We start from the raw sequence: 115343 nt of genomic DNA, 5'->3' as shown, positions 1-115343 counted from the left end.
AGCCCATCCGTATCAATTCCCATCGTTATCTCCACCGGATGCTCCGGGTCCGTACTGACACCGTGTTTAAACGCATTCTCCACAAAAGAGATCAGCAGCAATGGCGCAATCTGTTTGCCGGCAGCATCACCCTCCAATATAAACTGCACCGACGTACGCCGGCTACGGTACTGCTGCAGGGCAATATAGTCGCGTAAATAATCGATCTCCTTACTCAACAATATCTCAGTAGCACTGCTCTCCGTCATCATATACCGCATAATACCAGACAACTTCTGTATCGCCGGCAACGAATTCTCCGATTGATGATACACCATCGAATAGATGTTGTTCAGACTGTTGAACAAAAAGTGAGGACTGATCTGCGACTGCAACAACGCACGCTCCGCATTCACCTTCTCCTGCTGCAATGCCAGCTGCTGCTTCTCTGCTCGCAACCAATGATCAATAAACCAGATAATAGTACCGGGCAATAGCAGCTGACTGACCGACTGAAGGAAATTGTTCACCACATAAATACCCCACTCCTGGCCATAAGCACTTTCACAGTAATTGCAAATGCCAAGGTATTTAAGAAAAAGATACTCCTGTATCCCAAAACGTAAACCTACATATGCCATCCCAAACAACAACCACGATAACACGATCATCAAAAACCACCGCCGCTTGAAAAAAGCCGGCAGCGTCACAAAGTAGTTCACATAAAAGATAAGCCCGAATATAAACACATTACTGAGGAACAATGGAGAAGTAAACCGCGATAACACAATGAACTGATGCTTATATGCCAGATCGTTCATCACCTGTACCACGATCATCAGGTAAAACCAGAATATAATGTGTACGCCTATAAGTGCCTTACGTTTCATCGTACCGCCAAAGTAAATAAAAATTGCCGCCTGCCCCCCCTTTTACTGCAAACGCCACTTTTCATCCGGCAAACAGGCCCGGGTATCCGGCCAATCATAACCACCCCCGCCCACCCCTGAAATAACCGCTTCACGTTCGCCGTACAGGAAACGGCGTTTGCAGAATATCCGCGACCAAGACCGGCCACAGGCATAGCTTTGCACCATAACACGGATCTATGCGTCTACTCTTTCAACTACTGACAGCCCTCCTGGCAACAGGACAGCTCCTCGCCCAGCAACCAATAACAGCTCCGGCAAAAAAACCGTCGCTGACCACTACCACCCAACAGCTCACCGCCATCACCATCAAAGGCAACAAACCACTCATCACCACCGCCGATGATAAGATCAGCTATAATGTCGAAAACGATGTTTCACTCACCGGCCTCTCCGCCGCCGAAGCCCTCGCCAAAGTACCCATGATCACCGTCGATGGCAACGGTGGCATACAACTCAAAGGACAAAATACCTACCAGATACTTCTCAACGGCAAACAAACTTCCATGTTCGCTAATCAACCGGGAGAAGTACTGAAAGCATTTCCAGCCAGCACCATCGCCCGCATCGAAGTGATCACCAGCCCCTCCGCCAAATACGAAGGAGAAGGAATCACCGGTATCATTAACATCATCACCAAAAAGAAAGTAACGGGCTACAACGGCTCTTCCGCATGCAACTATAATACCATCGGCCAAATAAACCCCAATACCAGCTTCAATCTCAAATATGGGAAAATAGGCGTCACCTCCTTCGCCTACCTGGCCAAAAATATCGGCTTCGATACCCATGGTAGCCAGCAATATAAAGCCCAGCCTCCTGCTGCATCCTTTGCCAGCAGAACAGCCACAGATACCGCCCATGCCACCGGCTACATGTGGGGGGCCAATGTCGAACTGTCCTGCGACCTCGATAGCCTCCAAAGTATCAGCATCTATGGCCGCCTCGCCGCCAGCGGCAAAACAAACGACCTGCAAAGTAAATTCACCACCACCGGTACACAAGGACAACTTTTGCAATACAGCACCTTCCATACCGGCGATCGTGCCGACGCACCGGCAGGAGAGTGGGGCGCCGATTACACCCGCCGCTTCCAACAAAAAGACCGCCAGCTATCCCTCGGCATCAACCGGCAATTCAACCGGCAGTCCGGCAACACCTTCAGCGAACAATATAATACCGTCTCCCCCGATCGCTTCCTGCTCAATGACTTCCGCACCAAAAACATGCAAACCTCCGTACAGGTCGATTATACCCACCCGCTAACACCAATGGATAAACTGGAACTGGGAGCCCGCTTCATACAAAGACAGGTAGAGGCCACCTACACCGGCAGAAGCCGCTCAGATAAAACAATGCCCTACAATGTCGATCCGGCCAACAACGATGCACTGGACTACACACAGCGGGTAACAGGTGCCTACTCCGTATGGACACACAAATGGCCCCATGGTTTTACCTCCTCCCTCAGCGCCCGGCTCGAACATACCACCGTCAATGGCGACTTCGCCAACAGCCATACAACCGCTACACAAAACTACTGGTCCCTGCTGCCCGCTGCCTCCTTGAGCAGATCAGGGAAAGAAGGCCAACGCCTCACATTGGCTTATAACAGGAGATTAGTACGCCCCGGCGTCGCCTTCCTCAATCCCTACACCGACAACCGCGATCCCCTATATATCACCTCCGGCAACCCCACACTGACACCGGAATTCGCCGACAATATCGAAGCTGCCTTCAACGCCTCTAACAATAACGTCGCCTGGAATATCGCAATAAATACCTCCTTCCTGGATCATGGCATCCAGCGCGTACTCCGCTTGGATGAACACAATGGCGTAAGCTACCAGACCTACGAAAATGCAGGTACCAGCAAAACAGTCGGCTTTAGCGGATTTGTCTCCGTGAAACCGTTCCCTAAATGCGATGCGTCGTTAAATCTGAATCTGAACTATAGCAGCATCCGCAACAATAGCGATGCGCAACAAAGAAATGAAGGCTGGTTTGGGGGGATCAATACATCGCTCAGTTATACACCCACAGACAAATGGATGTGCTTTAGTAATATCGCCTACACTCGCCCGCCCGTACAACTACAGGGACAGAACGGCGACTACCTCTTCTACAACCTCGGCGGCGGCTACTGGCTCCTCAAAAGAAAACTGCTCTTCACACTGGCAGGCCTCAACATTTTCAATAAATACTGGCAAATGAAAAATACCTTCCAGGCGCCGGGCAGCAGCCAGCAAATCATACTGAACAGGCCCATGCAGGCCGTATCCGTTAGCTTACGCTACAACTTCGGCCGCCTGAAAGAAAATACTTCCCGCAAAAAAGGAGTGCAGATAGATGATACCAAAACAGAAATACAATAAGCAACCTATCCGGCCGTCAACTCAAAGGTCGCAATATCCATCTCCTTACCGTTGATGATTACCGACACCTGGTGCACACCGGGGTAATACGTACGCGTCGTAATAGGTTTAAAGGAATGTTGTTTCGTCATTGACAATACTTCCTGCCCCTCCAGGATACGCTCACTGATCTTAAAGACCTTCTTATACAGGGTACCATTATTACGTAGAAAATAAACAGCATACTCTATCCGTATCTCCTGCGCGTCTGCATGCTGATTACGGATGTCGAAAGCAAAAGTCAATGCACCGCCTACCTTCACGGTTGGCTTTTGCAAAGACAACGCCTCCACGCGGATATGCTGACTGTCCAGCTTATATAACGCCAGTATCTCCGGATGCCCTTGTTTGAACAGCGTTCGGCAGGCATGTTTCACAATCGCATCCGTCTCTTTACTATGTCCCAGCCAGCGCTTCGCAATGTCCACCACCACAGCCGGGTGATCCTTCGCAATATCATTGATATGATTGGCTACACTCTTTCGCACCCACTCATGCGGATCATGTTTCAACTGCTCCAACATGGGAAACAGTACGCTGGGGTCTGCCTTCAGATAAGGCACCGCCAGCCCCCAGGGCAACCGCGGCCGCAACCCTTCGCTGGACAATCGCCGCACCGCATAATGCGGATGCCTGGACCAGGAGATCAGCTGCTCCACCATCGTCAGCCCGTATTTCAACAGGAACGGTCGTACGGCAAACTCACAGCTGATAAACTGCGTCACCCGCTCTATCGCCGCAACAGACAACGCATACTCCTCAATACCATACACCTCGATATAATCCGGCAGGAACATAAACGCAAAACTATTGCCGGAACCAGCCGCCCGGATCGATGCAATCAACTGGTCGAATACCTGCATCGTCACTCCGAAATCACCAGGCAGATACCCATGCAATACCTTCGTCGTATGCCGCATCCGCTCCTTCAACTCCATATCGGCAAAAGCATCCGTATGTATATCACCCAAAAAGGCCGCTGGCCTGAACCCAGGCACCAGCGGCTGTAATAACTTAGATAACCGCTCGTAAAACGAGCGGTTATACATTTCTTTCAATGGCTCCATTAATGTGACGTATCAGTAGTAGCTTCGAGTAGTTTCGGCAATATAGAACGGATATCCTCAAAAGTATACAGGTTGTCGCCCGTTACCTCATGACTCACCTCTTCATGCGCCCAGGTAGTATGATATGGAATATGGAACGCATGACCGCCAATATCCAGCACAGGCATCACATCCGACTTAAGAGAATTCCCGATCATCAGGAAAGATGCAGGAGCACAGTCAAGATGTTTCAACAACTTGCGATAGTCCTTCTCCTTTTTGTCACTCATGATCTCAATATGGTGGAAATAATGCGCCAACCCGGACTTGTTCAGCTTACGCTCCTGGTCCAGCAGATCGCCTTTCGTCGCCACCACCAGCCGGTACTTCCCGCTCAACGCCTGCAATACCTCCTCCACACCGTCCAGCAATTCAATAGGCCGGTGCAGCAAGTCCTGCCCGTAATTGATCGCTTGCTGTATCATCACCGCCGGCGCCCGGTGATCCGTGACCCGCAGAATAGTTTCTATCATACACAACATAAACCCCTTCACACCATATCCATACAGCGACAATCGCTCCATCTCCGTTTTAAACAATTCCTGGGAGGCCGCATGGTGAGATACATAATCCTCCAGTAATCCGGCAAACTGTAACTCCGCCTCACGGAAATAAGGCTCGTTCACCCACAAAGTGTCGTCTGCATCAAATGCTATAGTCTTGATATCTTTCATCTGGCTGTATTAGAAGGGCTAAGTTAGCGAAAAACAAATGCTACCCCGGGACATTCGTCCCGGCTAAGGCAAAAGTTCATATTCTGCTACGCCCATACCAGCCAACTGTATCATATCAGTAGGAGAGAAGGCTTGCCCGTCACCTGCCCGCACCATACGCCCGGGGTGCAAACTTCCCCATTCAATACGCGTCTGCTGCGCCTCCGCCTGTGGGTTGAATACCCGCACCACGTATCGCCCTCCCGCCTGCGGTGTAACGCTGGTCACCGTCAACGACGGATTACTCAACCGGAACAAACTGCGGGGCAACTGCACACCGGCTCTCACCGGGATAGCCAGCAGTGGTTGCGTAAAATCAGCCGCCGCCTGCTCCATCGCAGCACCGTCATTCTCGCGGTGCGGCCGCAGGGCATAATGATAACGGCTAACACCCGACTGATCCGCTTTATAATTGGTATGCCAATAGTTATTCATCACATAGCTGAACCAGGTCGATGTGGGGCCCCCTGCCGTCCGCCATAACCGGTGACTTTGCACTACTACCCGTCGCTCATCCGTCATCTGCCCGGGCTCCACCATCGGCGCCTCCAGCAACAACCATTGCACACCACCGCCACCGGCTGATACATCCATCCAACGACGGCCATACAAAAAGTCCATATTCGAACCGGGTAACTGATCCGCCACATAACGCAGCGTACCATACCCCGCATCCAACGTCGCCGCCCCCGCAGGTACATCAAATGGAAACCCGAAATGTACCGCTTCCTTCTCCCGTATCGCCTGCTTGTCAATCACATTCTCCAACAACACCATATCCGATCCTGCATACAACGACAACCGTCTTTCTAATTGTTTAGTACCGGGTGCACCACCACTGAGCGATACCGTCGTCACAACAGGCCCTCGGTCTATAATAGTAGTCCGCACCGCCTCATTGGACCTGGCCTGCGCCGGGTCTAATCCGGGCACATACCAATAACTGTTCAACCCCTGCTCCCGGAACTGACCGGCATAATTACGCCCACTCACCTGGCTCAACTGCGTGATACTGCCGTGTATAGTATCCCAGCCCACCTGCACCTGCTGGTTGCTAAGCACAGAGCCATGTAGCGTCGCCGCCTCCCTAGCCCGCACCGCCACATCAGATACCTCGTACTCCGCCGTACCCAAGGCAGGAACATCCTTCGCCACAAATACATACCCGCCATCCCGCAATGCCTGCAACGGATACCGCCGCCCTTGTGCGTCCTTCACCGACTTACCGGCCATCGCGATTCGCACCGGCCCGCTACGTTCCCGCGACAACGTATTCACCACCACGATCCTGCGCGATCCACTGTCCGTAATAGGCTGCAACAAAGCCGCCGATAACCCCTCCGCCTGCGTACGCGCATCCTGCATGAACTGCCGCTTAATACGCCACTGCTCCGTCACAAAAGGTACTTCCGGCTGACTGATACTGTTATGCGCTCCCCACGTATGCTCATGAAACAACAATACATTCGTCCACGCTTCGTAAAACCGCTGCGCATCATAACGCGTCGCTCCCAATATAGCATAGGCATTGGTCAACTGCTGCAATTGCAGACTGGTACGCCTGTTCTCTCCCTCTTCCTGCGCCGTCGATCCCGCACCGTCTTCCCAATATGGTGTTATATCCCCTTTTACCACCGGCAACTGCTTACCGTAACGTTGCTCAAAAGCGGCAAACAACTGGTCCGTCGTATTCAATACAATCCTCGGCGACTGGTACCGCTCATTCCACTCCTTCACAAACCGAGATACCGCCGTATCAATAGGCCCATTATCCGCTACCACATTATACCGCCATTGCACCATCTCATAAGGATAACTGGAATCTGCGAGCGATTGCAGGTACAAAGCAATATGCTGCTTGCCGCGCTCAAAGACAGCGCCGGGCGCCGTACCGTGCCAGGAAGAATATCCCTTCCCGGCCGTCCAGAGCAATATCTTTTCCTCACCGGAAGGAGACACCCACCAGGCCGGTTTATCCCCCCAATGCCTTACAAAATGCCCCACACGGTCACCCAGGTTAGGATGTCCCTCTCCCAGGTAATTAGGACCGCTGGAAAAATATTTCACCCCGCCCTTCGCCAACGCCGTCACCGTCGTCCAAGTATAACCAGGCACATCAGAGATCATGGCACTGGGAATAGTAAACCCATACTCCTTACGTAGCTGCGCCGCATAATCAGTGTAATGAAATAACTCCTCCGGCAGACTAAGCCCCGTCAGCATATTGGCATATAAAGCAGACAAACAGATACTGCCTTCCTTTACCGCGGCCACAAAAGCCGCCTTCTTCGCAGGACTGGCCTGTTTCAAATAATGCTCCACCACCCACAACGATTCTATGTTCCACTTGAAACGTGCCTCCGGCGGATAACTACGCGTAGCCTCAATCATCCGTAAAGCATCGTCAATATTACGCAGGTGTATCTGCAACACCTCCGGCTGCAAATGAGAATAACCAATGTCAGTGTGCGAGTGATGAATAAAATGCAGCTCCCGCGGAATCACCGGCGTCAACGTCACATACCGGTCAGACAACACCCGCTTCCCGTCCATCACCTTCAGCCGGATACTGTCTTTCTGTTGCACCGCAGTAACAGGGATGTCCATCGTATTAATGCCTTCCTGCACCGGGAAAGAGAAAGTACCATACCGGCCGGCATCTACCGTCAGCGACCGGGGAAGACCAAAGTGTAACGCCGTCAGCGTAACAGGTTGCTTGCCGCCGCGTAACAGAAAGGGAGGAGCCGTCGCATCGATCTTCTCCTCAAACGTGAACTTAAAGGTCATATACCAGTCATTACTACGCTGCGCCTGTCCCACCACCTTCAACGTCACCGGCTGACCAGCACGTACCCGGCTCCGCGGCAACCGCAGAAAGGCCATCCCGTGCGCATCCCGCGCACCGTCCTGGCGTATCTGCTCAAACACCAGCCTGCTGCTGTCAGCCGTCCCGACAGTCCAGGTAGGTACCTTATTACCGGGCAATGTCGTAAAGGTCAATAGCTTCTCATCATCCACATACAGATCAAAATGACGTTCGCCACTATTCGTAGCAGAAGAATGCGCCGCCACCCAGCTGAAATAAACATAAGGCCCCTTGATATCCGCAGGCACCTTGTCCGTCTGCCAGACAATCGTTTTCTTACCGTCAGTAGCGCGTGTCAATAAAGCAGTAGTAGCATAGTCCGGATAAGCTGAATAATATCGGATCGTTTCCCCGGACAACTCCTTCGCATATCCGTTGATCCAGTTGATCTTACCCAGGTAGGGTACAGACCTTTGGGCAATAGCTGGTACGCAGGCTACCGTACATAGCATGGCCATGAAAAAGCTCTTCATATATAACGTTTTGGAATTTTAGCTATAACAGATTGGAATTTTAGCGGGCTGATCTAACTGGGTCGCTTCAGCTCAATACTGTACGTAAACCAGTCACTACGATAATAACAGATATTATACTCGATCGGCTTCCTGCCGGCATCCAATACCACCCGCCGCCGCTCCAGTATCGCCGATCCCACCGGCACCTGCAATAAAGCAGCCACCTGCTTGCTGGCAACAATCGCCCGGATCTCCTCCTGAGAATACACCGGCACCATATGAAACTGCTCGTCCAGCAGCTCATACAGCGGCCCCCTGAAATCCTCCTGCCCCGTCAATCCCACCCTCGGATGAAAGTAAGACTCAAAGTATACCATCGGCTTCCTACCCGTACTACGTACCCGCTCCAGCCGCACCACAGCACGCTGGGGCTCGATCTCCAGCCGCTTCGCTACTTCCTGTCCAGCCTTCACCACCGATACCGCATGCCGCAGGTCCTTAAATGGAATACCCTTGTCCTCCATCTCGTGCGTAAAACTCACCCAGCTACCAAGATCCGTCGTGATCTTTTTCTTCCGCACCGTCGTCCCAGTCCTTTTCTTCCGCTCCAGCAAACCGTCCTTCACCAGGTTGGCAATAGCCTGCCGCAACGTATTACGGGAAATACCCCATCGCTTCGCCAGGTCCGTCTCCTTAGGAAAAGTATCCCCCTCACGGAAATGTTTATCCCGTATCAGACCACGCAACACATCCTCCGCCTGCTGATGCAACGGCGTTTTACTATCATGATCCAGTAATGGTATATTGTTCATATGTTCAAACATATCACTTTTTGCGAAAAGAAAAAAGAGATTTTGATAAGTGGAGATTTTTTACAGGATCACCTATCTTTGCAAAACACATAAAAAAAGCGGATTACCGTAAATTATTCCCGACGTACCGTGATCGACCAACATCAAGAGAAAATGTCGCAAACACCCCCGTTATTTGTCTGTTACTAACCCTTTTCTTTGTAACAGAATAAATACTTTTACATCGGGATACATGCAAGTCAATTGTGAAGAAAACTAACCGGTATTTTAAGGGCTTTCACCGGCATAACCAGGGTACTGACCGGATCACTATTCATACTCGGATAGAACGGAGATACCTTTGGCCAGAGAAAGAAAAATGACGCTATACATTTTCAGAAACCCTACGGAACTATTGACATTTATTCAATCAACTCATAATTATGCACAAATCCAATAAGGCAGCTATCGGCTTTATATTCGTTACTTTATTGATCGATATCATGGGGTGGGGGCTGATCATTCCGGTAATGGCAGATCTTATCGCAGAATTGAAACATATTCCGGTAAATGAAGCCAGTACCTACGGCGCTATCCTGCTCTCCGTTTTCGCGATCACACAATTCCTGTTCTCCCCGGTCATCGGTAATCTCAGCGACAGATACGGCCGCCGTCCCGTATTGCTGTTGTCACTCCTGGGCTTCGGAATAGACTACATCATATTGGCACTCGCCCCGGCATATGGCTGGCTCTTCCTGGGCCGTATTGTCGCAGGCATCACCGGTGCCAGCTTCACCACCGCCTCCGCCTACATCGCCGATGTAAGCACCGACGAAACCTCCCGTGCCAAAAACTTCGGTATGATAGGCGCCGCCTTCGGCCTGGGCTTTGTACTCGGACCCGCCCTGGGCGCCCTGCTCGCCAGCTGGGGCCTGCGTGCTCCCTTTTACGCCGCCGCCGCACTTTGCTTACTCAACTGCCTCTACGGATACTTCTTCCTGCCAGAATCCCTGTCTAAAGAAAATCGCAGACCTTTTGACTGGAAAAGAGCCAACCCATTCGGCTCTCTCAAATTCCTCACCAGACACCCCGAACTGGGTGGCCTCGCATTGAGCTTCTTTCTCATCTACCTGGGCGCACAGGCCGTACAAGGCAACTGGAACTTCTTCACCATCTACCGCTTCAACTGGTCTGAAAAAATGGTGGGCATCTCCCTCGCCGTGGTTGGCGTACTGGTAGGTGCCGTACAGGCCGGCCTCACCCGCGTCGTGAACCCTAAGATCGGCAACGAAAAAAGTATCTACCTCGGCCTCGCACTATATACCCTCGGCCTCACATTATTCGCCTTCGCCACACAAAGCTGGATGATGTTCGCGTTCCTCGTACCGTATTGCCTGGGTGGTATCTGCGGCCCTTCACTGCAATCGGTGATCGCAGGCCACGTACCGCCCAATCAACAGGGCGAACTGCAAGGAGCACTCACCAGCCTCATGAGCTTTACCACCATCATCGGCCCGCTCATCATGAATGGCACCTTCGCCTACTTCACCTCCGCAAGAGCACCCATACACTTCCCAGGTATACACTTCCTCATAGGAGCCGTATGCATGCTGCTCAGCATCATTATCACCCACAAAGTATTAAGCAGAGAGAAAAAAGACCATCCCGAACTGGCAGATGTCATCAGCGGTAGCACCGGCAGTAGCAACATATAGTTGCTGCCGCCGGCCGCACTGCGGCATATTACCCCGCTGCACAATAACACGGACATCCCCACCATCCCTCATTTCCAACATTCACCACCCCATCAGTCCTCATCCTCATCTCCACCATTCCTCATCTCCACCATTCCTCACCTCCGCTATCCCTCATCCCCGCTATCCCTCATCCCCACCAGCCAACATTTACAGCAGAATCAAAATATTGTTGCTATTTTTGCGTCGATCCCTAATGGAATAGACATTATCCCTATGCGTTTATCTGTATGTTCGTGTTTGCACTCCAATAAAATACGTCTGTCTGTTTTATTTAATGCAATACTACTGCTGTTGGCGATCGCCCAAAACAGCTTCGCTCAAACACCTCCGGCCTCACCGGTGATCACTAGCTTTTCACCCGATCCGGTCTGCCAGGGATACCCTGTCACGATCAAAGGAACTGATTTCGTAGCAGGACAGACAAAGGTCTATTTTGGACAATATCCAGCCACCAATATTCAGGTCCCCGATCCGAATACCATTATCGTAATTGTTCCAGACGTCGCGGTAACAGCACCCATTCATGTAGAAACGCCTGGTGGTAACACGCAAACTAGCACCAGCATTAATATTACTCCCGCACCCCGACCCCTGCTGACCGACAAACGGGGATTTACCAATTGTAGCCCCACTGCCAGTTACGAAATAACTGTCACGAATGCTTCAACGGTCAATGGCACAGGAAATAATTATACCATTGACTGGGGAGATGGGACGTCCACATTCTCTCAGATGGATTGGCCGGCCAATACAACCACTACGCATATCTATACAAGGCAAGGATATTTCACCATCACATTAACCATCGCCCCGCAAAATGGCTGTACCAGAAAGGTTACTTATCAGTTCTATAATGGACAAAACCCGCTGGCGAGTTTTACTACAACAAATCCAACGACCGGACTATGCGCACCTGCCGATGTGGAATTTCAGATCGGTAACTGGTTTAATAATACCCCCGGAACACGATATGAAATTGATTTCGGTGATGGTACACCTTTTGCCGTGTTGCCTCATCCGCTGAATGCAGGCAATACCGTACATCGTTTATCTCACCAGTATGTTTCCTCTTCCTGTCCCAGAACCGATTATACGGCAACCTTGTATGTTATCAACGGATGTTTTACAACTAAGTATACACTTAATCAGATCATCATCAGGAAAAAGCCCCAGGCTAACTTCAGCTTTTCTCCAACTACGCCTTGTATAAATGCAAATGTCTGTTTTAACAACCTAACAATAAATGGTTCCAGTGGTAACAACTGTGAGACATTTACCGACTTTACCTGGGACTTTGGCGATGGAGGGACCTCTACTGCTGAAAATCCCTGTCACAAGTACACCGCCCCTGGTATCTATACCGTAACACTCACAGCATCCAACTTGACCTGCGGGAATAACCTCATCCAGAAACAAGTCACCGTCAATCCCATTTCTCCCGATCCTACCGTTACCTCGCCGGTAAGCTATTGCTTGAATGATCCGGCAGCACAACTCACAGCTACCGGGCAGGGTCTCAAATGGTATGACAGCCGGGGTAACCTGCTGACAGGCGCTCCTACACCGTCTACCAGTACAGCAGGTACTTTCACCTTCTATGTCAGCCAGACATTACCCAATCATTGTGAAAGCAATAAGGTGCCGATTGATGTGATCATCAAACCTCGCCCACAAGCGCCACGTACTGCGCCGTTGAACTTATGCCTGAATCAGGTCGCCACCCCGCTCACAGCAACCGGATCGGGCCTGCTGTGGTATAATGCTAATGCTGGCGGAACAGGAAGTCCCACAGCACCTACGCCTTCTACCACTACCGCTGGAACGATTACTTACTATGTCAGCCAGACAGTAGATGGCTGCGAAGGCCAGCGTGCAGCGCTCACCGTTACGGTCAACAATCTGCCCGTAGCACCCGTAGTCACTTCCCCTATCAGATATTGCCAGAACGCAAGAGCAACCGCGTTGACCGCAACAGGCAACGGCCTCTTATGGTACACCGCTGCTACCGGCGTTCCGGGTAGCACAACCGCGCCGGTTCCACCTACCGCAACACCGGGCACCACCACCTATTACGTGAGCCAAAGTACCGGCTGTGGCGAAAGCCAGCGGGTACCTATCGATGTGATCGTAACCGCCCCGCCGGCAGCCATTATCAACTATCCGGCTACCACATTCTGTAACGTAACGAATACGCCAAATACACCCAATCCCATAGTACCAGTTACCATCACAGGTACACAGGGGGGAACCTTCTCCATCTCCCCGGCTGGATTAAAAATCGACCTGACAACAGGTGCCATCGATCCTGCCGATGCAACACCGGGCAACTATACGATCAGCTATAAAATGACCGGCACAGGTGGATGCCCCGATGTCACCGCGACCACAACCATCCGGATCAATGGCATGCCCAAAGCAACAGTCGCCTACAAGGACCTTTGTACCGCCGATCCTCCCGCCACCGTTACGTTTACAGGCACTAGCGGAGGGACCTTTAGCAGCACCCCGGGACTGTCCATCGACCCAGCTACCGGTACCATCACACCCCGTACCAGTACACCTGGTACCTATACCGTAAAATATACCATCGCCGCATCAGCACCTTGCCCGGGATTCACTACCGATGCCACCGTGACCATCACAAAAGCACCGGAAGCAGGCATCGCCTACCAGCCGGCAGTATTGTGTAATGCGTCTCCCAATATCAACCCGCCGGTAACCATCACCCAAACAGGGGTAAGCGGTGGTATCTACTCCGTCACGCCGGCCGGCCTGACGATAAACCCCACCACCGGTGAGATAGATCCTGCAGGTGCACCGCCAGCAGTTTACACGATCGCTTATACTGTGAAAGGAACCGGTGGCTGCGCCAACGTGACCGCCACTACAACGATCACCATCACTGCCACCCCCATCGCCAGCATCAGCTATCCCGCCATCTGTACCGCCGATGCATTGACCCTGGTCAACATCACCGGTACCCGCGGCGGCGTCTTCAGCAGTACCTCCGGATTGACTATCGATCCGGCTACCGGCACCATCACACCGGGTACCAGCACACCTGGCACCTATACCGTGACCTATAAAATCGCAGCCAATCCGCCTTGTAAAGAATTCGAAACAACAACGACCGTCACCGTAACAAAAGCAGCGACAGCTACTATTGCCTACCAGCCTGCTATCTTGTGTAATACCGCTAATACGCCATCCACGCCCAATCTGCCGGTAGCCGTAACATTTACCGGTACCACCGGTGGATCTTATATCATCGTACCGGCTAACGGGTTGCCTATAGATCCCGCCACCGGCCAGATCAATCCCGCCGGCGCCATACCAGGCGTATATACCATCGGGTATACCGTAACGGGTACAGGAGGCTGCGCCAACTTTAATACGACCACCACCGTTACCGTGATAGCGGCTCCCACAGCTACTATCCGCTACCCGGCATCACCATATTGTAATACACTTAACACACCACAACCGGTGTCGCTCACCGGTACCAGCGGAGGGTCATTTACTGCGCCTGCCGGCCTCGCCATCAATGCAAATACCGGCGCGATCAACCCGTCAGCAAGTACTCCTGGCACCTATACCGTGACCTATAAGATCACCGCCAATCCGCCTTGTAACGAATTTGAAACGACAACGACAGTCACCATCACACAAGCGCCGACTGCCACAATAGCCTATCAGCCAGCCATCGTATGTAACATGCCTAACACACCGGCTAATCCTAACCCGCCGGTAGCAGTAACACATACCGGCACAATAGGAGGGACCTATGCCATCACACCGGCTACCGGCTTGCCGATAGATCCCGCCACCGGCCAGATCAACCCCGCCGGCGCCATACCGGGCGTATATACTGTCGGCTATACCGTAACGGGCACAGGGGGCTGCGCCGATTACAATACAACCACCACCGTTACCGTCATGGATGCACCGGTTGCAGCCATCAGCTATCCGGCGTCCCCTTACTGTAATGCTATTAATACGCCGCAACCAGTATCACTCACAGGTACCGGCGGAGGCGCCTTTACGGCCCCTGCCGGCCTTACCATCAACGCAGCTACAGGTGCGATCAATCCGGCCACAAGCACACCGGGTAGCTATACCGTAACGTATACGATCAGCCCTTCACTGCCTTGCCCTGGCTTCCAGATCACCACCACCGTAGAAATAACGGCAAAGCCTGTACTGACATTCCCGGTCGCTAACCAGTCCATCTGCTCCGGAGAAACAGCCACTTACCTGCCTGCTTCTACGATCGCAAATACCACCTATACCTGGTCCCTGACAGCACCGTTACCGGCCAATATGAACGGCTTGACCGCCGGCTCGCTCACCGGTCCCAACCCGGTACTGTCACTGTCGTACACCAATACTGGTACCACCAGCCAGACACTCACCGTCAGAGTCATCCCCACGAATCCGGTAAAGAACCCGTGCGCAGGAACACCGTTTGACCTGACCCTGGTCGTCAAACCGGTAACGCCTGCACCAGCCGCTATAACCGTGGATCGCTGTATGGGTACTACGCCAGCGCCCTTATCCTTTACACCGCTGCCAGGTACCACCATCAACTGGTACGACGCCGCACAGCAACCGCTGAGCACAGCCCCGGTGATCAATACCACACAGGCAACCCAATACATATACTACGCCAGCCAGACCAACAGTTATGGCTGCGAAAGCCCAAGATCACAGATACGCGCCGTCGTTCACCCTACCGCGAAGATCGTCGCCACCGCTTTCAAACATCCTTCCGCTTGTGGCATACCTTCCGGCTCCATCACCCTCACACTGAGAGATCTGAACAACGGTGCCCTGCCCAATACACCAGTCACCGTACACTTCAAACGCTTGCAGGTAGCCCGTACCTTCTCCGGCATCACTAACGCAGCAGGAGAAGTGACCTTGTCGCTGACTGCAGGCACCTATACTGACTTCTATGTAGAAACAAATGGTCCTTGCGCCTCTCAGCAGATACCAGATGTATTCACGCTAAAAGATCCTACTCCGCCGGCAGCACCTGTAACCGGCTACAACCCGCCGCTTTGTACAGGAATGCCGCTCACATTGACCGCACTCTCCGCCACCAGCGGCCAAGCGGGTAATATCGCCTATGTATGGGCCGGGCCGGCATTCGGCCCCTTACCCGACACCATTCGTAATACCGTAGTCACCTTCCCGTCTGTCAAACTAGCAGATGCCGGTACCTACGCCGTTTACGCGATACAAAACAACTGTATCTCCCAGGCAACCAGCCTCGAAGTCAAAGTGCAACAAGCGCCTTCCAAACCAGTCATCTCTACCCGTACCCCCCTCTGCGTAGGAGACAATCTCTCCTTACAGGCTTTCAGCGCCATACCCGGAAATGGTACATTACAATACTTATGGAAAGGTCCCGGCGCCGGGCTGCCAACAAACACACCTCAAGTGCAGATCAACAAGGTCAGGATAGAAGATGGAGGCATTTATACTGTCACCGTCACCTCACCACAGACAGGTTGCAGCGTCTCAACAGATACCTTGATACAGGTAGGAGGGTACCCCGTCGTACAATTCGCCGAGCAGACACTCAACCTGCCCACCGGATATAAAATGACCTTATCCCCCGTGATCACCAACGCAACCTCACCCAACATAATGCCGATCAGGAACTATACCTGGACGCCCGCAAAAGACATAGAGTGCAAAGACGCCAACTGCGCCTCCGTGATCACCACCGTGAAGAACGATATCTGCTACACCGTCAAAGTCACTAACATATATGGATGTAGCAGCTCCGATCAAATATGTATCAAAACACTTTGTCAGAACTCGCAGGTATTCATCCCTAACGCATTCGCACCAAATGGTAATGTACCGGAGAACAGGATATTTATGGTGAGGTCCACAGGTATCTCCACCGTGAAATCTTTCCGCGTATTCAATCGCTGGGGTAAAATAGTGTTCGAACGTACCAACTTCCCGCCCAATAGCACAGAGCATGGCTGGAATGGTCTGGTCAATGGTAAACCGGCAGATACCGGCGTATACGTATACACGGTAGAAGTGATCTGCGAAAATGGTATCCCTTATACTTATAAAGGTAACGTTACCTTATTCTAATCATATTACGCATGGGACGTTTATATAAAATATGCTGCCTGCTGTTGATAAGCTGTACAATAGCAAAGGTGATCCGCTCACAGGATGTCGGCTTCTCTCAGTTCTATGACCAGCCGTTATTACGCAATCCCGCCTTGGCAGGTATCTTCACCGGCGACGTTCGTCTCACCGGCTCCTACCGCAATCAATGGCAAAGTGTAACCATCCCTTACAGGACCTTCGGCCTCAGCACAGAGGTCAAACTACCGGCCAACATCGCCAGCGACGACAACATAACCCTCGGCCTCCAGCTACTCAGAGATGTAGCCGGCTCCTCCGAATTCAGCACCACCCAGATCATGCCTGCCATCAACTACAGCCTGCCCCTGAGCCGCGAGAAAAATTCCTACTTGTCACTGGGATTTATGGGTGGCATACTGCAACAGCGTTTTGATCCTTCCAAACTGGTCTTCAACGACCAGTTCGTATCCGGAAGTAATGGCACCTTCAGCGTCCTGCCTTCCTCTCGCCAGGTGTTCAACAACACCAGCGTCAACTACTTCGACCTCTCTACCGGTATCAGTTATAATGGCGTCTTCAAAGAAGAAGTGAATTATTTCGTTGGCGTGGGAATGTTCCACATCACCCGCCCTAAAGTCGGCTTCTTCGATGGAAAAACAATCACCCTCAATAGTAAACTGGCCTTAAATGCCGGCCTTTCCGCACCTACCAGCGAAACCGACCGCATCATTCTATACGCCGACTACTTCAAACAATATGGGAAAAACTTCTCACCAGCAGGTATCAGCACCTTGCAGATAGGTGCCATGTTTAGCCGCGATCTCTTCATCGGCGCTGACGAACAGAAATTTACAGCAGGATTGTTATATCGGCTGAATGATGCTATCATCCCCGTTATACAAGTACAGCAAGGCAAATTTGCACTGGGCCTTAGCTATGATGTCAATATCGATAAGCTGGCAGCAGCTGCCCAGCATAGAGGAGGCTTCGAATTGACACTCTCTTTCCGCGACTTCCTTAACAACCGCCTCAGCGAACGCCGTCAATCCCTGTGCCCACGCTTCTAAACCAACACTCACAACAGCCCAGGATACTGCTCCGCTAAAAACGAAAAGATACGCAGCGGTAAAGTGTTCAGATCAGATTGAATAGCCAGACAAATAGATATATGTCCGCCGCGTATCTCCTTTATAAGCTGGTAAAAAGGACCGTACGCAATAACGATATGCCTTAAACCACCACAGTCAATATTGCCTCGCTGCCGGGCTAATAACAATACCGCCGGGTTTACCAACAGCTCTTCGTACTTATCTGTTTCTGCCGCAGAACTATCGGCCGTTTGCTGCCTTTGCTGTAAATACAGATCCCCTGCCTCATAGATGGCAGTATAACGGATCTCAGGAAATTGTTGAAAGAGCGCGTCTACAACAACACGTTTGTTTTGCATAGTAGGATGGTTAAATGAATACGCCTCACAGTACATGGCATACCTTGCAATAATATCAAATAACCTCAAACTTTGCAAATCCCATCGCTAATAACAACAGGGTCTGCCTATCGGTATAAACCAATAGCAGACCCCGTACAAAAGATCGTTTCCAGGATGCCCGTATCAATACCTATCCGCTAACTGGTAGCTGTCTTCATATGGCAGATAAGCAGTACCCCGCCAGCAGATCACATACCTACCGGAACATCTGATATCTATCTATTACAGCGGACAGTTTAAGGTAGGAGGAATACCACAACCAACCAGACCAGTATAACCGGCAATTACACAGTTAGTGTGAGCATAGCTGTTATCATACAACGGACTGTTACCGGTAGAAGCAATGAAATACACAGCGCCAGGCATCTGACGGGTAGTAGTGTAATTAGCGGTAGATACACAACCGGTGTTGCGGCAGGCATTCAACCAAGTGCTAACAGCTACCGGAGCAGTGAACAATGAGGGATCAAGGATACGTTGCTGTACAGTACCATTCGCAGTTTTAACGTTTACCAGCGGCGCTACATGGTAAGACCAGCTTACACAACAAGTACCGGTAGAAGCAGCCAGATTACCATATACAAACAGTTTGTCTGCATCATAACCAGCAGCTAGGATCATCTGACGCATCTTGTGTGCACGTGCATAACAACCGTCAGAAGCAAATTTGAAAGGAATCGGAGCAGCCTTCAACTGATTGAACAGCGTAGTCAAGGCAGCCTCGCTGGGAATAGTAGGCAGCGCTTCTGTTTTAGCAGGAGCCACCAACGCCTGACGATATCTCGCCATCGCCTCATCAGAAGCTGGCTTTACTTTAGCAATCGTTCTGGTGTTTCTGTACACATACACTTCTACCGGAGTAGACTTGTCAATACCAGCTTTCAATAGATCTACATAAGCGCCGTTAGCAGCTTTAGAAGGATCTACGCTGAAAGGTTGAGCAGATTGTAAGAAACCTACCGTTGCATCTTCTTTTCCATTAACGTTGTAGCTAAAAGGAATGTAGTTGCCTAACAATACAATGTCATTGTCAGCAGGAGTGCTGATAGGCGTTTGTTCGCTTTTCTTACAGGATACAATACTCACCACAGTAAGGGCCAGCACTGCAATGAAACCGAGAAATAGTTTTTTCATGTCGGAGTGGATTTGGGTTTTGAACAGTGATTGATATATACTTTCACTAGTGGCTTATCCATGACATATCCGCATACACGCAGATAACAGGTACAAGCCGTTTTGTGCCATATGCAACATTGGGGAAAAAAGGAAATTTGCAATACATCGTCTTACCAGGTAGACTCAATTGTATAGGGCTAACTGGATACTTTAGTTGTTTGGTTGATAAAATATTGTTGTAACCTGACTTCAAGAACAGATATACTGCTCATCGTCGGCCATCGGTTCTGCTCGTTAGATACATGCTCTAGTGATGAAACATCGTTGTTTTTGCTGGTACTTGGATTTCAAAACTTGAATTGCACGGAACTGTTAATGATCGGAAAAAAAATGTCGTATGATTTGGGCTAAGGGTCTTTAAACAATTCTCATCGTAAAGAAAGAGAAAAAAGTAATTGTATCAAAATTTTTATTTACTCACACCTATCGGGATATCGGTACCTAACAAAAAACGGCCCCCCCTCAGGACGCCCGTGCACTATAAATACTTTTCGATCACTAACGCCATAACATATTCCCACTCGCTGCCTCCGGCCTCGTCTCTTTATCAAGAATAAGTGGCTGTACCGGCAATACCATGCGCCCGTCTGTGACATTATATTTTTTGCCGTCAGCAGGAATGATAACCAGGTACCACAGATGCCCGAATGGCCCCGTGATCCGGTAACCAGTGCCCAATACCAGCAATTTACCGTCAGGCGAAAACGTAGGCGCCACCTCCACCTGGTCACTGTCCGTCACCTGTGTCAACCCACTCCCGTCAACATTCATTATCCAGATATGTTTTCCGCCGGCAAAAGCTAACTTACTTCCGTCCGCACTCACAACCACATCCTCCCATTCCTCAAAGTTCATTTGCGCCACCAGGTTGGCTTGTGTGAAGGTCTTATTCGTCCGGTATTCCAGGTCGGCAATGTAGTGATGATGATCAATAAAGCAAAAGAATATGGATTTATCTGATGACAGCCGCCAGCTGCTCAAATACCCGGGCTACGATCTCCGCTCCCGGATCGGGAACATCCTGCAGGATCGCCGCCGGTAAATAGGAAGAACGGCCAAATTGTGTATGCGTGATGCTTTTAGTGTGCTCCGCACCGGCACGTGCCCGCGCCGCCACCGTAGCCAGCGAGGCATGTTGTGCTAACGCCGTAAGCGCCGGCTCCAGCGCATCCACCATCGTACGGTCCCCGGGCTTCGCTCCGCCCAAGGCCTTCATTTGTGCTAATCCCGCTACCAAAGCCTTTCGCCAGTCGGGATCCACCGTATAGGCATTGCCGGCAGCCGTAAATAATATCGATAACAACACGCCGCTGGAACCTCCGGCTTCCCTCGCCAGCAACCGCCCTATCGTTAGCAACAAAGCGCCGGTATCCGCAAATGGTAACTGATCTCCCTGCGCCAGCAACCGTTTGCCCGCTAACGAAAAAGTAGAACCGGCATCACCGTCGCCTACCTTACCATCCAATGCATTGATCGCTTCTTCCGAATCCACCAGCAACTGCCCAATCACCTGGATAACCAACTGCACAGCCGGTTGCACCGAGGGCGCAAAAGCATGAATAGGAGGAAGGGTAGGGGCCTCCACCTCCTGCGGGGCAGAAAAAGCATGCAGCTGCCAGTGCACAGGTGCCGCCGGCGCCAGCAACGCCCGCTCAATAGTATCATCCAGCAATACCAGCGACACAGAAAAACCGTTCATATTGATAGAAGACATAAACGCTCCGGGCCCCGTAATGTACACTACCTGCTCCGCTAACGCCGTCTTACGGAAAGATTGTACCAACAACTGCATCTCAATAGGGCTCACACCGCCCATATTGTTCAACAACATCGCATACCGCCCGTTTGCTGCGGGCAGATAACCAGCCAATACCGTCATTGCCTGCGACATCAGCTGGTCCGCAGCAGCATAGGGTACTATCGCCGCCCCGGGCTCGCCGTGTATGCCCAACCCCAATTCCGCCTCTTCCGCACCCAGCCGCGGAGCATGCGCCCTGCCCGGAAGAGCACACTCCGTCAACGACAACCCGATAGAGATCGTCCGGTCAATAACACCTTGCGCAACAGCTGCCACTTCCTCCAAAGATCGCCCCTCCTCCGCCAGCTGCCCCGCTACCTTATGCACGAACAGCGTACCTGCCAGCCCCCGCCGGTTAACGTCCTTCCCCAACGCAATATCATCGTTCACCGTCACCGTCGCTACCTTATAACCCAACGCACGGGCCTGCTCCGCCGCCAAGCCGAAATTCAGACGATCCCCCGTATAGTTTTTGATCACCAACAGGCAGCCCGCAGGCCCCGTAACCGCCAGTATAGCCGATAATACCGCATCTACAGAGGGAGACGCAAAGATATCCCCGCATACCGCCGCCGTCAGCATCCCCTTCCCCACAAAACCAGCATGCGCAGGCTCATGACCCGAGCCGCCTCCCGATACGATCGCCACCCGCGACTTATCCCAGTCACGACGAAGCACCACCCGCACTGCCGGGAAACTCCCGAGCTTCGCTAATAAAGGATTCGCCAATAACCCGTCTATACTTTCATGGACGATCTGATCACTTTCATTGATGAAAAACTTCATAGTCGCTTTTTCACAATTTAATAAAAATCATCACCGCCACATCACCTCCGGTAGCGTCAAAAAATAAAAGCCTCCTTGTCCAAATAACAGCCGCCCCATTCGTCATAGTAACAATGGCACAACGCCGCTATTAGATCAACATTCTTTAATCACAAGGTATTTGTATGAAAAAAATACTGCACGTCATGTCCAGCCCAAGAGGCAGCCTCTCTTTCAGCATCCAGCTGGGAAATGTCATCGTCAGCAAACTACAGGCCCGCTATCCGGACAGCATACTGCTGGAAACAGACCTCACCAAACGCCCACTGCCGCACCTGGATGACGACCACGTAAGTGCATTCCTCACACCAGCCGACAAAAGAACACCTGCCCAACAAGCAAAAAACAAAGAATCCGATCAGGTCGTACAAGAGGTCATGGACGCAGATATCATCGTGATCGGCGCCCCCTTATACAACTATGGCATACACTCCTCCCTTAAAATATGGATCGACCACCTCATAAGAGTCGGCCTGACATTCCGCTATACTGAAAATGGCTTCGAAGGCCTTGTAAAAGGGAAAAAAACCTACATCGCCATGTCCTCCGGTGCCGTATATTCCGATGGCCCCATGCAATCATACGACTTCGTAGTACCCTATCTCAAAGCAGTACTCGCACATATCGGTATCACAGACATCACCGTCGCCAGAGTCGAGGGCACCGCCATCCCCGGCATCAAAGAACACGCCTGGGAAAAAGGATGTAATGCCATCGAAATATAAAATGGAAAGCTGTTTAACAAGGTCAGGGCTGTAAGAGATCGTCGTTGTAATACCTCATGTAACAGTCGGATATAAAGGATATGCTGTTGTTATAAACGCCATAATCGGGAAATCCCCCTGGTAAAAGGGTTAAATAATGTTAAATTAGCAATCTTGTAACCCAGTCTGGCAGATATTTGCGTCTAACTAAAACCAACCAACCATTATTTTTATGAAGAAAAACATCGTGCTATTAACAGCCGCCCTGGCCGCTTGTACAAGCGGTCTGTACTCCGCCGCAAATGCCCAGCAAAAGAACGCTAAAGAGGTCTCCCTAAAAGAATACCTCACCGACCCCTCCACAGGACTAAAAACAGGGGGCGTACAGGTCATCCCGATCAAAACACCCAAAGGCACCTTCAACATATGGACCAAACGGGTGGGCAATAACCCCACCATCAAAATGCTCCTGCTCAATGGCGGCCCCGGCGCCACACACGAATATTTTGAGTGTTTTGAAAGCTTCCTCCCCGCTGAAGGCATCGAATTCATCTACTACGATCAGCTGGGCTGCGGCAACTCCGACAATCCTAAAGATACCTCCCTCTGGGACCTGCCCCGGTTCGTAGAAGAAGTAGAACAAATACGCCAGGCCCTCAAACTCGATAAAGACAATTTCTACCTCCTCGGTCACTCCTGGGGCGGGATCCTGGGCCTCGACTACGCCCTCAAATACCAACAACACCTCAAAGGATTGATCATCTCCGATATGATGTGCAGCGCCCCCGACTACCAGCGATACGCCGATGAAGTACTGTCCAAACAACTGGACCCTCAGGTGCTCAAAGAGATCCGTGACATCGAAGCAAAAGGTGATTTCGAAAATCCCCGCTACATGCAACTACTCATGCCTAACTTCTACGAAAAACACATTTGCCGTATCCCGGTAGCACAATGGCCGGAACCACTCAGCCGCTCCTTCTCCAAGATCAATCAATCCCTCTACGTTACCATGCAGGGGCCCAGCGAATTCGGTATCTCCGGCAAACTGGAAAAATGGGATAGAAAAGCAGACCTGAAAAAATTGTATGTCCCTGTTCTTACGATCGGTGCCAAATACGATACCATGGACCCCGAACATATGAAATGGATGTCCACGCAGGTACAGAAAGGAAGCTTCCTCTATTGCCCCAATGGCAGCCACGCCTGCACATACGATGACCAGGAAATATATATGAAAGGCCTCATCAAATTCGTAAAAGCAGTCGATAATGGCAAATCCAAAATAACCTACTAAAGGAACACACCCTCTTAATCCAATACATGATCGTATGCCGCGCATTCTGCTGATGCTATCCTTACTCTGCACAACAATCGCCCATGCCCAGGTCAACTATGGCAACAACAAAGCTGCTGGCCATTACCTCAACACCAGAGGGATCAAACTGTATTATGAATCCTACGGACAGGGAGAACCATTGATATTGATGCACATCAATGGCGGCTCCATCAAATTGTTTGAACAGCAGATACCTTTCTTCGCCAAAAACTATCGGGTCATCGCCATCGATAGCCGCGCCCATGGTAAAAGTATCGATACCAAAGACTCCCTCAGCTTCGAAATGATGGCCGATGACCTCAATGCACTCATGGATAGCCTGCACCTGAAAAATGCCAATATCATTGGCTGGAGCGATGGCGGCATCACCGGTCTTGTAATGGCCATGAGATATCCCGAAAGAGTCAAAAAACTGATCGTATCAGGTCCCAACCTCTGGCCCGATACCACCGCTATCGTACCGTTCGTTTTCCACCTGATGCAACAAACCGTCGACAGTCTCAGACAGGCGCCGCCAACAGCAGAAAACAAAAACACGATAAAAGTGGTCAGCCTCGACCTGCTACATCCTCATATCTCCCTCCGGCAGCTGCATAGCATCAAAGTACCTACCCTCGTCATCGGGGGAGACCACGATGCTATCCCCACCGCTCACCTGGTAGAAATATACAATAACATACCCAACGCTTACCTCTGGATCTCACCCAATACCAGTCACTTTGTAGCCACATCCCGCAAAGACGAGTTCAACCGCAAAGTAACTGACTTCCTGCACCAACCCTATCATAAAATAGAAGGGATCAAAATACTGGAATAACAGGACCCGGCCGTAAACGTATATGCCAACAGGATGCTATATTTGTTTGATGAAAATCAAATAAATATAGCACCATGGCAAAAAGACAAACAGCACAACCCACGATTCATCCCTCCAGCTTCAAATTCCTGGATACCCTGGCGCAAAACAACAATAGAGAATGGTTCAACGCCCATAAAGACCTATACCTCGAAGAACTGCAACGCATAGAAACATTCGCCGACGCCCTGCTGGCAACACTACATACACACGACCTCATCGAAACACCCTCCGGCAAAAAAAGCCTCCATCGCATCTACCGCGATACCCGCTTCTCTCATAATAAAACACCGTACAAAATAAACTGGAGCGGTGCCTTCAAAAGAGCAACCCGGCAAAGAAGAGGAGGATACTACTTTCATATCGAACCGGGCAATACCTTCATCGCCGGCGGCTTCTGGGGCCCCGTACCGCAAGATCTTAAACGCGTACGCGACGACATCGCCTTCGATCCATCCCCCCTGAGGAAAATACTGAAAAGCAAAACTTTCATCAATACATTCGGTACCTTAAAGGGAGAACAACTCAAAACAACGCCCAAAGGATATGACGCAACACACGAAGCAGTCGACTTATTACGTTATAAACAATTCCTGCTCATCAGAAGATTTTCTGATGACGAAGTACTAAGCCAACATTTCCTCGAAGAAGCCGGCCGCACCTTCAAAAACATGCGCCCCTTCTTCGATTACATGAGCGATGTACTTACAACAGGCCCTAACGGAGAAGAGGCTTAACCCTCGCCGGAACCCTTTCTACTCACAAACAATTGCATATGATATACCGTACGCTACTTTCAGGGATAACAGGATGCCTGTTCATACTGATGACCATCTCAGCCTCCGTATCCGCACAAACCGGACAACCGGATGTAACCGATGTCACCACCAGCCTGCGCAACTGGCTGAAACACCTGGACAACGACTTCGATAAATACTTCACCCGTGAAAAAGCCGACGACCTAGGCCGCTATTACGCCGATCTCAAAAAAGACCTGACCGACTACATGAAAGCCAGGAAAAAACTGTCAGATAGCTTGTTCAGGAACAATATCGCACCGGGTAAAAAAGATCCGCAGCACCTCGAAATGCTGAAAGAAAAAATGAGTGGCATCATGGGCCACATGAGAGGGATAACAGACCTGGCCAACAACGACCTCCGCGCAGAGGGAGATAAACTTAACAACCAACTCTATGAAGTACTCTACGGAGATGGAAAACGTTACCTCTCCAACCTGGAAGGTTTCCTCGATGGATACGATGTCAGCAAAAAAGACCTGGCCATCGATGGCAGTGCCTACTACGACCGCCTGGGAGAATGTATCACCCTGATCTCCTCCATCCAAAGTAAGATCGACCGTAAAAAGAAATAAAACATGTCGTACATAAAAAAGCCCAGCTGTAAATACTTACAGCTGGGCTTTTTTTTATGGGGATCATCTTACACCTCCTTCGCGCGCCGCTGACGGATAAAATGTTTGATCTGCTCCTCCACCTCGAACATAGAAAGGTGTTTGGCAATGATCTTGCCGTCAGGCCCCAGCAGGAAATTATAAGGTACCCCGCTGATATGATAAGTGTCCTTCAGCCACTGCCGGCCACCACCAAGTACATTGGTCCAGCTCATATGCTCATCCCGCAACAACCGCCGCCAGCTCCGTGTATCCGGCTCCGCTACCGCAATGGAGATAACGTCAAATTGCTCATTCATGAAGGTCTGGTGCAACCGCAACAAGGAGGGAAGCTCCGACCGGCAGGGACCACACCAGCTACCCCAAAACGTCACCAGCAACAACTTACCCCGGAAGGCAGACAGGCTATGAGAACGACCCGCACTGTCCGGCAACGAAAAGTCTTTTAGCATCGCGCCGGGCTCAATAGGAGAGCTGTTTGACAACGCATTGGTAAAAGTAACATAAGCAGGCAACCGCTTCACCGCCTCACCAAACTGGCCCGCATATCGCTGTAGCTCATCCACCGAAAAGTCAGGCATATGGCTATACAACAAATCAAAAGTAGCCGCACTACCGGGATAACGCTGACAGAACTGGCTGATCCGCTGCTTCCGCTGCGCCACCAGCCGGTTATACTTCGCCAGCGCCCGCCGCAGATTACTGGGGCGCTCAATCGGCGCCGAATCCTCCTCCCAGTTGAACGCCTGACTCAATGCCACCAACTCCGGCGTATTCCCACGCATCACCAGTAACTCCACCGGCTTACCGCCCGCATCCACGGCACTTAACTGCACCTGCTCCGCATCTGCCCTATCCCCAGCTACCGTGATCGTCGCATTCTCCAGGTAAAAGGAAGGACTTGCCGGCACCAACGTATCCCGCCTATACACCAGCATCGCTTCCAATGGCTCCGCCAACACCTCCCCGGCATAATCCAACACCCCATCCCTAGGCATCCCCACCGGCAACAACCGCCCGCTGGATAACAAATGCAGGAACAGCGTATCCCTGCCTCCGCCATTGATAGCACCGCGCAATACATAACCGCCGCGTTCCCGCTGGCCGCAAGCCGACAGCAGAAATAACAGCATAACCATACCTGAATAGTAAAAACAGAGGACAGATAGCCTCCGGTATAACAGATGTTGCATAACGTGTCGGGTTTTCTTCATCGGTACAAAAACAACCGTGTACCGCTTCTTATAGTTAATATCCGGAATTTTCCCGACAAATGAAAGCTTCCGGTCACAGAAAATAATTTTTGGAAATGACCGATCGGTCATTATCTTTGTGTCGTAAATCATCTGAAGTTGACAAAAGCAGAACAAACCAAACAGCTCATCATAGAAAAAACCGTCTCCCTCTTCAATACCAAAGGGATCGCGGCCACCGCCATGAGCGACATCATGGATGCCACAGGTCTCGCCAAAGGCAGCCTATACCTGCATTTTGAAAACAAAGAAGAACTGAGCTACAGCGTAGTCGACTACAGCCTGCAACTCCTCTCCGAAAAACTATTCTTCATCGTCAATAAAAGCAAAACACCCAAAGCCAAACTGCTGGCCCACATCCAATTCTTCAGCGATCCACTGCACCCACCCGTCACAGGTGGCTGCCCCATGATGAACTTCGGCATGGAAGCAGATGATACCAATCAGGTCATCAAAGAAAAGATCAGATCATTCATGCAGAATGGTATAGATGCCATCGCCGAAACCATCCGCGAAGGCATCCGCATCGGCCAGTTTAAACAAGACTGGAACGCAAAAGAATTCGCTGTCAAAATGTTCGCACTCCTCGAAGGAGGCATCATGATGTCTCGCATCATAGGCAACAACGAAGCCAGCAAAACAATCGTGGGCATCCTGAAAAAAGAAATAGACGCACAAACAATATAATTTTTTTGCCTAGAAAGTGACCGATCGGTCACTTTAGGTGGTGGCAACACCGGCAGATGGCGCCCCCGTCAGCACGGACAGGCCCCCCCGTTTCATTACAATACTAAAAAATAACACAAACATGCAACAGCAAAAAGTATGGTTCATCACCGGCGCCTCCAAAGGCTTCGGCTTCGAAATCACCAAAGCTGCACTGGCCGCCGGCCACAAAGTAGCAGCCACCGTTCGTACCAAAGCAGACCAGGTAAAAGCAGCCTTGGGAAATAACCCCGACCTAGAGATCGTACAACTCGATGTTACCGACAAACCCGCCATAGAAAAAGGCGTACAGCAGGCAATCAACCGCTTCGGTCGCATCGATGTACTGGTCAATAACGCCGGCTATGGGCTGCTGGCAGCAGTAGAAGAAGCCACCGACGCAGAAATGCACCGCCAATTCGATACCAACGTATTCGGCTTGCTTAACGTCACCAGGGCCGTACTGCCTTTCATGCGTAGCCAGCAGACAGGCCATATCATCAACATCGCATCCCTCTTCGCCTATGGTATCAACGTACCGGGACTGGGATTGTACGCCGCCACTAAATACACCGTAGAAGGGATCTCCGAAGCACTCGACCTGGAACTAAGATCACTGGGCATCCGCGTCACCTCCGCCGCACCAGGCCTCTTCAGAACCGAATTCCTGGCCAGCGACTCCTATGTCAACACCAGCAACCCACTACCGGCATACGACGCCACCGTCGGACAAACACGCAATAACACCACCTTCTATCATGGCAACCAACCGGGAGACCCGGCTAAACTGGCCCAGGTCATCCTCCTCGCCGCCAACAGCGACAATCCGCCCGTACACCTGCCCATTGGTCCCGATGCCATCGCCCTCTTCCGCGATAAAACCGCCAGCAAAGAAGCAGAGATCGCAGCTTGGGAAAAAATCACCAGCGATACTAACTTCACAACTACCGCTCATGTATAAACGATAACTGATGGCCATACCTATCCTATAATACAACTGGCAGGGTCAAACCAATAGTAACCTTTAACCAGTCCGCATAAACACCACAGCCCGGGTATAATGCCCGGGCTGTACCATTGATAGCTGGGTATCCACCGAAGTCACCCCCGGCATCAAAAAATAATTCAATAAATTAGTGGAGAAATACGAAGTATAAAAAGTACTGGCCAAACATATACTGGGTAAATAAAGGGACTTAAACAACCGGATCAAACGAACTAAAATAGCTTATTTGATCCAGCTGTTTGTAAATCAATATGTTAAGTGGTGTTTCACGCAACATTATGAAAATGAACAGATTGCTTTTTATATGTACTGCGTAATGTACTGATTGTAATTGTCTTATCTCCTCAGGTCCACCTCTCCCTTAATTAACCTATAGCTCTCCTGTATCATTCGTATAAGCTAGACCGTCTCCCCAAATAATACCTGCACATCCACTCGCTGTCTGATCTGTTCCGATAACAAACCCAGCTCCCGGTATACCTGCTCGAACAGGAAAGGTCCCATACTCACCCGCTTCACGCCCAGCTCCTGTAACGTACGCACATCCGCTAACCCCGGAAGCGCCATCACATTGATGGGTAATGGGCAATGATCTACCACCACTGCAATGTCCGCGGCAGCCCGGATACCGGGCAGAAACAATCCGTCCGCACCTGCAGCCGCATAAAGCGCTGCTCGCCGCAACGTCGCCGCCTGCTTGTCCGACACGTCAAGAAAATAAGTATCACAACGAACGTTGATGAACAGATCGATCTGCGCAGCCAATAATTTGTCTCTTAACAACCCGAGCTTTTCTGCAAACACTTGCGCGTCCTGTAACACCCGCCCGTCAGCAGTTACCTGCGAATCTTCCAGGTTAATACCCACCACACCGAGTGTAGCAAGCGCCGCTACATTCGCAAAGATCGCGTCCGCCGTACGGCCATAACCCATCTCCAGGTCCACCGTCAAGGGTAGGGGAGTAGCTGCCGCAATACGGCGTATCACAAACAGGTAATCCGTAAATGGCATATCCTCACCGTCCGCATAACCCAGGCTTTGTGCCACCGCCGCACTTGAAGTAGCAATAGCACGATACCCTTGCCGCTCCAATACCTGCGCACTCGCAGCATCCCAGGCATTCGGCAATAATAATAAAGTAGATCCCTCATGAAGGGAAACAAAAGTGGAATAACGTGATGTCATAATGAGTACAGTTGAAATGATACAATACCCCAAAATTAACAGCCACTGTTCAGCAGGAATTGTACATAACGGAACTGCCTAACCGTTACTAAGTGCTAAAGAGACAGGAAAAGTTTCATGCGTGTAGTTGGAAGGAGTAGTGCCGGTAAATGATCTGAACTCCCGGATGAAATGAGACTGATCAAAATAACCACAGTCATAGGCAATAGATGTCAAAGAATGCTCACGCTTAGCTACCAGCTTAAGACTCAGCTGAAAACGATTGATCTTGTGATAGAACTTCGGTGTAAGTCCCGTATACTGTAAAAATAATTTCTGTAAATAGCGCGGCGTCACATCATACCGGCATGCCAACGTTTTAATGTTGTCCTCCAGAATGTCCTGCTGCAACTCCTTCACCACCTGGCCGATCATACGGATATGCTGCTCCCGCCGCTCCGCCTCCAGCAACCGGTGCTGCAGAAAATGCTCCACCATCGCCACCCGCTGCTCCAATACCTGCTCCTCCAGCAACCGCTGATGCAAAGCATTAACGTCAGCACCCATCAGATCCCGCGCATCCGCCACCTGGTCATTCAATACCGATAAATGCTCCCGGAAAAAACAAGCCGCAGCATGCACATAGAACTTAATACCCAACATCTTGTTATTACCTTGCGCCTGCACCGACAACGGCCGCGTGATCTGCCCCCACAACTCTATCGGCGGCGTCTGGTGAAAAACACCGTTCACCGCCGACTGCCAGGTACCTTCCCCCAAATTGAAGATCACTTCCATATTCCCGCTGGGAAAAACAATGTCCTGCATCGATGCCGATGTCTCCGACTCAAAGTAGTAGTAACACTTGATATACGGCCGTAAACGCTCTCCGGGTGAAAATTCCTGGTATCTCATGACTATATAAAAATAAGCAATTACAACAGACAGATCGCAGCATTGTACAAAACGGAACAATCCCCCTGATAGAAATAATTTAGGGCATTTGTACTAATTCGTATTTATTTAGTACATTTGTACTAAATTGAACCGCCGTGAATACCACCGCAATGCACAAACCGGAAGAAGAAAGGGACGCCCGCGAAAAAGAAGAACAGGAAAGACAGGCAGCAGAAGATAAACTGCCCCTCTATAAAAGGTTAAGGAACGCCGTACTACCCGTAAAACCAGGCGATCCCTTCACCGTCAAGCTCCTGAAACATACCGGCTTTGCCGTTTTTGCCACCATCTTCGGCCTCGTCACCCTCGCCATCACCCTCGCTATCTCCTTCGCCCTCTGACATGAGACAGTTGGGATACATAGCGTCACTGAGTGCCACCGCCTGGCTCATCATACACATCGCCCGGTGGTACGGATATCCGCTACCGTATGTCAATGGTCAGCTTACTGACCTGCTCGCTACCCCGCTCATTGCATCCGCTTGTGTCACCGTCATACGCTACTGGGTGCTGAAAAACAGCAACTATCGCTTACCATTACCTTATATACTGTTCATCGCCGCATACCTCTCTATTGCCTTCGAATGGATCATGCCCACATATACTACCCGCTACACCGCCGACTGGCTCGATGTAGCCGCCTATTTCACAGGTGGCCTGCTTTATCATTTCTTTATCACCGCATATCAACACCTCACGAAAACGGCTTTCTGAAGAAATTAGGCTATTTTAGCAACTCACTTTACGAAGCGCCGCAAGATGAAACTGTTTATGTTAATGTTGGGATGCAAACCCCAGGGCAGACACACAGAACAACACGATATCTTTTTCGGGATCGCTAATACCCTTCGCGAACTGATACCCGATATCGAAGCATTCTGGCCCGAAGCAGTGGGTAATATCCATATCGATGCCTGGCGGGAAGTCAATCACGTCAACGGATACAGGGTACAGGTAGACCCCCGTAAAGAAGCACAACCTGCTCAACAGCAGGAGGGAAGCCCTCGCCTCTTCTTCATGAACCTGGGTGGCTATAAGGAAAATGAATTCGACGAATTCCACTATCGTATGCTCGTCGCTGCACCCGAAAAAGGCGCCGCTATCCGCTTCGCCAAAGCCACCGCGTTCTACCAGCATACCGGCTTCAAAGGCGCCGAATCTCATATCGATGATAAATATGGCGTCGATGTCGACGACCTCTACCAGATAGAGGAAATACTACCCGCATCCACCAAAGACAAATACATCATCAGCCTGCATCCCCAAGAGGATGTAACAACAAACGATCCCATCCAGATGGGATACTTCCGCCTCAATAAATTGTAATAAGCACCCCACCTGCAACATAGTGTTACCGTATGAACAGATCAGGTATCAATACCAGAACCTACAACGATAGAAAATTAGTAAAATGGCTCGCCTGCCTCCTCCTGTGTAGCAGCATAAGCAGCCTCAGCAGGATCGCGGAAGCACAGGTGAAAGTGCCCGACATGGTTAGTAAAACTACCGCCCGTATCGGCGTATTCTCGGTAAAGGATACCTTGTTCTTTAATGATCCCACTACCGGCGATATCCGCTTTCGCCTGCAACTACCTGCCGGATACCAACCGTCCTATGCCGCATGGAATCCCACGGGTACCTTGCTGGTCATCTCCGGCAAAACCACCTCCACCACCGTCTATCAAATTACAGCCGACGCTGCCGTTAGCATAAAAGAACTGCCCGTCCGCTCTCAGGCCGCCACGTTTAACCACCAGGGTGACCGGCTATATCTCTTTCATTCCAAATCCATCCTCAAAAGCCACCTCTCCGTTTTCAATACCCAATCCTGGGAAAATATAAAAACGGCACCGGCGCCTTTCAATCTTAAAAACTTATCCGTACTCCCGGGAGATGCCCTCCTCACATATACCAGCGGCGGCCTAATCAAAACCGTTCACACCGCCGATCTCAAAGCCCACAAAGTATATTGGGAAACAGCGCAGCAAGACATCATGACCAGCCATCCGGCTACCCCCGATCAACTGGCCTCCGCCACTCCCAAAGGTGTCATCCAGATCCGCAAAATGCCGCAAGACGCTATCGTCACCGAAATAAACGGTCATATCACCCGCATCAAAGCACTCGAATATAATCCCGCAGGCAGCTTGCTCGCCAGCGCCGATAAATATGGTAAACTCTTCGTTTGGTCCCTGGCCACCAAACGCCCCTTACTGTTTAAAGAGAACATCATGGTACCGCCTCACTGGGATACCACCGGCACCTTGTTCGTACAGGACACCGCCCGCCCTTACATCCGCCATATCCTCTTCCGGCCGGAAGACAGCACCAACACGCCCGTCAATATCCCTAAAGGCAAAGGCTGGTTCGGCGCAGAAAAAATGTCAAGGTTCAACGCCATCCCACAACCGGTCATCGACTACTCACCGGAAACCGGCATCATGCTCGGACTTTCCGCTAGCTTGCTCGTAAGACCCATCGATACCGCCAACGCAGGTGCCACCTATCGCCCTTCCATATACACCGTCTCCGGCGCATATGGCTTTGGTGGCCAACAGATCCGCCTCGGCCTCTACATGGACACCTACACGAAAGCCGGTTGGCACTTCGAAGAAAATATCTCCTACAACGCTCACAACCGTAACTATTACTTCGGCATCGGCGGCGCCTCCTCCCGGGAAGACAAAAAAGTATATCGCTCCAATACCTTCAACCTCAACGGTGGAATATATAAACTGCTGCACAACGTGTACAACGTAGGGATCAACTACCACCTCCGCCATGACACCAAATCCAGCTTCGAAGACAAATCAACACCCAACCTGCCCGAAGGCATAGGTGGTACCCTCCTCGGTATAGGCCCCGTACTGCGCTACGATAACCGCGACAATATCCTCTATTCCACCAAGGGCAGCTACCTCGATATCTCCTTCTTCCGATACGGCATATTCGGCATCGGCGATTTCAACTTCAATAAAATAAAAGTCGACTACCGTAAATATTTCCCGCTCAGCAAAGCAGACCACCCCGTAGTCATCGCCGTGCAGGGACTGGCCGATATGACCTGGGATGGACAAGTACCGTTCTACAACCTCCCGTATTTTACTTCCGACAGAACACTGAGAGGCCTCTGGCGCAACCTATATGTAGACAACCAGATCATTACCGTGCAGGCAGAATTGAGAGGCTTCTTCTCTCAGGCAGATCCTCGTATAGGCTACTCCGTATTCGCAGGCGCCGGCGATGGCTCCCGCAACTTCTTCCGTATATATTCACCGGATATCAAATTCGGCTATGGCGCAGGGCTGCGCATACAGATAGTACCGAAAATAAAAATGTACGCTAGAGTAGATTATTGCTTCACCAGTCAGGGCGACCAGGGTTTCTTCGGTGGTATAGGTACTGCATTTTAATAGTAGAGAACAGGCGGGACTGCCAGCACGGCAAGCCCCGCCTGCCGCTTATCCGCGTAAATGAAAAGCTTTTGGATGCGTAAAGGCGCGTATCCCCTGGTGCGACAATGTCGAGCCAATACCCGATTGCTTACGCCCACTCCATGGCACCGGCGCACTTACTCGGTCACAACAGTTCCAGTAGCCCGTTCCCACATTCAGCTGCCGTAACAACTGTTTCGCCCGGCCTTCATCATTACTATATACACCGGCCGTAAGTCCATAAGGCGTATCCTGCATCAACGCCAGCGCTTCCTCATCATCCCGCACCTTCATGATCCCGATAATAGGACCGAAACTCTCCTCCTGCATCACCTGCATCGTATGATCCACCTCCGTCAGCACCGTAGGCGCAAAATAATAACCCTTACCAGCTACCGCTTGCCCGCCGGTCAGCACCGTAGCGCCTTTGGCGCGTGCATCCGCTACCTGCGCTTCCAACGTCGCCACCTGCGCCTGCCGCGTCAGCGGTCCTATATAAACGCCGGCAACAGTCGGATCGCCGGTCTTCCAGGAGCGTACCTCCTCCGCAAACGCCGCAATGTAGGCATCATACACCCGCTCATGCACATAGATCCGCTCCACCGCACAACAGCTCTGCCCGTTGTTATAAAAAGCGCCGTCCGCCGTACCGGCAGCAACTGCCTTAATGTCCGTAATATCATCCGTCACATAGATCGGGTCCTTACCTCCCAGCTCCAGCTGACAGGGTACCATCTTTACCGCCACCCGCTCATAGATATGCTGCCCCGTTCGGTAAGAACCTGTAAAGAAATAACCGTCAAAAGGTAAGTCCAGTAATAGCTCCCCCGTCTCCTTACCGCCGATGCCTACCTGGAATACCTCCGCCGGCACCCCAGCTTCCTGCAACAATCGCGCAATATGCAAACCCGTCAGCGTCGCATATTCCGAAGGCTTGTAAAGCACCGCATTGCCAGCCAGCAATGCCGGCACGAACACATTCACTCCTACCAGGTAGGGGTAGTTCCATGCCGAAATATTACAGATCACACCTAATGGCTCATAACTGATCACCTCCCGCAACCCGGGCTGCGTCGTCATGACCTCATCCGTCAGGTACTGCTCCGCATGATCGGCTAACCACTGCACACGGCTCCTCGCCCCATTCACCTCGTTGATAGCCTGCTGCAGCGGCTTACCGGTCTCCGCCGTCAGTGTAGCCGCTAGCGTATCCCGCTGCTCCTGCAGTAACTCGTTGAATCGCCGGATGATAGACGTACGCGCCGGCAGCGGTAGCGCTGCCCATAGACCGTGCGCCTGCCACAGCGTATTGTATTTGGCCGTAAGCGAGTCCAGCGTATCCGCTGTCAATGTAGCTATGATGGCTTCCGTCGCCGGATTGATAACTTGCATGAATCGTGATTTTTATAGATTATAATGATTGGATGGCCGCCAGAAAAGCAGCGGCGATAGATTGCACAAAAGGACTCTCCGGTTCCCGCATCCGCTCCGGATGCCACTGCACCAGGCATAGGAAAGACGCATCCGCAGGATGCTGCCGCTCCAGGGCCTCTATCACCCCGTCCGGCGAAAGCACACTGGCCACCAACCCTCGTCCTACTCGCCCCGCCGACTGATGATGATTACTGTTCACCTCCCCCGAACCCGTCTGTAAAATGCCATACAACCACGACGAAGGGTCCACCTGCACCGCATGATAACGGTCACTGCCATCCGCCAGCTTCGCATGCGAAAAATGACCCCAGGTAGGAATATCTGGCACCAGCGTACCGTCAAAGAACACATTCGCAATCTGCAACCCCCGGCAGATACCCAACACCGGCAAGCCTTGCTGCTCCGTATAACTGAGCACATTCAACTCAAATTCATCCCGGGCCTCATTGATATCATCCGGGTAACAATAAGGCAAATATCCCGGCGCTCCGTAAAACCGCGGATGTACATCCTCCCCGCCAGTCAATACCACACCGTTACATCGGGAAAGATCATCCAGCCCGTGCGCAACAGACAACCGCAACGCCGTTACCCCTGGCAGACTGCGTAATATCCAGGATGCATACAACGCATACTTGCTGCAATCCGTAATACCGATAGTAATAGGTACACTCACAGATAAAAATTAATATGCAGTTTGATAAAGTTGTTTAAAATCCTCCCGGCTCACAGGCTTCGGATTATTCGGATGCGCAAAGTCCGCAATAGCTAGATCAGCCAGCGTATCGATATGCGCCGCTGCTACACCAATATGACGTAACCTGTCCGGAATACCAAGACGGCCATTCAACTCCCGCAGATATTGTACCACCGCATCCCCGCTCTCTTCCCGCAGCTCCAGCGTCCGCGCAATCCGGCGGAAAGCATCCTCCTGGCCGCCTACATTAAAGGCCATCCCATAAGGCAGGTTCACCGCATTAGCCAACCCATGATGCGTATCCAGCAATGATGACAACGGATGCGCCAGCGAATGCACCACACCCAATCCCTTCTGAAACGCAATCGCACCCATCATAGAGGCCATCAGCATATCACTGCGCGATCCTTCATCCGGCCGCAAAGTAGCCCGCTCAATAGATTGACCGATCAGCCGGATACCTTCCAGCGCAATACCCTCACAGATAGGATGAGGATTCTTCGCTATAAAAGCTTCCAGGTTATGCGTCAGTGCATCCATACCCGTAGCCGCAGTAATAGCAGGGGGCAACTCCATCGTCAATAATGGGTCCGCAAACACGATCCTGGCCATCAGCTTCGGCGAGAACAAGATCTTCTTCTGATGCGTCTCATCATCCGCAATGATCGCACTACGCCCTACCTCACTGCCCGTACCCGCCGTAGTAGGCACCGTGATAAAATGCGGTACATCATTCGTCACATATACATCGCCACCGATCAGATCGTCATATTTGAACAGATCCTCCCGGTGATATACCCGCAACACAACCGCCCTCGCCACATCTATCGCCGCACCTCCACCAATACCGATAATACAATCACTGCCACGCTCATCCCATACATCCGTACCCTTGTATACATCAGACTTCACCGGGTTCTTGTGGATGTCGGAAAACACCGTCACGTGCAGCTGCCGTTGCTCCAGTGATTGCCGTATCTGCTTAAAAAAAGGCAACTCCGCTACCGTCGGATCGGTAATGATCAATGGTCTGCTGAGCTGCTGCTGCCGCAGGTATTCCGGCAACTCCTGTATTGCGCCGGTGCCAAATCGAATGGTCGTAGGAAAATTAAATTGATATACTTTGCCTGTCTGCATGAGATGGGTATTTAAATGATCTCAAAATATCTTTTAAGCTCCCAGTCCGTCACCGCCTTCGCATACTGCTTCCATTCCCACTCACGGCTCTGGGAAAAATGTTCAACAAATGTTTCGCCCAACAGCTCCTTCGCTATCGCAGAGGCCTTCATCTGCTGGGTCGCCTCGTACAGGTTACGGGGTAACGTACCGTGCGCAAAGTCCTGGTACCCGTTGCCCACCGTCGCCGGCTGATCAAGCGAAAGCTGGTGTTTAATACCATACAAGCCCGCTGCCAGACTACCCGCCAGCGCCAAATACGGATTGGTATCCGATCCGATCACCCGCGTCTCCAGCCGCGCCGACTTTTTGCCGTGCGGCAACACCCGCAAAGCCACCGTACGGTTGTCCACCGACCAGGTCAACGTAGTCGGCGCCCAAGCACCTTCCACCAGCCGCTTGTAACTGTTCACAGTAGGCGCAAACAACGGCAACAGGTGCGGCAGACAGTACAACTGCCCGGCCACATATTGTTTGAATAACATACTCATATGTAAAGGATCCCCCGCATCGTAAAACAGGTTCTCCTGTCCCTGCGCATCCCACAAACTCTGATGTACATGTCCGCCGCAACCGGGCAACGACTCATGCCACTTCGCCATAAATGTAGCCATCACCCCGTGCTGATAAGCGATCTCCTTTACCGCCGTCTTGAACAACACCGCCCGGTCCGCTGCCGTCAGTATATCCGTATGCGCTATAGCCGCCTCATATACGCCAGGACCCGTCTCCGTATGCAACCCCTCCAGCGGCACATCAAAAGCCTTTAACCACTCAAACAGGTGACGGATATAATCATTCTTCAGCGTCGTCCGTAAGATCGAATAACCAAACATCCCCGGCGTCAGCGGCTGCGGCTGCTGAAAACCTTTACCGTGCAGACTGTCGGGTGTCTCCGCAAAATTGAACCATTCAAACTCCTGCGCAAATACCGGCGCATACCCCATCCGCTCCGCCTCCCCTAACACTCGCCGTAATAACTGACGCGGACATATCGCCAACGGACCTCCGTCGCCGTCAATGAACTCCCCTAGCATAAAAGGAACATCCTGCTCCCAGGGTATCTTCCGGAATGTCCCGGGGTCCAGCCGCATACCGGCATCAGGATACCCCGTATGCCAACCCGTATAACGGGTATTGTCATACGCCGCATCCTCCATATCCCAACCGAACACCACATCGCAAAATCCCATAGACCCGTCCAGCACCGAGCAAAACTTGTCCACAGAAATGTATTTACCCCTCAGCACCCCATCCATGTCTGCCACCGCCAGCTTCACCTTCCCCGAAGGATGCTGCTTAATGTAATCCAATATCTTCTGATCTGTCATACAATTGTTTAGTGTTAAAGAACTTGAACGCGATATAAGAAAAGGCCAGTATACCAAAGTATATCAGGCTGAGTCTGACATTGAAAATACACATCGCCATCAACGACACCCCGGCGATACACAATACCAGCACCGGCAACAGGGGATAGAACGGCGCCCGGTAAGGACGTGGCAGTAAAGGCTGCCGCCGCCGCAATATTATCAACGACACCATCGCGATAATATATATGGTCAGCGCCCCAAACACAGAGATCGTAATGATCTCGCCGGTCCTGCCAGAAAACAATGCCAGCACTCCAATCACCATATTACCCACCAATGCATTGACCGGCGTCCGGAATCGAGGCGAAAGCCGGCCTATAAAAGCTGGAAAATGACCCACCCGGCCCATCTCATACGTAGCCCGACCCGCCGCCAGTATCAACCCGTGAAAAGACGCCACCAACCCAAACAAACCCACCGTGATCAACAGGTGGTACATCAGCGTATTGTCACCGGTGATCCGCGCCAGCGCCAGGGGTAGGGGAGAGTCCGAGGTATCACCACTCACCCCGTTTTTATATACAATGGCCTCCCAGCCGGCAACACCTGTAGAAAACATAAACACCAGCACACATAATACCACCAGCGTCAGTATCGCCGCCCCAAATCCGCGGATGATCGCCCGCTGCGGATCTTTCGTCTCCTCCGCCACATTCGCCAGCCCCTCTATCCCCAAAAAGAACCAAATCGCAAATGGAAGCGCCGACAACACTCCCGTCCATCCGTGCGGAAAAGCATTCGCCGCCAGCTGCGAAAACCGGAAATGTGGCGCCGTAATACCGGCGAATAACAATAATTCAAATACCGCCAGCAACGTCACAATGATCTCAAAAGTGGCGGCAAGCGTCACCCCGAACACATTGATAGCAGTAAAAAGAAAGTAAACACTGATGGCACTGACCAATATCGGTATCTCCGGGAAAAATGCATTGAGATAAGCGCCTATAGCAAAAGCAATAGCAGGAGGGGCAAACACAAACTCTACCACCTGGGCAATGCCGGCTATAAATGCCAGCGGCCCTCCCAGGCTCCGGGCAGCATAATCATACACACCACCAGCCCGGGGAATCGCACAAGCCAGCTCCGCATAACTGAAAGAAAAGGCCACATACATCACCATGATCACACCCGTCGCAATCGCCATCCCTAACGTGCCGCCTTGCTCTAATCCCAGGTTCCAGCCAAAGTACATCCCCGATATCACATAACCAACGCCAAGGGCCCATAACGAAAATGGCGTAAGCGCCTTCTTAAAACCATTGTTACTCATAATAAAATAAGTCTGTTGCTTGAAGGATGATGAGAATTGGGCTGACCGGTTGTCAAGTAATATAAGCAAATTAATTCACAGGCTTTTCCTCCTGCTACACAATAAAAAAGCGGGTGCCGGCAATATCGCCCGGCACCCGCCTCAAAAAAAATGTATCGTAAAATAAAAGCATCGCATCCGTATCCGCTATGCTGATATGTAAATAGCATGCTCGTCAGAAAGCACCAGGAAGTGCCGGTCGATCCCGGCCTCCATCGGTACTTACAATATTTCGCCATCACTTCGCCCTGCACAAAATTTGCACCTGACTACCAGCCTATGCCGTAATCCTCCCCGTTATTACTGCTGCCACCCCATAGACTGCCGTGCAGCCAGTCAAAATAAATAGCGTTGATAGGGCCACTCGTACTAGGACTATACTTGGCGTCATATCCCATCTGCAACAATGCCTTACGCGTGGCCTCCGGCGTATTGTTATGCAGTAGTATACTGCCTGGTCTCGGCTGACGATCCTTCATATCCGTACCACCAAGCGATAACCACAATTGATTACTGTTAATATTGGCCGCCTCCGTCGCCTGCTGCACCGTCATACCGAATTCTACCACATTCAGGAAAAACTGCAATAAGTTCTGATCCTGCGTATCGCCTCCCTGTACAGCAAAAGAAAGAAATGGCTTCCCGTCCTTCAATGCTAGCGAAGGCGTCAGCGTCACCCGCGGCCGCTTACCGGGGGTCAGCACATTAAATGGATTCAAGACAGAATCCAGCACAAAACTCTGTAACCGCTGACTCATCCCCACACCCGTCTTACCGGCTATACAGGCTGGCACCCATCCGCCACTGGGCGTAATAGACACCACCCATCCCTCCGCATCTGCCGCTTCCACACTGGTCGTCCCCCGCCATAAACGGTCCTGGTAAGCACTGTCCGCCGCCTGCCGCGCTATCAGCGGCGCCGCCGGAGTAGTAAAAGTGATCACGTCATGCGTAGGCACAAAACGCGAATCCTTTTTTGGTGCCGTCGTATCCGTCAGGCGCGCACGCGCCGACAACAGATTCAGATAAGGGTTGTTACGGCCTTCAAAAGGGTAGGGGTCCCCAGGACCAATATTCGGATCATTATGATCCGGCTTGATCAGCTTCGCCCGCTCTTTCGCATATGCCTTACTCAGCAACCCCCGGATAGGAGAACGGGGCGTAAAAGCAGGATCGCCATAGTAAAAATCCCGGTCCGCAAATGCCAGGCTCATCGTCTGGTAGATCGTATGGATATAGGCAGGAGAATTGTAACCCATGCCTTTCAGGTCTATATGCTCCAATATATTCAAACTCTGTAACATCGCCGGCCCCTGCGTCCATTCCTGCAGCTTGTACACATCAATACCTTTGTAGTTGACATGCAAAGGTGCCTCCTCAACAGGCCTCCATTTCGCAAGGTCCTCCATCGTGATCAACCCGCCTTGCTCCTGGCATCCCCGCACAAACTCCCGCGCAATGTCACCTTTGTAAAAACGGTCATAAGCCGCCATGATCGCTGCCTTACGACCCTTTTTTTGCCGCAGCGCGTCCCGCTCCGCCGTGACCAGCTTACGTAACGTCCCCAGCAGATCCTCCTGCTTAAATATCTCCCCGGCTTCAGGAGCCTCCCGCTTAGCGCCAGGATGTGTCAGGAACACCGCCTTGCTGTAAGGCCATTGTTTGATATGCGCCTTCCCGCGTTCAATACTATTGGCCGTCTGCGCTTCAATAGGATAACCGGCAGCCAGCTCCATAGCCGGTGCTAATACCTGCTCCAGGCTCATCGTACCATACTCGGCCAGCATATAACAAAGGCCGCCGGGTGTACCGGGCGTAACCGCCGCCAATGGCCCGTACTCCGGTGGAAAATCATAGCCCTTCCGCTTGTAAAAATCTACTGTCGCCCCACCGGGTGCCACCCCCAGCGCATTGATCGCTATCACCTTCCCCGTCTTAGGATGGTAGATCAACGCCTGCGTCTCACCTCCCCAACTCAATACATCCCACATCGTACAGGTAGCTGCCAGCATCGCACAGGCAGCATCTACCGCATTACCTCCCCGCTGAAAGATCATAGCCCCGGCAGTAGCCGCCAGCGGCTTACCCGTAATGGCCATCCAGTGTTTACCGTGTAACGGTGGCTTCTGCGTTTGCTGTGCAGACAACCCCATAAAAAAAAACAGTGAAATGGAGAGTAGTAGTATTCGTTGCATAGTGATAGTTATGAAAGCGTGATAACAGCTAAAATAAATAAAAAAGCGCCGTGCCGGGCCAAAAGTATCCTCCCGACCGCCCCTATAACGCCAGCAATACAACAAAACAACGTTATATTTTACTTATACTATCCTTTGTATAACTGACTGATTGGTAAATTATTATTAAACCCTGCATGGGTTTTTTCTTTATATTTCTGAAATATTATTAGCCCCACCTGCCCGACACCCCTATTTTTATTCCGGCTGAATTCCTGAAGTACTATCCACACTGACACAACCTATTATTTACCTCAAAGATCCACGAAATGAAAAAACTACTACTGGCAGCCTGCTGCACACTGGCATTACTGTCATGTAACAAAAATGTCCGGCAGGATGCCACCGAACCCGTTACTCCGTCCGGACGGGAGGCCATCACCAACGCCGTACAGGTTACCAAAAACACCAACAAAAAGATATTCATCCACTGGATGCCCTGGTTCGAAACACCAGAATCCCGTGGCGCCTGGGGCTATCACTGGAAAATGAATAACCGCAACCCGGATATCATCACCAATGGCAAACGGCAGATCGCCGCCCACTACTATCCCAAGACCGGCCCCTACGCCTCCGCCGACCCGGATATCTTAGAATACCAACTACTCCTCATGAAATACGCAGGCGCAGATGGTGTCTTCATCGACTGGCCCGGCACCCGCCAGCGATACGATTATCCGGACAACCTCGCCAACTCCAACGCCCTCATCAACAAACTGAACGACGTCGGCCTGCAGTTCGCCATCGTCCACGAAGACCGTAACTGGGACCCGGGCATGACCGATGGCGCACATGGCGACTTCGTATACATGCAGAACAACTACTTCAACCAGGGTAACTACCTCCGCATGAACAATGGCCCGGTAGTACTCAACTTCGGCCCCATCACCTTCCACCAACCGGCCGAATGGGACCGCATCCTCTCCGGACTGAACCCTCGCCCCAAAGTATTGCCGCTATATGGCTTCACCAACCAGGTAGGGGCCAACAACTCAGGCGGAGAATACCCTTGGATATATCAGGACCACCCGACCGTCGTAGATAACTACTACGCTCAAGCCGCCAGCTTCCCCTTATCCATCGGTGTCGTATACCCCGGATTCCGCTCCTTCTACGCTGAAGGCGGCGCCGATGGCCCCACCTGGCAGATCGCACACAATGGCACTAGCACATTCTCCTCCCTACTGGATAAAGCATTGCGCTCCAGCACCGCCATCATCCAGTTCGCCACCTGGAACGACTACGGCGAAGGCACCATGATAGAACCAACAGACGAATTTGGCTTCTCCTTCCTGACCACCATGCAGCAAAAATTGGGCGTACCCTACGGCCAACGAGAACTGGACCTCATCTTCAAACTTTACCAGTACCGCAAACAATACAAAGGCAACAGCAACGTACAACAACAGCTGAATCAGGTATTCACCCACCTGACCAACCTGCAGGTCAGCAACGCCGAAACATTACTCAACAGTATCAATGGTAACCCCACTAACCCCGGTGGCGGCAGCGGCGTCTTCATCAAAAACAGATGGCTCAATACCTACCTGTATGAAGAAAATGGCCGGGTAAAATATAGCACCGGCAATAGCGGTAACCAATACAAATGGATACAGGAACAGGTAAATGGCCACCTCCGGTTTAAAAACCTCGCCACCGGCAACTACCTGAATATAGAAAACCAATATAGCTATGTGGAAAGCTCCGCCTTACCTAATACCTTCTATAGCGGCTATTGGGTGCTGGAAGATTACAATGGATACAAAAGGATAAAGAACGAATGGAAAGGCACCTATATCAATCTCGAAAACCAAAACGGATCAGCACAATGTACCGCTGTACCCAACTTCTTCGAGAGTGGGCACTGGACCTTACAAAATTGATCCTGCAAAACAGATCATAAGTCTGATCAAAAGGGAACAGCCAGGTATTACAGCCGTCATTGACAGAGCAATGATGGCTGTACCTTTTTATCATAAAAAAAGCCGCTGCTGGTATACCAGCAACGGCTATCATAAATGGACAAACAAGATCATCAGAATCCCCAGCGGCGCATCACCTGGTAGTCTTCCTTGATACACGCCAGCGGCGCAATACCCTGGTAAGACTCCTGCTCAATAATGAAATGTTTAGTACCGCCGGACTTTAATCCCAGGTCGATCACCTCCTTTACCGGAATGATACCCTTACCCAGGATAGTGCTCTCATAACCACCACCCATCTCGCCTTTGTTCGCAGCTTTGATCTCATCCTTCACATGCATGGACTCAAATCGGCCGGGATATCGCTTAATGATATCAAGCGCAATACCACCGGCATGATACATGTTGCCGATATCCAACTGCTGCGCTACCAGCGATGGATCCGTGTTCTCCAGTATCAGGTCGAACAGCTTCTTCCCGTTCAACTCCGTACTGAATTCAAAATCATGGTTATGATAACCGAACTTCATACCGGATTGCTTACACAACTCCCCGCATTTGTTAAACACATCCATGTAAGCCTTGAAATCATCATAGGTCTTACGCAAACTCTCATCCAGCCAGGGGCTGATCACCAGTTGCTGGCCTACCGCCGCCGCATCTTCTACCGTGTACTTCCACGCATCCGTGAAATCTTTTTTACCGGCATCCCAGTGCTGCTTACCCAACACCGTATGCCCGCTGGGCATCTTAAGCCCCAGGTCATTCAGCAGCTTCTTAAATTCCGCTGCACTGTAACCATAAAATTTCCGGTTCACATAATTCGCGTGCTCTACATTTTTATAGCCCATAGCGGCTACCTGCTTCAACGTACCCGCAGGGTCCTTTTTCATGTCCTCCCGGATAGAATACAGCTGTATACCCAGCAATCCCTTGGCTTTATAAGAGGCGTGCAATACGTTGGGGAACAAAGCAACACCGGCCGCCGCCAGCGCGCCCTGCTTTAAAAAGTTTCTTCTAGATGTGTTCATAGACGTGAGTAATTATAGTCGTAGAATGAATGGACGATTATGAATGCCTTATAGCTAAATGTACACATTAAGAATGTTAAATGCAACCGGTTGTTGCAGCAACGGTATTTTAAATGGATAAAATAATAGCCGGCACACACTGTCCCCAGTGCACACCGGCTATCGCATAGCGTATCGGTCGTATTAAGCGTTGCGCTCTGTATACTTTTTGAAGTTGTCCAGGATCGCCTGCCACCCCTGTTGCTGCATTTCGATAGGATGAGTACCCTCCGGATCAAAAGTCTCTACAATGTCAGTACCCGTCGGACTGCCCGCAAAAGTGATCTTCACCTTACGGCCATCACCCATGGTGTATGCGATCAGCTCATATTCCTTTACCTCGTCATAAATACCGCCGAAATCAAAACCGAAACTGCCGTCTTTCGCCTCCATACGGGTCGTAAACGAACCGCCTGCACGCAGATCATTGGTTGCATGCGGCGTATGCCAGTCCTCAGAGGCATTATTCCATTGCTGAATATGCGCCGGCTCAGACCAGAATTGCCATACTTTCTCTACAGGTGCTGTTATGGTCGCTGAAATGGTGATAGGTGTGTGTGCCATGTATATAAGTTTGATAGTTGAGATGTACTTGTTTATTGACCGGCTATTCCGCCGTTGACAACACAAAAATAATAGGTTATAATAAATCCGGACAGGTGCGATCAAGACATGCTACCGGCCACTTCAGGACTAATTTACACCGGTCTTATTAAAGTGGGGCACTCACCTGGTAAAAAGGAATATCCCGGCGCTTATAGAATCCCAACCGCTCATATAAAGCAATCGCCCTCGTATTTGTCTTCAATACATGCAGGAATGGTATCGCTCCTTGTGCATAGATATGCCGGCATACAGCAGTAGTAAGCTGCTGCGCATACCCCTTGCCAGTATGCGCCGGATAGGTACAGACTGCACTGACCTCCGTAAAGCCCGGCAACCGGAAACGCTCCCCGGCCATCGCCGCCAACTTCCCATCCACCTTGATACCCCAATACAAACCAAGCAAAGGAGTACGCTGCCGGTAATAACCTGGCTGCACCGCCTGCACAAGTGCGTGCATCTCCTCCCAGTCATTTTCATTCAGCAATTGCAACTCGGCAAGGTGCCTTACTTCACCGGGCAATAGCTGCGGACATACCATCTGCGCACCGTCCAGCTCCCGCAGTACCGTCCACCCCGATAAAGTATCCGGCAGATCTCCCACCACAAACACTTGCTCCCCGGGCGCCATAAAAGGCTGCAATCCGGCAAGCGGAGCAGATACACGATGATCAAACCCGATAAAGGGCAATATCTCAGGCCGGAACCGGAACGCCGGCGCCTGCCCCAGCGAAAAATCATGTTGCGTATCCCGTAATGCATGCCATAGACAATTGTCCAGCACCGCAAAATCTTGCTGATCCATATAGCTGTTTATTTGAAAAATATCAAGTCATTTCCTGGAACCGCTGATAGTAAGACTGCACCTCCAACGCCCGCTCAACCGCCTCCAGCTGCTGCAATAACGCATGCTGCTCCGCAAAAAGCTGCTGATTCAAACGCGCTATCTTTTGCCATACCTGCTCGAAAGTAGGCAGATACTGCTGCCCCTTCCGGGATAATTGCAACATACGCTTACGGCTATCCGATGCTGACTTCACAGAACTGATATACCCCTTTTTCTCCAACCCCTTCGCCAAATGAATGATCGCCGGATGCGTAAGGCTCAACTCCTCCGCGATCTCCGTAATACTGATCTGCTTCCGTCGGCTAATCAGGTAGAATAACGTAAAGTACTGGATGTCGAACTGTAACGCATGGTCCTCGTATATCCTCGCTCCATCCCGGGATAGCTGGTCATACAACCGCCTCATCCGCGCTCCGATCGCCAATGACCCCAGCTCATTAATAATGTTTCCTGACATAAATGTAAATATTTACGTAAATACTTACCAAATTTAGGAAGACATTTTTTTTAAACAAAATCGGTTCGCTTTTGTACAATGCCGGAAGCGCTCAGTACAGTTTCTTTGCCGTATCAAAATCTATCAGCATGAAAAATGTTCATTGCTTGTACTACAGCATCATCGGCTGCCTTACCTTCCTATATCCTGCTTGCCGTCCCGGGCGCGACTCGGCGGGCAGAGAACTGGAAGAGGCCCGTAAAGCTATCGCCGCCAGTAACAGCATTTACTTTGAAGCATTCGCCAAAAATGATTCTTCTGTCTTTATAGACCGCTATGCGGCAGATGCCTGCATTATGGCCCCGGGAGCCCCCGTAGCCTGTGGGAGAGCAGCCATCCTCCTCTTCTTCCAAACCGCCTATCGCCAGATCGGATTGCGGAACGGCCGCTTTATTACCACAAACGTTTATGGTAACGGTAATGGTTTTGTCACCGAAGAGGGCCGCTGGGAATCCTATAACGCCGCCAACCAACTGTTCGACAACGGAAAGTTCCTCGTACGCTGGAAAAAGACAGATCAGGGTTGGAAAATGTATAGGGACGCATTCAGCAGCGATCGCTCCCAATAACACGTCCATAACAGGAATAGGAGTAAAATGCCGGGAATTGTCACCCTTAAGTGGTAAGCCATTGTTTTTAATTGTGGCTATATTTGCACTGAATTATGCTCAAGCACCTGGCTAACTTCCTTTACACTGTCATCGAGCGCTATTGGAACTATACCGTGAATGTTGGAATATCACCGGGAATGCCATTTATTGAAGCAAGGCGCACCAAATTGCTCAATCTGCTGGCGTTACCTTGTATTCCTTTCATGCTGTTATTTGCCGTAGTGAATGCCTGTCAGGGTAGATATCTCCTATCTGCACTGAACGTATCCACGGCGCTCATCAATACAGGTGTGTTATACCTGCATAGGTATCGTCTGTACCTCAGTGCCCGTAGCATCATGATCTTCTTTAGCGCCGGGATCTACACCTTCACTGGCCTGTATTTCCACAATGGAGCACAATATTTCCTGCTGAATATACTCATCTTCACCATCCTCGTATACGACAACAAATGGTGGATAGTCGCCGTCAGTACGTTGGTCATCTCGGCATTCCTGATCATTGTATTCAGCCCGCAGCATATGGCGGTCGCCGACCCCGTACCGGCACGAAGAGTATGGGCCAATGTTGCCACCTCCTTGTTCTTTATCATTATTGCCCTCAGCTTCTTTAAACATATCCAGTCCGACTATCAGCAGGAAATAGAAAAACAACGCCAGGCACTGGCCGCCATGAATAAAGACCAGGAAAAACTGTTCTCTATCGTAGCACACGATATCCGCAGCCCGTTGTCTACCCTCGAATCCCTGCTGGATATGTTCCAGAAAGGACAATACCCGGAAGGAGAAATGAAAGAAGCCGCAGCCATGCTCTACGAAAAAGTCTCCCAGCTGGGAGACTCGCTGGATAACGTACTGCGATGGTCCGCCCGTAGCATGAAAGGCATCCGTGTTCGCCCTACCCATTTCCTGCTGGCACCCCTGGTGCATGAAGTCTGTTACTTCTTCCAACTGGTCACAGAGCAAAAACATATAGAAACAGAACTGGTCATCGCTCCCGACCTGGCCATATATGCAGATGTAGACCAGGTGTCCGTCATCATGCGTAACCTCATCAGCAACGCCCTCAAATTCAGCTATCCCGGTGGTAAGATCACCGTAAAAGCAAGCGCATCCGTTCAACAGGTAGTGATCGAAGTGACCGATCACGGGATGGGCATGTCAGGCGAACAACTGGCCAATCTCTTCGTATACACCGCCTCCCCGGGTTATGGCACCAGCGGCGAACGGGGAACCGGATTAGGATTAATGCTCTGTAAAGAATTCGTACAACAGAACGAAGGCAGTATCCGCGTACGTAGCAACCCCAATGCCGGCTCCACCTTTACCGTATCGCTTCCCAAAGGGCTCACCATCAATGTTCCCGTTGTAGACTATTATAACTGAAGAAAAGCGCTTATCTTACTTCAATGGAGCATTTCAATATCAACCGGAGACGCTTCCTGAAAGGAGCTACTGCAACCCTCGCTTTGTCTGCCCTGGGCGCAAATGCAATGGATATACTCAATCCCGCTAAACCACTACGTGTAGCCCTTATAGGTACCGGCTGGTATGGCAAAAGCGACCTGTTCAGATTGATACAGGTAGCACCGGTAGAAGTGGTCGCATTGTGCGACGTAGATAAGCACCAGCTTGAAGAAGCCGGCCGCTTGGTTAGCCAGCGGCAACGCTCCCGGAAAATACCTGCGCACTACACCGATTATCGCAAAATGCTCAGCGAACAAACCCTCGATATCGTACTGATCGGAACGCCCGACCACTGGCATGCCTTACAGGCAATAGCCGCCCTAAAAGCAGGAGCACATGTATACGTACAAAAACCGATCAGCGTCGATATAATAGAAGGGGAGGCCATGGTAGCTGCCGCCAGGAAATATAACCGCGTAGTACAGGTAGGTACCCAACGGAAAAGTACCCCGCACCTGATCGAAGCCAAAAAGAATATCGTAGATGCCGGCCTGCTAGGAAAGGTATCCCATGTAGAAATGTGCTGCTACTATCACATGCGCAACAATGGTAATCCTGTCGTACAACCGGTACCGGATTTCTTTGACTACGAAATGTGGACCGGCCCCGCACCGCTGCGACCCTATGATGGCCTGCCACATGTACGCTGGTGGCGCACCTTCATGGAGTATGGAAATGGGATCATGGGAGACATGTGTGTGCATATGCTGGATACCGTTCGCTGGATGCTCCACCTGGGATGGCCCAAACGAATCAGCTCCACCGGTGGTATCTACGTACAGAAAGAAGGAAAATCCAATATAGCCGATACACAATCCGCACTCTTCGAATATGAAGAACTCAACTGCCTATGGCAGCATCGCACCTGGGGTACCCCCGACGATCCGCAATACCCCTGGGCCTTCAAGATATTCGGAGAAAAGGGTACACTGGCCGCCAGCACCATGCAATACGATTTTACACCGGTTGATAAGGACAAAGGGAAGGCAATACATGGAGATGTCCTCTTCGAAAAGGAAAAATACCCGGAAGATGTGAAGGAACCGGCCATAGAACTGAATGCCGCACCTGCTACCCGTCTCCATATGCTCAATTTCCTCGATGCCATCGCTCACAACACCCGGCCGGTAGCTGATATTGCCGAAGGGCACATATCTACCGCCAGTTGTATCCTGGCCAATCTGTCCATGCAGACCGGCCGGCCGCTCACTTATGATCCGGGAAAACGCATCATAACGGGCGATGCCACCGCCACAGACTTGTTACAACGGCCTTATCGTAGTCCCTGGCAGCACCCCGACCCCAACTCTTTCCTATAACAGCATATAGTCATAAAATATAAAACGGGTGCCTTGGCGATAAGGCACCCGTTTGGTAATAAGTGGTCGTACCAGCTTACAAATATTGTAATACGGCATCGCCCATAGCGGCAGTACCTAAGATCTTGTCAGCAGGTGTAGCTGCATCGGCGATATCCCGGGTGCGGAAACCATCCTTCAATACGCTGTCCACAGCCTGTATCACCGCCACAGATTCTTCCTTCATACCAAAAGAGATATCCAGCAGCAAAGCAGCAGAAAGTACAGACGCCAATGGATTCGCCACCCCTTTGCCGGTAATGTCGTGCGCAGAACCGTGTATCGGCTCGTATACGCCTGTACCGTCGCCTATGGAAGCAGATGCCAGCATACCCATAGAACCCGCTATCTGGGAGGCCTCGTCCGTCAGGATATCGCCAAACAGGTTAGCAGTCACCACCACGTCAAAACGGCGTGGGTCTTTGATCAGTAACATCGCCGTCGCATCTATAAACTGATGTTCCACTTCCACATCCGGATACTCAGGAGCGATCTGTTGGATCACCTCCCTCCACAGCCTGGAGGTCTCTATCACATTGGCCTTATCAACAGAACAAAGTTTTTTCCTCCTCGTCCTGGCAGCTTCAAATGCCTTCCGCGCAATACGGGCTACCTCAAAACGACTGTATTCCGCAATGTCAAAAGCAGTATCGCCGCCATTCTTACGGCCTTTCTCTCCAAAATAAATATCACCGGTCAGCTCCCGGAAGAATAATATATCAGCTCCTTTCAGTATCTCAGGTTTGATACTGGACGCATCCAGGAGTTCATCGAATAATTTAATAGGACGCAGGTTGGCATACAATCCCAGCTCCTTACGCATCTTTAATAACCCTTGCTCCGGCCTTACTTTCGCAGAGGGGTCATTGTCATATTTCGGATGCCCTACGGCACCGAACAATACCGCATCAGCAGCACGCATCTTCTCCAGTGACACATCGGGTAAAGGCTGACCGGTAGCTTCTATCGCTACGTGACCGATCAATGCTTCGTCATAAGTGAAGGCGTGTCCGTATTTTTCAGCGATCCTGTCCAATACTTTCTTGCCGACTGCCGTTACTTCTTGTCCTATTCCGTCTCCCGGAACAATTAAAATGTGTTTGCTTGCCATTCAGTGATTGATTGAAATAAGAAAGGTAGACCTGATCAGATCAGGTTTAGCATCTTCTGGGTAGCCTTGATAGCAGACACCGTTTGGTCGCTGTCCAGCCCCCGGGTCTTGAATTCCTTGTTTTTAAAATTCCAGGTAATGATCGTTTCACACAAAGCATCACTTTTACCGCCGGGAGGAATACGCACCGCATAATCCGTAAGCCCCGGCAGCTCCTGCTTTAACTTCTTATACACCTTCTTCAACGCATTCATGAAAGCATCATATTGCCCGTCGCCCTGCGCATGCTCCTCAAACGATTGCCCATCTATCGAAATACCCAACGTAACAGATGGGTGCAGGTTCTTGGAATGTGTGAGTACATAATTGTCGATCCGCACCTTCTCACTGATACGATTACTGTCCAATACATCCGAAATCACATAAGGCAGATCAGCGGGCGTTACCACTTCCTTCCGGTCGCCCAGCTCAATGATACGCTGGGTCACCTTTTTAAGGTCCGCATCAGACAACTGTATCCCCAACTGCTGTAGGTTATTCTCAATATTAGCTTTGCCGCTGGTCTTACCGAGAGCGTATACACGCTCTCTCCCAAAACGCTCCGGCATCAGATCGCTGAAATATAACTTGTTCTTCTTGTCACCGTCAGCATGTATGCCTGCCGTCTGCGTGAAAACATTCTCGCCGACGATCGGTTTGTTCGCCGGGATGCGGAAACCGGAAAAAGTCTCTACCAGCTTACTGACCGTATACAATGAGCGCTCATTTACAGAAGTACCTACCTCAGGCAGGAAATCCTTCAGTACCGCAATAGCACTGGCAAGTGGCGCATTACCCGCTCGTTCACCCATACCATTGATCGTCAGGTGAATACCCTGCGCCCCCGCTTTTACGCCTTCCAGCACATTGGCAGTACCCAGGTCATAATCATTATGCGCATGAAAATCAAAATGGATATCCGGATACCGTTGTACAATAGCACCAATATAAGCGGCCGACTCCGCAGGAGAAAGCACCCCCAGCGTATCCGGCAACATGATCCGCTTCACCGGTTGCTGCGTAAGGAAATCAAGATACCCATACACATATTCCGGCGAATGCCGCATACCATTACTCCAGTCTTCCAGGTAGACATTACAGGAAAGCCCCTTTTTCTTCGCTAGCTTGATCACATCCGCTATCTCCGCAAAATGCTGCGCAGGCGTCTTCTTAAGCTGATGGGTCAGATGATTGAGAGATCCTTTGGTCAATAAGTTCATCACCTTGGCGCCGGCCTTCTGCATCCAGTCAATAGATACAGTGCCGTCAACAAAAGTCAATACTTCTATGCGATGCAACAGGTCGTTGACCTTCGCCCATTTGGTAATCGCCTTCACGGCCGCAAACTCACCATCGGATACTCTCGCAGATGCGATCTCTATACGGTCTACTTTTACCTCCGTCAGCAACAACTGCGCAATCGTCAACTTCTCAGAGGGAGAAAAAGAAACGCCACTGGTCTGCTCTCCGTCGCGCAGCGTGGTGTCCATGATCTCTAAATGGCGCTGGATAACTGGCATATGGGTAGGGGTTATGATTTTTTTTAGTAGATACTTTTTGCCGCGAATGCCTCGATGTCTGCTTTCATCGATTGTAAATAGTCGATATCATCGTAACCATTCGTCAGGTTGTGTTTCTTGTAACTGTTGATGGAAAAGGATTCCTGTGCACCGGTAGACAGGATGGTAATGGTCTGTGCTGACAGATCTACCTCCAGCTCGGTAGCAGGATCAGCTTCTATCGCTGTGAAGATACCGTCCAGAAACGCCGGACTTACCTGCACCGGCAATATGCCGATATTTAGAGAGTTGTTCTTGAAAATGTCCGCAAAAAAGCTGGACACCACACAACGGAATCCATAATCATAGATCGCCCAGGCAGCATGCTCACGGCTGCTGCCACTACCGAAGTTTTTACCACCTACCAGTATCTTTCCGGTATAGATAGGATTGTTCAGAATGAAATCAGCCTTGGGAGTACCGTCATTTTCAAATCGCCAGTCACGGAACAAATTATCCCCGAATCCTTTACGCTCTGTCGCTTTCAGAAAGCGGGCAGGTATGATCTGGTCGGTATCTACGTTCTCAATAGGTAAGGGAACAGCTGTACTCTTAAGTGTCGTGAATTTATCGTAAGCCATTGGTCGTTTTCAGTTTAAAGTCTTATTGATGTAAAAAGCCCCGTACACAGCCTGACTATGCCAGCAACTCACGGGGATCAGTTACTACGCCGGTCACCGCCGCCGCCGCCGCTACCAGCGGACTGGCCAGCAAGGTCCTGGAGCCGGGGCCCTGACGGCCTTCGAAGTTACGGTTGCTCGTACTCACCGCATACTTACCAGCAGGTATCTTATCGTCGTTCATCGCCAGACAGGCAGAACAGCCGGGCTGACGTAACTGGAAACCAGCATCTGTCAGTATATCCAATATGCCTTCCTCTTTGATCTGACGCTCTACGATATGAGAACCGGGCACAATCCACGCCGTGACATGATCCGCCTTCTTACGTCCCTTAACAATAGAAGCAAAAGCCCGGAAATCCTCTATACGACCATTAGTGCAACTACCAATAAAAACATAATCCACCTTTTTGCCCAACATGGGCTCCTCCTCATGGAATCCCATGTATTGCAGGGACTTCTCGTAACTGGCCTTATTGCTGCCTGCGTCCACCGCAGAAGGAATATGACCAGTGATACCCATGCCCATACCTGGGTTGGTACCATAGGTGATCATCGGCTCTATATCAGCGGCATTGAAATGATACTCTTTATCAAACGTAGCGCCTTCCTCTGTTTTCAACGTCTTCCAGTAAGCCAGCGCCTCTTCCCATGCAGCACCCACCGGTGCTTTCTCCCGCCCGCGGATATAATCGAATGTGGTCTCGTCAGGCGCTATCATACCGCCTCTCGCCCCCATTTCTATGCTCATATTACAAACCGTCATCCGGCCTTCCATGCTCATCTGCTCAAATACCTCCCCGGCATATTCCACAAAATAGCCGGTCGCACCAGCAGTGGTCAACTGTGAAATAATATACAACGCCACATCCTTCGGTGTAATGCCTTTACCCAACTCACCATTCACACTGATCCGCATCTTCTTAGGCTTCGGCTGCATAATGCACTGAGAGGTCAATACCATCTCCACCTCGGAAGTACCAATACCGAACGCAATCGCACCAAATGCCCCGTGAGTGGAAGTATGAGAATCTCCGCACACAATGGTCATACCCGGCAGCGTAATGCCATTCTCTGGCCCTACCACATGCACAATACCATTTTTAGGATTACCCAGACCCCAGTGAGAAATGCCATACTTGGCAGTATTCGTCTCCAATGCCTTCAGCTGATTGGCAGACAAAGGGTCCTCTACCGGCAAATGCTGGTTAATAGTAGGCGTGTTGTGATCCGCCGTAGCAAAGGTCTTTCCGGGAAACATCACGTTCAATCCCCGTTGTTCCATCCCAAGAAAGGCCACCGGACTGGTCACCTCATGAATAAAATGCCGGTCGATAAAAAATACATCCGGTCCGTCCTCAATATTCCGGACTACGTGCGCATCCCATACCTTATCAAATAGTGTAGCGGGCTTCTGACTCATTTTGTAGAATTTTAAAAACAGTTGCTAAATTGTTAAATTTTATCCAGAATATCTGTTTTTTATTGTGGTTTTTTCTAAAGATATTAGGGAGACGCGCCGGGAACGCTAATGATCAGCTGATAAATGGCCTTTATCATATCCTAGACCTTAGTTATCAAGGACCCGGGCTGATTGAGTATCTTCGCATCGCAAAACAGATCATATGTATAATATAGCATGGCTTAGAGAAAAGGTTGGAACAACAACAGCACTGGACTATCAATATTTCTGGGGACATATCCCCGCATCTGCAGACAAGGTCGATCAGAGCGGTCTTAGTCAATGGTATGAAAGCCCCTTCATCGTAAATGGCCGCACATATCCTACCGCCGAACATTGGATGATGGCCCATAAAGCCCTCCTGTTCAATGATAGGGATGCATATGGAAAGATCATGGCAGCTGCCACTCCAGGCGAAGCCAAAGCAATAGGACGGGAAGTGAAAAACTTCTCGGCAGAAATATGGGAAGAAAATGCCTACGAACTCGTGATCGCCGGCAACATCCATAAATTTAACCAACATCCTTCCCTGTCAGACTTTCTGCTGAATACCGGCGATAGCGTCCTGGTGGAGGCTAGCCCGACAGATACGATCTGGGGAATAGGACTGGCAAAAGACAATCCCGACAGCGCCAATGTCTCAAAATGGAAAGGAAGCAACCTGTTGGGGTTTGCCCTCATGGAAGCCCGCGACTTCCTGCGCGATTTCGGTGGTTTTGAAGCGCTAAATATCCCGGCAGACCTGGAAATGCCCTGGGATGCACATCCGGATATACCGCCCATGGATATCTTCTGGAGAATGGGGGCAGGGGAGTCCATCATCGATCGTATCGCCGCCTTTTATAGCCAACTGGACAGCCGTCAGCAGGTCATCTTCCAGCTGACACATCCGCCGCTGGGAGAGTGGCTGGACTTTTACGCCGATGAAGAAGAACATATCGTATGATAAAGATGAACTAGTATAAGAAAAGCTCGCCTTTATGGGGAGCTTTTTGTTTTAAGGAATTGCAGCGACATACTTGAGTAATACAATACCAGATGGATAGGTAAGGGTTTCCCGGTGTACCAATCCCCGGTAATTCGCCAGTCCGCCGAATATCCCTTCCCCTTTTCCCAATACCACCGGGTTCACAAACAGATAATATTCATCTATCAACCCTTCCCGGATCAGCGAAGTAACAAAGGAACTACCGCCATACACTATCATATCCTTACCGCCGGCGGCCTTCAGCGCTTTAACCTCTGCCGTCAGATCTCCCTTCGCCAGCTGGGTATTTTCCCAAAGAGATGCTGCTAAGGTGTTTGAAAATACCACTTTTTGCGCCCGGACGATGTGTGCACTGACATCATACATCGGATCGTCCGGTTGGGTATACACTTGCTGTCAATAGGGGATATAGTCGATCGCCAGCTTGCGGCCGATCAATATGGTATCACTGCTGTCAAGCAGCTCCAGCACCTGCGGGCGGATCTCTTCCCAGGCCCAGGTGATCCATTGCTGTTCATCGCCAGGGCCGGTAGATACAAACCCATCTACAGAGAGCTGTACCTGTAATTTCAGCTTTCTCATAATAATAGACTATTGTTGTTGGAGATAGTGCGCTAACTTCCCGAAAGTGCCGCCGAAGCCTTGTTCCATACTGTCACGAATAGCGTGGAAACCAGCTGTAGCTTCGGGATCCGCATCAACAGGAGTGCCTGTCAGCGTAATAGTGGTAGCACCGTTATATTCACTGAAGACCAGCTTATAATGGACCTCCAGCGGAAATGGCAGGTCGAAGGGAGGCGGCACCACATTGGCATCTTCATCGGCAAAAGCATTGTTGAACTCCAGTAGATAGTGCGGCTCGATCCTGGTAAAAAGAAATCGTCCGTAGTGCACACCGCCCGCTGACACCATCCTGAAGTGAAAGATACCTCCCGGACGGAAATCCAGGCAGATCACACTGTTCTGTGTTTCGGCCGGGCCCCACCAGGCATTGAGCGCCTCGGCATTACCGAAAGCCCCAAAGACCTGCTCCTGGGGAGCCTGGAAGGTGTAAGCGAGTGTAAACCCGGTGGCTCCTTCATGGGTAGATGTATGCATGAGTAGTTTTTTAGGCGGTATTTGTTGGGTATTGATCCCTTGATTGTACGGCTGTTTCAGCATCAGCCGACAGTTAAACGGTGATCTCCTGTAATACATCTCGTCTTGTAAATATAAGCGCAAGTATTTGCTTGCGAAAATGTTTTTTTCCAGGTATAAAAAAGCGGCCGGTCTTTAAGACCGGCCGCCGCTTATAATTAATGACCAGATCAGAGTTTGATGAATTTTTTGCTAATGGCCTTATTGCCATCCTGGAAACGCAAAATATAAGTGCCGGGTGCCAGCCGGCTTACATCTAGCTTACCATCAGCAGCCCTGACGGTCGTTTGCTGGTTATTGGCCGCATTGATGATGATATATTTACCGTCTTTCCCCAAAGGCGTTACCGTCAATACCGTGTGTACCGGGTTGGGATACAACACAACTCCTTGCTGTTGAGGAGGATGGTCGCCACTGGGACTGGTAAATTCCATCCAGTTGAAATTCCAGTTACCAGCTGCTGCATATATACGCAGGGTCTGGTCGCCTGCGGGCAGGTTGACAGTTGCGGTAAGTGTCGTCCATGATTGCCAGCCACCCGTGCCGGCAATGTTCTGTGTGGTCAATACATTATCGCCGGAACGCAATTGCAGCTGACCGCCGCCAGGCGCACTGGATACCCTGAATTGAACCGTATAAGTGCCGGCCGTACGTACATTTACGAGGTAATCCATCCAGTCTCCGTTATCTATCCAGCCAATATTTTCTCCGCCACCTGTATCGCTGGTGCCTTCTTTTTGCACACCGCTCATTTCGTCATAAGACTCCGCTTCTATGCGTCCGGGGATGAACTTACTGGCCGATGGCGATCCGCCATTACTAAAGGTCAAATAGTTCACGTTGAAGTCATTGGCATCCAATACCAGCCGCAACACTTTCACGCCAGTGGTCAGTGCCGGGGTGGTTACTGTTACCGTCTGCCAGGCCTGGAAGCCTCCCGTACTAGGTACCGCAACAGTACCGGAGATATTTTGTCCATCCAGCTCCAGATGGAATGAACGGCCGGCGCCGGGAGCTGCTACACGTACAGCCACTGTATATACACCGGGGGCTGTCACATTTACCGTATATTCCAGCCATTCACCGGTAGCTACATATCCTATATTGTATCCGCCTTCCGCACAGGGTTCTATATCCACATCTTCCGTCGTACGGTAATTGTTACCCGCATTACCCGGGCTGGAGTCATGATACGCAATGCCTTCTCCTCCCTTGTCAAAATTCTCCGCCTCTATCTTACCGGGTATAGCAACAGGCGTGCCCGTATAAGGTGCCTGCACCAGCCCAGTAGCGGTATAATTAGCCGTGTAAGTCGTGTTGACGGCCGGTACCCGCAGCGATTGACTGGCAGGTCCGCCATGATTCCAGGAACTGAAAGTATACGAGTTATTACCGAGCACCTGCGGCCCGTTAGCTTGTAAGGCAAGGGCAGTATTGACAACAAAGGTTTTGGAGAAGGGGGCTACACCTTCCGTACCCAATACCAGCTTGAGACCCGCAACGTTAGCCGCCGCCGTCAGTATCACCTTGTTGGGTTGTATATCTACAGAGTCTACTCCGGTCCTTCCCTGAGAGTCTGTAACGGTAAGTAATACACGGAACCAGATATTCGGAGAAGATTCACCGCCATTGTCGGCTACGAAACTGCCGGATTTGATACCGCCGGGTACAACAGGGCCCGGATGCCAGTGCTCACTGGTAGGACTGTCCTTATGGAAGAAGCGCACTTCCCAGCTAAACGCCGATGCAGGCAACTCACCGTCTTCCGGATCACTCGCACTGCCCGAAAAATTCACCACATCCAACGCATTCCAGGTGAGGGAAGACACGGGCGTAATGATCTTGGGCACCGGCCGGGCATTGAATGGCTGCACCGTCAGGCGTGCTTCCTGGCTGTTAACCGTACCGCTTGGATTAGTCACTACACAACGGTAATTGGCTGCATCTGCCGCTGCCACTGCATTGATCGTATAGCTGGTACCGGTAGCACCAGCAATGTTGACGCCATTACGCTGCCACTGATAGCTCAGGGGAGTAGCTCCCGATGCCGATACGCTGAACGTAACCGGATCACCGGCAACTACCGTCTGGCTCACCGGCTGGTTCACGATCGTAGGTGCCTGATTGTTAGCATACTCGATCCGCCAGATACTACCGGTGGAATTATACCTCACATAGTAGATGTTACCGTCTATGCCTACACTGGTGCCGAGCACAGAACCAAAGCCTCCGCTGGCGAATTCCTGCCAGCCCGCACCCGGATTAGAAGCATCCACACTGCGTAGCCATTGTGCACACCAGTCGGAGAAATAAAAACGGTTGCGATATTGCGCCGGATAGTTGGTCGCAGGTGGGTTAAAGAACAGGGCTGTCGTGATCGCACATCCCCAGCCGCTATGGCCGTAATAGAAAGCAGGAGCAATAGTAGTAGCCGGCTGCTCCGGTCCCGTCCGGCCCCGCTGTTCCCACCCGTAATCATAGTTCTTGGCAGGATCAGGGTTGGTGACGTCATTGATCTCTTCATAGTTCCCGCCTACGTCAATGACGAACAACTTTTGTGATACGGGGTCCAGGCTCATACGCCAGGGGTTCCGGAACCCTATCGCCCAGATACTTCTTTTTTGGCGGCTCGCACCTGCTTCATTGTAATAAGGGTTACCGGGTGCCGGATCACCATTCTCCGTCAACCGTAACACCTTGCCACGATAAGTGTCCAATTTGTTGGACTCCGCAGGGGAGTTGCTTTCACCAATAGCGATATACAGCAGCCCGTTTCTGAATAACAACGCCCCGCCGTTATGAAAGCCGTTGATGATCGGATCAAACTCCATCACCCGCGTTACACCCGTCACCTGGTTGGCCGTATTGATCACGATGATATCCAGGTAATGTCGCGTCATCCCCGGATTAGTGTAGAAGATGTAACATTTCCCGTTCGTGGCAAACTGAGGATGCAGTGTAATGCCCAGCAATCCCTGCTCTGATGCAGTAGTGGTAGTCACCGTATGTACAGTACTAACTACATCGTTCTGCCATACTTTCACCCGGCCGGATCGTTCTGCAATAAAGATCCTGCCGTCACTGGCATGTGCCATAGCAGTCGCTTCATTGATGACATCGCCGGTTAGCTTCTTGGCAACAAATCCTGCCGGCAGCTGTGCCGATACAGGATGATAAAAAAGACCTGAGAATAGAATAAAACATACGCAGACCATTTGGCGCAGACGTAGGTAACCACTAAGATGGAATTTTAGTAAACGATAGTGCATGAGAATGGTTTTAAACAGGTTGAGTGAACGTGTTCCAGGATTGGTATAGACTAAAGGTTTTCAAATCAGGTAATTGTATGGAAATTCCGCCTATCCGGGCTGTTTACACGCAAGGTTTTCAATAAAAAAGAAGCAGATATGGACCAGGCTTAGCTCTTTTTTACAGGTTGTTCAGTCGCTAAAATAGTATTTTTTTAATTGCTTGTATATGCATGAAAATGACAAACAGACTAAGACATTGTATTCCAACCAGATATTTTTGAAAGCAAAAAGAGGACCGCCCCCAAAATGGATGCGATCCCCCGTGATCCAATACTTCTCCCAAAGATGTCAGATCTACATTTATTAGGCAAGACCATTAAATGCAGCAGCAAATGCCAGCGGTGCAGCCAGGAATTGTGGATAGTATTCTTTCGCCGGGCCAGGAAATATTTCCAGCTGATCACCGTGAAGTCCGTCCAGTAATTCCTGTGCCAGATCCGACGCATTCATCTTTTGCGACGTAATGGCGCTGGCCATATCCGTATCTACATACCCGGGCAGCACCTCAAATACCTTCAGCTGCGGCGCTTCTCTGGATAGAATAAGACGCAGACTCCGTGTATAGCTGTGTAAAGCAGCCTTACTGGCACTGTAAGATGGGGCACCTACCAGCGGAGAAAATGCTGTCGCAGAAGATACATTCACAATGGCTGCTTCCGGCCGCTGCCGTAATAACGGTAACAACTGATCTGTCAAACGTATAACCGAAAAGAAGTTGATCTCAAACTCCGCCTTACTTTTCTCATAAATATCAGGCATACCCGGCCTTGCCAGCAACACCCCTGCATTGTTCACCAGGATATCAATACCGCCAAGATCTTCCGCTACCAGCTTTACCAGCTTATCCACCTGCGCAACATCACTGATATCGCAGGCCACACCGGTGATATGCGCTGACCGCTGTTCCGCCGCCTGCAATTTCTTCGCATCACGGCCAACGATAATCACTTTATTACCTCGCTCCGCAAATGCAGTCGCAATGGCCAACCCAATACCAGCCCCTCCGCCTGTAACCAGGACCGTCTTATTGTCTGTGTTCATTGTTTTTTTAATTAAGGATGATTAAAAATGTAAAAAAAGTACCGTAACACCAGCGGCTACGGTACCGCGTTGCGTATAAAATATGTAGTGTGTAAATGATTAGACCGATCGGTTTTTGCTGAGGCAAAAAAAACGAGCATACCTATTAACCTGTTAACAGGATTACTCGGAAATAAATTCTAAAATACCTATTCTATAGCATTTTAATAGATTGTTACCTTCTCTAAATACCAGCGCAATTGCTCCCTGGAGACTTTGGTGATAACAAAGATAAGACCGATCGGTTTGTATTCCAAATTTATTTTGTCTTACGCCCCTCGTCTGTCGGGTCACACTTTTCTGGACATGCAGTGCCTCCGCAGTGAAAACGTAGATATTCGTAGCGCTTTGCTCCATTCCCGCCGTCTCCACAAAACCGTTTTGTAAAATATCACCATTGCTGGCCCCTCCCGGTCCAAGCTAGAATTCCATTATGCATTAAATCACGTAGTATGAAAAAACACACCTCCCTTGTTAGCCTGCCGCTAGGCAGCAGCCTTATTTGCGTCGTTACACTGATACTCACATCATTAACCCTCACCTCTCATGCCCAGCGGAAACTGGTATGGGAAGATCAATTTAATGGCACCACCTTAAATCCCCAATATTGGACCTACGAAGTCGGCGACGGCTGCAACAAAGGCAACTGCGGTTGGGGAAACCAGGAACTGGAATACTATACTAACCGCTCTTCCAATGTCCGGTTAGAAGGTGGTAGCCTGGTCATCGAAGCCCGCCGGGAAGATATGGGGGGCAAACCTTTTACCTCCGGTCGTATCAAAACTGCTGGCAGGGTAGCCTTCCGCTATGGCGCCCTGGAAGCCAGGATCAAAGTACCCCGCGTAGCTAATGGCCTCTGGCCGGCATTCTGGCTACTGGGCGCCACCGGTGGCACCTGGCCTAAGAACGGCGAGATCGACATCCTCGAGATCGGCGCCGCTGCCTCCATCAGCGCCGGCACCGTAAATCGTACCGTACGTGGCACCTCACACTGGTGGGCCAATATCCCGGGTGGATACGTCGGCCATGCAGAATATGGCAGAGATACCACCACCGCCGTAGAGCTAAACAACGACTTCCACTTGTACAAAGTAGAATGGGACCCGGCATTTATCACCGTCTTCCTGGATAACGCTCCTTACTATAAAATAGCTATCGATGGCGGCAATGGCCTGGAAACATTCCAAAACCCTTTCTATATCATCCTCAACCTGGCCGTAGGTGGTAACTACACCGGTATACACAGCGCGGCCGGCATCACCGCCGCATTGCCTGGCAGAATGGAGATCGACTACATCAAACTATACCAGGACGTTACCCGCAATGAAAATCTCCTCCTAAATGGCGACGATGCCCCCGAAGGCAACTACGGCATCTTCACCGACAATACCGCTGTCAACGATAAAGTGACCTTCGGCGCCGGCGCAGACCTTTTCCTGTGGAATAACATTACCAACATCACACCGGCACCGGCGCCTTTTGAAGGTAGCAACGGATGGGCTTTCCGTGCAGCCGCCGGCAACTGGTTCGGACTAGGTGTCGCCAACGATGCCAAAAACATGAGCAACTATGCAAATGGCACACTGAAATTCCATATGAAAACCAGCTCCACCGCCAACTTCAAAGTAGGTATCGCTACCGATGGCGGCGAAGGTTGGATACAGTTTAACAGAACGAACGAATATGGCTTGCAAAGAGATGGACAATGGCATGAAGTATCCATCCCGATCTCCGCATTCGGATTACAAGACCTCTCCCTGACCACACAACTGTTCATGCTCTCCGGTGATGCCCCGGCTGCTACTATGGACTTTTTCCTAGATAATATCTACTACACCGGCGGCGTATCAGCCAACCCTGCCCCGCGTGTCACTATCACGAACCTTGCTAATGAAGCCGTATTTAACACACCGGCTGCCATACCCATCCAGACCAATGCAAGCGATCCCAATGGCACCATCAGCAAAGTAGTCTTCTACAGCAACGATAACTACCTGGGTACCGTAACCACTGCACCATTCAACTACACCTGGAATAACAATACACCGGGTATATATCGTCTCACCGCTAAAGCAACAGACAACCAGGGCAAGACCACTACCTCCAAGCCAGTGACCGTCCTGGTCTCCCGCCCCGGCAACACCGCGCCCACCATCCGCATCACGGCTCCTACAAGTACCACACCGTATCGCAAACTGGCTAAAGTAAATATCGAGACAGCCATTAACGATGATGGCGTTATTTACAAAGTGGAGTTCTACAATGGTAGCACCTTACTGGGCACGGTAAATAAAGCGCCTTTCACCTTCACCTGGAATAACGTAGACCAGGGTACGTACACCATCACCGCCAAAGTATTCGATAGCGGTAAACTCACAGGTACTGCTGCTCCGGTCACTTTCACCGTAAGAGATAACAGGATCACTACCGACCGCTATGGCATCTACAGCGATGATGCTTCCTTACCCGATAAACTGACCTATGGTCTCGATGCCAATCTGTATGTTTGGAATAATCTTACCGGCATCACAGGGGCCGCACCGCAGGAAGGAACCAATGTAATGGCCTTCCGTGCCGCTGCCGCCAACTGGTTCGGATTGGGCGTATCCCACGATGTCAGGAACCTGAGCATTTTCAGCAACGGATACCTGAAATTCTGGTTTAAAACCAGTTACCAGGGCGCATTCAAATTCAGCGTGATCTCCCAGAATGGCCAGCGCGATATCGCCTTCGCCGCAGGCGAACAAAAACTGGGATTATTACGGGATGGCCAATGGCACCAGGTAGTCATACCGGTAAATACACTCTCCGGCGTCGACCTTACTACCATTACCCAGGCATTTACCTTCTCCGGCGATGCCCCTGCCGCCACCGCAGACTTCTTCATCGATAATATCTACTACACCACTTCGCTGAATGATACACCGTCCAGGAATAACCTGGCACTCAATAAACCGGCAACAGCATCTACAACGGAAAATGCCGGCACCCCTGCAGCAAGCGCCGTAGATGGCAGCAAAGCCACCCGCTGGTCCAGCGTCTTCGGAGATGGCCCGCACTCCCTGACCGTAGACCTCGGAGCTGTCTATAACATCAACGAAGTGAATATCACCTGGGAAGCCGCCTCCGCCAAAGACTACGAGATACAGCTCTCCAACGACCAGCAGAACTGGAGCCCGCTGAAAACCGTTACCGGCAATACCTCCCTCGAAAACAGCTGGACCGGCCTCTCGGGCACCGGTCGCTATATCCGCGTCAATTGTACCGCCAGGAACACCGCATACGGTTACTCTATTTTTGAGCTGGAAGTATATGGCAACAGCACCAGCGGCAGCGTAATGAGTAAGGATAAAACAGGTAACAATGATGCCGGCTGGCAGCTGCGTTTACTGCCCAATCCTGCCACCGGCGCTCAGATACAACTGTATAGCAATCGCCCCCTCCGCCAGGTCACCGTATTCGATATCAACGGTCGTGCTATCACCCGCCAGCAGACAGGCGCCACCGCTAAAGCAGGCGGCCTGTATACGATCGATATCAGTACCTTACCTTCAGGTATCTACGTACTGGAAGCACATACCACAGAACGTAGCCGCCAGACCATCAAACTCTTACGCCAATAATTAATAAAACACAGATAAAAAATAAGGGTTACCACAACAGCGGTAACCCTTATTTTTTATAGCCGATATAGCTACCCGATCTTGATCGTCATGCGTATCTCCCGGCCCTTACATAGAACTGGTAATGCCTGCATACCCGGTACAAAATTGAACGTACGGCCTTCTATACCCCTGGGGAGCTCCAAAGGTACGTTGGCAGTGACCTGCACGACCGCATGCGCTTTCCGTATCTTCAGTTGCAGGGGATCGATCTGCTTTACCGTTTCTGTAGTACTGGCGATCAGCGGTATACTAAAAACAGCGTCTTCATGATCTGCTTTTGCCTGTATCGTCACACTATCTTCGCTGAAAATATAACTGACATGGCAGATTGCATGGTCAGCAGGCTGCTGCTGCTCATCTACAAGCCGGGCACGTGTGTGGAACAGCAGCGTATCTGCCTGTTGCTGTACGTCAACCTCTCCCTGCAGGTCCAGTATATTGCGGAAGATGTTTTTGCCGGAGCGCCATACAAAACCAGGTGTGAGGCATATATCCTCCGGATCGTCATTACGTTGCATGTTCAGGCCTTCCTGCAGTTGATACCGGCTCATGCTGGCTGTGAGTAAAGGGCCGGCCTTACTATGCCATAAAAGGGATAAAGCGCCGCCACTGGGATGACCGGCCTTCATTTTATATTCGACATCATAAGCGGTGACAGTAGCCCTGAAATCACCTTTGGATACCAGCCAGGTCGCAATTTCAGGGAAATGTTTGCTACCATAGGTTTTCGCCCGGGGCAATAATGCCGCCGGGCGGGGAACAGCAGGAGGATGTAACAGGAGCGTGGTCAAAGCCTTGCTGTGTGCCAGCGTATGCGCCACACAGGGTAATACACCTTGCTGTTGATAATGAGGACCGCCATACAATAATTTATCGTGCGTACATTGCCGCAATAACTGTGTGTTGGATAGTACCACCTGGTAAAACATAGGATCTCTCTCCACCAGCAATCCGTACGCCGGATGACAACCGTCGCTGGTACGGCTTCCCCACCAGGTCCATTTATAATGGCGCGTTCCCCAGCTGTTATCCCACCCGCCGTCAGGCAACAAAAACTCTGCATGTGCCTGCATAGCGCGGATGACGAGCTGAAGCAGCTCCTCATCTTTCATCAGTAGTGCATATTGTACCAGCGATGGTAGCGATTCCTCAACATTATATCCCAGGTCCACCGAATAACAGCCCTTGGCACTACGCTCCGGTGTAGGCCGCCCTTCACCGTACAATAACCCGTTGGCGGTAAAGTAAGCCTTACTCTGCTGCGCCAGTTCCCGGCCTTTCTCGATGAAAGGCGCGTGCTCCAGTAATTTACCTGCCAGACACAACGCATAGCTGGCTGCAATAGGATAATTGATATTGCCAGTCTGGATCGTAAAAGTTGTATAGACATAGTTCGCCGCTTTACGGAGTCGTGCCGTCCATTTGGTTTTGATCGCTGCTGGCAACAGGTGTCCGAAATATAATAACGACTCAGCCAGTGCCGTAGTGCCAAATACCGTGGTGCCTTTCCAGTCACTGACCGTCACTTCATTGAGCCAGGCTCCGTCTGCCGTACTCACCATCACCTCCATCCAGTCATATAGGGCGATAGCTGCTTCCACATACCGGCGATCTCCGGTCCTATCCGCCAGGTACAGGAATGGATAGATAGCATCGCCACAACGGCCATGTATCACCCCGCAGCCCGGACAAAGGATACCGCCGTGTACGCCCTTCACCGAAGGAGTCTTTACCTGCAACTGTAACAGGGCCGAACCCCAGTCCTGCAACAATTGCGTACTCAGGTCCGTAAGTGGATGGCCGGTCAGGGGAAGTGGGGGAACAGCGGGCGCCATGGAGGGTAGTAACAGCCCCGCACCGCCCATGGCGCCGAGGCGTAGGAAATCACGTCTGGAATGATGCATACGATAATAAACTAGGTACTCCAATATACTATGCCGTCAGCGTATTTAATAGCGTTCCCTCTTATCACCTCCCTGATTTCCGCCATTTTCCTTCAAACGTTTGATATAGCTGACCGATCTGGGTATTTTTACTTTGTCATGAAAAGATATTCCCTGTCCATCTTCCTCCTGCTTTTGGCTGTTTTTTGTCAGGCACAATCAACATCCAATGACCGCTATACCGACAGTATCCAGCATATAATGAACAGCCCCGCCAACGACAGCATCAAAGCCGCATCCGCCTTTCACCTGTCGGAATACTGGGTGCTGAAGGATACTGCACGTGCACACAAATACCTGGAACAGGGATATCGCTATGCCAAAGAAAATAACTACCTGCACGCCGCCTATCAATACTATAAAGGCTTCTTCCTGGCCAAAACCTACCCGGAGCAGGGACAATCAGTATTGCTCAAAGCAGATACCCTGCTGAGCCGTTTTCCTACCAAAGATGCTTATCGCCTCCGCGCCAGGGTATGGCACAACTACGGCGTGATAAGACAACACCAGGACGATCATAAGGTCTTTGCCGATATCATCCTCAATAAAGCGATTCCCATGGCTAAAATGGCGGGAGATAGCGCTTATATCGCCAGAAACTACCTCAACCTGTGTATCGTCTTCAAAAATCACCAGGACTTCGCCAAAGCAGCCGAATATTGCCGGATGGCCATACAGGGTTTTACACGTGCCAACGCCGATCCCGAAATGATCATCACCGCCTACTACACCGCCGCAGAAAACTACAGCCTCTGGATGAAACCCCGGGACGCATCCCCCTTGCTGGATAGTGCCAAAGCATGGCTCGACCGGTACCCCGATGTCAACGAATGGATACCCTACTATAAAGCAGAAGGTATGCACTATACCGTGCAGTTCCGCTACCCGGAAGCACTGCACAGCCTGGAGAAAGGCCTCGAACTGGCCAGGAAAAAAGGAGATCGCTACGAAGAACAAAGCATCATCATGCAACAGTTCTACGTATACTACAACCAGAAAGATTACAACAAAGCCCTCAAAGCATTCCAATTCCTGCTCCAGCAACCGGAGATTATGACCTTGCAGCACAACCGCCTCCAGCTCTATTACGGAATGGCCGAAACCTATGTGGCAATGAACCGCCCCGGACCAGCCTACGAATGGCTGAAACGCTACAGCCAGCTAAACGATACCATCTACGAAAGTCGCCTGAAAACAGACATCAACGCATTGGAAGTAAAATATAACGCTGCCGAAAATAAAAGACAGATCACCGCCCTGGAGTCCGAGAAAAAAGAAGCCGCGCTCAAAGCTAAAAATACCCGCCTGACCATAGGACTGCTGATCGTCGTGATCGTCGCATTGCTGATCAGCTCCATACTCGCCATCGTATTCTACCGCAGTAACAAAAAACTGTCCGCACAGAAAGAGATCAACTATCAGCAACAGCTGCGCGAGATGACACAACAGCAGCAACTCATCGCTACCAGAGCTATGCTCGATGGAGAAGAACGCGAACGAAGCCGCCTCTCCAGAGATCTGCACGACGGACTAGGGGGCATGCTGTCCGGCATTAAAATGAAACTGGCCCGGCAGGTAGCAGACATGCAGCACCTGCCCGCCGTACATACCCTCGACGATACCATCATCCAGCTGGATCATTCCGTAGATGAACTGCGCCGCATCGCCCGCAACCTCATGCCCGAAAGCTTGCTGAAGTTCGGACTGGAAACCGCCATCAACGACCTTTGCGAAGGCCTCTCCAGCCAACACACACAGATCGACTTTCAATACCTCGTCGACCAACCCGTCATGCCGCTGGTCGCACAGCTCAATATCTATCGTATCATTCAGGAACTGTTGACCAATGCCATCCGGCATAGCGCCGCCACCAGCATACTCCTGCAATGCAGCCGTAATGGCCGCCAGTTCTTCATAACAGTAGAAGATAATGGCAAAGGCTTCGATAGCACACATGCACACAGTAAACCCGGCATCGGCCTTACCAGCCTCCATCATCGTGTAGACTACCTCCAGGGCAAAATACAGATCAACTCCACCCCCAATACAGGCACAACAGCAGATGTAGAACTCCTCATCCCCGCAGAATAACTTTCAGAAACTGCCATGGTCGATTGATTTATTCTTTCCGGATAGTAAAATGTCAGTTTAGTCGATCACTTTTTTTCAGGAATACCTGATTACGGTTATTGCATAGAAATGATACAATGCCATACCAGCATTGTCCGTAACTATTTATGCGACTGTATTTCCTGTTTCTATGTCTGATAGGCTGCCCCCTGGGTTTGTTGGCACAGCAACGATATGCGATCAAAGGAGCAGTGACCGATACTGCCGGTACCGCCGTCGAAAGCGCCACCATTACCATACTGAAAGCAGCAGATTCCTCCCTGGTATCTTTTACACTCACCACCGCCAGTGGTAAGTTCAGGATACCTCACCTGCCTGCCGGCAACTACCGCCTGCTCATCACGCATGTGAATTATAAAGCGGTCAGCCGGCCATTACGTATTACAGGAGAAATACCCGAAGACGATATCGGCAACATCCGCATGTCCACCTTCTCCCGTACCCTCGCCGACGTAATAATTACAGCAGAAGCACCACCGGTTACATTAAATGGAGATACCGTACAATATAACGCAGGTTCGTTTAAAGTACCGCCCAATAGTAGCGTGGAACAACTGCTGAAAAAACTGCCGGGTATTGAAGTGGCCAAAGATGGCTCCGTCACCACACAGGGCAAAAAAGTAGAAAAGATATTGGTAGATGGTAAAGAGTTCTTCGGAAAAGATACCCGCATCGCCACGCAAAACCTCGCCGCTGACATGCTGGATAAAGTCCAGGTATATGATAAGAAAAGCGAACAGGCAATGATGACAGGCATGGACGATGGCAACGGAGAAAAAACCATCAACCTGCAACTGAAGAAAGACAAACGAAAAGGACTGTTCGGACAAATCGCCGCCGGCGCGGGCACTGACCAACGATATACCGGTAAAGCAGGCGTACACTCCTTCAAAGAATCCAGGCAACTGTCCTTACTGGGATGGACTAATAACGTCAATCAACGTGGTTTCTCCGAACCCTATGCCGCTCAAAAAGATCCCCGCGCCTCCGCCGGATATACCACCACCACCGCCGTCGGTACCAACTATAACAAAGACCTCTCCGACAAGTCCAGTATCTCGCTCAACTACTTCGGAGGAAGGGATCGTATACTGAACAACACAGACAGGCGAAGGAAATACATCCTGCAGGACTCGACTTATGAATATAACGAACACGCCACTACGGACACTACTGCCGATGTACATCGCTTCAACATAGTATTCGAACATGCCATCGACTCCTTCCAGTCGTTTAAGATCAACCCTTCCCTCAACTATGAACACCAGCAGGGAAGAAGCAATGTCAACTACGCCCAGTCCGATATAAAAGGTACCAACACCTCCGGTGGAACTAACAATACCTCCCTCACCGGCGACAACTTCGACTTCAATAACAGCATGGTATATCGGAAGAAGTTGCGTGCACCAGGGCATTCATTCCTGGTATTGATCAACAACGCCGTAACCAGCAACAACGCCAATCGTCTGCTGTCTTCCATACGTAGCAATGCAACCGACTCATTGCGGCAATCCGGTAAAGACAGGATCACTAACTACAGCCATACCGCCAAAGTATTCTACACCTTCCCGGTATGGAAGCGCACACTGTTACAATGGAATGCCGCAGCTACTATTTCGGGCAACCGTACCAATAGCAACACCTTCGACTTTAATAAAAATACCGGGCAATACGATATCGTCAACGATCGGCAGACCAATCTGTACAGCAATAACATACAACAGTGGCAGGCCGGCGCTAAATGGTTGAGCCGCATCGGTAAAAATATCAACTACGCTATCGGCGCTGATCTGCTCTTCACCGGCATGCAAGGCAACACCCATATCAGTGGCGCCCCACAATCGCTGGACAGGCGCTATACCAACCTGCTCCCCAATCTGTTTTTTAAATATGCCATCACACGTTCGCAACAACTCACCGCTACCTATACGACCAGCACACAGCTGCCAGACGTATCACAACTGCAACCGGTACCCGATCTGCGTCACCTGCCGGAGATCAGAATAGGCAACCCTTCTCTCCAGCAAGCCTATCAGCACGTCTTTCAGCTACACTACCTCGAAACGATGGGATACAGCGGCCGATCCCTCTTCGCAGGGCTCGTATTCTCCGGCATACAGCATAAGATCGCTACCACAGATTCCCTCACCGCCAATGGAGAACGCTACATACGTCCTGTAAATGTAAAGGGTACCTTCTCACTTAATGGCCATGTACAACTCAGCTTTCCGGTCCAATGGCTGCAAAGCAAAATAAGAGTGGGCGGGAATGCCGGCTACAACCAGGACCAATCCTTCGTCAATGGTATAGAGAATCGTACGCGTACCTTATATGCAGCACCTACCGTCTACATAGATCTTGCCCCTACCAGTAAGATCGATATTACCCTCGGTGCCGCCTATGGCTTCAACTACGCCCGCTATACAGCGCCTAAAATAACCAACACTACCTTCTCGACACAACAATACGACTTGCAGGTAGACTGGGCGCTTTTTGCAGGCCTGCATCTGAACACCTCTCTCTACTATGTCATCAACCGGCAACAGGAGAGGAGCTTTAATACCAATATTCCCTTGTGGCATGCCGCAATCAGCCACAGCCTCCTAAAGAACAAAAGAGGAGAGCTGAGACTCACCATAAGGGATATACTCAAAAGTAACGTAGTGATATATCGCAACATCACACCGGCATACATAGAAGATAACAGCGCCCAGGCACTGTCGCGCTACGGCTTATTGACATTCACCTACAAACTCGGAAGGGTATTACAATAAAAGACGATTGACATAATCATTATTAATACGCGCATATGAAAAGAATACTTTTAACGGTCTGCAGCATGATAGGTTTCCTTGCTGGTCACGCACAACAACAGGAAGGCACCGTCGTTTATGAACTCAATATGCAGTTTCCCAAAGGCGGCATGGCCCTCGGAAGAGCCGTAGCCGCAACACGAATGGATGCCACCACATCTGGCAAATTGGAAAAGATTGACATGCCCAAAGTGAAATTCGAAGCCAGCTTCACCAAAGAACATATGTTATGGCAACACCTCGATGAAGAACTGCCCACAGACCCCAACGCTGGTATGGACGCACATTTTACTGCCGTCGGCGGATCGGAAGAAACCACCTACACTAACTTTACAACAGGCAACATCACCCGGCAACAATACGTCTTTGATAAAGCATTCCTCATCCGGACAAAAGTAACACCGCTGCCCTGGAAGATAGCAGAAGAAACAAAGACCATACTAGGGAAGACCTGCCGGAAAGCCGTCGCCAGCCGACCAGAAAAGAAAATGCAGATGTCCATGCGCGATGGCAAATTTGAACCGGTAGAAATAACCGATACCGCGAAGATCATCGCATGGTTCACCACAGACATACCCGTGCCGGTCGCTCCGCAAATAGCAGGGCAACTCCCCGGTCTCGTACTCGAACTGCAGGTAGGCAACGACGTGAAAACAACTTTCACCGCCGTGTCATTGACGGACAAAGTAAAAGCAGCCGGCATCCGCCCTCCCACAAAAGGGAAAGAGGTAAGCGAAGAGGTCTTCGCACAGGAAAAAGACAAGATGTTCAGAAAGATGCGCGCACAAATGCCCGCACACACGATCAGCGTGCCAATGGAATAATAGTGCCCCCCGCACTGTTATTCGCTTACAAAAAACCTTGTTGTACCGCTATCTTGATAAGCGTAGCTACATTCTTGGCTTCGAACTTCTGCAATAGGTTACGCCGGTGTGTCTCTACCGTCAACGGACTAAGAAAAAGATGGTTGGCAATGTCCGCTGTCGTCTGCCCGTCGGCGATCAGTTGCAAAATCTCATGCTCCCGCCTCGTCAGCCTGGGTAAACTCTTAAGTGCAGTAGAACCAGGCTTAGCCAATATCTCTTTCACCGCATTGCTGAAAGCGACCTGCCCGTTCAATACCTCCTGTATACAGGACAATAATTCCCCCGCCGGCGCATTCTTCAACAAGTAACCACTCGCCCCGTTCTGCAACATCTGCATCACAATACTACGCTCACTGTGATTGCTTAACACTAGCACCGCCGTGTCAGCCGCAATAGACTTGATCTTTTTACACAGGTCCATACCATTGACATCCGGTAACGTAATGTCCAGCAATACGATGTCCACAACATTGTCAGGAAGAAAATTCAGAAAATCAGTACCGGTAGTAAAACATCCCGTAACATGTAAGTGCCGTTCATGCTCCAGCAGGCTCTGTAGTCCCTGTAATACAACAGGATGATCATCTACGATAGCCAATGCCACTTCTTTTTTTTGTGATAACATTCACCTAGGTTGATTGATAAATTGCGATGATGGTACACTTTACGGCTATGGTGGCGGCATAGCAGGTAAAGGTCCCCCAAATATACTGGAAAACCAGTAGAAAAAAAACCATGAATGCCAGTATTGTCAAGCCTTCTACAGCGTGGTACTTTTGTGCTATAAATGGGAATGCCGCTCACATAGCTATTCCCAAGGGGACAAATAATAAAAACAACACCGTAAACCGTTGATGAACGCCAACCCATTGAGATTGTCAGCAATCAACCCAACCTGTCATGTGATTTGCTAACTAAATACCATCATAATTATGAACCTTTCTTTATTCAAAACAACGTCCGTGAAATTCGTCGCATTGTTAGTAACTGCCGCTACCTTCCTCACCGCCTGTAGCAAAAAAAAACAACGGTCCTGATTTCGGCGCTGGTTATCCTAAAAAAGTTACCATCGAATACAAAGTCACCAGCATCGAAGGAAATAACCCAAGAGCCGATATAAGCTATACAAATGAAACAGGCGCGTTGACATCGGGCAATAAACCGCTGCCTTTCACCGTAACTGTAACCCGTACCATCGACTATGGCGGATCATTCCTGCTGGGGGTAATCACCGACAACCCAGGTAAAATAAGACTGCAGATCTTTGCCGATGGCAAAGAAGTGAAAAAAGAAGAGCCGTCCAATTCAAGCGGGATTGTACAGGGTTCCATCGTACACTCTTTTCAGTAATAGAAATTCATACCCCTACACCGCGGGCTGCACTTGCTAAAGTGTAGCCCGTACTTTTTAGCAAATAACCGTTCAGAGAAACATTGTATCTTCACCAGACGTTGAGAAAATACCCGTCCTCCTTCCGGACCTTATCACATAAGAACTGTCAACCATACATCCACGAAAGATGGCTCCTTTCACAGGATAGCTGCTAAATGATCATCCCGCTAAATGAATAGTACAATGAAATTATTTCGCTTCGCTTGGGCCGCACTGCTATTGCTCCCAGTCACCCTGCCCGCACAACAGCAAAACCGCTTCAATGGCCTGGATATGCACCTGGGCAACCTCTACCGCCTCTCCAACGCACAAACCCGCTCCATCAGCCCGGAAAACTTCAGCGGCGAAAAAGGTAAAGGTGGCATGGCCCGCCTCCAAGACAAACAACAACCTAATGCCGCCAACGCCGCCGATGCTGCCCGCGACCTCGGCGCCGGCTGGAAAGTAAACCCCTTCGTCATCATCAACCCGGGCCAAACATTCACCTTGGCAGAGATCAATAGCGCCGGTGCTATCCAGCACATCTGGATGACACCCACCGGCATCTGGCGCTTCTCCATCCTCCGCATCTACTGGGACGACGAAAAAGAACCTTCCGTAGAATGCCCCGTAGGCGACTTCTTCGGCATGGGCTGGGGCGAATATGCCCCCCTCTCTTCCTTACCCGTCGCCGTCAACCCGGGCAGCGCATTCAATTGCTACTGGGCCATGCCCTTCCGCAAAAAATGCCGCATCACCATGGAAAATATCAACCAGGAACCCATGCGCCTATACTACCAGGTCGACTACACCCTCACCGATGTACCCGACGATGCCGCCTATTTCCATGCCCAATTCCGACGTACCAACCCCAACACCTCTTCCGACTACATCATCACCGACAACATCAAAGGAAAAGGACAATACGTAGGGGTATACATGGCCTGGGGTGTCAATAATAACGGATGGTGGGGAGAAGGAGAGATCAAATTTTTCCTCGATGGAGATACAAAATACCCAACCATCTGCGGCACCGGTACAGAAGACTATTTCTGTGGCTCCTACAACTTCGACAGGGGAGGGAAGTACATCGAATTCTCCAGCCCCTATTCCGGACTGCCACAAGTGATACGCCCCGATGGTTCCTACCGCTCACAACAACGATTCGGTCTCTATCGATGGCATATCATGGACCCTATCCGGTTCGATAAGTCACTGAAAGTAACCATACAGGACCTCGGCTGGCGACATAATGGCCGATACCTCGCACAACAATCCGATATCGCATCCGTCGTATTCTGGTACCAGACAGAACCGCATCAGCCTTTTCCTAAACTGCCGGCAAAAGACCTGCTGGAAGTCAACTGACAACCGCTACTTGTACTTATAAAAAAACGCTAAACACTAGTTTGTAAAGGGGGGAAATACATGAAGAAATATTACCTGATTGTCATTATCATCCAGTTGTTGATGCTGTCTGCTGCTCAACTACAGGCGCAAAATGACTTGCGCCGGCGCATCGACAGCCTGGAACAACTATTACCTAAAAAGAAAACAGATACCGGCAGAGCCTGGGTCATGGGCCTCCTCTCACAGGCATACTCCGGGCAGGACTCCATCAAAGCATTCCGCTACGCACGGCAATGCCTGGACATCAACAGGAAACAACAATACCGGCATGGCATCGCTTTCGGATACTACTCCCTCGGATTCTGCTATCTCGATGTCAGCAACTTCGACGATGCCAAAAGAAACTTCCAGCTGGCTGATAGCCTCACCCGCAACGATACCTCCGCCATGGGCCTGTTCATCCACATCCGCGCAGTAGGCAACATCGCCAACGTCATGGCCATCCTCCGGCTGCCCAAAACAGAACTGGAACTGCTCATCGGCCTCATCCCCGATATAGAACGTACCAAAGATTCCAATGCCCTGGGCGTCGTCATCGCCAACATCGCATCCGAACTCAATAACGTCAACGAACAACGCAAAGCCTATCCCTACTTCATACGGGCCATAGAAATATTCAAACGCACCCCGCTCAAAGAAAGCCTCACTCTCGTCTATCTCAACATGTCCGAATGTATGGAGGCCCTCGACTCCATCCCGCAAATGAAATACTACCTCGATGAAGCGAAAACAGTACTGGATGGCATGAGCGTGTCAGACCTCTGGCCCAGCTACTACGTACATGAAGCACAATACCTGCGCAAGATAGGCCAACAGCAGGCCGCCCTCGCTGCCTTCAGAAAAGGAGAGGAGATCGCCGTAAAATACCGCAGAGACTACCCCCTCAACAATATCTGGAAAGGCATGGGCGAAACCTACTTCACCCTCAAAGACTATCCCAACGCCCGGAAATATATCCGCCTCTTCTATGATAAAGCCGTCGTAGAAAAAGCAGCCATCAACGAGCTAGAAGCCCTCCAGCTACTCGCCGCCATAGAAGATAGCAGTGGCAACCGCCCGCAGGCATACGCCTGGCTGAGAAAATACAATCAACTCAACGATAGCATCAAACAGGAAGAAGTCAAAATACAGGTCGCCGACCTCGAAGCCCGCTATCAAAATGCTAAAAAAGAACAACAGATACTACGACTACGCAACAAGACCAAACAACAGGAACTCATACTGCAACGCAGCGCCTTCATCAACTACCTGCTTATCGCCGGTTTCATCATCCTGCTCATCCTCTTATTCCTCTTGTATATCCTGCATCGCAACCGCAAACGGGTATACGCTTTCGAAATGGAAAAGATCCAACAGGAACATCGCATCTCCTTGCTATATGCCATGCTGGAAGGACAGGAGCAGGAACGTACCCGCCTCGCCCGCGACCTGCACGACGGACTGGGAGGCATATTGTCCGGTACAAAAATGGAACTGTCCACCTTACTGAAGACAAACGAACAACCTACTGCCCATAACGCCTTGGAGAAATGCCTGCAATGGCTCAACTATGCAACAGACGAACTGCGCCGCATCGCCTGGAGCCTCATGCCCGAAACCCTGGTCAAGTTCGGACTGGGCGCCGCCTCCACCGCCTACTGCGATGGCCTGCGCAGCACCGGATACAATATCGTCTGCCAGGTCTTACACTACTCCAATAAAATGGAAACAACCCGGCAGATCGTCCTATACCGCGTCATGCAGGAACTCGTCAACAATGCCATCAAACATGCCGATGCCGCAGAGATACTGGTACAGCTCCAGGAAAATGAAGAGAGCATCCTCCTCATCGTAGAAGACAATGGCAAAGGAATACCGGCAGATAAACTCCGGCAGGCCACCAGCTCCGGCATGACCAATATCCGCTCAAGGGTAGAATTCCTCCATGGCACACTGGATATTGACACCTCCCCGGACATAGGTGCCACTTTCACCATCGAATGCCCCATTAGCATCAACAAATAAAAAACAGGCCGGTCACTACCAACGACCGGCCTGCTTTTACATGGCGGACTATCGCAATACCTTGATCATAGCGGCAAATTTCTCCCCGCCATAACCTGCATCCAACCCCCGCTGATAAAGCCCTTTGAAAAACCGCGGCATCTCATCGTTAATGCCGTTCTCCGCCGCCTGCCGGATTAACAGGTCCATCGTCAGGGCACAGATCAATAACGAACTCTCCGGCTGCTCAAAATCATTTTGGTGAATAGCCAGCGCCATCCCCTGGATCATCTCCCCGATACCCGGCGATACCTGCGCGATCATATTCCCCAGCCCATCCACCGGTATACCTTCCGTCTCAAAAATGCGGGCCGCATGGAGCAATCCTAACGCCCCCATGAACAGGTAACTCAAAAAGCCCAGGTCCCACGCCGCCGCTGCTCCTGGTGCCTCCCCCATATATTGCAGCCCGCCGGCTAATGCCTGCAAAATGTCCACTCCGCGTTCATAAGCGGCCCTGTCGCCCGAAACAAAGATCGGTGTGTCCGCACGCCCCACCTGGCGCGGTGTCGCCAGGATCGCCCCGTCCAGGTAAACAATACCTTGCGCAGCTGCCCATCGCTCACCATGACGAGCATCCGCCGGCGTACCCGTACTCAACTCAATCAGCAACCGCCCCGACAGTGCCGCACCCACCGCCGCCGTATGCAGGATACCGTGCGAGATCGCATAATCCGTCACACAAATGATCGTCACCGCACTGGCGCCCACCGCTGCCACCACATCAGTCGCCAGCATCGCCCCCCGGGCCACTAACGCCGCCGCCTTATCACGGCGACGGTTCCACACCGTCACCGTATACCCCTTATCTAATAATACATGCGCCAATACACTGCCCATATCCCCCAATCCAATTACCGTAACGCCTGTTTGCTGTGTTGTCGTTGTCATAGCCTTCTTTTTTTGTTGATGATTAGCTCACTTTTAATAGACGCAAACTTCCACAGAATTACAGGGGCAGACAATAAGGGAGAAATTTTTCAGCCAGGGAATAATTGCTCCCTGCTCACCCACGCCAATTTTATTTGCGTAACCAAAAGGTATCGTTATATTTGTAACTGAAAGGTTACGCAATGAGTGCGGTGTCTATCCACCGGAACAATACTTGCCGCCTGATCGTTTCATATCTTCAATACAAATACGGCCTTATGAGTAACACACCGCTTCTCTTTGAACGCACGTTCAATGCCCCCGCCGCCAAAGTATGGCAGGCGATCACCGACCACCGCCAAATGAAAGAATGGTACTTCGACCTGGAAGACTTCAAACCGGAAGTAGGCTTCTTCTTTGAATTTTCCGCTGGCGCTGATGACAAACAATATGTCCACCTCTGCGAAGTAACCGAAGTAGAACCGGGCAAAAAACTCACCTACAGCTGGAAATACCAGGGCTTCCCCGGCGAATCGTTCGTTACCTTCGAACTCTTCCCGGATGGTGATAAAACACGCCTCGTACTCACCCACAGAGGCCTCGAATCATTCCCGTCCCGCGACGACAAAAACTTCGGTATCGAAAGTTTCACCGCCGGATGGACCCAGATCATCGGTACCAACCTCAAACAATTCCTCGAAAAATAACCGTCAAGATAACTTACGGAAAGTACTGCTATATCTTTCCTATAGCATTCCTGTATCATTCGTATAACATTTGTATAAGCAAAGCATAGACATCCTTATACAATCGGTATACAATGGATACAGGATGCCTATAGGAAGGGTATACCTCGCTTATACAATGGATATAGAATGCTTATACAATGGATATACAACGCTTATAGAACGCTTATACAAAGAGTTTGTAATAAGTTGACTAACAATAGGATAGGAGTGCGCTGATTTTCAGTTATGCGGCGCGGCAAATAGATCGTACATTAGTGGTCTTTGTAATGAAAACTGCTATCCAGCCATGCTGAAACAAAAGATACAGGATCTGGCCAGGCAGCTGCATGCCGATACCATCGCCAACCGCCGCCACCTCCATACCAACCCCGAACTCTCATTCGTAGAACACAATACTGCCTCCTTCATAGAGCAAAAACTGACCGAAATAGGTCTGCCTTTCAAACGTATGGCCACCACAGGTGTCATCGCCGAGATCAAAGGTAAAAAGCCGGGTGGCGCCATCATGGCCCTCCGCGCCGATATCGACGCCCTCCCCATACAAGAACGCAACGAGGTACCCTACCGCTCGCAAAACCCGGGCGTCATGCATGCCTGCGGACACGACGTACACACCTCCTCGCTGCTGGGCTCCGCCCGTATTCTCAAAGCACTGGAAGAAGAATGGGCCGGTACCGTCAAACTGATATTCCAGCCTGGAGAAGAACTCCTGCCGGGAGGTGCCAGCATCCTCATTAAAGAGGGAGTACTCGAAAATCCCCGCCCCGCCAGCATCCTCGGTCAACATACCATGCCCGAACTGGCAGCCGGCAAAATAGGGTTCCGCGCCGGTAAATACATGGCCAGCGTCGACGAGATCTATATCACCGTAGAAGGAAAAGGTGGCCACGCCGCCATGCCCAACATCGTGATCGATCCCATCATGATCGCCTGCCAGATGCTTACCGCCCTCCAGCAGGTCGTAAGCCGCCACGCCAACCCACTCACACCGTCCGTACTATCATTCGGCCGATTCATCGGCGCCGGCATCCACAACGTCATCCCCGACGTAGTCACCATAGAAGGTACCTTCCGCACCCTCGACGAACAATGGCGCAAGGAAGCACATCGCCGCATAGAACAGATCGCCAAATCACAGGTAGAAGGAATGGGAGGGAAGTGCCATATCGAGATCCGGAAAGGATATCCCGTATTGATCAACGAAGAAAAACTCACCGCCCTCACCCGCCAACATACCGTCGAATACCTGGGCGCCGCCAACGTTGTCGACCTCGATATCTGGATGGCCGCCGAAGACTTCGCATCCTACTCCCAGGTAGCAGATGCTTGCTTCTATCGCCTCGGCACCGGCAACGTAGACAAAGGCATCACCTCCGGCCTGCATACCGCTACCTTCGATGTAGACGAACATGCACTGGAAGTATCTACCGGCCTCATGGCATGGCTCACCCTCAAAAACCTCGAACACCTGCAACACGTACATTCATAATACAACATCATTAAATCAGCTTCGTCAAATCAATACAATGGGCTATTATACGGGTAAAGTGATCTGGATCACCGGTGCCTCCTCCGGTATAGGAGAAGCACTCGCTTATCAATGGGCTGCAGCAGGCGCCAAACTCATACTCTCCAGCCGCCGTGAGGCCGAACTGGAACGCGTTCGCCAAGCTACCACCAGCCCCGGCAATGTCAAAATACTCCCGCTGGACCTCGAAGATATCAACGCACTGCCCGCAAAAACAACAGCAGCCATCGCCCTCTTCGGTCAGGTAGATATCATGGTCCACAATGGCGGTATCAGCTCCCGCTCCACCGTAGCAGAAACCGAGATGGAAGTACACCGCCGCGTCATGGAACTGGACTACTTCAGCTACGTAGCCCTCACCAAAGCATTGCTGCCTCACTTCCAGCAACGCCGCAACGGCCACTTCGTCGTCATGAGCAGCGTCATGGGTAAAATAGGTACCCCCTTACGTGCTGCATATGCCGGCGCCAAACATGCCCTCCACGGTTTCTTCGACTGCCTCCGTGCCGAAGTACATCAGGACAACATAAAGGTCACCGTACTCACGCCCGGTTATATCCAGACCAATATCACCGTACATGCCGTTACAAAAGATGGTAGCCCGTTAGGCGTTACCAGCGACAATATCAAAAATGGCCTCTCCGCCCATAAAGCCGCTCAACAGATCTCCCGCCTCGTCGCCGCCGGCAAATTCGAAGCATACGTCGGCAAAAAAAGCAGCGAATGGGCCGCCCTCCTGCTTAACCGCCTCGCACCAGCTGCCCTCATGAAAAAAGTCAGGAACATACCGCCTAAATAGATCGTAACAGATCGTTTACCTTTGCTGCTGCAAATCCGGTCGCCACCGGAACGGAACCACGCTTTATTTAACAACTAAATTTCTGCCGATGAAGATGATCGCGCCCGCCAACTTACCCACACCCGCAGGCCATTACACCCCTGGTGTAGTCAGCGGTAACCTCCTGTTCGTATCAGGACAACTGCCCGTTAAACCCGATGGCTCACATACCTCCGCCGAACCTTTTGAAGTCCAGGCACAGCAAGCTATCAGCAACCTGCTGGAAGTGGTCAAAGCCGCCGGCGCAGCGGTCAATCATATCGTAAAAGTCAACGTATACATCGCCGGCGTGCAATACTGGCCCGTATTCAACCAGCTATACGCCGCCGCTATGGGCAACCACAAACCGGCACGTGCCATCATACCCGTACCCGAACTGCATCATGGCTACCTCGTAGAAATTGATGCTGTCGCTGAACTGCCGCAATAACGACCACACAAACAAAAACGCTCAAAGTATCCATACAATGATCACGTTAAACGATATACGACAAGCACACGATCGCATACGGCCATTCATCCACCGTACTCCGGTAATGACCAATACATTCATTAATGAACTGACAGGCGCCGAAATATATTTCAAGTGTGAGAACTTCCAGAAGATAGGGGCGTTCAAAGCTAGAGGTGGCCTCAACGCCGTATTACAACTGGCCGACAAAGGCACCGCAAAGTCCATCGTGACACACTCCTCCGGCAACCACGCACAGGCCATCGCCTACGCCGCCCGCCAGGTAGGACTGCCCGCCTATATCGTTATGCCGCGTACCGCACCAATAGTGAAAAAACAAGCCGTCATAGACTATGGCGCCTCCGTCATAGAGTGTGAACCTACCCTCGAAGCCCGCGAAGCTGGCGTAGAAGCGATCATCAGCAGCGAAGGCGCCCACATGATACATCCCTTCGATAACGATCATGTCATCACCGGACAAGCCACCGCCGCCAAAGAACTCATAGAAGACAGCCGCTTCACCTTCGATACCATCCTGGCGCCCGTAGGTGGCGGCGGCCTGCTCAGCGGTACCTCCCTGTCCACCGCCTACCTGTCCCCCCGCACCGTCGTGATAGCCGGCGAACCCGAAGGCGCCGCCGATGCCGTCCTCTCCTTCAAAAGCGGTAAAGTAGAAAAAGCCCCCTACGTCAACACCATCGCAGATGGCTTGCTCACCCACGTATCCGATCGCACCCTGCATATCATCCGCCAACATGTAACAGACATACTGCTGGCATCCGAAGAAGAAATCATCGCCGCCATGAAACTGGTATGGGAACGCATGAAGATCATCATCGAACCTTCCGCCGCCGTACCCTTCGCCGCCGTACTGAAAAACAAAACCCGTTTCGCCGGACAAAAAATAGGGATCATCATCACTGGTGGTAACGTAGACCTAACCAAACTGCCTTTCTAAACGACAATAACATACCTCCCCTCATAAAAGCAGCGCGGTCGCCCCTATAAGAGACGACCGCGCTGCTTTTTATAAAATATGTCTATCGGATCTGTGTCGTATCGCCACGCTGAATAGCTTTCTCACGGGCCTCCTGCTCTTTCTTCTCGCGCTTGGCTTTCTTACGGAAATAACCCCGCAACAGGAAGTTATGCTGCAATGCCTCCATATTCTCATCCAGTTTACCCGTGCTTACATTCAGGTTGCTCAGCGTCTGCTTCAGGTCAGATGCCGCTTGCTGGTCATTCAGTAATACACCCGCAGGAGAGTTGCTGGTCTGCAACTTATCATTGATACTACTGGTAGCACTGTTCAGGTTCTGTACCACCCCGTTCGCATGCTGCGCCACCTGCTGCAGCTGCGCCACCGTCGTACGCAGGTTGGCAAATACCGCCGTATCGGTCACTAGGTCGTTGGCCAGCGTACCCTTACGCTGGAACTTGGACGTATAATCGGCCAATCCCTGCGTCAGCCGCTGCGTATTAGCCGCTGTTTTCTCCAGCGTGGCCAGCGTACCAGCCAGATTATCATATACCGCTTCATCATTCACCAGCTTGCCCAGCGTACCCTGACCATCCATGATCTTTTTAGTGATCACCTTCAGGTTACCCGTGATCTCCACCAGGCTCTTATTATTCACCTGCAGCGTATTCATGATCTCATCCGTACTGATACTAGTCTCCACCGCAATCATATCCCCATCTTCAATAGGAGGCATCTTGTCCGATCCGCCACTCAGCGCAATGATCTTGTTACCTACCAAGCCATCAGAACTCACCTTCGCCCGCACATCCTTGTGGATGAACTCTCGTGAACTCTTGTCAATATCCATCATCACCTCTATCTCACTGGTACGTACAAAGGTGATCTTGCGGATAGTTCCCACCTTTACCCCTGAATACCAGATGTTATTACCCTTGGACAGACCGCCTACGTCATGAAAAACTGCTTTCACAGTAACCGCACTGATAAACGATTTACGCTGCCCGCCCAATACGAGTATCGCTGCCCCAAAAATGACGAGCGCCAACAGGATGAATATGCCTACAATAACAGAACGTCTTGTACTTGATTCTTTCATAGCTTATTGTATAAAATTATAGTCATAAAATTCCCTGATCAGCTCATCATTCGAAGTGAAGATCTCATCAAAGTTGCCCGTTTTAATAAACTTCCCTTCCTTCATCACAGCGATATTATCACCGGTCGCTTTCGCGCAGGTCAGGTCGTGTGTAATAATAATTGAACTGGTATTGAACCGACGCTGTACCTGATTGATCAGGTTGTTGATCTCGGTACACGTAATAGGATCAAGACCCGCCGTTGGTTCATCATATAACATGATCTGCGGCCGCAGTATCAGCGTACGGGCTATACCGATACGCTTACGCTGACCTCCCGACAACTCTGCCGGCATTTGGTTCGCCGTCTGCGCCAATCCCACCGCCTCCAACACCACCTCAATACGCCGCTCTATCTCCTGCTTCTTCAATCCGGGTGCATTCCGCTTCAAGGGAAATGACAGGTTCTCACCCACCGTCATACTGTCGTATAACGCCCCGTGCTGAAAACAAAACCCTACCTGCAGTCTCAGCTCCCGCAATGCATGCACATCCAGGTTCGCCACGTCCTGCCCCAACACATTCACCGTACCCGCATCCTGCGTCAACAACCCCGCAATGATCTTGATCAACACAGACTTTCCCGTACCGGAGCGCCCAAGCACTACAATATTCTCCCCCTTGTGCAACTGCAGGTCCACGCCACGTAACACATGATTATTACCAAAAGACTTATATAAGTCCTTAATACTAATCACCGGTTCATCCCAGTTTATTTCAGGTGTAAAATCTTTCATGTAATTATCGGATCGAATTTACCAGTTGAACAATAATGATCTCCTCAATAAAAATGAGGAACATAGAAACCACCACCGAGATATTGGCCGCTTTTCCCACACCTTGGGTACCTTGTGTGGCATTATATCCCTGGTAACAACTGACCACACCAATGGTAAAACCAAAAATGGTCGTCTTCGCCAGCGATGACCAGAAATCCAGAAAAGTGATATTAGTGAACGCACTTTGCAGAAAAGCACTCAGACTGGTTTGCTCATTCAAATGTACATCCAGGTAAGACCCTGCCATACCCACCATACCAGTGTAGAACATGAGCAACGGCAGACAGATCGTAGTCGCCAGGATACGAGTCACCACCAGGTACTTAAAAGGATTGATCGCCGATACTTCCATCGCATCGATTTGCTCCGTTACCTTCATTGACGCCAACTCCGCACCAATACTCGACCCTACCTTACCAGCACAGATCAGCGCCGTCACTAACGGCGCCAACGCCCTGATCACCGCAATAGAGATCAGCGATGGCAACCACGAAGTAGCCCCAAACTCCGCCAGCGACGGCCTCGACTGCTTAGTGAATACCAACCCCGTAATAAATCCCGTCAGACTGATCAGCGCCAGCGACTTGTAACCTACCTGGTATACCTGCCGGATCAACTCCTTGATCTCAAATGGAGGCCAAAACACCTCTCGGAAAAAACGGCCTATAAACCGGAAAATGTTGAAAATACTGATGAAAAAACCGTCTACCTTCTTCGAAATAACTGGTTTCTCCGTTTGCTCGGTTGATTCCATTGGCCGTATTTTGATTTTTAATGAATGGACGAAATTAGTTGATATCTTCAAATAGGTGCCATCCCTGCCACGATATACACTCCTCCGGAAGCACTTACTGCCCAAAGAATATACCGTACAATCAAATGGCGTTCCAGTTTAGTCCGCTTCCCTTAGACGGATGTAACTTAACTTGCCCCTATTCAATGTCTTAGTGTATGGAAATTTTCTTTTTTAACAGCCGCCCGGCACATCAGGATCCGGCGCCAGGTAATAGATGCTCCCCTTTTCCGCAAATACACGGTTTTGCAAAGAGGGGGCAGTAAAAAAAGGGTCAGAAAATACAACAGCATACTCATCCGGAGTGCCGTCTTCTACCGGGTTGCCAGCCCCCGGCCTTACCTTTTGCAGCAGTAGCAGACAGCAGGGTATCAATCCTCTCATCATATGGCAAAGATATGGTATGCACAACAGATACAAAATGTTATATATGGCATTTTATAGCAGGATAGCATTATTTTTTATACTAAATAACGGTATAAGTGTACTGATAATGAGATGATTGTGTTCTTATCAGGGTAGGAGGGAAGTGGACCGCCGAACCGTCTCCCCACATTCTTCTTTAGAATTTCTCCTAAATTCAATAGTAATTATGCAGGACAATCTCCTGCTTATGCGTCTTTTTTGCTGGTGGTGCCTCTTCCTCGTAATAGCAGGTCAACAGGTCTCCGCCCAACAAACAGATACCTTACCATCCACGCCCGCAACCGTAAGAACATTTCCGCCGCTTCGCCAATACTATGCTCCCGTCAGCCTGCTCCTTGCCGGCATCTTCGTCAACGGGCATGGCAGCGAAGCCATTAAATATGAACTGGTGGAAGAAAGAAACGAACATATCCCACATTTCCACACCCGTATCGATAACTACCTGCAATTTTCCCCGATAGCCATCGCCTACGGCCTGGATGCCGCCGGCATAAAAAGCCGGACCGATTTCGCCAACAGGACCGCCATCCTCCTCAAAGGCGAAATACTGATGACCAGTACCGTATTCCTCCTCAAATACACCACACACGAACTACGACCCGATGGCAGCACCTACAACTCATTTCCCTCCGGCCACACCGCCCAGGCGTTCGCAGCTGCCACCTTTCTCAGCGAAGAATACAAACACCGGTTTCCCTGGATGCCCTATGCCGCCTATGGCATAGCCGGCTCGGTAGGACTACTGCGCATGGCCAACAACCGTCACTACATCAGCGATGTACTGGTAGGCGCCGGCATGGGCATCTTATCCATGAAAATGGCCTACTGGACCCATCGCTATAGGTGGAACAAACACCGCAAAGTACCGCAGCCCGTACCGGGACAATAACTCCCGTTGCCACGGCTGCATATGCCGATTGGCCGTCCGGAAACAATCCATACCAACACAATAATTCCCCGTCCCAGCATACCAGGAACGGGGAACTATATCAAAGGAATGGAAGCTATTTCCAGGAGCCCGGATAGATAGGGCCGTCAGGTTGCTTTACCCAGTTTTTCAAACATTCGCTGGGCGTCGTTACCCGCTGCTTATCCAACACCTGCGCCGCCGTACTCAACTGATTGGTCGCATTCGGATTCACATTGAAGAACATCATACCGCCAAAATTATTATTCTTAATATAGTTGGCCATATTAGTGATCGAACTGCCACTGTTGAAGTTCAGCTCCACAGAGAGACTGATCTTATCCTTCGTCATACCGCCATTCAGATAAGTCTGCACATTCGTAACACCGTAGTTACAGAATCCAAGGTCCAGGTAGTCGGACAACCGCTGCCCGCGCCAGGTAGCACTGAAGTCCGAAGCATCTGCAAAAAGGAACTTGGAAATGATCTTGCCGGGCATGTATTTACGCATCGCCTTCGTCACCATGATCAACGAAGTATCATTCGATGGCCCGCTGGAATATTCATCGTCAATATCGATGCCGTCCAGGTTATATTTCTGTACACAATCCGCCAGCTCCTTGGCAAACATATCCGCTACCCCCTCATCCGTAAAAGTGGTCCAGCCAGCCGGATCATGATTGCCCAATACATCCAGCAATACCTTGATACCCTTGGCATGCAACTGGTCTACATATCCCTTCTGGGCACTTAAAGCTGCTTTTACATTATTGTTGAAATGCAGGAAGGGAGAGTCTACTCGACCGTTAATATTGGCGGCAAAAACGACCGCCACATCAAAAAAGCGGCTTTTGGTACTGTCCAGCTGAAAACAACCGGCATTGCTGAGATCGTGATCATTCACCTCAATATAGGCCACTCGAAGAACATTGCCGTTCAGCGGCACCGGTTTTACTTTGGGGTCAGGGTCGGGAAATGGACCGGGACCGATCGGGTTCGGCTTCATACACGCCGCTGCAGCAAGCAGCAATAACAATAAAAGAGCCTGCAATAGTGGATGTTGTTTCATAGCGTTTTGGTTTATATGTGATAAAAAACAAACGTGCCGGGTGAATACCCGTTGGCACAGGTGTATACCTGCATGCGGAGGATTGGGTTTACACGGTTAACCGGCTGCGGCGCCGTTACGGGTATAACATAGTCTGACAGAACACCACAGTGCCTGTAATATAAAGACGATCAAATGTAAAAAATGGATACCTGCTAGTGCTCTTTTTCTATAAGCGGGAAATAAAGATGGAAGGTAGTGCCTTTACCAGGCTCACTATGTGCAATAATACTGCCCCGGTGATTCTCCATGATCTTTTTACAAAGCGCCAGGCCAACACCAGTACCTGCGTACTGCTCACGACTGTTCAACCGCTTGAAGATATCGAATATCTTGTCCGCATAACGCTGCTCAAAACCAATACCCTTATCCGCAATGACCACGCAATAAAAATGAGGATGCGGGCGGTCAGGAGAAAGTGAATGACTGATAGTAATGACAGGAGTAGTATCGCAAAACTTCAGTGCATTGCTCAGCAGGTTGGCAAACAACTGCTGCAATTGTATATACACCCCTTGTACGAAGGGTAAATGATCAACATAGATCTGTGCCTGCTTTTCTTCGATCAATACGTCAAACTCCGACAACACATCTCTCAGCACCTGGTTAAGGTCGATCGTTTCTTTAAGTAAGGTAGACTGCGACAACCGGGAATAATTCAGTACGTCCTTGATCAGCTTCGACATACGGTTGGCGGCCTGCATGATCCGCGGGAAATATTTCTCACGCAACTCCGGCGTATCCGGCTGCTCCTGCAGTACGGAAGTAAAGGTCTGTATCTTACGCAACGGTTCCTGCAGGTCATGACTCGCGATGTAGGCAAACTGCTCCAGGTCGTGGTTCGAACGTTGCAACTCCTCATTCATAGCGATCAGTGCAGCAGTACGTTCTTGTACCGTCTTCTCCAAACTTTCCCGGGCCAGCTTTTCCTCAGTAATATCCAGCACTGTACCGATAAAACGCTCCAGCTGACCATCAGCAGAGAAAAATACACGGCCCTGCGCCTTCACCCAACGCAACTGGTGATCCTGGTAATGGAAGATACGGAACTGTGCATTGTAATGCCCGCCCTGGTCCGGTGTCATCGCCATCAGCGCATTGCGCTTCAGATGATCCAGGTCTTCCGGATGCACCTGCTGCAACAACGTCTGGTAACTGACAGGTATATCCTTCGGAAACCCCCAGATACGACGGCTCTCTTCCGACCAGGTGAAATGATCTTGCATAGACAGATACTCCCATGTACCCAAACGGGTGGACTCCACCGCCATCCGGAACAACGTTTCGCTCTCCCGGATCTGCCGCTCCGCCATCTGCTGCGCTGTTACATCCCGGATGATCTTCGATGCCCCGATGATCTTACCGAAACTATCCTTAATAGGAGAGACCGTCAACGCAATATCCAGTATCTCCCCGTTTTTAGTAATCCGTTTGGTCTCAAAATGTTCTATCCTTTCTCCCTGACGGAGACGTTGCTGTATCACTACCTCCTCCTGCTGACGGTCTTGCGGAATGATCGTAAGGATGGATTTACCAATGATTTCCTCCGCCGTATAACCAAATATACGCTGCGCCGACGCATTCCAGCTGGTGATAATGCCGTCCAGCGTCTTGCTGATAATCGCATCGTCAGAAGAAGTAACGATCGCCGCCAACCGGTTTACATGCTCCGAAGCCACTTGTGTCTCCTCTGTCACATCGATCACAAAATTGATCCCGCCAGTCACCTGCCCCTGCTCATCCACAATCGCTTTCGGATAAGGGGTGATCACCCGCCGTACACCGTCAGGCCGCTCAATGATCAGCTGATGACCATATACCGGTCCTTTTTCCCGTAGCGCAATCGCCATCGGAGAGGCCTCCGGCGCTAAAGGAGTACCGTCCATCTGATACGCTTTCCACCACGCCACCCACCTGTCTACCCCGGGTTGTAAACGCCGGCCGAACAAAACCGCCGCCGTCTCGTTGAATAATTGGATATAACCGTCACTATTGCAAGTATAAGCGGCAATGGGAACACTGTTCAGGAATTCCTGGTAAGGCAGCCCTGTGCCACTGATCTGGCTGGCTTCAAATGACAATATTCCACCGTTACTCATAGTCTGTAATAATTATCAGGCAGCAATTTTAAGAAGTAGAATGCATCAGCTGCCGCAAACATTGTGCTAGGATATTACGAAAGTGTGTCAGACTGGGAGACTTGATAATGTAGTCCGCCGCCCCTAACGACCGGCATTCCCTGACCTCTTTCTCATCCGCCGAAGTAGAACACATCACAATAGGAATGTGTGACAGCTTGCTATATTGTTTGATCATCACCAGGAATTCCTTGCCCGACATCCGGGGCATATTCATATCCAGGAAAATAATATCCGGTAATGTCCGCTCTTGCTCCAGTAATTCCAATGCAGCAGTCGCACTGGCCACTACCCGGCAATGCAGCTTCAATCCCGTTCCCTCCAAAGCCAGCAGAAAGATCTCTTGGTCGTCTTTATCGTCATCTATCAATAAACATTGGGTCGTTTCTTTCATATGTAATAGCGCGCTATGGTGTTTTCCAGGGCCGGTAAGGAAGGCCGCTGGTTAAAGATATAAAAAAATTGAAGTCGGAGTACGGGGTGACACAGAACGGGAAAAACAAACGTGACAATAAAGGTGACAGTAAAGGTGACAATAAACAGGGTACAAAATTAAACAGGGAGCAGCGATTAACTGCTCCCCACTGATAAGTATCTTAAACAGGACATTTCTCGTGGTAGTTGATCAGCTCGATCGGTGTACGCGGTACCTCATATCCCTGGTAAGTAGTATGCACCTCATCCAGCACCGCCTCTATTTCCTCCTGCGTCTTCAACACCACCAGCCGGTTCCTGAACTCCTTGATATTAGGTAAGCCCTTCAAGTAATTGGCATAATGACGACGCATCTCGTTAATACCTACAATAGGTCCTTTCCATTCCAATGACTTGCGGAGATGTGTCTTGCACACACCAATACGTTCCTCCAGCGTAGGCCCTGCCATGATCTCACCCGTCTGCACATAGTGTTTGATCTCCCGGAATATCCAGGGATAACCAATCGCTGCACGGCCGATCATAATGCCATCGACACCATAACGGTTCTTATATTCCAATGCCTTCTGCGGACTGTCAATATCGCCATTCCCGAAAATAGGAATATGAATACGGGGATTGTTCTTCACCTTGGCAATCAGTGTCCAGTCCGCCTCACCCTTATACATCTGGCTACGGGTACGGCCATGGATAGACAGTGCTTTAATGCCCACATCTTGCAACCGCTCCGCTACCTCTTCAATGTTTTTAGTCTGCTCATCCCAGCCTAACCTCGTTTTTACCGTCACCGGCAACTTAGTGGCGCGTACACAGGCATCCGTCAACCGTACCATCAGGTCTATATCCTTCAGTACTCCAGCGCCGGCACCTTTACAGGCTACCTTCTTTACAGGGCAGCCAAAGTTGATGTCCAGCAGATCCGGATTGGTAACATCCACTATTTTCGCCGCCATCGCCAGGCTGTCCTCATCACCACCGAAGATCTGGATACCAATAGGACGCTCGTAATCGAAAATATCCAGCTTTTTACGGCTCTTAATAGCATCCCGGATCAACCCCTCACTGGAAATGAACTCCGTATACATCAGGTCAGCACCGTTCTCCTTACATACTGCACGGAATGGCGGATCGCTCACATCCTCCATAGGAGCGAGCAACAGCGGGAAATCCGGTAATACTATATGATCAATCTTTACCAATGTCGTAGTTATAATTTGCTGGTGAAGCCGCAAAATTACACTAAAAACTGCTGACTTGCATCACAGCACACAGTATGCCGTAGCAGATATGCGAAAGTAACGCAGCCGCTACCGTTATTTTTGAGCGTTGCCCAAATATAAGCCCCGTTAGCCCGGAACATGGTTAATGCCAACATATGTTAATAACCCTGTATAAATAACCATCACTCTTTATTCAATTTATCGATTATGCGTCCAAAGATCCTGATTACCGGCGGCGCCGGTTTTATCGGCTCGTACCTGTGTGAACAGTTGTATAACAAAGGATATGAGATCACCGTATTAGACAACCTGGCCCCTCAAATACATGGAGAAGACAACTTCCAGTCCTCCCTGTACCTGCGCGTAAAAGACATTGTCCGCTTTGTCTATGGCGATATCCGCGATGAAGCACTGCTTCAGGAAGTAGTAGCCGGACAGGACTATATCGTGCACCTGGCAGCTGAAACGTCCACCGGAAAGTCCATGTACGAAATGTCCCGGTATACCGACGTCAACATCACCGGCACTACCCGACTGCTGGAAGCTGCCTCCTTACACAAAGACCGTATACAAAAGATCGTCGTAGCCTCCTCGCGCGCTATCTACGGAGAAGGTAAATACCGCAATGCCAGCGGCCACACCGTATTTCCCGGGATGCGCAAAGCCGCCCAGCTGTCCGCAGGGATATTCGATGTCCTCGATCCCGTCTCCGGACACCCCCTGGAACTCGTCGCCACCAGTGAAGACACCATCAAAGATCCGTCCTCAATATATGGCATCACCAAGCAGTCCCAGGAACAACTCGTCATGGTCGGCAGCAAAAGCCTGGGCATACCTGCCGTAGCACTGCGCTTCCAGAATGTGTATGGTCCCGGACAATCCCTCCGTAACCCCTACACCGGCGTGCTGTCGACGTTCTCCACCCGCATCCGCAATGGAAAAGATCTCAATATCTTCGAAGATGGACTGGAATCCCGCGACTTCGTATACGTATCAGATGTCGTACAATCCATCATACTGGCATTGGAATGCGATCAGGCGAACGATGAAGTTTTCAACGTAGGCACCGGTGTCCCCATCACCTTACTGAAAGTAGCCTCCTTGCTGGAAGCAGCCTTCGGCATCGAAGTCCCCATGCATGTATCCGGCAACTATCGCGTAGGAGATATCCGGCATAACTACGCCGACCTCACCAAGATCCGGGAAGCACTAGGCTTCGTCCCTACCGTTCCGTTTGAAGAGGGCATCCGGCATTTCGTAGCCTGGGTAAAAGAAGAACCCATAGCAGAAGATCGCTACGAACGTTCTATCCATGAGCTGATAGAAAAAGGATTGTACCGTTAGTCCGCTGCAATAACCTGCAAAAAGATAAATGCCTTACCGGAGGATACCGCCCCTCCGGCAAGGCATCAGCATGTTATTACCCGAATACCTAACAGGCGCCGATCGCTATCGCCTCTTCCTCCGCTACCACCACACGTACATCCTTTCTGGCTGTCCGCCTGGCGGTCAGCAACCGGTAACCGACAAATGCCAGCGAGAGCGATACCAGCGCCAGGCTCACCCAGGCTGTATATTGTACACCGGCACCGGCAATCACCCAACCGCTGATCATCGTGCCGGCAGTGAGCCCCAGGTTACCGAAAGAAATACCCAGGCTGTTGGCAAACTCCTGCGCATGCGGTGCCGCACTGTTGATCCATGCCTGCCCAATAATAAAACAGGCCGTATGCACAAATCCCCAGACCGCAATCAGCAGCATGGTCGCCGTATTATACCCGTTAGTAAAGAACAACAGGCTGTATATCACCAACAGCGATAATAATACGCCTACCAGCGTAGCCGGAATACTTTTACCCAGTAGCTTACCAGCCACCCAGTTGCCGACAACACCCGTCACACCAAAGAGCAACAGCATATTGCCCACCTGCACGCCCGAGAGATGGTTGACCTTCACCATATAATCAGCGAAATAACCGTATACGGCAAACATAGCTGCCAGCATCAATGTCGTACTGATCGCATGCAGCAGGAACGTCTTGTCCGCCAGCAACCGCAATTGTTTGCCTGGCGCCACATACTGCCCAGCAGGCAGCTCGGGAATAAAACGTATCAGCGCTGCCAGCGCCAGCGTGTTGACAATACCAGCACCGATAAAAGACACCTGCCAGGAAAATATCTCAGCAAGATAGGTCACAAACGGTACCCCGATCACCGTACCGAGGCTCACACCGGCAAATACAACCGCCGTAGCCTTATGTTTGTCCTGCTCGTTGGCAGTAGCCACCGCTGCCGCTATCGCAGCGGAGATATACAAAGGATGAAGAAAAGCCGGTAACATCCTGGCCAGTAATAAAATGCTGAAAGGTGGCGCCAACGCAGAAATTGCATTGGAAAGAATGAACAATCCCAGGGCAATGCTCATCATTACCTTCCTGTTTTTACCTGCCGCCAATAAAGTGATCCAGGGACCACAAAGGGCAATAACCAGCGCAAAGGCACTGAGCAGCCAACCCGCATGATCAATGCCGATACCATAATGCGTAGCGATCTGCGGTAATATTCCAATTACACCAAACTCCGTGGTGATAATGCCAAATACGCCAAATGCGGCGATATATTTAATGTGTTTCATGTCTGAGCTGTCGGAAATGGTGAGTGTTTATTTTAGAATGATCATTCCAGTATTGGACAAAAAAATTTTACTGCCGGATGAATAGCAGCAGATAGTTTCCTAATTGTTGCACCAGTTGCGGATTATCCTCTGTGATGTGTACCTGCCAGAAGCTGCCAAAACTAGCGATGATAAAACGGGCCAGGATAGCAGGGTCTTTATCTGCTTTGACCTCGCCGGCTTGCTGCGCCTTCTGCAGTAGCGTAGTGATCACGGCGTGTAACTTATCACCTTGCGTTTTGATGATCTCTTTTACACGGCTGTCCGTATCTGCCAGCTCAAATGCTGACTTGGCCACCATACAAGAATGATCCTCTTCGAGGGTACGTTGCACCGCCCGCTTGACGATCTTTTCCACCGCCAGCAGCGGCGATTGACAGACAGCACCTGCTTTGCAATAATCCTCCAGTGAAGTAACGGCATAGCTGGTCAGACACTGCAGGAAAAGACTGTGTTTGTCGCCATAGGTATCATAAATACTGGCACGGTTCAGCCCCATCGCATCTACGATGTCCTGCATGGAAGTAGCGTTGTATCCCTTCTCCCAGAAAAGGTCTTTCGCTTTTTCCAATCTTTCCTCTGGATCAAATGCCTTATTACGTGCCATGAGTGGACAAAGGTAGGTAATCTGGAACGATTGTTCTGAAATAATTTTTACCTTCTGGTAAACGCTCCCATAAAACTGAAACTTTCACCATAATAGTTTGCTTGCGATAAAGGAACTTACCAGATGAAAAATACAGCCATGATATTAAAGCTACTTAACGGACTGTTGATACTGATTGCCATGTTCTTCAGCATACGTGCCGGTTGGGGATAGGGAGAGGGGGGCGGTGGTGCCTGGCTATCCTGACGATACTGGGCGCGTTATTAGTCGTGCATCCGTCTACTTATGTGCTGGGCAGCTACCTGATCCTGGCGGTGATCCTTTTTCTGATCATACAATATGTACATGACCGGAACTATCGTGGAGTGTTAGTAGAACTACCCTCATTCGCCTTATCGCTTGTCATAGTTTATCTGTCACATCCTTTCAGTAAATAACGACAGGCGGGTACAGGGGATCCGCCTGTCGTCAAATATTAAGGCAACGCGCGCATAACCGTTAACGCAACGCGCGGATAACACCTTTGAAAAAGCCAGTAGACTCCGCGATCCCGGCTAAAGGCTCCTGCATATCCTTCTCATATTCTATGCTGCAGATACCGGCGTACCTGATCTTGTTCAACGCTTTGACAAGCGCCGGAAAATCGATCGCACCACGACCGATCTCGGTGGGCTTTCCGTCTTTCGCCGCTACCGTCACGTCCTTAATATGCAGATCGAATACGCGCTCCTTATATGCTAGCACCGCTTTGGCCGGATCTTCCCCCGCTCTGATCGCATGACCGATATCCAGGCAGATACCCATACGGGCATCACGATGCCGGATCAGGTCCATCACATTTTTTGGACCCGGATATAGTTTATCCTCCGGTCCGTGATTGTGTATTGCCAGCCGGATATTATAGTCCTTTATCTTCTTCTCCGTGTAGTCCAGTAACTCAGGGTTGGGTACGCCTACAATAAGGGGTACGCCTACCTTTTTGGCATACTCGAAGGCCTGGTCTACCGCTGCTTCCGTTTTCATATAAATAACGCCCACCGCATACACTTTGATACCGGCTGCGGAGAACGCGGCCAGCGTTGTCTGTATCTTTTCCGGGCTACTGTCCAGCGGAAGGTGAATGTCCTTCACCGACAACTGGCGGATACCTACTTTTTGCAGCAACGCGATCGCCTGTTCGAGATTCAGTCTGGCCAGCGTATAACCAGCCATACCGACCTGCAGGGCGGTCTCAGGTGCCACGGTTGTACGGGTGGCTGCAGCGGCAGCAAGCGGAGCAATGGCTGGTGCCGTAAGCCCCAGCGCTGCCTGCAACAAAAATTTCCTTCTTGATGACATAACGTTGTTTGATCAGTTGTTATTTAATTTTTTCCAGATTTTGCTTCGCGGGGACATTACCGGGTTGTAACGATAATATCTTTTCATAACAGGTTTTTGCTTGCTGTTAAAGGCAGCTACGTTTTCCGCATCGAGGTAGTTCAATGAATGTAGGTGTGAAGTCGCTGGTTCTGTTTATATTCTCTATCGATACAATTATTATTTCTGGTATCTGCATCTTTAGATCATGGATAGAGGTCATCGACTGTGCTATGCCGGTTACTTCATGAAATTTACTTTTCTCTCCGTCCCATACATAGGCGACAAAATATTTTTTCGCTGGGTTGCTTTGGTACGATGGAGGAAGATAAACGGCATAACGACGCTGCTCGTTTAATATCCTGGAATTAATCGTATATTTTTCACCTATGGAGACCAGATGATCGTTCATTTGTGCATGCAGTGCTGTAGCTGTCAACAAAAAAATAGTGGCAATAAGGATACGTCTCATTAAGTGTCCTTTAATATCAACAGTATTATTTTCAATAAAACAATCTTGTGCTTAATGCCGCTTCTGCCGCTGGCCTGGCATTGCTTATGCAACAAGATCATCAAAATAATTCACTTTTTCCGGTTAAAGTTAACTTTTCAGGCCGCCAGCTGTTTCTGATGTATAAACTCCATGCATATGAGTATAAAAACACGCTATTTTTCTTTCGTGGCTGGCCTCGCCGGGTGGCATTTTTTACCGCTCTTACTGATGCGGTTGATATTGGCATATGGATTCTATGGGCCGGCTACTATGAAATGGAAAGATATCAGGAGCATAGCAGACTGGTTCGGCAGTATCGGCATTCCGGCGCCAGCACTCAACGCATACCTGGCCGCCACTACAGAGCTACTGGGTGTAATACTGCTGATCCTCGGACTGGGTACACGTTTTATTGCTGTCGCCCTGATAATCGTGATGATCGTGGCTATTAAAACCGTGCATTGGCAAAATGGCTTTGAAGCCGGAGACAATGGGTATGAGATCCCGCTTTACTATCTGATCATGCTATTCACCCTGTTTATATACGGACCGGGCAAGGTCAGCGTAGATCACCTTATCGGGAGAAAAGCCCGTCATTGATCACATGGTCGTACTGATAAAAGTGCTGAAAATACAGAGGGATGTCCGCATATGCAGACATCCCCTTCTTTGTTGTAACTATCAGCGGTGGTTTATTCTTTAATCGCTTTCTGTGTGATCGTCGTACCATTATGACGAAGCTGTATAATATATACACCAGGCGTCAGATGAGTAGCATTGTAAGTAGCTTTGTGCTCACCGGCCGCCATTTGTGTCTGCAGGATAAGACCAGCTTGCTTACCGGACATATCAAACAGGGAGAGCTGAGTACGTCCCGCTTCCCGCAGCCTGAAGCTGACAGAGAGTGTATTACCGAATGGATTAGGAGATACATGCAGGTCATCCTGTGTGATGATGCCGGAGGGTTTTCCGTTACTGATGCCTGCCTGAGTAGTTCTGGCGGCAGCAGTGGTACGAACCTTTATTTCGTTGTAGCTGTTCCAGGCGTTCTGATCATTGCCATGTCCGACAATACGTACATACTTGGCACTCACAGCCGTGATATTGAAACTTTCGTATGCGAGCGAGGTACCGCTTGCCTGTAAGTTAGCAGCGGCTGTATTCCAGGCGTTGCCGTCTGTGCTGGTCAGGATATCAAAACGGGATCGGCGGGTATCTCCTTTGTAGAAGGCGATATCTACACCTGTCACCGTTTTCACTTCAGACAGACAAAGTTGTATCCACTGACCATCACCGGAGGCCGACCAGCGGGTGTTGAGGTCATTATCCAGTGCGTTGGCAGCAACATTACCGTCGTCACCACTGGCAGTAGCAGGTACACAGGCCGGACCACCGGTACCTTCACCGATCACTGACAGTTGTGGTGCGTTGGCAGTAGCTTCCTTGGAGTTGAAGAATATCCGCGGATCATGCGATTGCTGGCTCTTCAGCGACAGCGATACGCGGGTACGGCCTGCTGCCTTTTCCGCACTTACATAACTGGTTACATCCCACTCGTAGTATTTGCCGGCGCCATTGCCTACTTCTGTCGTCGACAATGGACTGGCACCTGTAGCCGGCTTATTGTTCCAAGTAAGGGTGGTCTCTGACCAGGATGTATTCGCTACACTATATACACCTACCGGTACAGCAGGTACAGCCGTGCCATCAACGTTACCGAATACACGTAGTGTTACTGCGGACAGGTTCGCCGGCAACGTGCTGATATCAAAGGTTAGATAGGTCTCACGTGCATTGTTGAGTTGCCCGGCTGGAGATACCTTGGTGATCAGCAACGTTGGGTCTGTGGTGCCATGTGTTATAGCGGCATTACTACCATCGCGGACATAAGCATCCTGCACTGGTGCGATCACGGTAGGCGCCGCTGCTACCTTATATATGGCTTTGTACACCGCATCATTGTCGGTAATGGTAATATTCTGAGCGGCATTACCACCATGTTCCCAACGATCAAATACATAGTTCACACCATTGAGCACCTGTGGAGAGATCGCTACCAATGGGCGGATCATGCCGGAGAGGGCAGCAGTACTGTAAGGTGCTGTTTTGGGAATATTGTCCAGGTTCAGCTGTAATCCGGCAGGTTCTGTCTGTATCGTCAGGTTGGAGGTAACAGGGAATATCTCTATCATGGCTGTATCAGACTCGCCCCTGGAGTCTTTCACCGCCAGGTAAATGCGATACCAGATATCTGTTTCGGTATGCCCTTCTACAGAAATAGGGAAGGAACCACTGGTGACGCCATCTGTGATCTGTGGACCGGAGTGGTTGTGGTTGGCATGGTGGAATACTGCCCACCATTCGTAGGCACTGGCGGGTAAGTTGCCATCTTCTGCATCGGTACCGGAACCGGAGAAGCTGATTACATCGCCGGCGCGGAATTTGGAACCATTGGCTGGCGTCAGTATCTTGGCTACTGGCAGCGTATTAGGCGCCGTAACGGTAAGCGTGGCATTATTACTGGTAACACTGCCTGCACTATTGGAGACGATCACATTGTATTGGCCTGCATGCGAAGGCTGCACGTTGGTGATTGTATAGGTAGCAGCAGTTGCGCCGGCAATATTGGTTGTACCTTTCCGCCATTGATAGGTAGGGGTAGGGTTACCAGACGCTGTAACGCTAAACACCGCATCCTGCCCTTGCGGTACGCTGATGTTTTGTGGTTGTATACCGATGACAGGTGCCTGCGTGCCAGTATAGATGATCTTGTATACGGAATTGTTATCCCGGTTGATGTAGTACAGATTACCATCTGTACCCTGTTCTATGTTGGTCAGCCCACCACCCATAGCAGAGCCGAAACCATTGCGGGTAGCGCCGGGAGCAGGATTGATATAGTCGATCCATGGGTTACAGTAGTCATGGAAGAAGTATTTGCCATGGTATTGCGCCGGATAGTTGCTGATAGCGCCATTCAGGAAAGTACCGCCATTGATGGCACAGCCTTTTCCGATAGGAGCACCGCTACGAACTATCTGGTAAGTATAAACGGGATCTGTATAACCGGTACATCCGCTGGTACACTTGCCTTCCTTGTTGGGCCATCCGAAATTGCGACCGGCTACGGAGGCGTCATTGATCTCTTCCCAACCGCCTTCATTCTCACCTACATCGTTGATGTATATCTTACCGGATACCGGGTCTACACCGCTGGTCCAGGGATTACGCAGGCCATAGGCCCATATGCGGCTTCTTACTGCACCGCCAGGGAATGGATTATCAGCGGGAACGGTTCCGTCGGAGTTGATACGTAATACTTTGCCCCAATAGCTATCGAGGTTCTGTACGGAAGAGTTGTTTTTGTTATCGCCTACAGGTATGTACAACTTTCCATCTTTACCAAATACGATACCACCGCCATTGTGAAAGGGCTGCCCCAGGTTAGGCAGATCCAGCAATACCACTTCGCCGCTGGCTACATCGCCGTTAAGCGTAAAGCGGCTTACCCGGTTGTGCGGACCAGAGGTATGTGTATAATACACATAGATGTATTTGTTGGTGTTGAAGTTGGGATCTACTGCCACACCGATCAATCCGCGTTCACTGTCGGAGTTGACAGTCAGCGAAAGGGCCGGCGTAGACAACAGGGCTCCGTTTTTGAATACACGGAGTTGGCCTCCCTGGTTGCTGATGAGGATACGGCCATCGGGCGTAAAGGCCATAGCAGCAGGGCGATTAAGTCCTCCGGTTACCAATACACGTTGGAAATTGGTGGGGAGCGTTTGCCCATGTGCGAGCGGGGAGAGGAGGGTGAACATAATACCCAGGAGTAGCAGTAGCATCCCCGGGTGGGTGTATTTGTCTCGTTGTTTCATAAGGGACTATATTTATTGTGTTAACAAATTCTTCAGACCCTTTTTATATAAATCTCAGGGTGTTCATACCGGATATATGAGGCAACGGCTTTTCCTCACGCTGTTCATCATACGTGTATCAGAAAAGGAAATAACAATGCGTTAGCGCAATGCCTGGTCCATCATGTTATACCATTGGGCTATGGATTCAGCGGGTGGTCTGATAAAATGGGCTGTTGTTCATTAAACGTGTTTGTCAGGATAAGCCAGGGATGCGGTGTTCTTCTGCTGATTGTGAAACGGGCTAATGTATATCGGCTCTTAGGGTTGATATTGCGTCCTGGCATAGTACTAAGTTATGCAATCGTTTGCGTTCCTGGAAATGTTTTTTTCACTATTTCACGTACGATCTTCATTTGAAGGGGAATACTGATAAAATAACAGGGAGCGGGTGATTACCAGCTCCCTGTTTAACAAGTGTAGAGGATATGCTTATTCTTTGATCAATTTTGTGCTGCTGGCTTTACCATCATGCGTCAGTTTCAGGATATACACGCCGGCATTGAGTGAGGAAGTGTTGTAAGAGGTGCTGTGTTCACCGGCTTGCAGTTGGGAATCGAGGATGATGCCTGCTGGTTTGCCGGAGAGGTCAAATAATGCCAGTTGTACTTTGCCCGGGAGGCTGAGGCGGAAAGTTACTGACAGGTTGTTATGGAAGGGGTTAGGCGTTTTGATCAGCACAGCGGGGATTTCAGGGTTTCCTTTGATAGGAGCAACGCTGGCGTTATTGTCTGCAGGAGCAGCTGCGCCGCTATATACTACTTTATAAACGGAGTTGTTGCTGCGGCTGATGTAATAGAGATTGCCATCTGTACCTTGCTCTATGTTGGTCAGGTTACCTCCCAGGGCGGTACCGAAGCCGTTGCGGGTAGCTCCGGCTGCCGGATTGATGAAGTCTACCCAGGGGTTGCAATAGTCATGGAAGAAGTATTTGCCATGATACTGCGCCGGATAGTTGCTGATGGAGCCATTCAGGAAGGTGCCGCCGTTGATCGCGCAGCCTCTGCCTACTGTACTGCCTCTTTCGATCGGATACGAGTATATCGGGTTTGTTACGCCGGGGCAGTTGGAGCAGTTGCCCTGGAAGGTTGGCCATCCGAAGTTACGGCCCGCTACGGTGGCATCATTGATCTCTTCAAAACCGGAGCCGGCATTTTCACCTACATCATTGATATAGATCTTGCCGGATACCGGGTCTGTGGCGCTGGTCCAGGGATTACGCAGGCCATATGCCCACACGCGGCTGCGGGCAGCGCTACCACTAAATGGATTACCTGCAGGCACAGAACCATCGGTATTGATACGGAGTACTTTACCGAAGTAGCTGTCGAGGTTTTGTGGGGTGGAGTTGATCTTATTGTCTCCAACACCCACGTAGAGTTTACCATCGTTGCCGAAGGTGAGGCTACCACCATTATGGAAAGGCTGTCCCAGCGTGGGAAGGTCGAGTATAGCCACTTCATTGCTGGCTACGTCACCATTTAGGGTGAATCGGCTCACCCGGTTGTGCGGACCGGAAGGGTGGGTGTAGTAGATGTAGATGAACTTGTTGGTGGCAAAGTTAGGATCTACCGCCAGCCCGATAAGGCCACGTTCATTATCAGAGGTTACGCTGAGTGAAAGGGCCGGAGTACTCAGCAGCGTACCATTTTTATAAACAAGCAATTGACCGCCCTGGTTACCTATGAGCAGGCGACCATCCGGTGTAAATGCCAGTACAGTTGGCCGGTTAAGGCCACCGGTTACTAGTACACGTTGAAAGTTGGCCGGCAGCGTTTGTGCTTTGGCCAGCGGGGACAGGAATAACAAACAGCAGGCGAGCACAAGCTGCCATTTGCAGGCAGTAAAGCATTTGTCTCTTTGATGCATAAAGATTGGATTTATTGGTTAACAAAAACCCTCTTACCGCAAACGGTCCGGACAGCAAATCAATGCAGTTAGCAGGCAGGTGTTGTAACATGTTTACACCGGTATACAGGAATATTTTGCCGTAGGCGCAGTTACGGCATGGGGAAATCGGCGTAAGGGCCGGCCTTACCTGATAAGTGGTTGTAAACGATGTTGAACACGGACCTTGCTAACAACGTGGAAATCCTTTGTCTGTACTTATTGCGGATCAGAGGAGTTCATATCGCGTGTTTTTGGGTTTTCAATAATAATAAGAGGTATGATGTATCATTCTGTTGTTCGCATGTTAAGTAGGGCTACCAGTGGGTGGATATGTTGCAACCTGTATCCAGGAGTATAAAGTTGCGAGGAATCTCTGCGATGGCAAATCAGTGAAGGAAAGAGTGGATGTAAATCAGTGGAGGTCCGGTATAAATAACGCCTGCCTTTTAATAAAGGCAGGCGTTTGGGGTTAGATACCTGTTCAGAATAAGTGAATAAATGGTTCCCGAGATATTGAAAACTTGTATGATCGGCTACTTCAATCCTTTACTTTGAAATGTAGCGCGACGTAAAGTTGCACACTTTTGTTCTCGGAAGTTTATCATTTCCGGTAAAGAAATTATCAATACGGGCATTTCTTGTAAACAAAATCTTTATTCTCCGGAGGTATTTTTATGTCTGCGGTAGTAGAGTGGCGGCTTGCCATGGAAGCGAATGAAGGCGCGGGTGAAATTGGGTAGTTCATTGTATCCCAGCTGGTAGGCGATGGTGGTAACCGAAAGTTCCGATTCATATAGTAGCTGCATGGCTTTTTCCATCTTTACCTGGGTAATGAAATCTTTGAGGGTGATACCGAAATGACGTTTGAATCCCTGTTTGAGGCTGGATTCACTTAATGCGAACCGTTTGGCGAGTAGTTCGCGCGTATGGCTTGCACCGGGGTGTTCTACCACATGGGCACGGATTCGTTCGTAGAGTGGCAGGTCTGCACTGCCTTTGTTGGCGGCATTGCGGGTGATACGGGAAAAGTTGTCCAGGCAGTGTAGCAGCAGTGCTTTGATCCAGGACTCGAGGTAGATCAGTTTCACTTCTTCGAGCATAGGCGCGGAAATGATGCGGTTGATGATCGCATAGGAGAAATGATCTGTATGGAGATATTCCGGGAAAAGCAGGCCTGCTGTTCTTTTTTCGGCCATATCCAGCAGTTTGTTGAGGATAGGATATTGGGGGGCTAGTTGCTGCAGGAAGGCAGGTGAAAAGTTCACATTAATAGAGATATACTCTCCTGCGTCGAAGAATGCATGATGTTTGATATTGGGCATGAACATCATGTTGTATCTGTTTTCTACGATCTGCAGGGGGCCGTAGCCGTGGAGGGTAGCCGGCAGGCTGCCCTTGATCATAAAATGCAGGGCAAATACGTCATTGGGATCATACGGATAAAGCGTGATGCCTTCGCGGATGAAAAAATGAAAATATACGATACTGACATTTTCCGATGTTAATTCCTGTACAATGGTGGCGCCGAAGGGACCTTCATTGAATAGGGGATGGGTAAAGGGTTTGACATATTTTACATATTCCGGGGGGACTTCTGTAATACTCTCTACTTTATTGGACGAAAGATCGTGCAAATATTCCATACTTCCGGGTACTGAGTTACGAACAGGATAGACAATCATCGGCCTGGGATGCCAGACAGATTAGATTAAATGATGATGAAAATAGGGTGATGCAACCGGAGCGGTTCAGGCCATGGACAATAATTTTTTGCCCGCATATTTCTCCCGGTAGGATCTGGGTGTAATACCTACCAGGCGGCTGAACAGTAATCTGAATGCTTTGGCGTCATTATAACCACTTTGGAACATAACTTCTGTAATAGAGCAGTCGGAGCCTTCCAGTAGTTTTTTGGCGGCTTCTATGCGTAGTCTTTGTAAATATTCTATCGGTGTAATGCCGGTAGCGATCTTAAACCGTCGGATGAAATTGCGCCGGCTGGCAGGCAGATCATGGATGAGCTCTTCGACAGTACAGCCCTCCTGGAAACGTTGTTCCATACGTTGCTGGGCTTCCAGTACCAGGGAGTCGTTATGATTCCTGGAAGGGACAAAATCTGCAAAATAAGACTGCAGTTCGCGGTCCATATCGATTGCGAATACTTTGGCGGTACGGATGGCGGTTTCTTTTCTACAGTATTTCTCCAGCAGGTACAGTAACAGGTGGAAGGTGGAGGTGGCGCCACCGCTGGTATATATGCCGCTGTCATCCGTTACGACTTTGTCTTCCTGCAGCAATACTTCGGGGAAATAATGCGCGAACATGCGAGCTGCATTGACATGGGTGGTCGCTTTGCGGCCATTGAGGAGTCCTGTTGCTGCCAGCAGGAAGGCACCGGTGCAGAAACTGGCTATTTCGGAGCCGGTTTCAAACTGGTCGCATATCCAGGGAATAAATGCCTGGTTTTCCTGTACGAAAGCGGCCATATCTCCAGTAGTAGCAAAAGCCGGGATCAATATGAGGTGACTGCTGTCTATAGAAGAGAGCGTCACTGGTTCATACCCATCGTGCAGGTTCGGAGTCTGGCTATCATCGTCCGTACGGACCAACCGGATATTGAAATAGGGCTGTCCTTCTTGTTCCTGGTAATAGCTATTAACCGTTTCAAAGACGTCCAGGATAGCGGCAATACTGAGCGGGCGGTATTTTTTTGTAAGTAATACAGCGATAGTTTTCATATGCGGTACAACATTAATAATCAATCGGTAAGTTAACCTTTTTTTGGCGCAAATCCCCCTTTAATGTTATAACATATGAATAAGATGGAAAAAAATTAGCTTTTCCGCAAACGATTGCATATATTAGAAGTAGTAATAGCTGATAACACGTTGTGAGGAGCTACAAAATGACCGGTAAGATGCCATTCCCTTGTGGTGCTGACTTTATTTCATTTCTATCGTTCAACCAAATAATTATCCTGGAAGGCCTTTTCCTGATGCTGATTTACGTTTAAACAGACCGGCTGCACATTTATTAACAACCGCTACATAATGGTATGCATCATGGTGCATGCCCTGCTTTTATCATTGTTTATTATGCAGTATTTGTAATACCTGCAATACCTGAAAGAACCAGTATCAGCACCTGTATATTTTTAATTGTAACCCTTAATTGACCTTTATGAAGAAGTTTCTATTCTATCAACCGATCCATGTTTTTTTACTTTGTTTATTTACTGTTGTCGGCACCTATGCACAGACACCTGTGGCTAAAAATGGCCAACTGAAAGTAGTGGGCCTGAAATTATGTAACCAGTATGGTAACCCTATACAACTGCGTGGTATGAGTACGCACGGTATACAATGGTATGGATGGGGTAGCTGCCTGACGGAGGCATCGCTGGATGCACTGGCGTATGACTGGGGGGCTGATATCCTGCGTATCTCTATGTATATCCAGGAGGGCGGGTATGAGACCAACCCGGCAGGATTTACAGCCCAGGTGAACCGGCTGATCGAAGAGGCTACCGAACGTGGCATGTATGCCCTGGTGGATTGGCATCAGCTGACGCCTGGCGATCCGAATGCCAACCTCAGCCTGGCGAAGACGTTCTTTACCTCTATTGCCAATACGCATAAGAACAAAAACAATATCATCTATGATATTTGTAACGAGCCTAACGGCGTGGCGTGGAGCCGTATTAAAACCTATGCGGATCAGCTGATCCCGGTAATACGCGCTATCGATAACGATGCGGTGATACTGATCGGGACGCATGCCTGGGCTTCTATGGGGATCTCTGATGGCCGTTCGGCACAGGACATTGTAAGCAATCCGGTTAATTTCCCCAATATCATGTACACTTTCCACTTTTACGCGGCTTCTCACGGTACGCAATACCTTAATGAGCTGGATTGGGCATCTGACCGTTTGCCGGTGTTTGTGACAGAGTTTGGTACACAGACGGCTTCCGGTGACGGGACTAACAATTTCACTATGTCCCAACGTTATATCGACCTGATGCAACGTAAGAAGATCAGCTGGACGAACTGGAACTTTTCGGATGACTTCCGTTCCGGTGCAGTATGGACGACCGGTACCTGTGCTAATGGCCCCTGGACTACGGCCCGTTTAAAACCTGCCGGTACCTGGATCAGGGAACGTATGCTGAACCCCGCGGATGATTTTCCGGGTGGTGGTACTAATCCGCCGCAATGCCTGCCGGTAACTGCCAGCGGCGACGATGGCAATGTTGCTGCCAATGTGAGGGATAATAACCTCAATACCCGTTGGTCTGCCAGTGGTGACGGACAATGGATACAGTTCTGTTTATCAGCCGTAACAACAGTCACCGGTGTGGACATCGCCTTTTATAAAGGAGATACCCGTCGTTCTGTTTTTGATATCCTGACCAGCATGGATGGTAATACCTGGACAGCAGCGGGTACCGGCCTGCAAGCCAGCGGTAGCTCCCTTAACCTCGAGTCCTTCAATTTTACGGGCCGCAGTGCCAAATATGTGAGGATCGTAGGCCATGGCAATAACGAAAACGCCTGGAACAGCTATACTGAAGTGAAGATTAAAAACGGCAGCACAGTGGTACAACGTACCAGCGAAGTATCAGCGGGTAAACCATCGCTGGAGATCTTCAAGGAGTTGACCTTAACGAGCTATCCTAACCCGGTGAGCAGCAGTGCCAGCATACAGTACTCCCTGCCGGAGGCTGGTAATACGCAGCTGGCGGTATACAATATTGCCGGTAAGGTAGTGAACGTACTGGTAAACGGCCGCTTGTCTGCCGGTAAACACAATACCGTATTTGAGACCGGTAAACTGCCTGCGGGCATTTACCTGCTGAAGCTGGAACACAACGGCAAGACGGTGACCCGTCGTATCTCCAAACAATAATTCCTTATAGGTTGCTGATATGGTGTACGGGCTGTCTGATCAGACAGCCCGTATTTTTTTACCGTGTTGACAATATCGTGTTGATGAGTTGTGCATTGTGCGGCAGATAAGCCGGGTTGCCCAACATTTCAATATGTGGACCTATCCCCGCGATAATACTTACTATTCCGGTAGTAGCGTCTTCCCATTGATATTCCTGTATTTCGGCGGCAGCTATTACATAGATGTTGGCATGTATACATCCTTCGTTGACCAGCTCATCTACGTAGGCGGTATAAGCATAAGAGTCATCCACCAGCTTTTCGATATAACCGGGAGCTGCGTTACTCAGCTGGTGCTGTGCAAGTGCCGTTAAAATCTCTTCTTTTACTGCCGCCCTGCCGGTACCGGTACTACCCATTTTATTCACCCGGCGAATGGCATCGATCATGATGATGTCGGATATGATCTCTCCTTCTTCCTGCAATGCTTTGGCTACCTCGAAGGCGAGGTTCCCGCCTGCGGAATAGCCCATGAGCAGGTAGGGACCGCGAGGTTGAATAGCTTTGATCTGCTTTACATATTGTGTAATACGATCTTCCCGGTCTATGTAGTTAAAGCTGTGCAGCGTATGTGTGGTTATATGTTGTGCGAGTGCGTTATAGGCGAGTGCTTGTCCCATCGCAGGCGGGAAGGCAAACAGATGACGGTCTCTTACCGGAGTCAGCGTAGTGATAAATGATAGTGCCGTTTCCGCAGCAGCATCGATCTGATGTGCCAGTGTCCGGATGGTGGGATAGCGGAATATATCTGCGAGTGTGATGGCGGAAGGCCCCTGTTGATGCAGGTGTGACATCACGGCTATTGCCTTCATGGAATGGCCGCCTATCTCAAAGAAATTATCCAGCACGCCGATCCGTTCCTGCGAGAGTACCTGTTGCCATATATTAAGCAGGCGTGTTTCGGTATCGTTGGCAGGTATCTCGTATGGTGTGGTGCTGTGCATTGCCTTGTCTGGTGAGGGGAGTTTTTTGTAGTCTGTCTTGCCGTTAAGCGTCATGGGGATATTATCCAGCTGCACAAAGAACGCCGGCAGCATATACTCCGGCAGCTCTTTTGCCAGGAGTGTACGTAAGGTGGCGGCGGCATATGTTGTATGGGCGGTGAACCAGGCGCATAGATAGGCGCTGTTGTTTTTGTCCTGTTGTGCCAATACGACTACTTCTTTGATATGTGGCAATGCTGCCAGCCTGGTGGCTATTTCTCCCAATTCTATGCGATATCCCCTGATCTTAACCTGTTGGTCTATTCTTCCCAGGAAACGGATCTCTCCCTGTGATGTCCAGCAGGCGAGATCGCCGGTGCGGTACATGCGCTGTTCCGGCTGAAAGGGATCTTTGACAAAACGGGTATTGGTCTGTTCCGGATTGTTGAGATATCCTCGCGCCAGGGAATGCCCGGCTATGCATATTTCTCCCGGTATACTAACCGGCAACAGGTTGTTGTGCTGATCGAGGATATAGATACGGGTGTTGGCCATAGGCAGGCCGATGGTATCGTCGTCTTCCGTACATTTTTTAGCAGTGGCGTTTACGGTTGTTTCCGTAGGTCCGTATATGTTATATAGTCGATACCCTTTGTCTAATACCTGGTTTTTCAGTGTAGCATCCAGTTTCTCTGCGCCGGTGATGATGGTACGCAGGCTTTCGAACGGAGGATTATCTACGATGAAATCATACAACAAGGTGGGTACGATCTCCGCGATGTTGATGGCATGTTGTCGTATAAAGGCACTGAACAGTTGTTTGTCCAGTTTGTGGTCATCTTCCAACAGGTAGATACCGGCACCGTTGAGCAGTGGAACGATGATCTCTTCTACGGATACATCGAAGCCGATACTGGTCATTTGCAGCACGCGGTTATTGGTGGGCAGGTCATGTTCGCGATTGAACCAGGTGGCGAGATTCAGTACGCTTTTATGTTCTATCATTACCCCTTTGGGTATACCGGTAGATCCGGATGTGTAGATGATATATGCCAGGTGTGCCGGTGTGCATAGCGGCTTGGAGAAGTCAGCGGCATTGAAGCGGTTTGCTTGTGTATGCCACTGATCGTTGGTGATTAATACGCGATCTTTTCCGAGGCGGAGGCTATCATGGGCTTGTATGGCTTCGTGGGTACAGAGTACGATCGTAATGTCAGCGTCGTTGAGCATTGCCAGCAGCCGGTCATCAGGGAGCTCGGGTACCAGCGGTACATAGGCGGCCCCTGTTTTCAGAATGGCCAGCATAGCGATGATGGTATCTGCGCAACGTTCCATCATGATACCTATGTGCTGTCCCGGGAGAGCACCTTGTTCCTGGAGATAACGAGCCAGCTGATTGGCCTGTTGATTGAGGCGATCATAAGTTAGCGTGGTGTCCCTAAACAAGATGGCGGTGGCATCGGGTGTTTTTATTACCTGCTGCTGGAAGGCCTCTTGTATGGTTACAACTGGGTATACCATGCGGGTATTGTTAAAGGTGCTGAAGACGGTATGTACTTCCCCGGGTGTTGCCAGCGAGAGGGTAGCTATAGGACTATGCATATCTTTTAACACGCTCTCCAGCAGGTGGCAATAATGGGCTGCCATACGTTTGATCGTGTCTTCCCGGAAGAGGGAAGTGGCATAGTTGATGGAGAGCTGGCAATTATCCGGTTGTTCCTGGATGCTGAAGGCGAGGTCAAATTTTGCTTTATCTGCGGGGAACAGGAGGGGGGATATATCATAAGTAGCAGTGCTTAGTTGCAAGGCATTCACCTGCAGATAGGAGAACATGACATCGAATATGGGATTGCGGCTCAGGTCACGGGATAGCTGGAGGTGTTCTATCAGTTCTTCGAATTGAAAATCCTGGTGGGCGGTGCCTTGTATGACGGTATTTCGGATCTGTTGCAGGAATGTGGCGAAGGAGTCGGTGGATGCAGGTTGCCCCCGTAATACGAGGGTGTTGACGAACAGCCCTGCCATGTGTTGCATGTCCACATGTGAGCGGCCCGCTACTGGTGTACCGATTAGTATATCTTCCTGTCCGCTGTATTTGTATAACAGCAGGTAACATACCGCCAGGCTGAACATAAAGGGAGTGACTCCCTGTGTGGCTGCCTGTTGATACATTTCCTGTACGAGGTATACGGGGATGGGATGAAAGTATTCGGCGCCATCGAAACATTGTACGGCCGGCCGGGGCAGATCTTCGGGCAGGCTTAATACGGGAATATTATCCGGTGTGAGCTGGTGCAGCCAGTACTCCTTTTGTTGTTGCCAGGCGGGAGTATCGCGGCTGGTGTGTTGCCAGGCAGCATAATCTTTGTATTGCAAGCGCGGGTGAGAGAGGTTGATTCCATCATATAACTGCCAGAGTTCTTTGATCAGCATTTCCATGGACACGCCATCTGTGATGATATGATGCATGTCTATGATGAAGAGGGGAGGCAGCTGATCCGGGCAGGTGATCCAGGCGGCGCGTACGAGGGGAGCCTGGGCCAGGTCGAAGGGCGCTATCCATGCTAATGCTTCGCGGATACCATCTGAGGTAGCCTGCAGGCGGTCGAGCGCACAATATACGGCTGGTAGTATCACCTGTACGGGTGTACCTGCTTTCAGCAGGAAGGCGGTGCGTAATGCTTCATGCCGGTGGATGAGCTGGTTGATAGCGTATTCCAGCCGGGTGGTATCAATTTCACCTTTGACACGGGCGAGGAAAGGGACATTGTAAGCGGTACCAGGACCTTCCATTTGCGCGAGGACAAACAGCCGGTTCTGGGCGGCAGATAAGGCATAGTATGCTGCTACCGGTGCTTCCGGGATAGGCAGATAGGCTAATGCCGGTGTGCATTTATCGATCGCATTGGCGATCCTCTGTATTGTACGCTGTGTAAATATCTCCTGCAATGGCAGATGGACCTGAAAGACCTTTTGTATATGAGCGGCCAGGAGTGCTGCTTTGAGTGAATGTCCTCCCAGGGAGAAAAAATCCTGTGTAATTCCGAAGTTATTGTTTTCTAATATCTCCTGCCAGATGCCGGCCAGGCGGATCTCTGTATCAGTGGTTGGCGCCAGTGTAGTGGTGGCCTGTTGCCATTGATCAGGTGCAGGCAGGGCTTTCCGGTCTACTTTACCATTTGCCGTTAGCGGGATAGCCGGCAACTGCATCAGTAAGGCAGGTACCATGTATGCGGGAAGTGTGGCTGACAGCCAGTCTTTAACCTCGTCGATGGGTAGTGCGGATGACGCGGAGAAGTAGGCTACCAGGTATTTATCCTGTTGTGTGCCATCATATGCGATGACAGCAGCAGCGTTTATGGCCCGGTGTTGTAGCAGCCGTGCTTCAATTTCACCCGGTTCTACACGATAGCCCCTGATCTTTAACTGATGATCGATGCGTCCGGCATAGCAGATATTGCCATCGGGCAGATAGTATCCGAGGTCTCCGGTGCGATACATCCTTTCCTTTGTCAGGAAAGGATCTTGGAGAAAACGTTCTTGCGTTAAGGTGGTATTGGCAGCATAGCCTCGACCTACGTTGGCCCCTGCGATATATATTTCTCCGATTGCACCCAGTGGTTGTGGCCGGAGAGATTTGTCGAGGATGTAAATACGGTTGTTGATGACTGGTTTACCTATCGGAGGTACGTCGGTATTGGTGGTGCCCGCCGTATATTCATAGGTGGTGGCAACATGTGTTTCTGAGGGACCATAGTGGTTATGCAGGGTGGTATTACCCTGTCGCAGGTAATTGTCCAACAAGGGAGACACGGTCAATTGTTCGCCTGCCGTGATGATATGCCGGATACAGGTAGGTATCTGCTGTGCATAGACGAGTTGTCCGAACAGGAATTTCAGATAGGCCGTAGGCAGGAATATAGTCGGGATCTGATGTGTATCGATATAATTGAACAGTGTAGGTATATCTCTTTTATCTGTTTCGCTGATGATGTAGAGACAGCCACCCCCCAGGAGGGTCGTAAATATTTCCTGGTAGTATACATCGAAACAGTGTGTGGTGAACTGCAGTACCCTGCTGGTGTCGTTGATCTGGCCTTTGCATTGCTGATGAGCGATGAGGTTGGCCAGGTTGCGATGTTCCAGCATCACCCCTTTGGGTTTGCCGGTGGTACCTGACGTGTAGATGATGTATAGCAGGTCTTGTGCGTGACTATCGGGATAGCAGGTGCCGTTGATATTAGTGCGCAGTGCAGCTGTGATAGTGAGCTGTGGTACTGTGGATAGGAAGGGCAGGTGTGCTTCGACGAGGCAGATGGTGGTCTGGCTGTCGTCGAGGATATATTGAATTCTTTCCGCGGGATAATCTTTATCTATTGGTACGATGGTGGCACCTGCTTTCAGGATACCCAATACCGCCGCGATGAAGGTGGCAGAACGATCCGCTATCAGGGCCACGGCCTGTTGTGGGCCGATGCCTTTTTGCAGCAATGCTGCTGCAATGGTGTTGGCTTGTGCCTGTAAGGTCTCATAATCTGTACGGTTGCCATTGTGAAACACTGCGGGGGCAGTGGGGTGAAGGGCTACCCGTTGATCGAACCAGGTGTGTAATACGGGCGGTTGTTGATAGCTGGCGGCGGTGGCATTGAAGGTGTCCAGTGTATGTTGTTCTTCCGGGCTGATCACCGTCACCTTTTGTACTGGTATATCCGGCTGCGTGGTGACGCTGTGTAGTATTGTGGCTAGTCCTGCTGCCAGATAAGCGATCTGCATATCGTCATAAGCG

General features: G+C 50.4%; 88 protein-coding genes (2 of these 88 only partly in view). 37 read left to right on the top strand and 51 right to left on the bottom strand.

Annotation, left to right across the window (positions count from 1 at the left end; genetic code table 11):
- Nucleotides 1-869, bottom strand: the 5' portion of a protein-coding gene (locus KTO58_RS11410; protein WP_095839237.1) for a sensor histidine kinase. 169 nt of this gene lie to the left of the window's left edge; only the first 869 of its 1038 coding nucleotides appear in the window; it begins with the start codon at nt 867-869; its stop codon lies beyond the left edge, outside the window.
- Between the two features lie 218 nt (nt 870-1087).
- On the opposite strand from KTO58_RS11410, the gene KTO58_RS11405 reads away from it, so the two are divergent.
- Nucleotides 1088-3283: an outer membrane beta-barrel family protein gene (locus tag KTO58_RS11405; RefSeq protein WP_095839238.1), complete on the top strand. Its 2196-nt coding sequence runs from the start codon at nt 1088-1090 to the stop codon at nt 3281-3283.
- A 5-nt stretch (nt 3284-3288) separates the two neighbouring features.
- On the opposite strand, the gene KTO58_RS11400 is transcribed toward KTO58_RS11405, so the two are convergent.
- From KTO58_RS11400 to KTO58_RS11385, 4 genes are all read right to left on the bottom strand, one after another.
- A complete protein-coding gene (locus KTO58_RS11400) occupies nt 3289-4389 on the bottom strand; it encodes a DNA alkylation repair protein (protein ID WP_095839239.1) in 1101 nt (366 codons plus the stop codon).
- Nucleotides 4389-5102 carry an HAD family hydrolase gene (locus tag KTO58_RS11395; protein ID WP_095839240.1) on the bottom strand — a complete coding sequence of 238 codons (714 nt, stop codon included), beginning with the start codon at nt 5100-5102 and terminating at the stop codon, nt 4389-4391. Before KTO58_RS11395 ends, KTO58_RS11400 begins: the two co-directional genes overlap by 1 nt.
- A gap of 63 nt (nt 5103-5165) precedes the next feature.
- Nucleotides 5166-8480 carry a glycoside hydrolase family 38 N-terminal domain-containing protein gene (locus KTO58_RS11390; protein ID WP_225860199.1) on the bottom strand — a complete coding sequence of 1105 codons (3315 nt, stop codon included), beginning with the start codon at nt 8478-8480 and terminating at the stop codon, nt 5166-5168.
- A gap of 53 nt (nt 8481-8533) precedes the next feature.
- Nucleotides 8534-9274, bottom strand: a complete 741-nt coding sequence (locus tag KTO58_RS11385) for a GntR family transcriptional regulator (RefSeq protein ID WP_095841603.1) — start codon at nt 9272-9274, stop codon at nt 8534-8536.
- Between the two features lie 422 nt (nt 9275-9696).
- On the opposite strand from KTO58_RS11385, the gene KTO58_RS11380 reads away from it, so the two are divergent.
- From KTO58_RS11380 to KTO58_RS11370, 3 genes are all read left to right on the top strand, one after another.
- A complete protein-coding gene (locus KTO58_RS11380) occupies nt 9697-10968 on the top strand; it encodes a TCR/Tet family MFS transporter (protein WP_095839241.1) in 1272 nt (423 codons plus the stop codon).
- 255 nt (nt 10969-11223) lie between these two features.
- Nucleotides 11224-17127, top strand: coding sequence for an Ig-like domain-containing protein (locus tag KTO58_RS11375; RefSeq protein ID WP_095839242.1), 5904 nt, complete (start codon nt 11224-11226; stop codon nt 17125-17127).
- A gap of 11 nt (nt 17128-17138) precedes the next feature.
- A complete protein-coding gene (locus KTO58_RS11370) occupies nt 17139-18194 on the top strand; it encodes a PorP/SprF family type IX secretion system membrane protein (protein WP_095839243.1) in 1056 nt (351 codons plus the stop codon).
- Nucleotides 18195-18202: 8 nt separating this feature from the next.
- Here KTO58_RS11370 and KTO58_RS11365 read toward each other — a convergent pair whose 3' ends face one another.
- From KTO58_RS11365 to KTO58_RS11350, 4 genes are all read right to left on the bottom strand, one after another.
- The gene (locus KTO58_RS11365) at nt 18203-18574 is read right to left on the bottom strand and encodes a hypothetical protein (protein WP_157753024.1); all 372 of its coding nucleotides are present in this window, start codon (nt 18572-18574) and stop codon (nt 18203-18205) included.
- Nucleotides 18575-18838: 264 nt separating this feature from the next.
- Entirely contained in the window at nt 18839-19750 is a 912-nt protein-coding gene (locus tag KTO58_RS11360) for a protein-glutamine glutaminase family protein (RefSeq protein ID WP_095839245.1), read from the bottom strand.
- 540 nt (nt 19751-20290) lie between these two features.
- Nucleotides 20291-20773: a TolB family protein gene (locus tag KTO58_RS11355; RefSeq protein WP_095839246.1), complete on the bottom strand. Its 483-nt coding sequence runs from the start codon at nt 20771-20773 to the stop codon at nt 20291-20293.
- A complete protein-coding gene (locus tag KTO58_RS11350; RefSeq protein ID WP_095839247.1) occupies nt 20745-22376 on the bottom strand; it encodes a dihydroxyacetone kinase subunit DhaK in 1632 nt (543 codons plus the stop codon). Before KTO58_RS11350 ends, KTO58_RS11355 begins: the two co-directional genes overlap by 29 nt.
- A gap of 164 nt (nt 22377-22540) precedes the next feature.
- On the opposite strand from KTO58_RS11350, the gene KTO58_RS11345 reads away from it, so the two are divergent.
- The 5 genes from KTO58_RS11345 to KTO58_RS11325 all read left to right on the top strand — a co-directional run bounded on the left by KTO58_RS11345 (nt 22541) and on the right by KTO58_RS11325 (nt 26686).
- On the top strand, nt 22541-23140 hold the full coding sequence (locus tag KTO58_RS11345) for an FMN-dependent NADH-azoreductase (protein ID WP_095839248.1): 600 nt from the start codon (nt 22541-22543) through the stop codon (nt 23138-23140).
- A gap of 211 nt (nt 23141-23351) precedes the next feature.
- Nucleotides 23352-24416 (top strand): proline iminopeptidase-family hydrolase, encoded by a 1065-nt coding sequence (locus tag KTO58_RS11340; protein WP_095839249.1) that lies wholly within the window; start codon nt 23352-23354, stop codon nt 24414-24416.
- 34 nt (nt 24417-24450) lie between these two features.
- On the top strand, nt 24451-25275 hold the full coding sequence (locus KTO58_RS11335; protein ID WP_095839250.1) for an alpha/beta fold hydrolase: 825 nt from the start codon (nt 24451-24453) through the stop codon (nt 25273-25275).
- Between the two features lie 74 nt (nt 25276-25349).
- Nucleotides 25350-26051, top strand: coding sequence for a DUF2461 domain-containing protein (locus KTO58_RS11330; RefSeq protein ID WP_095839251.1), 702 nt, complete (start codon nt 25350-25352; stop codon nt 26049-26051).
- A gap of 38 nt (nt 26052-26089) precedes the next feature.
- The gene (locus KTO58_RS11325; protein WP_095839252.1) at nt 26090-26686 is read left to right on the top strand and encodes a hypothetical protein; all 597 of its coding nucleotides are present in this window, start codon (nt 26090-26092) and stop codon (nt 26684-26686) included.
- Between the two features lie 68 nt (nt 26687-26754).
- On the opposite strand, the gene KTO58_RS11320 is transcribed toward KTO58_RS11325, so the two are convergent.
- Entirely contained in the window at nt 26755-27858 is a 1104-nt protein-coding gene (locus tag KTO58_RS11320; protein ID WP_157753025.1) for a TlpA disulfide reductase family protein, read from the bottom strand.
- A gap of 219 nt (nt 27859-28077) precedes the next feature.
- On the opposite strand from KTO58_RS11320, the gene KTO58_RS11315 reads away from it, so the two are divergent.
- The gene (locus KTO58_RS11315) at nt 28078-28665 is read left to right on the top strand and encodes a TetR/AcrR family transcriptional regulator (RefSeq protein ID WP_095839254.1); all 588 of its coding nucleotides are present in this window, start codon (nt 28078-28080) and stop codon (nt 28663-28665) included.
- A gap of 121 nt (nt 28666-28786) precedes the next feature.
- Nucleotides 28787-29644 (top strand): oxidoreductase, encoded by an 858-nt coding sequence (locus tag KTO58_RS11310; protein WP_095839255.1) that lies wholly within the window; start codon nt 28787-28789, stop codon nt 29642-29644.
- Nucleotides 29645-30088: 444 nt separating this feature from the next.
- On the opposite strand, the gene KTO58_RS11305 is transcribed toward KTO58_RS11310, so the two are convergent.
- Nucleotides 30089-30874 (bottom strand): isocitrate lyase/PEP mutase family protein, encoded by a 786-nt coding sequence (locus KTO58_RS11305; protein ID WP_095839256.1) that lies wholly within the window; start codon nt 30872-30874, stop codon nt 30089-30091.
- 78 nt (nt 30875-30952) lie between these two features.
- The gene (locus KTO58_RS11300; RefSeq protein ID WP_157753026.1) at nt 30953-31768 is read right to left on the bottom strand and encodes a helix-turn-helix domain-containing protein; all 816 of its coding nucleotides are present in this window, start codon (nt 31766-31768) and stop codon (nt 30953-30955) included.
- A gap of 137 nt (nt 31769-31905) precedes the next feature.
- On the opposite strand from KTO58_RS11300, the gene KTO58_RS11295 reads away from it, so the two are divergent.
- From KTO58_RS11295 to KTO58_RS11280, 4 genes are read left to right on the top strand one after another with little or no spacing between them, the layout of a single operon-like run.
- A complete protein-coding gene (locus tag KTO58_RS11295; protein ID WP_157753027.1) occupies nt 31906-32151 on the top strand; it encodes a hypothetical protein in 246 nt (81 codons plus the stop codon).
- Nucleotide 32152: 1 nt separating this feature from the next.
- The gene (locus tag KTO58_RS11290; protein WP_095839259.1) at nt 32153-32524 is read left to right on the top strand and encodes a hypothetical protein; all 372 of its coding nucleotides are present in this window, start codon (nt 32153-32155) and stop codon (nt 32522-32524) included.
- Between the two features lie 45 nt (nt 32525-32569).
- A complete protein-coding gene (locus KTO58_RS11285) occupies nt 32570-33136 on the top strand; it encodes a DUF1543 domain-containing protein (protein WP_198314938.1) in 567 nt (188 codons plus the stop codon).
- Between the two features lie 32 nt (nt 33137-33168).
- Nucleotides 33169-35223 carry a BamA/TamA family outer membrane protein gene (locus tag KTO58_RS11280; protein ID WP_225860198.1) on the top strand — a complete coding sequence of 685 codons (2055 nt, stop codon included), beginning with the start codon at nt 33169-33171 and terminating at the stop codon, nt 35221-35223.
- Nucleotides 35224-35271: 48 nt separating this feature from the next.
- On the opposite strand, the gene KTO58_RS11275 is transcribed toward KTO58_RS11280, so the two are convergent.
- The 6 genes from KTO58_RS11275 to KTO58_RS11250 form a co-directional block, all read right to left on the bottom strand.
- Nucleotides 35272-36636 (bottom strand): aldehyde dehydrogenase family protein, encoded by a 1365-nt coding sequence (locus tag KTO58_RS11275; protein WP_095839261.1) that lies wholly within the window; start codon nt 36634-36636, stop codon nt 35272-35274.
- A gap of 19 nt (nt 36637-36655) precedes the next feature.
- Nucleotides 36656-37354 carry a gamma-glutamyl-gamma-aminobutyrate hydrolase family protein gene (locus KTO58_RS11270; RefSeq protein WP_095839262.1) on the bottom strand — a complete coding sequence of 233 codons (699 nt, stop codon included), beginning with the start codon at nt 37352-37354 and terminating at the stop codon, nt 36656-36658.
- A 9-nt stretch (nt 37355-37363) separates the two neighbouring features.
- On the bottom strand, nt 37364-38512 hold the full coding sequence (locus KTO58_RS11265) for an iron-containing alcohol dehydrogenase (protein ID WP_095839263.1): 1149 nt from the start codon (nt 38510-38512) through the stop codon (nt 37364-37366).
- Nucleotides 38513-38523: 11 nt separating this feature from the next.
- Nucleotides 38524-39882, bottom strand: coding sequence for a glutamine synthetase family protein (locus KTO58_RS11260; RefSeq protein ID WP_095839264.1), 1359 nt, complete (start codon nt 39880-39882; stop codon nt 38524-38526).
- Nucleotides 39851-41194 (bottom strand): ethanolamine permease, encoded by a 1344-nt coding sequence (eat, locus tag KTO58_RS11255; protein ID WP_095839265.1) that lies wholly within the window; start codon nt 41192-41194, stop codon nt 39851-39853. The genes KTO58_RS11260 and eat overlap by 32 nt, the downstream gene beginning before the upstream one ends.
- Nucleotides 41195-41502: 308 nt before the next feature.
- Nucleotides 41503-43428: a gamma-glutamyltransferase family protein gene (locus tag KTO58_RS11250; protein ID WP_095839266.1), complete on the bottom strand. Its 1926-nt coding sequence runs from the start codon at nt 43426-43428 to the stop codon at nt 41503-41505.
- A 308-nt stretch (nt 43429-43736) separates the two neighbouring features.
- Here KTO58_RS11250 and KTO58_RS11245 point away from each other — a divergent pair, with 308 nt between their 5' ends.
- The gene (locus tag KTO58_RS11245) at nt 43737-45350 is read left to right on the top strand and encodes a glycoside hydrolase family 99 protein (RefSeq protein WP_095839267.1); all 1614 of its coding nucleotides are present in this window, start codon (nt 43737-43739) and stop codon (nt 45348-45350) included.
- Between the two features lie 152 nt (nt 45351-45502).
- Here KTO58_RS11245 and KTO58_RS11240 read toward each other — a convergent pair whose 3' ends face one another.
- The 4 genes from KTO58_RS11240 to KTO58_RS11225 form a co-directional block, all read right to left on the bottom strand.
- Nucleotides 45503-46420 (bottom strand): sugar phosphate isomerase/epimerase family protein, encoded by a 918-nt coding sequence (locus KTO58_RS11240; RefSeq protein WP_095839268.1) that lies wholly within the window; start codon nt 46418-46420, stop codon nt 45503-45505.
- A 183-nt stretch (nt 46421-46603) separates the two neighbouring features.
- A complete protein-coding gene (locus tag KTO58_RS11235) occupies nt 46604-47023 on the bottom strand; it encodes an SRPBCC family protein (RefSeq protein WP_095839269.1) in 420 nt (139 codons plus the stop codon).
- 148 nt (nt 47024-47171) lie between these two features.
- Nucleotides 47172-47867: a GNAT family N-acetyltransferase gene (locus KTO58_RS11230; RefSeq protein WP_095839270.1), complete on the bottom strand. Its 696-nt coding sequence runs from the start codon at nt 47865-47867 to the stop codon at nt 47172-47174.
- Between the two features lie 22 nt (nt 47868-47889).
- Nucleotides 47890-48366, bottom strand: a complete 477-nt coding sequence (locus KTO58_RS11225) for a MarR family winged helix-turn-helix transcriptional regulator (protein WP_095839271.1) — start codon at nt 48364-48366, stop codon at nt 47890-47892.
- A 128-nt stretch (nt 48367-48494) separates the two neighbouring features.
- Between KTO58_RS11225 and KTO58_RS11220 the strand changes: the two genes are divergently transcribed.
- The 3 genes from KTO58_RS11220 to KTO58_RS11210 all read left to right on the top strand — a co-directional run bounded on the left by KTO58_RS11220 (nt 48495) and on the right by KTO58_RS11210 (nt 51801).
- Nucleotides 48495-48974 (top strand): YybH family protein, encoded by a 480-nt coding sequence (locus KTO58_RS11220; protein ID WP_095841605.1) that lies wholly within the window; start codon nt 48495-48497, stop codon nt 48972-48974.
- A 95-nt stretch (nt 48975-49069) separates the two neighbouring features.
- Nucleotides 49070-50401 carry a sensor histidine kinase gene (locus tag KTO58_RS11215; RefSeq protein ID WP_095839272.1) on the top strand — a complete coding sequence of 444 codons (1332 nt, stop codon included), beginning with the start codon at nt 49070-49072 and terminating at the stop codon, nt 50399-50401.
- A 23-nt stretch (nt 50402-50424) separates the two neighbouring features.
- Nucleotides 50425-51801, top strand: a complete 1377-nt coding sequence (locus KTO58_RS11210; protein WP_095839273.1) for a Gfo/Idh/MocA family oxidoreductase — start codon at nt 50425-50427, stop codon at nt 51799-51801.
- 76 nt (nt 51802-51877) lie between these two features.
- Here KTO58_RS11210 and leuB read toward each other — a convergent pair whose 3' ends face one another.
- The 4 genes from leuB to leuC are packed head-to-tail and all read right to left on the bottom strand — an operon-like array spanning nt 51878 to nt 56592.
- Nucleotides 51878-52951, bottom strand: coding sequence for a 3-isopropylmalate dehydrogenase (leuB, locus tag KTO58_RS11205; protein ID WP_095839274.1), 1074 nt, complete (start codon nt 52949-52951; stop codon nt 51878-51880).
- 35 nt (nt 52952-52986) lie between these two features.
- Nucleotides 52987-54510, bottom strand: coding sequence for a hydroxymethylglutaryl-CoA lyase-like TIM-barrel protein (locus KTO58_RS11200; protein ID WP_095839275.1), 1524 nt, complete (start codon nt 54508-54510; stop codon nt 52987-52989).
- Nucleotides 54511-54533: 23 nt separating this feature from the next.
- Nucleotides 54534-55130 (bottom strand): 3-isopropylmalate dehydratase small subunit, encoded by a 597-nt coding sequence (leuD, locus tag KTO58_RS11195; protein ID WP_095839276.1) that lies wholly within the window; start codon nt 55128-55130, stop codon nt 54534-54536.
- A 55-nt stretch (nt 55131-55185) separates the two neighbouring features.
- Nucleotides 55186-56592 (bottom strand): 3-isopropylmalate dehydratase large subunit, encoded by a 1407-nt coding sequence (leuC, locus tag KTO58_RS11190; RefSeq protein WP_225860197.1) that lies wholly within the window; start codon nt 56590-56592, stop codon nt 55186-55188.
- A gap of 202 nt (nt 56593-56794) precedes the next feature.
- On the opposite strand from leuC, the gene ybiA reads away from it, so the two are divergent.
- A complete protein-coding gene (gene ybiA, locus KTO58_RS11185) occupies nt 56795-57577 on the top strand; it encodes a riboflavin biosynthesis intermediates N-glycosidase (RefSeq protein ID WP_095839279.1) in 783 nt (260 codons plus the stop codon).
- Nucleotides 57578-57628: 51 nt separating this feature from the next.
- Here ybiA and KTO58_RS11180 read toward each other — a convergent pair whose 3' ends face one another.
- From KTO58_RS11180 to KTO58_RS11160, 5 genes are all read right to left on the bottom strand, one after another.
- On the bottom strand, nt 57629-58009 hold the full coding sequence (locus KTO58_RS11180) for a dihydrofolate reductase family protein (RefSeq protein ID WP_225860196.1): 381 nt from the start codon (nt 58007-58009) through the stop codon (nt 57629-57631).
- 6 nt (nt 58010-58015) lie between these two features.
- The gene (locus tag KTO58_RS11175; protein WP_095839281.1) at nt 58016-58201 is read right to left on the bottom strand and encodes a dihydrofolate reductase family protein; all 186 of its coding nucleotides are present in this window, start codon (nt 58199-58201) and stop codon (nt 58016-58018) included.
- A 9-nt stretch (nt 58202-58210) separates the two neighbouring features.
- A complete protein-coding gene (locus tag KTO58_RS11170; RefSeq protein WP_225860195.1) occupies nt 58211-58717 on the bottom strand; it encodes an SRPBCC family protein in 507 nt (168 codons plus the stop codon).
- A gap of 209 nt (nt 58718-58926) precedes the next feature.
- Nucleotides 58927-62025, bottom strand: coding sequence for a carbohydrate-binding protein (locus KTO58_RS11165; RefSeq protein WP_095839283.1), 3099 nt, complete (start codon nt 62023-62025; stop codon nt 58927-58929).
- Between the two features lie 345 nt (nt 62026-62370).
- Nucleotides 62371-63108 carry an SDR family NAD(P)-dependent oxidoreductase gene (locus tag KTO58_RS11160; protein ID WP_095839284.1) on the bottom strand — a complete coding sequence of 246 codons (738 nt, stop codon included), beginning with the start codon at nt 63106-63108 and terminating at the stop codon, nt 62371-62373.
- A 491-nt stretch (nt 63109-63599) separates the two neighbouring features.
- On the opposite strand from KTO58_RS11160, the gene KTO58_RS11155 reads away from it, so the two are divergent.
- Nucleotides 63600-66770, top strand: a complete 3171-nt coding sequence (locus KTO58_RS11155) for an Ig-like domain-containing protein (protein WP_095839286.1) — start codon at nt 63600-63602, stop codon at nt 66768-66770.
- A gap of 71 nt (nt 66771-66841) precedes the next feature.
- Here KTO58_RS11155 and KTO58_RS11150 read toward each other — a convergent pair whose 3' ends face one another.
- Nucleotides 66842-68716 (bottom strand): twin-arginine translocation signal domain-containing protein, encoded by a 1875-nt coding sequence (locus tag KTO58_RS11150; protein WP_095839287.1) that lies wholly within the window; start codon nt 68714-68716, stop codon nt 66842-66844.
- Nucleotides 68717-68854: 138 nt separating this feature from the next.
- Here KTO58_RS11150 and KTO58_RS11145 point away from each other — a divergent pair, with 138 nt between their 5' ends.
- From KTO58_RS11145 to KTO58_RS11135, 3 genes are all read left to right on the top strand, one after another.
- Entirely contained in the window at nt 68855-70846 is a 1992-nt protein-coding gene (locus tag KTO58_RS11145) for a tetratricopeptide repeat-containing sensor histidine kinase (RefSeq protein WP_198314939.1), read from the top strand.
- 146 nt (nt 70847-70992) lie between these two features.
- Nucleotides 70993-73659 carry a TonB-dependent receptor gene (locus tag KTO58_RS11140; RefSeq protein WP_095839289.1) on the top strand — a complete coding sequence of 889 codons (2667 nt, stop codon included), beginning with the start codon at nt 70993-70995 and terminating at the stop codon, nt 73657-73659.
- A 35-nt stretch (nt 73660-73694) separates the two neighbouring features.
- Complete coding sequence (locus tag KTO58_RS11135) at nt 73695-74522, top strand: GLPGLI family protein (RefSeq protein ID WP_095839290.1); 828 nt, start codon at nt 73695-73697, stop codon at nt 74520-74522.
- 25 nt (nt 74523-74547) lie between these two features.
- Here KTO58_RS11135 and KTO58_RS11130 read toward each other — a convergent pair whose 3' ends face one another.
- Nucleotides 74548-75189 carry a response regulator transcription factor gene (locus tag KTO58_RS11130; RefSeq protein WP_095839291.1) on the bottom strand — a complete coding sequence of 214 codons (642 nt, stop codon included), beginning with the start codon at nt 75187-75189 and terminating at the stop codon, nt 74548-74550.
- A gap of 518 nt (nt 75190-75707) precedes the next feature.
- Here KTO58_RS11130 and KTO58_RS11125 point away from each other — a divergent pair.
- The 3 genes from KTO58_RS11125 to KTO58_RS11115 all read left to right on the top strand — a co-directional run bounded on the left by KTO58_RS11125 (nt 75708) and on the right by KTO58_RS11115 (nt 79349).
- Nucleotides 75708-75914, top strand: a complete 207-nt coding sequence (locus KTO58_RS11125; protein WP_225860194.1) for a hypothetical protein — start codon at nt 75708-75710, stop codon at nt 75912-75914.
- 225 nt (nt 75915-76139) lie between these two features.
- Nucleotides 76140-77303, top strand: coding sequence for a glycoside hydrolase family 172 protein (locus KTO58_RS11120; protein ID WP_095839293.1), 1164 nt, complete (start codon nt 76140-76142; stop codon nt 77301-77303).
- Nucleotides 77304-77363: 60 nt separating this feature from the next.
- Nucleotides 77364-79349 (top strand): tetratricopeptide repeat-containing sensor histidine kinase, encoded by a 1986-nt coding sequence (locus KTO58_RS11115; RefSeq protein WP_095839294.1) that lies wholly within the window; start codon nt 77364-77366, stop codon nt 79347-79349.
- 48 nt (nt 79350-79397) lie between these two features.
- Here KTO58_RS11115 and KTO58_RS11110 read toward each other — a convergent pair whose 3' ends face one another.
- Nucleotides 79398-80279 carry an NAD(P)-dependent oxidoreductase gene (locus tag KTO58_RS11110; RefSeq protein ID WP_095839295.1) on the bottom strand — a complete coding sequence of 294 codons (882 nt, stop codon included), beginning with the start codon at nt 80277-80279 and terminating at the stop codon, nt 79398-79400.
- A gap of 257 nt (nt 80280-80536) precedes the next feature.
- Between KTO58_RS11110 and KTO58_RS11105 the strand changes: the two genes are divergently transcribed.
- From KTO58_RS11105 to KTO58_RS11085, 5 genes are all read left to right on the top strand, one after another.
- Nucleotides 80537-80965, top strand: a complete 429-nt coding sequence (locus KTO58_RS11105; RefSeq protein WP_095841606.1) for an SRPBCC family protein — start codon at nt 80537-80539, stop codon at nt 80963-80965.
- A gap of 328 nt (nt 80966-81293) precedes the next feature.
- Nucleotides 81294-82496 carry a M20 metallopeptidase family protein gene (locus tag KTO58_RS11100; protein ID WP_095839296.1) on the top strand — a complete coding sequence of 401 codons (1203 nt, stop codon included), beginning with the start codon at nt 81294-81296 and terminating at the stop codon, nt 82494-82496.
- Nucleotides 82497-82533: 37 nt separating this feature from the next.
- Nucleotides 82534-83334: an SDR family oxidoreductase gene (locus KTO58_RS11095; protein ID WP_095839297.1), complete on the top strand. Its 801-nt coding sequence runs from the start codon at nt 82534-82536 to the stop codon at nt 83332-83334.
- An 88-nt stretch (nt 83335-83422) separates the two neighbouring features.
- Nucleotides 83423-83803: a RidA family protein gene (locus KTO58_RS11090; protein ID WP_095839298.1), complete on the top strand. Its 381-nt coding sequence runs from the start codon at nt 83423-83425 to the stop codon at nt 83801-83803.
- 37 nt (nt 83804-83840) lie between these two features.
- On the top strand, nt 83841-84782 hold the full coding sequence (locus KTO58_RS11085) for a threonine ammonia-lyase (RefSeq protein WP_095841607.1): 942 nt from the start codon (nt 83841-83843) through the stop codon (nt 84780-84782).
- Nucleotides 84783-84864: 82 nt separating this feature from the next.
- On the opposite strand, the gene KTO58_RS11080 is transcribed toward KTO58_RS11085, so the two are convergent.
- The 4 genes from KTO58_RS11080 to KTO58_RS11065 all read right to left on the bottom strand — a co-directional run bounded on the left by KTO58_RS11080 (nt 84865) and on the right by KTO58_RS11065 (nt 87901).
- Nucleotides 84865-85902: an MlaD family protein gene (locus KTO58_RS11080; protein ID WP_095839299.1), complete on the bottom strand. Its 1038-nt coding sequence runs from the start codon at nt 85900-85902 to the stop codon at nt 84865-84867.
- 3 nt (nt 85903-85905) lie between these two features.
- Nucleotides 85906-86679: an ABC transporter ATP-binding protein gene (locus tag KTO58_RS11075; RefSeq protein ID WP_095839300.1), complete on the bottom strand. Its 774-nt coding sequence runs from the start codon at nt 86677-86679 to the stop codon at nt 85906-85908.
- A 4-nt stretch (nt 86680-86683) separates the two neighbouring features.
- A complete protein-coding gene (locus tag KTO58_RS11070; protein ID WP_095839301.1) occupies nt 86684-87475 on the bottom strand; it encodes an MlaE family ABC transporter permease in 792 nt (263 codons plus the stop codon).
- Nucleotides 87476-87688: 213 nt separating this feature from the next.
- Complete coding sequence (locus KTO58_RS11065; RefSeq protein WP_157753030.1) at nt 87689-87901, bottom strand: hypothetical protein; 213 nt, start codon at nt 87899-87901, stop codon at nt 87689-87691.
- Nucleotides 87902-88106: 205 nt separating this feature from the next.
- Between KTO58_RS11065 and KTO58_RS11060 the strand changes: the two genes are divergently transcribed.
- Nucleotides 88107-88829, top strand: coding sequence for a phosphatase PAP2 family protein (locus KTO58_RS11060; protein WP_095839303.1), 723 nt, complete (start codon nt 88107-88109; stop codon nt 88827-88829).
- Between the two features lie 115 nt (nt 88830-88944).
- On the opposite strand, the gene KTO58_RS11055 is transcribed toward KTO58_RS11060, so the two are convergent.
- The 4 genes from KTO58_RS11055 to dusB all read right to left on the bottom strand — a co-directional run bounded on the left by KTO58_RS11055 (nt 88945) and on the right by dusB (nt 93727).
- Complete coding sequence (locus KTO58_RS11055) at nt 88945-89916, bottom strand: glycosyl hydrolase family 18 protein (RefSeq protein ID WP_095839304.1); 972 nt, start codon at nt 89914-89916, stop codon at nt 88945-88947.
- Nucleotides 89917-90110: 194 nt separating this feature from the next.
- Entirely contained in the window at nt 90111-92054 is a 1944-nt protein-coding gene (locus KTO58_RS11050) for a PAS domain S-box protein (protein ID WP_095839305.1), read from the bottom strand.
- A 28-nt stretch (nt 92055-92082) separates the two neighbouring features.
- Nucleotides 92083-92487, bottom strand: coding sequence for a response regulator (locus tag KTO58_RS11045; protein WP_095839306.1), 405 nt, complete (start codon nt 92485-92487; stop codon nt 92083-92085).
- Nucleotides 92488-92689: 202 nt separating this feature from the next.
- Entirely contained in the window at nt 92690-93727 is a 1038-nt protein-coding gene (gene dusB, locus KTO58_RS11040; RefSeq protein WP_095839307.1) for a tRNA dihydrouridine synthase DusB, read from the bottom strand.
- A 228-nt stretch (nt 93728-93955) separates the two neighbouring features.
- On the opposite strand from dusB, the gene KTO58_RS11035 reads away from it, so the two are divergent.
- Nucleotides 93956-95092, top strand: a complete 1137-nt coding sequence (locus KTO58_RS11035; protein ID WP_095839308.1) for an NAD-dependent epimerase/dehydratase family protein — start codon at nt 93956-93958, stop codon at nt 95090-95092.
- A gap of 88 nt (nt 95093-95180) precedes the next feature.
- On the opposite strand, the gene KTO58_RS11030 is transcribed toward KTO58_RS11035, so the two are convergent.
- Nucleotides 95181-96383, bottom strand: a complete 1203-nt coding sequence (locus KTO58_RS11030) for an MFS transporter (RefSeq protein WP_095839309.1) — start codon at nt 96381-96383, stop codon at nt 95181-95183.
- A gap of 67 nt (nt 96384-96450) precedes the next feature.
- The gene (locus KTO58_RS11025; protein ID WP_095839310.1) at nt 96451-97029 is read right to left on the bottom strand and encodes a TetR/AcrR family transcriptional regulator; all 579 of its coding nucleotides are present in this window, start codon (nt 97027-97029) and stop codon (nt 96451-96453) included.
- Between the two features lie 203 nt (nt 97030-97232).
- On the opposite strand from KTO58_RS11025, the gene KTO58_RS11020 reads away from it, so the two are divergent.
- Complete coding sequence (locus tag KTO58_RS11020; protein WP_157753031.1) at nt 97233-97466, top strand: hypothetical protein; 234 nt, start codon at nt 97233-97235, stop codon at nt 97464-97466.
- A gap of 61 nt (nt 97467-97527) precedes the next feature.
- Here the strand turns inward: KTO58_RS11020 and KTO58_RS11015 are convergent, their stop codons facing one another.
- Both KTO58_RS11015 and KTO58_RS11010 read right to left on the bottom strand, forming a co-directional pair.
- Nucleotides 97528-98367, bottom strand: coding sequence for a sugar phosphate isomerase/epimerase family protein (locus tag KTO58_RS11015; protein ID WP_095839311.1), 840 nt, complete (start codon nt 98365-98367; stop codon nt 97528-97530).
- A 106-nt stretch (nt 98368-98473) separates the two neighbouring features.
- Entirely contained in the window at nt 98474-98857 is a 384-nt protein-coding gene (locus KTO58_RS11010; RefSeq protein WP_095839312.1) for an alpha/beta hydrolase-fold protein, read from the bottom strand.
- A 177-nt stretch (nt 98858-99034) separates the two neighbouring features.
- On the opposite strand from KTO58_RS11010, the gene KTO58_RS11005 reads away from it, so the two are divergent.
- Nucleotides 99035-99478 (top strand): HvfX family Cu-binding RiPP maturation protein, encoded by a 444-nt coding sequence (locus tag KTO58_RS11005; protein ID WP_095841608.1) that lies wholly within the window; start codon nt 99035-99037, stop codon nt 99476-99478.
- Nucleotides 99479-99570: 92 nt separating this feature from the next.
- Here the strand turns inward: KTO58_RS11005 and KTO58_RS11000 are convergent, their stop codons facing one another.
- From KTO58_RS11000 to KTO58_RS10985, 4 genes are all read right to left on the bottom strand, one after another.
- On the bottom strand, nt 99571-102756 hold the full coding sequence (locus tag KTO58_RS11000) for a PQQ-dependent sugar dehydrogenase (RefSeq protein WP_095839313.1): 3186 nt from the start codon (nt 102754-102756) through the stop codon (nt 99571-99573).
- A 471-nt stretch (nt 102757-103227) separates the two neighbouring features.
- Nucleotides 103228-104664, bottom strand: coding sequence for a PQQ-dependent sugar dehydrogenase (locus KTO58_RS10995; protein WP_095839314.1), 1437 nt, complete (start codon nt 104662-104664; stop codon nt 103228-103230).
- 674 nt (nt 104665-105338) lie between these two features.
- On the bottom strand, nt 105339-106328 hold the full coding sequence (locus KTO58_RS10990; RefSeq protein WP_157753032.1) for a helix-turn-helix transcriptional regulator: 990 nt from the start codon (nt 106326-106328) through the stop codon (nt 105339-105341).
- Nucleotides 106329-106433: 105 nt separating this feature from the next.
- Nucleotides 106434-107423, bottom strand: a complete 990-nt coding sequence (locus KTO58_RS10985; protein WP_095841609.1) for a GlxA family transcriptional regulator — start codon at nt 107421-107423, stop codon at nt 106434-106436.
- Nucleotides 107424-107865: 442 nt separating this feature from the next.
- On the opposite strand from KTO58_RS10985, the gene KTO58_RS10980 reads away from it, so the two are divergent.
- Entirely contained in the window at nt 107866-109593 is a 1728-nt protein-coding gene (locus tag KTO58_RS10980; protein ID WP_095839316.1) for a cellulase family glycosylhydrolase, read from the top strand.
- 58 nt (nt 109594-109651) lie between these two features.
- On the opposite strand, the gene KTO58_RS10975 is transcribed toward KTO58_RS10980, so the two are convergent.
- Nucleotides 109652-115343, bottom strand: partial view of a non-ribosomal peptide synthetase gene (locus KTO58_RS10975; protein ID WP_225860193.1) — the 3' end only. The gene runs 7472 nt beyond the window's last position; 5692 of the gene's 13164 nt are visible here — the last part of the coding sequence; its start codon lies off the right edge, out of view; the stop codon is at nt 109652-109654.

This window comes from Chitinophaga pendula (assembly GCF_020386615.1).
GTDB lineage: Bacteria > Bacteroidota > Bacteroidia > Chitinophagales > Chitinophagaceae > Chitinophaga > Chitinophaga pendula.
This window is presented reverse-complemented; position numbering and strand designations above follow the sequence as displayed.

Coding starts and splice junctions, on each gene's coding strand:
- KTO58_RS11060 (WP_095839303.1), top strand. CDS start 88,107: ATGCAGGACAATCTCCTGCTTATGCGTCTTTTTTGCTGGTGGTGCCTC.
- KTO58_RS11030 (WP_095839309.1), bottom strand. CDS start 96,383: ATGAAACACATTAAATATATCGCCGCATTTGGCGTATTTGGCATTATC.
- KTO58_RS11310 (WP_095839255.1), top strand. CDS start 28,787: ATGCAACAGCAAAAAGTATGGTTCATCACCGGCGCCTCCAAAGGCTTC.
- KTO58_RS11305 (WP_095839256.1), bottom strand. CDS start 30,874: ATGACATCACGTTATTCCACTTTTGTTTCCCTTCATGAGGGATCTACT.
- KTO58_RS11065 (WP_157753030.1), bottom strand. CDS start 87,901: ATGATGAGAGGATTGATACCCTGCTGTCTGCTACTGCTGCAAAAGGTA.
- KTO58_RS11075 (WP_095839300.1), bottom strand. CDS start 86,679: ATGAAAGATTTTACACCTGAAATAAACTGGGATGAACCGGTGATTAGT.
- KTO58_RS11370 (WP_095839243.1), top strand. CDS start 17,139: ATGGGACGTTTATATAAAATATGCTGCCTGCTGTTGATAAGCTGTACA.
- KTO58_RS11225 (WP_095839271.1), bottom strand. CDS start 48,366: ATGTCAGGAAACATTATTAATGAGCTGGGGTCATTGGCGATCGGAGCG.
- KTO58_RS11390 (WP_225860199.1), bottom strand. CDS start 8,480: ATGAAGAGCTTTTTCATGGCCATGCTATGTACGGTAGCCTGCGTACCA.
- eat (WP_095839265.1), bottom strand. CDS start 41,194: ATGAGTAACAATGGTTTTAAGAAGGCGCTTACGCCATTTTCGTTATGG.
- KTO58_RS11015 (WP_095839311.1), bottom strand. CDS start 98,367: ATGTCATCAAGAAGGAAATTTTTGTTGCAGGCAGCGCTGGGGCTTACG.
- KTO58_RS11340 (WP_095839249.1), top strand. CDS start 23,352: ATGAAGAAAAACATCGTGCTATTAACAGCCGCCCTGGCCGCTTGTACA.
- KTO58_RS11100 (WP_095839296.1), top strand. CDS start 81,294: ATGCTGAAACAAAAGATACAGGATCTGGCCAGGCAGCTGCATGCCGAT.
- leuB (WP_095839274.1), bottom strand. CDS start 52,951: ATGGCAAGCAAACACATTTTAATTGTTCCGGGAGACGGAATAGGACAA.
- KTO58_RS11285 (WP_198314938.1), top strand. CDS start 32,570: ATGAAACTGTTTATGTTAATGTTGGGATGCAAACCCCAGGGCAGACAC.
- KTO58_RS11260 (WP_095839264.1), bottom strand. CDS start 39,882: ATGACAGATCAGAAGATATTGGATTACATTAAGCAGCATCCTTCGGGG.
- KTO58_RS11090 (WP_095839298.1), top strand. CDS start 83,423: ATGAAGATGATCGCGCCCGCCAACTTACCCACACCCGCAGGCCATTAC.
- KTO58_RS11050 (WP_095839305.1), bottom strand. CDS start 92,054: ATGAGTAACGGTGGAATATTGTCATTTGAAGCCAGCCAGATCAGTGGC.
- KTO58_RS11000 (WP_095839313.1), bottom strand. CDS start 102,756: ATGAAACAACGAGACAAATACACCCACCCGGGGATGCTACTGCTACTC.
- KTO58_RS11175 (WP_095839281.1), bottom strand. CDS start 58,201: ATGAGAAAGCTGAAATTACAGGTACAGCTCTCTGTAGATGGGTTTGTA.
- KTO58_RS10985 (WP_095841609.1), bottom strand. CDS start 107,423: ATGAAAACTATCGCTGTATTACTTACAAAAAAATACCGCCCGCTCAGT.
- KTO58_RS11160 (WP_095839284.1), bottom strand. CDS start 63,108: ATGAACACAGACAATAAGACGGTCCTGGTTACAGGCGGAGGGGCTGGT.
- ybiA (WP_095839279.1), top strand. CDS start 56,795: ATGTATAATATAGCATGGCTTAGAGAAAAGGTTGGAACAACAACAGCA.
- KTO58_RS11085 (WP_095841607.1), top strand. CDS start 83,841: ATGATCACGTTAAACGATATACGACAAGCACACGATCGCATACGGCCA.
- KTO58_RS11235 (WP_095839269.1), bottom strand. CDS start 47,023: ATGGCACACACACCTATCACCATTTCAGCGACCATAACAGCACCTGTA.
- KTO58_RS11210 (WP_095839273.1), top strand. CDS start 50,425: ATGGAGCATTTCAATATCAACCGGAGACGCTTCCTGAAAGGAGCTACT.
- KTO58_RS11330 (WP_095839251.1), top strand. CDS start 25,350: ATGGCAAAAAGACAAACAGCACAACCCACGATTCATCCCTCCAGCTTC.
- KTO58_RS11025 (WP_095839310.1), bottom strand. CDS start 97,029: ATGGCACGTAATAAGGCATTTGATCCAGAGGAAAGATTGGAAAAAGCG.
- KTO58_RS11170 (WP_225860195.1), bottom strand. CDS start 58,717: ATGCATACATCTACCCATGAAGGAGCCACCGGGTTTACACTCGCTTAC.
- KTO58_RS11055 (WP_095839304.1), bottom strand. CDS start 89,916: ATGAAACAACATCCACTATTGCAGGCTCTTTTATTGTTATTGCTGCTT.
- KTO58_RS11140 (WP_095839289.1), top strand. CDS start 70,993: ATGCGACTGTATTTCCTGTTTCTATGTCTGATAGGCTGCCCCCTGGGT.
- KTO58_RS11405 (WP_095839238.1), top strand. CDS start 1,088: ATGCGTCTACTCTTTCAACTACTGACAGCCCTCCTGGCAACAGGACAG.
- KTO58_RS11230 (WP_095839270.1), bottom strand. CDS start 47,867: ATGGATCAGCAAGATTTTGCGGTGCTGGACAATTGTCTATGGCATGCA.
- KTO58_RS11130 (WP_095839291.1), bottom strand. CDS start 75,189: ATGTTATCACAAAAAAAAGAAGTGGCATTGGCTATCGTAGATGATCAT.
- KTO58_RS11045 (WP_095839306.1), bottom strand. CDS start 92,487: ATGAAAGAAACGACCCAATGTTTATTGATAGATGACGATAAAGACGAC.
- KTO58_RS11335 (WP_095839250.1), top strand. CDS start 24,451: ATGCCGCGCATTCTGCTGATGCTATCCTTACTCTGCACAACAATCGCC.
- KTO58_RS11240 (WP_095839268.1), bottom strand. CDS start 46,420: ATGAACACATCTAGAAGAAACTTTTTAAAGCAGGGCGCGCTGGCGGCG.
- KTO58_RS11035 (WP_095839308.1), top strand. CDS start 93,956: ATGCGTCCAAAGATCCTGATTACCGGCGGCGCCGGTTTTATCGGCTCG.
- KTO58_RS11245 (WP_095839267.1), top strand. CDS start 43,737: ATGAAAAAACTACTACTGGCAGCCTGCTGCACACTGGCATTACTGTCA.
- KTO58_RS11395 (WP_095839240.1), bottom strand. CDS start 5,102: ATGAAAGATATCAAGACTATAGCATTTGATGCAGACGACACTTTGTGG.
- KTO58_RS11095 (WP_095839297.1), top strand. CDS start 82,534: ATGGGCTATTATACGGGTAAAGTGATCTGGATCACCGGTGCCTCCTCC.
- leuD (WP_095839276.1), bottom strand. CDS start 55,130: ATGGCTTACGATAAATTCACGACACTTAAGAGTACAGCTGTTCCCTTA.
- KTO58_RS11010 (WP_095839312.1), bottom strand. CDS start 98,857: ATGAGACGTATCCTTATTGCCACTATTTTTTTGTTGACAGCTACAGCA.
- KTO58_RS11275 (WP_095839261.1), bottom strand. CDS start 36,636: ATGCAAGTTATCAATCCGGCGACGGAAGCCATCATAGCTACATTGACA.
- KTO58_RS11120 (WP_095839293.1), top strand. CDS start 76,140: ATGAAATTATTTCGCTTCGCTTGGGCCGCACTGCTATTGCTCCCAGTC.
- leuC (WP_225860197.1), bottom strand. CDS start 56,592: ATGAGTCAGAAGCCCGCTACACTATTTGATAAGGTATGGGATGCGCAC.
- KTO58_RS11380 (WP_095839241.1), top strand. CDS start 9,697: ATGCACAAATCCAATAAGGCAGCTATCGGCTTTATATTCGTTACTTTA.
- KTO58_RS11350 (WP_095839247.1), bottom strand. CDS start 22,376: ATGAAGTTTTTCATCAATGAAAGTGATCAGATCGTCCATGAAAGTATA.
- KTO58_RS11385 (WP_095841603.1), bottom strand. CDS start 9,274: ATGAACAATATACCATTACTGGATCATGATAGTAAAACGCCGTTGCAT.
- KTO58_RS11145 (WP_198314939.1), top strand. CDS start 68,855: ATGAAAAGATATTCCCTGTCCATCTTCCTCCTGCTTTTGGCTGTTTTT.
- KTO58_RS11280 (WP_225860198.1), top strand. CDS start 33,169: ATGAACAGATCAGGTATCAATACCAGAACCTACAACGATAGAAAATTA.
- KTO58_RS11345 (WP_095839248.1), top strand. CDS start 22,541: ATGAAAAAAATACTGCACGTCATGTCCAGCCCAAGAGGCAGCCTCTCT.
- KTO58_RS10980 (WP_095839316.1), top strand. CDS start 107,866: ATGAAGAAGTTTCTATTCTATCAACCGATCCATGTTTTTTTACTTTGT.
- KTO58_RS11150 (WP_095839287.1), bottom strand. CDS start 68,716: ATGCATCATTCCAGACGTGATTTCCTACGCCTCGGCGCCATGGGCGGT.
- KTO58_RS11320 (WP_157753025.1), bottom strand. CDS start 27,858: ATGCTGTTATTTCTGCTGTCGGCTTGCGGCCAGCGGGAACGCGGCGGT.
- KTO58_RS11115 (WP_095839294.1), top strand. CDS start 77,364: ATGAAGAAATATTACCTGATTGTCATTATCATCCAGTTGTTGATGCTG.
- KTO58_RS11400 (WP_095839239.1), bottom strand. CDS start 4,389: ATGGAGCCATTGAAAGAAATGTATAACCGCTCGTTTTACGAGCGGTTA.
- KTO58_RS11290 (WP_095839259.1), top strand. CDS start 32,153: ATGAGACAGTTGGGATACATAGCGTCACTGAGTGCCACCGCCTGGCTC.
- KTO58_RS11365 (WP_157753024.1), bottom strand. CDS start 18,574: ATGCAAAACAAACGTGTTGTTGTAGACGCGCTCTTTCAACAATTTCCT.
- KTO58_RS11200 (WP_095839275.1), bottom strand. CDS start 54,510: ATGCCAGTTATCCAGCGCCATTTAGAGATCATGGACACCACGCTGCGC.
- KTO58_RS11070 (WP_095839301.1), bottom strand. CDS start 87,475: ATGGAATCAACCGAGCAAACGGAGAAACCAGTTATTTCGAAGAAGGTA.
- KTO58_RS11265 (WP_095839263.1), bottom strand. CDS start 38,512: ATGCAGACAGGCAAAGTATATCAATTTAATTTTCCTACGACCATTCGA.
- KTO58_RS11165 (WP_095839283.1), bottom strand. CDS start 62,025: ATGCACTATCGTTTACTAAAATTCCATCTTAGTGGTTACCTACGTCTG.
- KTO58_RS11105 (WP_095841606.1), top strand. CDS start 80,537: ATGAGTAACACACCGCTTCTCTTTGAACGCACGTTCAATGCCCCCGCC.
- KTO58_RS11220 (WP_095841605.1), top strand. CDS start 48,495: ATGAAAAATGTTCATTGCTTGTACTACAGCATCATCGGCTGCCTTACC.
- KTO58_RS11300 (WP_157753026.1), bottom strand. CDS start 31,768: ATGAGATACCAGGAATTTTCACCCGGAGAGCGTTTACGGCCGTATATC.
- KTO58_RS11360 (WP_095839245.1), bottom strand. CDS start 19,750: ATGAAAAAACTATTTCTCGGTTTCATTGCAGTGCTGGCCCTTACTGTG.
- KTO58_RS11135 (WP_095839290.1), top strand. CDS start 73,695: ATGAAAAGAATACTTTTAACGGTCTGCAGCATGATAGGTTTCCTTGCT.
- KTO58_RS11250 (WP_095839266.1), bottom strand. CDS start 43,428: ATGCAACGAATACTACTACTCTCCATTTCACTGTTTTTTTTTATGGGG.
- KTO58_RS11215 (WP_095839272.1), top strand. CDS start 49,070: ATGCTCAAGCACCTGGCTAACTTCCTTTACACTGTCATCGAGCGCTAT.
- KTO58_RS11155 (WP_095839286.1), top strand. CDS start 63,600: ATGAAAAAACACACCTCCCTTGTTAGCCTGCCGCTAGGCAGCAGCCTT.
- KTO58_RS10995 (WP_095839314.1), bottom strand. CDS start 104,664: ATGCATCAAAGAGACAAATGCTTTACTGCCTGCAAATGGCAGCTTGTG.
- KTO58_RS10990 (WP_157753032.1), bottom strand. CDS start 106,328: ATGGAATATTTGCACGATCTTTCGTCCAATAAAGTAGAGAGTATTACA.
- KTO58_RS11080 (WP_095839299.1), bottom strand. CDS start 85,902: ATGAAAGAATCAAGTACAAGACGTTCTGTTATTGTAGGCATATTCATC.
- KTO58_RS11325 (WP_095839252.1), top strand. CDS start 26,090: ATGATATACCGTACGCTACTTTCAGGGATAACAGGATGCCTGTTCATA.
- KTO58_RS11005 (WP_095841608.1), top strand. CDS start 99,035: ATGAGTATAAAAACACGCTATTTTTCTTTCGTGGCTGGCCTCGCCGGG.
- KTO58_RS11110 (WP_095839295.1), bottom strand. CDS start 80,279: ATGACAACGACAACACAGCAAACAGGCGTTACGGTAATTGGATTGGGG.
- KTO58_RS11375 (WP_095839242.1), top strand. CDS start 11,224: ATGCGTTTATCTGTATGTTCGTGTTTGCACTCCAATAAAATACGTCTG.